Raw genomic sequence first — 115,343 nt, 5'->3', positions numbered from 1 at the left:
ATGGCTTACTGGGTTTTAAATCATAATCCTATTAAAGATTTCCGTCCGTATAAAGTTGGAACAAACATCGAAAAAGGAATGGAAATTCCGGAAGGCGCTCCAAAATCTGTAGTAGAAATGATCTTTATTTACAAAGTAAACGGCGTTGATAAAGAATTTACCGAAAAAGATTTAATGAACATTCCGGAAGGTGCCACTTTTGTTGACCGAAAAGATAAAGTAATTACAGAAGGTTATGTTCCTCCAATTCACGATTTCACTATGACAAAAGATGATTCTGACTACAAAGCAGAATTCCTTAAATTGCCAAAATTATTGATTTTTGTAACGTATGACTTAACTAAATCCGATCCGGAAGGGATGAAAAAATTAGCAAAAGTTTCTGCCGATGCCAAAGCAAAAGGCTATAAAGTGATTGCAATGACGGCTTCTGGAGCTGATGAAATTGCAAAAGCTAAAAAACAATACAACTTAGATGTTGATTTTTATTTCTGCGATGCAACGGCTTTAAAAACTGTAGAAAGAGCAAACCCTAGCATTGTAGTTTTACACAACGGAACTGTTGTTCAAAAAGTGCATTACAATGATGTCGATGATTTAAAACTATCAGATGTTGCTTATGGGATATAAAAAATCCTAACATATAATAACGCAGAATAAGTATTTAAAAGTCTTCAATAAATTTAATTATTGAAGACTTTTTTGTTGCTGTTTGACGTTTTTAAGTCTTCAAAATTATCTTTAGAATATAAAAAACATTCATTTTTTTAGCTTTCAAAAAAACAATTTCAAAAAAAAAGAGAATTTTAGACACAACTATTACGATTTCATTCGTCATTTTCTAACCGAAAATTAACTTTTTGTTACAAAATAAACGACTCTTCAAATTTTGTTAATCTGTATTTGGCTTTTCATTTGTTTGTTTAACTTTGTTAAAAATCATTTATCACATGAAACAAACGGCACTACTTATTATTGCATTTATAACTTTTTCATGCTCACAAGCTCAGAAAACAAGTTTTTCTAAAGAGGCTTTGTCTGAAAAATTATTGAATCTTGACGGAGGTCAGACTTCTTTCAAAAACATTTTAAAAAAATATAAAGGAAAAACTCTGGTTATCGAAGTTTGGGCTTCCTGGTGTGGCGACTGCGTAAAAGCAATGCCAAAAGTAAAGGAATTACAAGCCAACAATCCGAATGTTTCTTACTTATTCCTTTCGGCAGATAAAACAGCTGATAAATGGAAAGCCGGAATCGAAAAACATGAATTAAAAGGCGATCATTTTATGATGAACGACGGTATGAAAGGTGTTTTTGGAAAAGCCATAGATCTTGACTGGATTCCGAGATATATTATTGTTGACAAAACAGGTAAAATTGTTTTATATCGCGCTATCGAAACAGATTTTGATAAAATCAACGCAACTTTAGCAAGCTTGAAATAGTCTGAAATAGCAATTTCAATGACAATTTTCAATTTCAATGATTTTGCTAAACTTCAATAAAAACAAAAAATTAAAAAATAACAAAAACTACAAAATGAGAAAAAAGATTGTTGCAGGAAACTGGAAAATGCATAAAAATGCAGCTCAGACTGAAGAATTATTAAGTGAATTAATTACAAAAATACCGGCACAAACAACTGCTCAGGTAATTGTGGCTCCAACATTTGTAAACTTACAAGCTGCAGTAGCAAAATTAAAAAACACTACAATTGGAGTTTCTGCTCAAAACGTTCATCAGGCTGAAGGCGGAGCTTTTACAGGAGAAATCTCTGCTGATATGTTAACTAGCATTGGTGTAAACACTGTAATTTTAGGTCACTCTGAGCGTAGAGCAATTTTCCACGAAACAGATGCATTAATCGCAAACAAAGTTGATACAGCTTTAAAACATGACATCACTGTGATTTTCTGTTTTGGAGAAGAATTAAAAGATCGTCAGTCTGGAAATCATTTCAATATTGTTGAAAATCAATTACGTGACGGATTATTCCACATTGCAAAAGAATCCTGGTCAAAAATTGTATTAGCTTACGAACCAGTTTGGGCTATTGGAACTGGAGAAACTGCTTCGCCAGAGCAAGCTCAGGAAATGCACGAATTTATCAGAGAAACAATCCGTAAAGCTTTTGGAGCTGAAATTGCTGATGAAGTTTCTATCTTATACGGTGGTTCGGTAAAACCAGAAAATGCAAAAGAAATTTTCTCTAAACCAGACGTAGACGGTGGTTTAATTGGAGGTGCTGCTTTAAAAGCTGACGATTTCTTAGCAATTGTAACTGCTATCTAATTTTAGATTTATATAATTATGAAAGCGATACTTTTCAGTATCGCTTTTTTTATGTTTTAAATTATTCTTAAATTAAAAATGTTCTTTTAGATTTATAAACAACTTTTGCTTTGGATTCTTACCTTTGCAAAAAATTTATTTATGTCAAATATTTATTTAGGATATCACTTTACAATTGAACCAAAAGAACCCGGATCAGAAATTTTAATTGCTGAATTAGGCGAAAAAGCTTTTGAAACTTTTACAGAAACAGAAAACGGTATTTCGGCTTTTGTGAAAAAGGATTTATGGGATGAGAATATTCTGGATGATATTTATATTTTACAGTCTGAAGAATTTAAAATTGAATACACAATTGAAGAAATCGATCAGGTAAACTGGAACGAAGAATGGGAGAAAAATTTCGAACCAATTGATGTTGACGGAAAATGCCATGTTCGCGCTCCTTTTCATCCAAAAACGGATGCTGAGTATGATATTGTTATTGAGCCTAAAATGAGTTTTGGAACCGGACATCATGAAACAACTCACATGATGATTCAGCATTTACTGGAAATGGATGTTAAAGGTTTAAAAACACTTGACATGGGCTGTGGAACTGCAATTTTGGCAATTCTAGCAGAAATGAAAGGCGCTGAACCAATCGATGCCATCGATATTGACAATTGGTGTTATTTAAATTCTATCGAAAATGCCGAACGCAATAATTGTAAACATATCAGCGTTTATGAGGGCGATGCCGCTTTATTAGCAGGAAAAAAATATGATTTTATTATTGCTAATATCAATAGAAATATTCTTTTAAACGACATGCAGGCTTATGTAGATAGTTTAAACCCAAAAGGTATTATATTATTCAGCGGTTTTTATGAAGAAGATATTCCTTTTATCGATGCTTCATGCACTGAAAAAGGACTAACGTATGTTAAAAAGTTTCAAAGAAACAATTGGGTTTCATTAAAATACGTAAATTAGTTATAGTAATTACAACAGTACAAAAAACTAAAACAATGAGTACTAAAGAAAAAATAAGAGAAAAAGTTCGCGAAAAAGAAGCGACCGGATTCAATAACGAAATCATTGTGTACAACGACGATGTTAACACGTTTGATCACGTAATTGATACCTTAATACGTGTGTGTGACCACACATCTGAACAAGCAGAACAATGTTCCTTAATTGTACATTACACCGGAAAATGCACTGTAAAAACAGGCCCAATCGAAAAATTAAAACCTCAATGTACACAGCTTTTGGAAGCTGGACTTAGCGCCGAAATTGTTTAATTTACCAATAATTTAAAAAACATTGTATTTTATTTTATATTTGAAATAAAATACAATGTTTTTTTATGGAAGAATATGGTAAAATATTAATTATCGCAATGCCTGTTTTTTTAGTTCTAATTGTAATTGAAAAAATTTACGGCATTTACAAAAAGAATGATACTGCTCCATTAATTGACAGCGTTTCGAGTATCAGCTCTGGAATTACCAATTCTGTAAAAGATGTCTTAGGTCTCAGCGTCACATTTCTTTCTTATGAATGGATGGTTTCTAAAATTGCTATTTTTCATCAGGAAGCCAATGTTCTTTCGTATGTAATTGCTTTTTTTGTCATTGACTTTTATGGTTATTGGAGTCATCGACTGGCACATCAAATTAATTTCTTCTGGAACAAACATGCCATTCACCACAGCAGCGAAGAATTTAATCTCGCCTGCGCTCTTCGTCAGCCCATTGCTAGTTTGGTTAATTTATTTACTTTTCTACTAATTCCCGCAGCATTATTAGGTGTTCCGGCTTCTGTAATTACTATTACACTCCCACTCCATTTGTTTTTACAATTTTGGTATCATACCAAGCACATTAAAAAAATGGGATTTGTAGAGCATATTCTCGTTACACCTTCTCATCATCGGGTGCACCATGCTATAAACCCTGAATATTTAGATAAAAACCATTCGCAGATATTTATTTTCTGGGATAAACTTTTTGGCACTTTTCAGGAAGAATTAGATGATGTTCCACTCGTTTTCGGAATTACAAGACCAGCAAACACATGGAACCCGATTAAGATTAATTTTCAGCATTTGACTTTATTGATAAAAGATGCCTGGCGCGCCGAAAAGTGGAAAGACAAACTAACAATCTGGTTTAAACCAACCGGCTGGAGACCTGAAAATTTCGAACAGAAATATCCGGTAAATAAAATTGAAGATGTTTTTAATTTTGACAAATACGGAACACAAAATTCGCAAAAGCTCATTTATTGGTCTGTTACCCAAATTTTAATTACGCTTTTGTTTGTAAGCTATTTGTTTGACAATATCGCCAAAATCGGCCTTCCAAATATTTTTGTTTATGGATTCTTCATTTTTATAACCATCTACAGCAATTCTGAATTGATGGATAAAAGCAGATTTGCTATCGTTTGGGAAGGATTTCGCTTAGCTTTCGCAATCTCCGTTATTTGGTTCTACGGCGATTGGTTTGGTTTAAATTCAGTTTTTTATTTAAGTAGTTACATCATTATAAGTTATTTAATTTTATCATTTTTAATAACGATATATTTTGTAACTATTGATTTTAAAACTCCCCAAAACCAAACCATAACTTCACAAACCGCATAATGAAAAACGCTGTATTCTTTATAACTTATATTGCTTTTAGCATTATTTATTTATTGCTTTTATTTCTGGGATATGATAGCTTAGACTGTTATTTAAAACCAGCTTTAATTCCGCTGCTGATTTTAGGAGTTTATTTTTCGAAGAAATTTCAAACCAAAAAAATTCTTCTAACAGCTTTAATATTTTCGTGGATTGGCGATGTAATATTGCTTTTTGCAGAGATTGCCGAAATTTATTTTATTCTGGGATTGGTTTCTTTTTTAATATCCCATATTTTTTATTGCATACTGTTTAACAGACAATTTAAAGAAAAAAACAAAAGAAATACGATAATATTTTTAATTGGAAGTATCCTCATTGCTGTATATTTAATCGGAATGCTTTCGGTTTTATTACCGTCATTAGGCGATTTAAAAATCCCTGTAATTGTATATGCAAGTGTAATTTCAACAATGCTTTTATTTGCTTATAATGGTCTTTTAATCTGGAAAAAACCGGCTAATCAATATGTTTTTTTGGGCGCACTTTTTTTTGTGGTTTCTGATAGCGTTTTGGCAATTAATAAATTTCATTTTCCGATTCAAAAAAGTTCATTTATAATCATGCTGACTTATCTTGTGGCACAATATCTGATTGTAAAAGGTATATTAAAACTCAATTCAAAAAAAGAAATATGATAAGCACGAATTAAACCAATTATTACTATATAATTTTTTTGAATTTATAATCTGTAACAAAAACCTTTTACATTTGTGTGACCAAAACAAACCTCAACCATGAAAAAAATAAGTCTTTTTTTAATTCTATTAATTTCAGCAACTTCTTGTATCAGCACAAAGTCTACTTTGAAAAATGTAGATGATAATGCTCCGGATTTGATATTAAATAAAAATAATACGTTTATTATTACTCAATTCAGTAAAGACAAAAAGTATGGCTATGACCCTGATTATCCAATAAATATCTTTTTTAGAAATACACAGGACGAAGCCGCAAATGAAGTACGCTTTCTAAATGCTCTGGCAGGACCAAATGGAGAAAAAATCACTTATAGAAGATTAGAAACCTGCTGTCCATTTCCAACAAAAAGAAGCAATATGGGGGCAGGATTTTTAAATGTTTACGAAGTAACGTGGGAAGGTCAAAAGAAACCGGTAACACTTTATTTAAATATTTATGAAAAAGGAATTTTAATGGTTCCGATGGGATTGAGTTTGAAGAAAGAGTAAACTTCATTGACACTAAACCAAGTAATATCATTTTTACATGTACGGAATATCTCCTTTCATTTTAATTATTTTACCTTTATTATTTCAACTTGTTTATGGCAGAAAATCCATTGGTGAAAGCATTTCACTAAAATTTGGAACTGTTTCATTAATTAGTTTCATTTTACAAGTTGTTTTATCTATTGCAGCTTGTTATATTGCTTCTTATAATTTTACTGAAAGTCTTGAAGGTCGTCCTTATAGATGCGGAATGGGAATACTTGGAATAATTGTACTTGTATTCTTGCTTACAATCATACTTTTGATTGTTATTATTGTTCAGTATTTTATAAAAAGATCTTACGAAAAATAATCTAAATAAATAGGCTGTTTTCAGTTCTAAATAAATCATATAGTATAACATTCTACAACTTTTACTACTATCTATCAAATACATGATAAATATCATTTATTGTATACCTTCCTAGTTTTAATATTGTGCTAATAAAAAGCTTAATAATAATCTAACCAATAATTTTGTTCAAATACTATCTGATTATACGGAGGTTTTCGGATTCTTAAAATAATCTTAAATCTTCATCTGCTATTCATAAATCATAACTACCTTTGCAGTGCAAAAAAATAATTTTATGAACTTACAACATATTCCACAAATTAAGCATACTGACAGCGGAAACTTCTTTTTATTGGCGGGACCTTGCGCCATTGAAGGAGAAGAAATGGCTCTTAGAATTGCTGAAAAATTAGTTGGTATTACCGACAATCTTAAGATTCCTTATGTTTTTAAAGGGTCTTTTAAAAAAGCAAACCGTTCTAGAATCGATAGTTTTTCTGGGATTGGTGACGAAAAAGCTTTAAAAATTTTAAGAAAAGTTTCAGAGACTTTTCACATTCCAACAGTTACGGATATTCACACAAACGAAGATGCTGATAAAGCGGCTCAATACGTTGATGTTTTACAAATTCCTGCTTTCTTAGTTCGCCAGACTGATTTAGTTGTGGCTGCTGCCAATACAGGAAAAACGGTGAACCTGAAAAAAGGACAATTCATGAGTCCGGAAAGTATGAAACACGCTGTACAAAAAGTATTAGACTGTAATAACGAAAATGTTATGGTTACAGATCGCGGTACTATGTTTGGCTACCAAGATATGATTGTTGATTTTAGAGGAATTCCTACTATGCAGCAATATGCATCTACGGTTTTAGACGTTACACATTCTTTACAACAGCCAAACCAAACGGCAGGAGTTACAGGCGGAAGACCTGATATGATTGAAACGGTTGCAAAAGCCGGAATCGCAGTTGGTGTTGACGGTATCTTTATCGAAACACATTTTGATCCTGCAAACGCAAAAAGTGATGGTGCTAATATGCTTCATTTAGACTATTTTGAAGGTTTAATGAACAAATTAGTTGCTATTAGAAAAACAGTTAACGCATTTTAATACCTATTAATACTTAAGTTCTTTGAAAACAAAAATTTTATTTTTCTTATTGGCTTGTGTTTCTTTAAACACATTTGCTCAAGAAGAGATACCTGTACAAAAATATGCCGCTCACAACAAAGGAAAATTCTTTGTGATGTGGGGTGGTAACAGAGAAAGCTACTCAAAATCAGACGTAACTTTTACTGGAAAAGATTATAAGTTTAGAGTAGAAGACATGTCTGCTCATGATAAACCAAAAGGATGGCACGTTGATTATATCAATCCTGCTAATATGACAATTCCTCAAACGAATTTGAGATTAGGTTATTTCTTTAGTGATCACTACAGTGTTACAATTGGTGTAGATCATATGAAATATGTAATGACTCAGAATCAAACGGCAAAAGTTAATGGTGATATTAATTTACCTGACAGTGATCCTGCTCATATCTACAATGGCCATTATGATAATACACCTGTAGATATGTCTTTAAATGGCGCTATAGAAGGTGGTTATGACATGGGTGTTACTAATCCAAATGGGCCTGCTTTTTTAATGTACGAGCATACAGATGGTTTAAACTACATTAATACAGAAGTTTCAAGATTTGATGATATTTCGAAATTGTTCAGTCTTCCAAATATTGATAAAGTTCAGATTAACTTGACTGAGGGATTAGGAGCTGGTATTTTATATCCTAAAACCAATACTACTCTTTTAGGAAAAGAACGTCATGATGATTTTCATGTTTCTGGTTACGGGGTTTCTGCAAAAGCAGGTCTAAATATTACTTTCTTTAAACATTTCTACGTTCAGGGAGAATTAAAAGGCGGTTATATCGATATGCATGATATTAAAACTACTGTAAGTAATGAAGATAAAGCTTCTCAGCATTTTTATTTCTTCCAAAGAATTATTGCTGTCGGAGGTATTTTCAGAATCTAATTTTCTTAGAAAATATATTTTAAAATAGTTATCATTTATTTGGTAACTATTTTTTTTATCATTTACTTTGCGACTCAAAGTACTTTATTTACTATTTCGATTTAACATGAAAAAACAAAAATATACTTTTCTCTTTGTCACGTTCGTACTGAGCTTCGCCTGTGCCTTGTTTGTCGCCATGAAGGTTTTCCCAAACAATCCTTTTTCGAAAACGAAATCTAAATTTGAAAATAATGAACTCAGCAAAATTAAAGACGGTGATATTATATTTCAAACATCGCAATCGCCTCAATGTGAAGCGGTACGAATTGCTACTAATTCAAAATTTTCTCATTGCGGTATCATTTATAATATTAATGGGAAATGGTTTGTTTTTGAAGCAGTTCAGCCAGTAAAACTTACTCCGTTTGATGAATGGATCCAGCACGGAAAAGACAATAAATATGTGGTAAAGCGATTAAAAAATGCTGATAAGGTTTTAACTCCTGCTGTTATTCAAAAAATGCAAGAATACAGTCAGCAATTTGATGGTAAAAAATACGATGCTTATTTTGAATGGACAGATACGAGAATATACTGCTCTGAACTGGTTTGGAAGATTTATAAAAATGCTGCCGGAATTGAACTTTCTAAACTAAGAGAATTAAAAGATTTTAATCTTGAAGATTCAAGGGTTCAAAAAATATTAAAAGAAAGATATGGAAATGATATTCCACTTGACGAAAAAGTGGTCGCCCCTTCTGACCTGGCAGATTCTGATTTACTTATAACTGTAATTGATAATTATTAAAAACCAGTAAAGCTGATTTAAAGATTGGCTTTTTTATTTGTTAATTTACTTTGAAACTCAAAGAACTTTTTAATTAAAATTAATATTATGAAAGATTATTTGTTTGAAAAATTGTATGAATGTACAAAAAAACCTTATCAGAAATATTTTAAAAAAAATGAAGCCTGGAAAATTGACAAAACAGGATTAATGAATTATCCGGAAAACAGTTTGGGACATGGTTTAGGAAATTTTCTTTATAAAAATCATTTTGATATGCAGGAAAAACTGGAAGATCACGATATCATTCATGTTTTAACAAATACAGGAGTTTCCGTTTACGAAGAAATTGGAATGCAATATTATCTTTTTGGAAATGGAAAAAGAAGCTTGTATTTGTTTATGGTTATTTTATCTGGCACTTTATTTTATCCAAAACAGCTAAAATACTTTCTACAACAATTTAAAAGAGGAAAACAAGCGTATCCATTTCATTATTTGGATTTTTCGAAAATGCTTTTTATCCCTGTCAAATCTATTCAGCAAATATTTAAAATTTAAATTATGAAAACAATTCATAACAAACCATTTGAAGAAAAACAATCAACAGAACTTGCAATTGGATCTTTTATAATTATTACTTTTTTGTTAATACTTTACATTCTTTCTCATCAAAGTTCTAATGTACTTATCATAGCATGGCCATTTGCACTTTCGGCGATAATACTTAATACCATAATGTTTTTTGATTTAATAGAAAAGTTTATTCATTTACCTCAACACCGAAGGGATATTGCTGTTAAAATATTGATTCTTCTCTCTAATATTCCAATTACATTTTTTTATTACTTGATGGTAATGAATCTCTAACAGATTTTGCAATAATTTTGTAGTTTAGATTTGTGTTTTTTTAGTGTTCCTTCTCAATTACTAGTAAAACATTATGGATACTATCAAAACAGGTTTCTGGAAACTGGCTTTCATTTTAAGGCCTGATGAGTTTAAAGGATTCATTGAAACATGCCGCAGCTGATTTAGCAAACAGCTGGCTTTTTAGTGAATATGAATTCAAAATGAAAACTATTACAATTTAATCAACCAGCAATAAAAAAAGTTTTCAAAACTAAAAAAAGCTATAAGTAAACTTATAGCTTTTTAAATATTTTTAAACTAAATATTAATTTGCTGATGGAAAAACAATTCCGTTTTGGTCAACTAAATAAATCAATGATGTCATTGTTGCTGCACCCAATTCCAACTCTCTTTTATTGATAGCATCAAATTTATCATTTGCAGCGTGGTGATAATCAAAATAGCGTTGAGAATCTGGCATTAAACCTGCTTTAACGATTGTTGTTTTTGCTGTTAAATGCTCAATATCTGAACCTGCATGTCCTTTAAGGAAACTGTTTACGAAATAAGGTTCAAAAAAGTCTTTGTAACCTTGTAGTTTTTTAAAGTTAGCATCATCAGCTTCGATTGAGAAACCTCTTGGTGTAAATCCGCCTGAATCACTTTCTAAAGCAAAAATATGGTTTTCATTCTTTTGTTTTGCTACTTCTTCATATTTAGCACCGCCTTTTCCGCCGTTCTCTTCATTCATGAATAATACAACACGAATCGTATTTTTTGGTTTGTAGTTTAAGTTTTTCAAAATACGAACAACTTCCATACTTTGTACCACTCCTGCTCCATCATCATGAGACCCATCGGCTAAATCCCAAGAATCTAAGTGTCCACCCACAACAATAATATTTTCCGGAGTTACAGTTCCTGTTAATTCTCCTATTACATTATATGACTGAGCATCTGGTAATGTTTCGCAAGATTGTTTGAAAAAGAATTTTATAGTTGGATTTGCTTTTAAAGTTTTACTCAATAACTCGGCTCCGTTTGTACTAATTGCAGCAGCCGGAATATATTGCTCTTTTGGTAAATCTCCATAACTCTGTGCTCCCGCATGTGGAAAATCATCTAAACGTAAGTTTAATGAACGTACAATAGCTCCAACAGCTCCCAGTTTAGCAGCCTCTTTTGCACCGCTCCTTCTCTGGTCACCAGCACCAGAATATGCTTCAAATGTTCCTATGTTTTCAGGATTCATTGGTCTGTTAAAGAATACAATTTTTCCTTTTACTTTATCTCCAAGTCTTTTTAATTCGTCAAGACTTTGCACTTCGATTACCTCAGCAGTAATTCCGGTTTTTGGAGTTGCAACAGAACCTCCCAATGCGCAGATTGGCACGGCAGTTTTTACTTTTCCGTCTAAAATAAAGGCCGTTTCTTTTTCTCCGCGTACCCAGTGAGGAACGGTAACTTCCTGCAGATATACTTTGTCCAGGCCTAGATTATCTAATTGTCTCTTGGTGTATTCTACAGCTTCTGCAGCACCTTTTGAACCCGATAAACGGCTTCCAATATCATTTGATAAATATTCTAACCAGGAATAACATTTAGCTTCGGTTAAAGCTTTTTTGTAAAATAATTTAATGTTTTTTTCATCGTTTGACTGTGCAAACGCTGCGGTCAATCCATTTAAAACTAGAGCAGTTAAAAGAATCGTTTTTTTCATAATTTTAATAACATTTTGGGGTTATGCTGCTTTTTTGGGTTATCTTACAAAGAAACGAAAAACTAAAGAACTGTATGAGTTTTTCCTTAACCTTTTCTCAACAAAAAACTCCAACTATAAACTAAAAGGTTTATAATTGGAGTTTTTCATGGTATCAAAAAATAAAACTATTTTACTTCAATAATCTTATTTTTTGTGCCAATTCCATTTTCGTTGAAAGCTTCAATTGTAAAATAATATTTAGTTCCTTTATCTAAACCTCTAAAATCATACGAATTATCGCCGTAAACCATAATACTATTATACAGTTTATCTGGAGAAATTCCGTAATAGATATTATATCCAACTGCATCGTTTTGCTTTTTCCATGAAATCATAGCGTTTCTTGAATCTGCTTTATTTCTGTCAACTTTAAATGTAGAAACAGCTTTTGGTTTTTCTGCTAATCCGTTTCCAAAAACCCTGAAATCTGAAATAGCAAACAATCCCGAAGCGTTATGAATATTTTCCATTTTAATATATCGCGCTTTAAACGGCTTAGTTAATTCAACGTAATCATGCGGGGCATCTTTATCATTTTTAGATTTATCAACAACCAGTGTCCAGTTTTGCGCATCATCAGACATGAATATTTTGTATTGATAATAAATATCCATCGCCTTATTGTACTGAGTTGCTTTATGATCTGCGTAATTAATCTGCAAAGCATTGATTTCCATTTGTCTTCCTAAATCCATTTGAAGCCATTCGCCAGGATTATTCGTTTTTGCAGACCAGTATGTTTGAATATTTTCATCGGTTAAATTTTCAGAACCATAACAGAACTTCTCATAGACTTTCTTTCCTCGGTTATCCATTCTGTGTGTTTCCACTTCCATACAATCTTCAGAAGAAGAAACGGTTACCGGCTTTTTATAAGAAAGTAACATCCATCCTGATGAAGCTCCTTTTGTCTGATCTCTTTGAGCCGTTGGCAGCACAATTGGAAAATCTCCGTAAGAAGTAATGGAATACATTACATCATCTTTATCAAAACCGGCAGGAAACATATCTATACGACGCTCAAAACGGTCTTTAATAGAAATTTTACAGGTTCCTGTATTCCAATAATTTCCGTAATTATCTGCGAAAGTATTTCCGTGTCCTGCTCCAATTACAAATCCGCCTGGTTTATAGGACATTGGATTGTGTTTTTGATACGTAAACGGCCCTAATGGATTATCTCCTACGTGAACTCCATTTGCATAGCCTTTAAATTCTGTTGCCGGCGCGCCATATTGCATATAGTATTTTCCGTTGTGTTTAGTCATCCATGCTCCTTCAATAAAGTTTCCCCAAGGAGCAGGTTCCATATCATTATTGGGTCCAAAACGTTCCCAGCCATGAGCAGAAGGATCAAGAATGGCAACTTCTTTTATTTGTCCATAAGGTTTTTGAATATCTTCTACTTCTGTTGCTTTATATAATGTCGCATAATCGGCCTGATTTCCTTTTGGAAGCCAAGTGTTATAATCCACCTCAACACCTACTAAAGGCAGTTTTCCGCTTGAACCGTAATACATATATACTTTTTTGTCATCATCCTGAAAAATCGCCGGATCCCAAGTTGGTAACATTGCTTTATCTACATGTCGTGTCCATTTACCCGATTTTGGATCGGCCGTTTTCCAAACTGGATGATCTCTATTCCATGTCGAACCAACGTAAAATAAGGTATCGTTTACAACCCAGGCTGCAGGCGCGCATTGATCGTCATCGCCGGGCTTTCTTTGAAAACTTCCGTAAACAAAATTCCAGTCTGACATGTCCTTACTCCAAAAGAAACCTGCCTGATTGGTTGCAAATAAATAATATTCGCCTTTATAAGTAATAATTACCGGATCTGCACTGGAACGACGGGAATATGGTATCCCATTATGATTGTAAGTTGTAAAATTGTAACCAATATTGATTGGATTACAATATGTTGTTGCTGGTTTATTTGGATCAAACCATTCTGTTTTGCCGGGAATAGCTGCTTTTTGGGCCCAAATATTTATGGAACAGAATGCTAAAAGCAATATGAATATCTTTTTCATTTTGTATTCTTTTTAAGTTTATATAGAATTCATCTCAGTAAAAATGAAGCTGAAAATCTATTTTCTCTCTTTTAATTTTTGGCTTAAAAGTTCAGGTTCGTTTGTGGTAATGTAATTGAATTTATTTTGTATAATCCAATCCATGTCAGCCGTTTCATTGACAGTCCAGGCATTTAAAATAATATCATTGTCTTTTGCTTCTTTAATCCATTCCGGATGTTTTTTAAAGACAGAATAATGATAATCGACACCGTTGATTTTATCAGCTTTTACTTCTTTCGGAGATTTATTTCCTTCTAAATACTGTAAAGATGTTTTAGAATCAATTTTTCTAATTTGCTTTAAAATATCATAATCAAAACTAATATAGCAGGTAATTTTATCCGCTTTAAGTTGCTTAATAGTTTCAACAGCCATTACTGCTGTTTTTTGCCCTCTTTCTTTACTTATTTCCGAAGGTTTTATTTCGCAGACCAAAAGAGTGTGTTTGTTATTCTTTTTTCCTTCTGAAATATATTCATATAAAGTAGGAAGTTTTTCTCCATTAGAAAGCCTAAATCTCATTAAATCAACATAATTGGTTTCTTCAATAAGCAACTTATTGTAATGTGCATCGTGATTAATTACAAGTGAATCATCAGCAGTTCTCCAAACATCAAATTCTGATCCGGGTAGTTTTAAATCAATTGCATGTCTTAGTGATGCAATAGAATTTTCCGGCAGATTGTTTTTTTTCCATGCGCCGCGATGTGCTACTACAGCATTCTTTTCTGTACTACAAGAATTAAAAACAATTATAATTGTCAAAAAAAGTAATGTCTTAAGTCTTTGTATGATTTTCATTAATTTAAATTTTATGATGATAAAAAATGTCTTTTTATGAAAAAGCCCTCCGTCAACCAAACGAAGGGCTCTTTACTAATCAATAAACCAACTATTTAGTTAACTCAAAACTAACTTTCTTATCGGCAGTAGAATTTCCTCCAACGAAAACATCAAACTGTCCAGGCTCTGCTACGAATTGTAAATCAGAGTTATAAAATTTTAAATCTTCAACCGTAATGTCAAAACTTACGCTTTGTTTTTCACCTTTTTTAAGTGTTATTTTTTGGAAACCTTTTAATTCTCTAACTGGTCTTGTTACTGAACCAACTAAATCTCTGATGTATAATTGAACCGTTTCTTTTCCGTCGTAATTTCCAGTGTTGGTTACATCAACTGTTACTTTTAATTTTCCGCTGAAATTCATTTTATCAGAAGAAATTTTCAGGTTTGAATAATCAAAAGTCGTGTAGCTCAAACCAAATCCGAATGGAAATAAAGGTTCGTTTCTTTCGTCAATATAGTTTGATCTGAATTTTTCGAATTTCCCTTCTGTATTAGAAAGTGGTCTTCCTGTATTTTTGTGCGCATAGTAAATTGGCAATTGACCAACACTTCTTGGGAAAGTTGAAGTCAATTTTCCAGAAGGATTTACATCTCCGAATAAAACATCAGCAATTGCATAACCAGCTTCTGTACCAGCAAACCAAGCATTTAATATGGCCGGAACTGTTTTTTCTTCATCCGTAATTACTAACGGACGTCCGTCAAACAATACTAAAACAACTGGTTTTCCTGTTTTTAATAAAGCGTTTAATAAATCCTTTTGCGCTTGTGGAATTTGTAAATTCGTACGACTGCTTGATTCTCCGCTCATTTCTGCAGATTCTCCTAGAGCAGCAACAATTACATCAGATTGGTTTGCTACTTTTAAAGCTTCTGCCAATAATTCTTCTTTTGAACGAGAATCACGGTGTAATGTTTTTCCAAACATTGTAGCATTTGTTTCAAAAGTTTCATCATAATCTAAGTTACTTCCTTTTGCATATAAAACTTTTGTTGATGGTCCTGCTACTTCTTTAATTCCTGCTAATAATGAAACGGCATTTTCCATTCTTGTAGCAACACTCCAAGTTCCCGGCATATTTTCTTTAGCATCAGCCAAAGGCCCGATTAAAGCAATTGTTCCTGATTTTTTAAGAGGCAGTAATTGATTTTGGTTTTTTAATAACACCAATGACTGAGCGGCAATCTGGCGAGCCTCTTTTCTACTGTCTGTTGTGAAGATTTCAGTTTTAGCTCTCTTCTCATCACAATATTTATATGGATCCTGGAATAATCCTAAATCATATTTTGCTTCTAAAATAAGTCTGACAGCATTGTCAATTGTCTCTATAGAAACTCTTTTTTCGTCTAAAGATTTTTTCAAAGTTCCTAAGAAACCTTCACCAACCATATCCATTTCTACACCAGCGTTTAAAGCTAAAGCAGAAACGTCCTGAAGATTACCCATTCCGTGTTCGATCATTTCAGGAATTCCTGTAAAATCTGTTACCACAAAACCTTTAAAGCCCCATTGTTTTCTCAAAACATCAGTCATTAACCATTTGTTTCCAGTTGCAGGGATTCCGTCAATCTCATTGAAAGAAGCCATAACCGAACCTACACCAGCGTCAACTGCAGCTTTGTAAGGAGGAAAATAATCATTAAACATTCTGATGTGACTCATGTCAACCGTATTGTAATCACGTCCACCTTCCGGAGCTCCGTATAATGCGAAGTGTTTAACACAAGCTAAAATTGAGTTATTTTTTGAAAGATCGTGCTGCTGATATCCGTTTACCATAGCTTTTGCAATCTGACTTCCTAAATATGGATCTTCTCCAGAACCTTCAGAAACTCTTCCCCATCTTGGGTCACGAGAAATGTCAACCATTGGAGAGAATGTCCAGTTTATTCCGTCAGCACTTGCTTCTTTTGCAGCAATCTGCGCACTTCTTTCAATTAAAGCCATATCCCAGGTACAAGACAACCCTAACGGAATTGGAAATGTTGTTTCGTAACCGTGTATAACGTCCATACCAAAAAGTAATGGAATTTTTAAACGGCTTTTTTCTACGGCAATTTTTTGTACTTCTTTAATTTTTTGTACTGATTTTATATTGAACAAACCGCCCACTTTTCCATCTGCAATATTTTTTGCAACGTTTGAGCTGTTTGCCTGTCCTGTTGTTATATCACCAGATGTAGGTAAATTTAACTGGCCTAATTTTTCTTCTAATGTCATTTTTGACATTAACTCTGCTACAAACTCCGACTTAGGTTTAATTTGCACTGTACTTTTTGCGCTCTTTTTTTGAGCGTAACCCAAAACAGCACATCCTAAAAAAAGTAAGACTAATTTGTTTTTCATTCTATTTTATTTATTTGTTCGTATTCAATTTTTTCTGTTTCAACATCCAGTCATAAATTTCCGGATTGTCATAAACTCTTGTCCAGCTGTCATGTCCAGCATCATCAAAAATAGTTAACTGAACATCTTTTGCATTGCATTTTTTTAATTCTTTATATATTGTGACAGCGTAATCCACTTTTACAACATCATCCAATAATCCGTGGAATATCCTGGTTGGAATATTGGCTATTTCACAAGTTTTTTCTAACTGAATTAAATCTACAAAACCAGCGACAGGTACATTTGCGGCAAATAGATCCGGATGTGCAAAAGCCAAATTCCAAGACGCCCAGCCTCCTGAGCTTAAACCAGTAACATATATTCTTTCAGAATCAATTTTATTTTCTTTCTGGATTTTTAAAATCAGCTGATAAATTGATTCAATATCCCAATTTTCATCCTCTTTACATTGCGGTGCTAAAACGTAAGCATCCAATGTATGTGTTTTTAAATATTTTAAAGGACCGTGAATTTTTACTTTTTCCAGGTCTGTACCTTTTTCTCCATCACCTGAAATAAAAACTATTAATGGCTTTTTTTCTTTTGTATAGGCTGGTTTGTGTAATATGTAGCCTAATTCATTATTCGTTACAATAACTGTTTTTATTTTTCCTGTTGTTTCAGTTTGTGCAAAACCAAATACAGAAATTAACAGCAGTAATAAGCCTAGTTTGCATTTCATAATAGATTATATCTTAAATCCCGTATTTCCCTGATGCAAAACCAAGTTTTTTTAAACCCTGTTTAGTATCTGATGCGTTCATAAACAATTTCCATAATAAGCCTGTTCTATAGTTTTCAATCATTGGTGCTATTGTCCCCTGATCGATTGCTAAATATCTTGGTGTTACCCAATTGTATTGTGGAGAAAAGGCATCATAAGGCCCTGCAATTCCAACATATTTAGCTTTGTTTTCATCATATAAATAATGAAGGAATTTCATAGACTCAACTGGTGTGTATGGAAATGATGATAAAGCCGCTGTAGGCGAAATTACACCATTGTCGTTATTTGGCTGATGAGCCGTATAACCTGTTGTTCCATCAGGATTTCTGGTATAACTTGCTGTTAATCCCCAGCATTTATCTGAATAATCTTTGAAACCTTTTGGATTAGCAACACTGTACTGAACCATAATTTTAGCATGGTTTTGAGTTAACTGCCAGTAATCTGCATATTTGTCTTTTAAATTATTTGGATCTAAACCTAAATAAGAATAATGTGACCAGAACATTGGTCCTACATTTCCTGACGCTCCATTATAGTTTAGCACAACCGGAATACCATATTGAGATCTTCCGTCTACAATAGCCCCGCTTCTAGCCCATGCTTTATGATATGCTTCTGCAGAAATTGGATGAGTTGGTGATGATGCTGCCATTACATAAGTAATTAGACATTCGTTATAACCTTCTAATTTAAAGTTCATTTCCCATCCATAATTTGGCGACCAATGCCAGTATAAAGCATCCTGCCCTTGTGTATACCAATCCCATTCGACGCCTTTCCAAAGTTCATCAGCTTTTACAGCTAATTCTTTTTCACTTGTGCTTCCGTTTTTAAAATATTCTCTGATTGTAATTAATGCCTGGCATACAAAAGAAGTTTCTACTAAATCTCCCCCATTATCTTTTGTTCCAAAAGGAATTACTTTTCCTGATTTATTGTCCATCCAGTGTGGCCATGCTCCATGAAAACGTTCTGCTTTTTCTAAGAAAGTTAATGCTGTTGTAAGTCTAGAAACAGCTTCAGCTCTTGGCAAAAAACCTCTTTCTACCCCTACAATAATACTCATTAACCCAAAAGCTGAACCTCCAGTCGTAATAATATTAGCTTCAAAATTAGGATCTTCAGTTAGATATCTTTCACGTGCCAGTTTAGAATTAGAATCTGCATATTCCCAAAAATATTTTATTGCGTCTTTTTGTACCTGATCCATTGCCTCAGTATCTGTTAGAGGTTTTGTTGGTGTTGTTGGATTTGTTGGTAATGGTGTGCCGCCACTTTTCCCTTCATCAGGTGAAGAAGATGAACAAGAACTAACAGCACTTAAAAACATAATAATATATAAACCTATCTTCATTTTATCAATTTCTTATAATTAGTATTAAAAAATACACCCGGATTTTTGCTCCAGGTGTATATTAAAAAAATTTACCTTTTGTCTTTTTCTAATTTGTAAAGAGCTACCACTTCATTATCAGTAAGAGCTGCATCATAAATTCTAAATTCATCCATTAAACCCGTGTAATGAAGCATCCATCCATCAGGATTTCCCCATGGAGCTCCCAAATGCTGTTGATAACCTCCAATGATAAATTTAGAGACTTCAGAATTCGCTAATTCTCCGTAAGGACCTCCTCCAGTTGCAGGATCGCTAGCATATCTTTTTGAGATAGAAGCAGGTATATCTAACTTTTGACCATCAATATAAATGCTGTAAGTAGAACTTGTACCGTTGTAAGTCCAAACTACATGTTTCCATGATCCAAACATATTAGGCAAAACATTTGCTCCTCCATGCTCAATAAATTGTCCTGACCAAGGAATACTAGGTGTAACATCTTTTTGAATATGGTTTTTCAATAACATTGTTGTTGCTGGTCCTGTTCCTTCAATCAGTGTAAAAATATTTCCCCAGAAATCTGTTTTCTTAGGAAGCATAAACAATGACTGGGCTCCACCTGTATGTGGATCAGTTTTAATCCACATCGAAACTGAAATACTTTTTAAGTTTACAACAGAATTTGCAACAGTGTTATAACTGATAAAAGAGCTTGCAGAGCCTTGGTAAGCTTCTCCTTTTATACCTGTTCCATAAGTAACATTTGTTGCAGATCCGTCAGTTATGCTGTTTTTTGAATCGGCAATATTACCATCAAAACTAAATTTAGATACTAAATGCGCTGCAGCAACTTCATCTGAATTTTCATATCCTCCAATTGACTCATACGGAATTGGACTGTTTACCTTATCAATACTATCTTCGCAACTAGCAAAAAATGCTGAAGCTAAAACGGAAGAAAGTAATAAAATAGATTTATTTTTTTTCATGTTTAATATCTTTTAGAATTAATAACCAGGGTTTTGAGCTGACAATCCATCAGCTTGTTTAATGAATGATGCCGGGATAGGGAATAATTCATTTTTACCTTCTGTAAAAGTTTTTCCGTCGACAGCAAATGCTGCTTTAGCCTGACCTGTACGTACTAAATCAAAAAATCTATCATGCTCAAAAGCCATTTCTACTCTTCTTTCTCTCCAAATTGCTGTTCTAATATCTGCTTGTGAAGAATAAGTTGTATTTGCTAAACCTGCTCTATTTCTAATTTGGTTTAATAACGGAATAGCATCAGAAGTTTGTCCTAATTCATTTAAAGCTTCAGCTTTCATTAAGAGAACCTCAGCATATCTCAAATATTTAATATCAACATCTGTTTCCCAAGCACTTGTATATAATGAAGAATATGCTTTGTAGTTGTATCTTTCATTCTCTACTGTATTTGGAATCACTCTTCCATCGTATAAAGTCTGGCCTCTAAAAATAATCGTAGCTGCTTTTCTAACATCACCCGGCTCATAAGCATTTACTAAGCTTTGAGATGGTGTATTAAATCCCCAACCCCAACCACCAGTACCACGAGCACCTTGTGTGTTAGAGTAACCTTCGATTCCTTTTGCTGGTACAGCACCCTGAGCATAAATTTCAAAAATAGATTCTGAATCAAATTTTCCAGATGCTCTGTACATTGAAGCATAATCACTTACGATAGAATAACCCGTAACCTTATTAGCATTATCAATTACTTGCTGCCATTTCTTTTGGTATAAACTTACTTTTGCTAAAAGTGCATAAGCAGCTCCTTTTGAAGCTCTTGCTCTGTCATTTGCTCCATAAGCTGTTTTTTCAGGTAATGCTGCAATTGCATCATTCAAATCAGCTTCAATAAAAGCGTAAACTTCTGCAGAAGTTTTACGTGTTAACTGCATAATTCTATCTGACTCATTTCCAGGAACTGGTAAATGATCTACGATTGGCACCCCTCCATAACATTTTACTAAAGTAAAATACATAAAGGCTCTTAAAAATTTAGCTTCACCAGCAAGTCTGTTTCTTAGATTGGCATTTACTTTATCTAGTTTTGGCAGCATATTTAAAGCCTGGTTACATTTATTAATTCCATCGTAATTAGCAATAAATGTACTTTCAGCAGAAGGATTAGAAGCATTATAAGTCAATGCATCCAATACGTCTTTATCAGTCCCTGTATCACCTGCAGAGGATCCTTTGTCAGCATCATCAGATGTAATACTTGATAATCCGATCCATCCAAAAGAGGTCATATCCCAATTTAAGAATTTGTTGTAAATCGCTGTTACGAACTGAGTAGCTCCAGCTTCATTATTAAACAGCTCTACATCGTCTGTCGAAATAGATTCTGTTTGGTCTACATCTAAATAATCGTCTGCACATCCTGTAAAAAAGAACGCTGATAATACAAACGCTGCTATATATATCTTTTTCATTGTATTAAAATTTTAAGTTAGCACCAACTACAAATGATCTTAATGTCGGATAAGCATCAAGCTCAACTCCCTGAGTACCGTAAGGATTTCCATCTCCATTTAACTCTGGTGAGAATCCTGAGAATTTTTGTGTAATAAATGGGTTAATAGCATTTACATAAATTCTACATGCATTAATGAAACTGTTTTCTTGTAATGGCAGTTTGTATCCTAATGTAATATTATTGATTCTAAAGAAATCACCTGACTCTAAATAGTAAGTTGAAGCAACTGGTACTTGATTGAATGGTGCAGGATTTGAAGCTGTTATATTATTTGGTGTCCAAAAATCTGTTGCAATTGAATTTTCGATGTTTTCTCCGTAAAAACGCTGTGCTTTTTTACCATTGTATACTTTTGCACCACCTGTACCGTAACCATCTACAGAAAAATCAAAGTTTTTGTAATTAAATCCTACACTAACTCCGTAATTTGTTTTTGGTAAACTTGACCCTACATATTTTTTATCGGCAGTAGCACTTAAAGCATCCTGAGTTACTTTATCACCAGCTGCATTATAATACAACATCTTTCCTGTTGCTGTATCAAAACCAGCATATTGGTAAATATAAAAACTTCCTAATGGCTGACCAACAGTAGTATTATCCAATAATTTAGTATCCTGACCGTTACCTAATCCTCCTCCAATAACTGGTGATAAAACAACATTTTTTAAACCAGTAAGTTCGTTTTTATTTTGAGAAAAGTTACCTCCAATCCAATAACTGAAATCATCATTGATTTTATCATCCCAACGTAAAGAGATTTCGTATCCTTTGTTAGATACTTCTCCAACGTGTGCAGGTGAAGCTGTAGTAATTCCTGATGACATGTATGGTTTTGTATTTAAAATTACATTATTAGTATTTTTATCATACACGTCAAATGTTCCTTTTAATCTGTTATCTAACAGTTCGATATCAAAACCGGCAGAAGTTTCTTCTGTGATTTCCCAAGATAAACTTGGATCGATTTGAGAACTAATTGTTGTTCCTTCATACAAAATAGAACCTCCTAAGTAAGCATTTAAACCAGAAGTATACCCTTGGCTGTTAAGAGGTACATTTTGATTTCCTAATTTACCCCAGCTTCCTCTTAATTTTAATAAATTAACTACTTTAGAGTCTGCTAAGAAAGCTTCTTTAGAAATAATCCATCCAGCACCAAAAGCCGGGAAAGTTCCCCAACGATAACCTTTTGCAAAGTTTGAAGATCCGTCACGTCTAACAGTTCCCGTTACTAAATATCTATCCATTAATTTATATTGGAAACGACCTAAGTAAGAAGCTAATTTTGTTTCGTTGAAAACCTCATCTTTATAACTTGTTACATTAGTAGCATACTCAACATCTTTTAGAGACCAATAATTAGAATCTTCATTTACATTCTTTCTTTTTATTGTCAATTTCTCTCTTGCTCCTTTTACATAAGTTTCAACACCTGCTGTAACTTCAATGTCGTGAATTTCGTTGAATACCTTATTATAAGTTAAGTAATTAGACAAACTCCAGTTATAATATTGCTCTCTTCCTTTTGTCAATAAATTGATATTAGCAGTTGGAAATTCTTTTTCGTAATCACTTGATACTTTATTAGGATTTGCTGCTAGCCAAATATTTTTAGTGTCATCAAAATTATACTGTTTCCATGTATAATATTCTCCATTAAATTGAGAAGTAAATTTTAAAGAAGGTAAAATATCATAATCTAATTTCAATCCTCCTTGCAACATAACACTACGTTGTTGTTCGTCAAAGAAATCTAATTGAGCAACCGGATTTCCAACATTATTTATTGAGTTTCCTGTTTCACTTGCAAAACCGTCATCTCCTACACGAGCCACTCCATATTTACCATCAGGAAAAAACACAGGAACTACTGGTGATTGTTTGTAAGCATTAGTGAAAGCAGATAAAGGCTTAGGAGTAGACTTGCTTGATGTTAAACTGAAATTTTGAGTTAAAGTTAATTTCTTAGAAATTTTAAATTCATTATTATTTCTAAAAGTAGTACGGCCAAAATCTAATCCATTTAAAACTGCTTTTTCCTCATAATTTCCTAAACTAAAGAAATATTTGATGTTTTCAGTCGCTCCAGATATAGACACGTTATTTTGAGTATAACTTCCTGTTCTTGTAATTTCATCAAACCAGTCAGTATTAACAGGCTGATCCTGAGAGAATGTTGTAGACTGTAAAGCCGAATTTGTGTAATAAGCAAATTTATTACTACCTGCCATTTTTACTTTTTTAAGAGGAGATCTTACACCGCCAAAACTTTCAATTTCAACAGATACTTTATCTCCTTTACCTTTTTTAGTAGTAATAATGATAACCCCATTCGCAGCTCTTGTACCATAAATAGCCAATGCTGAAGCATCTTTTAAAATGTCATATGATGTAATATCATTAGTATTAATATTATTGATGTTTTCTGTTGCCATACCATCAACAATATATAGAGGTGTTCTTCCTCCTAAAGCAGTACCCAAACCTCTAATTACAACAGATGGAGTACTTCCTGGTAAATCAGAAGATGTCACTTGAACCCCCGCAGCTTTACCCTGAATAGCTTGTGAAGCATTTAATACTTTTGTTTTGGCAACTTCTTCTCCTTTAAGAGATGAAATTGCTGTAGTATTATCAATCTTCTTTCTTGTACCGTAACCAATTACAACAACTTCTTTTAAAGCGGTATCAGCTGCTTCTTTTAAAGTAATTGTCATTGGTGCGGTAGTTGCCGGCACAGAAACTGGATCAAAACCTAACATAGAGACTTTTAATATGTCTCCAGGTTTTGCATTGATGGTAAAGTTTCCGTCGAAATCTGCATCAGCAGTTGCTCTGGCATCGGATGAAGCAATCACTGCTCCCGGAATTCCCATTCCGCTGCTGTCAACTACTTTTCCTTTAATTGCCTGTACCTGCCCAGACATATACGCTGGCAGTAATAAGAGCACAAATAAGCTAAAAATAAAATTTTTCATACAGTTTGTAATCGTTTAAGTTAGTAGAGCCAAATTAAGCAATTACAACGTTGTAGTACATCAAAAACCACTACTACACAGCTACATCATTATGTTAAAATTTAAGCATATATTAATGATAATCAACACTATAAATGTTAAATAAATTTCCTTAACATAACGTTATGATGTAGTAATGATGTATTGTAATAATGTAAAATTTGATATGGAAAAATATAAATTCCTTAAAAAATAAATTCAAATCTTACAGAGTTAATAAAAACTTCGACAGATTTTCATCCTGAGTTAGATTTAATTTCTTTCGAAGACGATATCTGTGTAGTTCTACACCTCTAAAAGAGATATTCATCATAGGAGCAATTTCCTTTGAAGAAAGATTCATTTTTAGGTAAACACACAGTTTTATATCTTTTGGAGTGAGATTAGGATATTTTTTAGAAAGATTTATAATAAACTCATTATGTATTTGGTTAAGATTTGTTTCAAATATTTCCCATTCGTGTTTATTTACTTCATTTATTTTGATTGCTTTTTTAATTTCACTTTTTAGCTTATTAAAATCTTTCTCAGAATCGAGAATATTTTGAATATTCTCAATCATTTCACTTTGTTTGGCTATAGACAAAGATTTTCCTGCCACTTCAGATGACTTACTTTGAAGTTCTAGTTCTAAAATATGTTTTTCGTATTCCTGAATATTTAATTCATTCTCTTTTTTCAATTCCATTTCAAGAATTTCACGCTGATGTTTTAATTCTTCTGCCTGTAATTTTAATTTTTGCGTGTAACGAAGTTTATTCCATTTATAATAGAAAAATAAAACAGCTCCTATCACTAAAAGATAAAGGAAAATCATCCAAAAAGAAAAATACCAGGGCTGAGCAACTCTAAAATCAAAACTAGAAACTTTATCATAATTAGCTCCGTCATGTTTATAAATTACAACCGAATGCGAACCGCTGCTTAAATTATTTAGGACTATTTCTCCATTTGAAATTGGAATGAAATTTTTCCCTTTATTAATCTGATAGAATAAGTTTGGTTTGCTCGCACCATAAATTCCGGAAATAACATTTATTCGAAGTTCTGTATTATGCTTAATTTTTCCTTCATTTTCTAATAACTCATTATTATTGTAAGCTTCTACTTTTACTCCTTTGTTCTGTTTATTCTCATAACCTAACTGAAGTGAAATAAAACCATCATCAAGATTTAATAAATAATGATTCTGACTTCTAAAAATTCTAAGGTTTTCGTTAATGAGCTTTCCTTTATAATATTTCTCCTGAATAATATTCCAAACAAATTTATTTTCGTGAGAATAAATATGATACAAAATTCCATCCTGAAGTACCATAAAATGATCCTTGTCAATAGCAACAACATCTGATATATTTTTGAAATTGGTGTTGAATAATTCATTTTCTTCTAATTTATTTGAAATAGAATTAAACGTATACCATACATTATTAATCAGAAAAAGTATTTCATTTCTAAATTCAAAAATTTTTACACCAAAATCATTTGTAATTTTGCTTTGCTGGGTAATATTTTCAACCTTTTGAGTTTTAAAATTATCATCAAGAAAAACTCTGTAAAGTCCGCGATAATTATCAGCTGCCCAAATTTCATTCTTTTTATTCTGAGCAACATATTTAATTGGTTTTGAAAGATCATTAATTTTCAAACTCTGTGAAAGTTGTAATGCATCACTATATACCAGAACTCCGCTGTATGTAGACTGAAAGTAAGTATCATTAATTGTACTTTTTGATAAATTCCATCCGCCGCTTACGTTGTTTATTTTTGTTAAAACTCCATTTTCATAACAAAATGTTCCGTCATTATGGCCAATAACATATTTATTTTTAATCTTAGTAATATTCCATCCCTGCCCTTGTGTATTTGGAAACATTTTAAAATTACCTGAATCAAATTCAAAAATTCCGTGATTTGAAGCAATCAAATAACCTTTATCAATAGTAGCAACTGAATATACAGACCCTAAGATTCCAGAATTATCATAAAAGAATGAAATTGGAGAATTAACCTCAACGTGTGCAAGTCCATTATCAAGACCAAGCCATAAATCTTCTTCTTTATCGAAACCAATACTTAAAACCGAATTGTTCATTAAAACATTATTTCGGTCAATATTTTTAAAAGTATTAGTATTGAAATCATAAATAAAAACTCCTTTATTCCCTGTGCCAACAACAAGTTTATTGTTTTTAATGAATTTGGCAACATTAATTCCGTTTGATTTTAATGTTTCATTTAAAGGATTTGCCCAAGGTTTTAAAGTATTATTTTCAGCAATGAAAACTCCTTTTTTTTGTGTAAAAATATAGGTTTGTCCTTTGTATTTTTCGATGGCATGAACTACAGTGTTTTTTAAAATTCCCCAGCCTTTTGGGCTTGAAATTTTAGAACCATTCATTTTATAAAGACCTTTTTCTACCGAGGCAACATATAGATTATTATCAACTACAAAGCAGTAAGAGATTAAAAACGGAAACTGAATTTTTCGGATGTTTTTTCCATCATAAATAAAAACATCGTTGAAAGATTGAAAATACAGTGAACCATTAAATCTGAAAATTTTCCAGATTTCTTCATTATCTTTTTCAGCAAATAAGCGAAGATTTTTGGTAATAGAAACGTAACGCATTTTACCATTTTCCCGGTACCAATATCCAAATTCTTTGTATGAGCCTGAATAAATTCGATCTCCTTCAATTAAAATCGAACGAATGATCGTTTTATTTGGAAGAGAATATTTTTCCCAAACTACGCCGTCATATCGCAGCAAATAGTGATTGTTAGCAAAATACATTGCTTTGTCTTTACCCTGAGCAACATTCCAAATTTGATTATCGCCCTGGTAATCTGATTTATTATAATTTTCTACGAAAGGAAGTAATTCTTGTGCTTGAATATGAAAAGCAATGAAAAAGAAGAAAAATGATTTTAAAAGTATCGTTTTCAAGATATTCGGATTTAAATTCAAAGATACTGACAAATATTTAAACTAAAAGCATAAAAAAAGCTCCTGCTTAGAGGAGCTCATAAAAGTGTTTTCTTAATTTAATTCTCTAATAATTGATAAACCTGATTAGCAATTTCATATTCCTCATCAGTTGGAACAACTAAAACTTTTACAATTGAATTTGTTGAATTAATTTCTCTTATTTCTTTAGAACGAATTTGATTTTTTTCTTTGTCAATTTCAATTCCGAAATAATCCATATCTGTACAGATTAATTTTCGCATATAAGAAGAATTTTCTCCAATTCCAGCAGTAAATACAATTGCGTCTAATCCGTTTAAAGCTGCGGCATATGAACCAATTGTTTTTTTGATTCTATAGGCATTCATCAATAAAGCAAGCTGGCAGTCCTTGTTTCCTTCCTCGGCTTTTGCTTCAATATCTCTAAGATCGCTGTATCCTGTTAAACCAAGCATCCCGCTTTGTTTTAATAAAATAGAATTTACTTCATCCGGAGAGTAACCCAGGTTTTTTACCATATAGAAAATTACCGACTGATCGATATCTCCTGCTCGGGTTCCCATAACTAAACCATTTGCTGGAGAGAATCCCATTGTTGTATCTATACTTTTTCCATCTTGTACAGCAGTCATACTACAGCCATTTCCTAAGTGAATTGTTATTATTTTAGAATTCTTTTCTAAATAACCAATTGCTTTTTCAGAAACGTATTTATGACTCGTTCCATGAAATCCATACACGCGCACTTTATGCTCTGTCAAAAGATAATTTGGAATGGCATATTTATGTGCTTCAACCGGAATTGTCTGATGAAAAGCGGTATCAAAAACGGCAACTTGTTTTGCCGATGCAAAAATTTCTTCGGCTACATTAATTCCAACCAAATGAGCCGGATTATGAAGCGGAGCTAATTCTGAAAGTTCTTTTATTTTTTCTTTTACTTCATCAGTAATTATAGTTGTATCAGAGAAATAACTTCCTCCGTGAACCACTCTGTGCCCAACTGCGGCAATTTCTGAAGTTGATTTTATTACACCTTTTTCAGGATCAAGAAGCATATCTGCAACTTTCTGTAATCCTACTTTATGAGTAAGAATTGGCAGTATTTCTTCGTGAGAGTTTAACGCTGTTTTAAATGTAATGTTGGATGTTTCTAAACCAATTCTGTCAATCATTCCCGAACAAATTACTTCATTTGTTGGCATAACCATTAATTGGTATTTAATAGATGAACTTCCTGAATTTATAATTAGTATTTTCATTTTTTTAGAAGCTAAGATTCTAAGGTTTTAGTTTATTATTTAATTTTTAATTCTCAATTTTTATTGATTATAATCCTTGTGCCTGAATTGCCGTAATTACAACAGTATTAATAATATCATCAACTGTACAGCCTCTGCTTAAATCGTTTACAGGTTTATTTAAGCCTTGTAACATTGGACCGATTGCTAAAGCTCCGGTTTCTCTCTGCACAGCTTTATATGTATTATTTCCTGTATTTAAATCCGGGAAAATAAGTACGCTGGCTTGTCCTGCCACTTCAGAATCCGGCATTTTGCTTTTTCCAACGGCACGGTCTACAGCCGCATCATATTGAATTGGGCCTTCAATTTTCAAATCCGGGCGTTTTTGTTTTACAATTTCTGTAGCAGTTCTGACTTTATCTACTTCATCTCCTTTTCCTGATGCTCCTGAAGAATATGAAAGCATAGCAATTTTTGGTTCAATTCCGAAAGCTGAACTTGATTCTGCCGATGAAATCGCAATTTCTGCCAATTGTTCTGCAGTTGGATTCGGATTTATGGCACAATCTCCAAAAACAGAAACCCTGTCTTCTAAACACATAAAAAATACCGATGAAACTACAGATGAATTAGGTTTTGTTTTAATGAATTGAAGCGCTGGTAAAATCGTATGCTGCGTTGTGTGTGCCGCACCAGAAACCATTCCGTCGGCATGGCCTTTGTACACCATCATAGTTCCAAAATACGAAACATCTTCCATTAAATCCCTTGCCATTGTTATACTTACGTTTTTAGCTTTTCTTAACTCATAATACGTATTGGCATAATCTTCGTAAAGTTCAGATTCTATTGGATTAATGATATTTACTTTTGAGAAATCAAGCGAAATTCCCAATTCTGTTACTTTGCTTTCAATTTGTTTTTTGTCTCCAATAATCGAAATATCCACAACATCCATTGCCAAAAGTCTTGATGCTGCTATAATAATTCTATCATCGTTTCCTTCTGGCAGAACAATATGTTTACGATGCTGTCTGGCTCTTTTAACCATATTATATTGAAACATTTTTGGCGTCATGCCTTCTGCTTCAAAAGTGATTAATTTTTCAGCTAAAGCGTCATTATCAACATATTTTTCAAATGTCGTTATTGAGGTTTCAATTTTATGCGTGTTGTTAGCATAAATCTCTGATTTTATGGCTCCAATTCTGTTTGTAATGTGATAAGTTCCGCCATCAACAGCAATAATCGGAACAATAGCCGAAAGTCCTTCAATTAGTTTTAAAATACTTTCTTCGGGAACAATATTTCCTGTTAAGATGATTCCGGAAATGGTTGGGTAATTGGCAGATTCATTAGCTTGTAAAGCTCCCAGAATAATATCCGAACGATCTCCCGGTGTAATCACCAAAGCGTTGTTATTTAGATGAACTAAATAATTATGCAATTGCATTGCTCCCACACTAAAATGACCAATTTCATTGTTCAGATAATTTTCTCCAAACAAGACTTTTGCATTCAGTTCGTTTACAATTTCCTGCATGGTTGGATTGTTTAAACTCGAAATAAGCGGAATTGTATTAATTAACACGCTTGGCGGCAAGCTTTTTTGAAGGCTTTTGGTAACCAGTTCAATATTTTCCGGCTGTACTTTATTGGCAAATACAGATAAAACTTCAACTTCTTTTACCTTAAAAGAATCGTAAACAAGATATAAACTGTCAACCAGTTCTTCTAAGGTTTTTCCAACTCCCGAGCCAATAATAATGGTTGGAATTCCGAGATTTTTTGCTATTAAAACATTCAAATCCAGTTCGATTGAAGTACCTTCTCCTGTAAAACTTGTTCCTTCAACTAAAACAAAATCGAAACGTTCTTCAAGCTTTTTATATTTTTCAATAATTAAGTCTAAAACCTCACCTATCTTTCCCTTATTTTTCTTTTTAATCAATTTACTTTTTGTGATAGCATAAGCATCTTCAAAATGAATATCGAGATTAAAATAAGACAAAACTGTCTCAATGTGATTATCAACCTCTCCGTCAACAAAATCTTCAATTATTGGTCTGAAATACCCCACTTTAGCCGTTTTACCAATCAAAATACTCATCAAGCCAAGAGTAATAATCGACTTTCCGCTGTTTTGATCGCTTGTGGCTATATACACCGCCTTACTCATAATTTTTTATATTAATTCGAAATTTTTCATATCTGAAACAAACATTAAAACCAACGTCGTTTCTTGAAATAGATTATCAACCCTATAACCAACAAAAACATGACAGCCATAACGACAAAATAACCATTTTGAGTTTTAAGTTCCGGCATGTTTTCGAAGTTCATTCCATAAACCCCAACGATAAATGTCAGCGGAATAAATATGGCTGAAATAATAGTCAAGGTTTTCATGATTTCATTCATTTTTCGGCTTTGTTCCGAAAAATAAAAATTTGAGGCACTTTCTAATGCGCTCATGTCTGATTCTATCTGCTCTAATAGCTCTAAACTTTTTTGATGAAGTCGGATAAAGAAATTAAATGTTTCTTTCTGAATCAAACCATTTTCGTCTTCGTCGTCTTTTTTAGTTTTTAAATAATACAATGAATCACGAAGCGGAACAATCGAACGTTTTAAAAAGTTTAAATTATCACGATGGTTTTCGATTTTTTCTAAAATAACCGGATCAGCGCCTTTTTTGGTCATATTGATTAAATCTTCAATCTTATCTTCTTCATTTTCAATTGTAATGTAGAAGTTTTCCATTACAGCATCCAAAAGAAGATATAATAGATAATCTACTTTTTTAGTTCTTACAATTCCGGCATGAGTTCTAAGACGCTCTCTAATGTGGGTGAAAAAATCGCTTCGCTTTTCCTGAAACGAAATTAAAATTCCTTCTTTTAGAATAAAACTGATTTGCTCTACACTAATATTATCCGAATATTCAGAAGGCAAAAGTGATTTAATATTAAAAAATAAAATGTTTTGCTGTTCTTCTAACTTTGTTCTTTTAGTTGTATTTAGAATATCGGCAAGTAAAAAATCGTCTAATTTAAAATGTGCACCAATTGTTTTAAGTAAACTAATATCGTTTAAACCGTGAACATTAAGCCAGTTATTTTTAGAATAATCAAAACAGGAATTTAAAGCCAGAACTGTAAACTTATCATACTCAACAACATCAGTATCATCATATACAAAAAGCTGCATTTCGGTTTCGTGTTCTTTATGCGAGCCCGTATATTCTAAAGTTATGTGCTGAAGCTTTCTTCCCTTTTTGTATTTAATCTTTCTCATTCAAAAAAATTTACAATAGTAATATTACGAAAAAGAATCTGAATGGGAAATGACAATTGTCATTTTGATCGGAAAGATTTAATAAATAGATTGATTCTAAAAAAGTAATCTTTTTACTACTTTTTAAGTTTAAATCCAAAAAAAAACCGAGTCATTTCTAACTCGGTTTTTCATTATGGTTAAAGAAGAATTATTTTACTTCTTCGAATTCAACGTCTTCAACATTGTCTCCAGACTGCTCTTGTTGTGGAGCAGCTTGTTGACCTGCTTGATCACCACCTTGAGCATACATTGCTTCAGTAGCTGTTTTCCAAGCTGCATTTACATTGTCTAATCCTTTTTGGATTGCATCAAGGTCTTGAGATTGGTGCGCCATTCTCAATTCAGTTAAAGCATATTCGATAGCTGTTTTTTGATCGTCTGTCAATTTATCTCCCAATTCTTTCAATTGACTTTCAGTTTGGAAAATAGTACTGTCAGCTTCGTTTAATTTCTCAGCTCTTTCTTTTGCAATTCTATCTGCATCAGCATTAGCTTCAGCATCTTTTTTCATTCTTTCGATTTCTTCAGCTGTTAATCCAGAAGAAGCCTCGATACGAATATCGTGAGATTTTCCAGTTCCTTTATCAGTTGCAGAAACTTTGATGATACCATTAGCATCGATATCGAAAGTTACTTCGATTTGAGGAACTCCTCTTGGTGCTGGCGGGATACCATCTAAGTGGAAACGACCGATAGTTTTGTTATCAGCAGCCATTGCTCTTTCTCCTTGTAATACGTGGATTTCAACAGATGGTTGAGAATCAGCAGCAGTAGAGAATACTTGAGATTTTTTAGTTGGGATAGTTGTGTTAGCCTCAATTAATTTAGTTAAAACACCACCCATAGTTTCGATACCTAAAGAAAGAGGCGTTACGTCAAGTAACAATACATCTTTTACATCTCCAGATAAAACTCCACCTTGAATAGCAGCTCCAATAGCCACAACCTCATCAGGGTTAACACCTTTAGAAGCTTTTTTACCAAAGAATTTTTCAACTTCATCAGCGATTCTTGGCATACGAGTAGAACCTCCTACAAGGATTACTTCGTCGATATCAGATGTCGATAAACCTGCATCCTTTAATGCTTTAGCAACTGGCTCCATAGAACGTTTTACTAAAGAATCAGATAATTGCTCAAATTTAGCTCTGGTTAATTTTTTCACTAAGTGTTTTGGTCCAGAAGCAGTAGCAGTTACGTAAGGTAAGTTTACCTCAGTCTCAGCAGAAGAAGATAATTCAATTTTAGCTTTCTCAGCAGCTTCTTTTAGACGCTGTAATGACATTGGGTCTAAACGTAAGTCAATACCTTCTTCAGATTTGAATTCGTCAGCTAACCAGTCAATAATAACTTGGTCAAAGTCATCACCACCTAAGTGAGTATCACCGTTTGTAGATAATACTTCAAATACACCGTCTCCTAATTCAAGAACAGAGATATCAAAAGTACCTCCACCTAAATCGTAAACAGCAATTTTTTGATCAGTTCCTTTTTTGTCTAATCCGTAAGCAAGTGCAGCAGCAGTTGGCTCGTTGATGATACGCATAACTTTAAGACCAGCGATTTCACCAGCTTCTTTTGTAGCCTGACGCTGAGCATCGTTAAAGTAAGCAGGAACAGTAATAACTGCTTCAGATACTGTTTGACCTAAATAGTCTTCAGCAGTTTTTTTCATTTTTTGAAGTGTCATTGCAGACAATTCTTGTGGAGTATATAAACGACCATCAATATCCACACGTGGAGTATTATTGTCACCTTTTACCACTTTGTAAGGAACTCTTTTTGCTTCACCTTCAGTTTCTGCAAAAGTGTGTCCCATAAAACGTTTAATAGAAGCAATCGTTTTTGTAGGATTCGTTACTGCTTGTCTTTTTGCAGGATCACCTACTTTAATTTCGCCACCTTCAACAAAAGCGATGATAGATGGTGTAGTTCTTTTTCCTTCTGCGTTAGGGATAACAACTGCTTCGTTACCTTCCATTACAGAAACACAAGAGTTCGTCGTACCTAAGTCAATTCCGATTATTTTACCCATTTTTTATATATTTAATTTTGATTTAAATTTTATAACTCAGGTGGCATAAGTCAATCTTTGTGCCAATATAAAAAACCAAAGTAAAATGTCAGTTTTGCTATTGGCACACGAATAATCATCTGACAACATGACATTTTTAAAGACTGACAACTGTCGTATAATATTATAAATATGTCATAATTAAGGAGCTGTTTCCCGCTATCCGCTATATCTTTTATGCCGAACCCCGGCACAAAAGGATGCCGCTTCTATCGGGGCTAGGACATTCGTTTTCATTAGAACATTTGCTCTTACCTAATCAGAATAATTTTTAATTAAATATTGAATTAAGTACATTAGCATTTTTCTAAATCCAAAAAATGGAAAATTACAGCATCATTATATTTATACTTGCCATCGTAATTGGTTTATCTGCCTTTGCTGATAAAGCAAAACTGCCCTACCCGATTCTTCTGGTAATTGTCGGAATCGCAATTGGATTTATACCAACAATGACAGAAATCCAGATCAATCCGGAGATTATCTTTTTGATATTCCTGCCTCCATTATTATATGATGCTTCGTTTAATATTTCGCCCAAAGATTTCAAAACTAATCTTAATACAATCAGCACACTTGCGATAACTTTGGTTTTCCTAACAACATTTTGGATTGCCGTTGTAGCACATTATATGATTCCAAATATAACCTGGCCGCTGGCGTTTGTAATTGGTGCAATACTTTCTGCAACCGATGCCGTTGCCGCAGTAAGCATCACAAAGGGACTCGGAATATCACATAAAACCATAACTATTCTGGAAGGCGAAAGTCTTATAAACGATGCATCAGCACTTGTTGCCTATCGTTTTGCAGTTGCTGCCGTAATGGGATCTGCTTTTGTGATTTGGAAAGCAACTCTGCAGTTTATTTTGCTCTTAGGAGGTGGTTTTCTTGTTGGTATGATAATCGCTAAAATCCTTGCCTTTATATTAAAAAGAGTACATAAAAATACAAATGTAACCATCAGCTTCATGCTGTTGATGCCATTTGTAGCGTATCTAGTTGCAGAACAATTTCATGTTTCAGGAGTAATAGCTGTTGTAGTTTCCGGCTTGTCAATTGCTCGTTTTAGCAAAAAAATATTCCCCGAAAACTTAAAAAACAGTTCCCGAAGTCTTTGGGATATCATTATCTTTTTATTAAACGGATTAATCTTTATTTTGATTGGTCTTAATTTCAGATATGTATTAAAAGATATCGAAAACGATATGCTTCTGCCTTATATCGGCTATGCATTTATCATTACGATTGTGACATTGTTGATCCGGTTTGTTAGAATTTTTCTTCAAAAAATCAATCTCCAGAAAGCTTTCAAAAAAACTCGTAATGGAAAAAGAAAAGTCAGCGAAGATGCTCTTCTGGATTTTAACAACAGTATAATTTTAGGATGGTCTGGAATGCGTGGTATTGTATCTCTTGCCATTGCCATCGGACTTCCGAGAGTTTTGGAAGACGGCAGTCCGTTTCCTGAACGAAATACAATTATATTTATTTCTGTGGCAGTAGTATTAATAACTCTTATCGGACAAGGACTTACACTTCCGTGGATAGTAAAAAAACTAAACACACGAAAAGAAGTTCAAAATTAAGTACATTCGTAAAAAAAACTATGAATGAAAAATACCCATTAGTATTAGACCGAATACAATCAACATTAATTGATTCTGTACTGATAATTGCCTGCATGATTGTTATTTCGGATGTTTTATCAAGTTTTAAAAATGTTCCGGATTCTTTAAGAATGGTTTTGCTGATATCCCTGTTTTTATATGAACCAATTGCAACAACATTTGGCGGAACAATTGGAAATCATATAAAAGGAATCAGAGTTCGAAAAAACTCAAATGAAGACATGAAAATTAATATTTTTCAGGCATTTATTCGATATTTCTTAAAGCTATCATTAGGCTGGCTTTCTTTTATTACAATTTTCTCAAGTAATAAAACAAGAGCAATTCATGACGTAATAAGCGACACAGTAATGATAAAAATTGAACCAATCCAGATCAAAAAATAAATAAAAAATAATGAGCGAAGAATTACAAAGCCAATTTGAAGAATTTGAAAAACCTGCTGTCATCCGAAGAAAACTTTTACCATGGTGGATTAAAACTTTTTGCTGGATTTTTATGATTATGGGAGTTTGCAGTATAGGAGCAGTAATTGCAAGTGCTTTTTTAACCAACGTAAGTTTATCTCTTTACGGCTTCTCCAGCAATACAGCATATTCTGGAGTTGGAATGTTTATAATTGCAGTAATCATATTTAAAAGCTTTGCTGCTTATTCTTTATGGTTTGAAAAATCAAACGCCATAATAATTGCTAAAATTGATGCCATTATTGGAATTGTCATTTGTATTGCTTCAATGTTTATGAACACACCCGATAATGGAAATCTTTCTTTGAGATTAGAAATTCTTCTATTAATTCCTTATTTTATCAAAATAAATAAAATTGAATACGAATGGGATAATTTAGAAACCATTTAATTTAAAACTTTAAAAAAATGACTTCAGAAATTCTTTCTACAACACCAGATTCAGAGATTGTTACGACAAGAATTCTGAATTTTCCGCAAGAGATTGTTTTTAAAGCGTGGAGCGATCCTGAGCATTTAAAAAACTGGTGGGGGCCAAAAGGATTTACCAACACTTTTCATGAATTTAATTTTTGTGAAGGCGGAAAATGGAGTTTCATCATGCATGGCCCCGAAGCGGGAAATTATGCAAACGAATGTGAATTTATAAAAATAGAAAGACCCAATTTAATAGCCTGGAAACGTCATTCTAAACCGCTTTTTCAAATCCTGACAACTTTTGAAACCGTTGGCGAAAACCAAACAAAAGTGGTTTTTAAAATGCTTTTTGAAACCGAAGATGAATGCCAGAAATTGAAACCTTACGTGGTCGATAAAAATGAAGAGAATTTTGACAAGCTTGAAGTAGAATTATCAAAAATGAAACTTTAGCAAACTCATTTTTTATTCGTAATTTCGGTTTCTCATTAAAATTATAACTATAAAATGGCTTCATTTACAAAAGAAATTTCTTTTCGCTGGTCAGATCTTGACCCAAATTTTCACGTTCGTCATAGTGCTTATTACGATTTTGGTGCACAGCATCGTATCGAAATCCTTGAAGAACTTGGCCTAACTTTAAAAGTGATGCAAACACAAGGTTTCGGACCTGTTTTATTTAGAGAAGAATGTGTTTTTAGAAAAGAATTAAAACTTTCAGATAAAATATTTATTCATACCAAAACATCAAAAATGAAAGCCGATGCTTCGCGCTGGTCAATCATTCACGAATTTAGAAGAGAAGATGATACACTTTGTGCAACCATAACGGTTGACGGTGCATGGATGGACACGAAGTTGAGAAAACTAGCTTCTCCAACTCCCGAGATTGCAATTCAGGCATTAAGCATTTTTCCAAAAAGTGATGATTTTGTTGGATTGTAAAACAAAATACAAATGAAATATTCGATAGCGTTTTTAATTTTTCTAGTCGCTTTTACAAGCTGCGAGTCCCGTAAATCCTCAAAGGAAACCCTTACTCAAGAAGTATCCAAAACTCCAAAAGAAGTTGTTACAGCTTATTTAGCCGCAACAAATCGTTTTGATTTTAAAGCCGCTAAAGAATTTGTAATTACTAACAAAGAAAACCTGATGGCTTTAGAAGATCTTAAAAAAATGGAAAAAAGTATTCCTGATGATCAAAAAGCCAGATTTTTAGACAAAGAAAAAGACGCAGTTTATTTCGAAAAAGAAATTACAGATTCGACTGCACAGATAGTTGTTTCTCCAAAGGATATTGCTATGCCAATAGAATTTAACCTCAAAAAAGTAAAGCAAAAATGGTTAATCGAATCTGTAATTTCACATTAATATAAAATTCAAAAAGCTATGATCGATTACTTAAAAGACTTTAGGATAGGTATTTTTATCGCTATTATAGCCATTACAACAATTGTTTTAGGCGCTCTAACCGAAAAAGTGCTTCGCTATTTTTTATACAAAAAACTAAGTGATAAAGAATACGACGTTACCGGATTTAAGTTTTTAAAACATTTTATTATAACCGTAATTTATATTCTGGGTTTTGCATTTGCTTTAATTCAAATTCCTGAATTTAAAATTATCGGACATTCTTTTCTGGCAGGCGCCGGAGTCATTTCTCTGGTTGCAGGTTTGGCTTCACAGCAGGCTTTAAGCAATATTGTCAGTGGCATATTTTTGGTAATTTTCAAGCCTTTCCGTATTAACGACAAAATCACAATCAACAATTTTGTCGGTACAGTTGAAGACATTAATTTGAGACAAGTAGTTTTAAAAGATGCCGAAAACAACCGAATTATAATTCCGAATTCTGTTATCAGCAATCAAATTATTGTTAATACCAATATGCACGATACAAAATGCTGTAAAATAATCGAAGTAGGAATTGGCTACGAATCTGATGTCGAAAAAGCATTAGAAATAATGAGAGATGAAATCGCCAAACATCCGCTTTTTATTGATACCAGAACTGCCGAAAATAAAAAACAAAAAGCACCTTTAGTTGTTGCAAGAGTTGTCGCTCTGGCCGATTCGAGTGTCACATTAAAAGCATGGGCATGGGCAAAAAATTCTACAGATGGCTTTGTCATGTATTGCGATTTACTGCAAAGCATTAAAAAACGTTTTGACGAATCTGAAATCGACATTCCGTATCCGCAGAGAGTTATAACGCTTAAAAAGTAGTTTAGTTTTAACTTTTTTTCTCTTTTTTCTGATAACTTTAAGATTTTAAGCTTTGGTTTTCAAAATACATAGCGGTAAATTTATAATTCTAAACACGCTAAAAATGAAAATTACAAAACTCATCATATTATTATTTCCGATATTATGCTTTTCCCAGGAAACAAAAATTAAGCAGTTAGATATTAATTTAACCAATTACGAATATCCGTTTCCTGTTAACTTCTTTGAATTAAACAACCAGCGCCAGAATTTAAAAATGGCGTATATGGATATAAAACCAGACAATTACAACAACAAAAATATTGTTTTACTTCACGGAAAAAATTTTAACGGAGCTTATTGGGAAACCACAATAAAAGCCCTTACAAAAGAAGGTTTTCGCGTAATTGTTCCGGATCAGATTGGTTTTGGAAAATCATCAAAGCCAGATAATTTTCAGTATACATTTCAGCAATTGGCAGAAAACACCAAAAAATTACTAGACTATTTAGGGATCACAAAAACAACCATTTTAGGGCATTCTATGGGTGGAATGTTAGCCACAAGATTTACGCTGATGTATCCTGAAACTGTAGAAAAATTAGTTCTCGAAAACCCAATTGGTTTAGAAGACTGGAAACTTATTGTTCCTTACAAACCTGTAGATTGGTGGTACGAATCGGAATTGAAACAAAATTACGAAGCCATTAAAAAATATCAAATGGAAAATTATTATGATGGAAAATGGAATGCCGATTATCAAAAATGGGCTGAACTTTCTGCCGGCTGGACTTCTTCACCAGATTACAGCAAAGTTGCCTGGAATTCTGCTTTAATGTATGATATGATTTTTACGCAGCCTGTTTTATACGAATTTAAAAATATCAAAAGTCCAACACTTTTAATTATCGGAACCAGAGATAAAACTGCCATAGGAAAGCCTTTGGTTTCTGAAGAAGTTCGAAAAACAATGGGAAATTATGCAGAACTGGGCAAAAAAACGCAAAAAGCAATTCCAAACTCAAAATTGGCAGAAATTCCAAATACAGGACATTTGCCACATATCGAATCTTTTGATCAATTTATAAAACCATTAATCGTATTTTTGAAATAAATAATCTTTTTTAGCCACGAATTCACAAATTTTATTAATGAATTAATTAAAAAAATAATTCGTGAATTCGTGACGGAAAATTTTTAAAATAACTAATCTAAAATTAAATAATATGTTTACAATCGACCAAATCAAAGAAGCACATGCTAAAGTAAAAAGCGGTGCTGATTTTCCAAATTATATACAAGATTTAATTATTCTGGGTGTAAAAGGTTATGACACTTTTGTAAATGACGGACACGTCGAATATTACGGTGTAAATGGATACTCTGTTACATCTGATGAAAAATACAACCCTATTTCGATTGCCTCAAGTGTAAATAAAGAACTTTTTATTGAGTTTTTGGTAAAGCACCAAAGTGGAGAAACTGATTATCTTACTTTTTGTAATCATGCCGGACAATGCGGAATTGCTAAATGGAGAGTTGATATTATCGAAATGACCTGTACATATTTTGACAGCGAAGAAAACGAAATATTAATCGAAAAAATCCCAAGTTAATTTTATAATTGATGGCAAATTTTAATCAGACTTTATTAGCTAAAAAAAGTATTTTATTAATGCTTTTTTTAGTTTGTTTTTCAGGTTTTTCTCAGCATAAAAAAGACAAACCAAAGTTTAAAGTAATAGCTTTTTATACTGCAAAAAACGATCAGGCACATATAAGTTTTGTACATGAAGCCAATAAGTTTCTTCCTAAACTGGCTGAAGAAAACCATTTTGTTTATGATTCTACCAACAACTGGGATAATCTTAACGCTAAATTTTTAGCCAATTATCAGGTTGTTTTGTTTTTAGATACAAGACCTGAAACGAAAGAACAACGTGACGCTTTTCAAAAATATATGGAAAACGGCGGTGGTTTCATGGGGTTTCATTTTTCGGCTTTTGCCTTAAACAATTCAAGTTATCCGCAAAACTGGGATTGGTATCATAATACTTTTTTAGGTTCCGGCGAATATGGAAGTAATACATGGAGACCAACATCTGCCGTTTTGAGAGTTGAAAACCAGCATCCGGTAACAAAAAATCTTCCTAAAACTTTTTCATCAGCACCAAACGAATGGTACAGATGGAGCAACGATCTTAGAAAAAATCCGGATATAAAAATTCTTTTGGCAATCGACGAAAGCAGTTTTCCTTTAGGAACTGGGCCAAAAGCACACGAAATTTGGCATGAAGGTTATTATCCTGTAGTTTGGACAAACAAAAACTATAAAATGTTGTACATCAACATGGGACATAATGATATTGATTACGAAGGCGGAACTAATAAAACACTTTCGTATACTTTTGAAAATAAGACCGAAAGCAAACTCATTCTTGATGCGTTGCTTTGGTTAGGAACTTCTAAAAAATAAATCCATTAAAATGTCTAAACTTTCTCCCATCATAAACGTTGAAGATTTATTAAAATTAAATCCTTTAGAAATTATTTTAATTGATGCCAGAGCTGGAATTAATGCTGAGGAAAACTATAAAGCAGAACATTTAAAAGGCGCCCGCTATGTTGATTTAAACAAAGATTTGGCAACAGTTGAAGATCCTGCAAATGGTGGAAGACATCCACTGCCTTCGCTTTCTAAATTTTCTGAAGTGCTTTCAAAACTGGGAATTTCTCCTTCTTCACATATTGTAATTTATGATGATAAAAACGGATCAAATGCAGCGGCGAGATTTTGGTGGATGCTAAGATCAGCTGGACATGAAAAAGTTCAGGTTTTAAATGGAGGTTTACAAGAAGCTGTAAAAGCAGGCTTTTCAATAAGTTCTGAAAAAGAAAATTTTGAAACTACAGAAAAATATCCAATTTCTGAATGGAAATTAAAAACGGCTGATATAGAAGAAGTTGAAAAAGCCCGAAATAACAGTGATAATATTGTAATTGATGTAAGAGATAAAAATCGTTTTGACGGACTCACTGAACCTTTAGATTTAATAGCAGGACATATTCCCGGAGCTGTAAATGTTCCTTTTAGTGAAAATCTGGATGAAAATGGCCTTTTTAAATCTTCTAAAATTTTAAACGATAAATATTCAGAAGTATTAAAAGATAAATCGTCAGAAAACACAATTATACATTGTGGTTCTGGAGTTACAGCATGTCAAACTTTATTGGCAATGGATTATGCCGGAATTGAAATTCCAAAACTATACGTAGGTTCATGGAGTGAATGGTCCAGAAACGACCGCGAAATGGCGACCAAAAAATCAGAATAAAATTATATTTTTTGCCACTTCCGTTAAAATGATAATCTTTTGTAATCCTTTAATCTGTGGCAAAAACAACAAATATTTAAAATACAAAAAATGCAGCACTGGGACATATTATTATCTAACCAGGTAAATAAAAAAGCTTTTATAGACAACATACTTAATGGAGAAGCAGAAGGAGAATTAGCCATTTTTAATACTCAAAAAGGAATTCTGTTTTCTGACATAGCAATCGAAAAATTCATCGAAAAAGAATACCAATACGACAGCGTAGAAGCTTCTCCTGAATCACACAGACAATTACGCACCTTTTCATCTGGCGAACGTAAAAAAGAATTTTTAAAATACTGCATCAATCAAAAACCGGATTTCATCATTTTTGATAATCCTTTTGATCATTTAGATCAGGCTTCAAGAGTTATTTTAGCCGATTCACTTAAAGATTTAACGAATGATATTGCGATAATTCAACTCTTAAATCGTGTTGTTGATGTTTTGGAATTTGTTCCGAATAAAGCACTAATTAAAGACAATACTTTTGAATTACATCCGATTTCAAAAAACGAAAATCATTTTAAAACATTAAATACTTCTGCAGTTCCAAAAGCTCTAGAGCCGCATTCTTTTCACGAAAGTGAATTAATCAAACTCGAAAATGTTTCGGTTAGTTACGACGAAAGAAAAATTCTCGACAACATTTCGTGGACAATAAAACAAGGCGAATTCTGGCAGTTAATCGGTCCAAACGGTTCCGGAAAAAGTACCATTTTATCTTTAATAACAGGAGATAATCCAAAAGGGTTCGGGCAGGATTTATTTCTCTTTGGAAGAAAAAAAGGAAGCGGAGAAAGTGTATGGGAAATCAAAAAACAAATTGGTATTTATACTACTTCGATGATGGATTTGTTTCAAAAAGGCCACACGCTGGAGCAAATGATACTATCCGGATTCTTCGATCAAATCGGACTTTATACAGAACCCACAACGCATCAAAAAAATATCGTTTCACAATGGCTTGAAGTAATCGAAATGACGCATTTAAGAAAAAAACGCTTCATCGATTTAACACTAGGTCAGCAAAGACTTGGCTTAATTGTACGTGCGGTATTAAAGCACCCACCATTATTAATTTTAGACGAACCCGTAGAAGGTTTAGACGATGAAAATGTAGATTTGGTAATTCAGCTTATCAATACCATAAAACAAGAAACAAACGTTACAATTTTATATGTTTCACATCGAATTGAACAAGGGCTCGCTCCTACTTCGGTTTTTGAACTTTTACCAAGCCCGACAGGTTCAATTGGTAAAATAAAATATCATTCAGAATTAAATTAAAACACGAATTCCACTAATTTACACGAAAATTAATCTGTGTAAATTAGTGGAATTCGTGTTTAAGAAATTATCTAATTAACTTTCCTCTTCCGTATTATGCGATTTCACATAATTACGCCATTTCTCAATGCATTCTTTAAAATCATCTGGCAGTTCAGTATCAAAACGCATCATTTCGCCTGTATTTGGGTGAACAAAACCAAGTGTCTTAGCATGCAACGCCTGACGAGGCAAAGCTTTGAAACAATTTTCGATAAACTGTTTGTACTTTGTAAAAGTTGTTCCTTTCAAAATCAAATGTCCGCCATAACGTTCGTCATTAAATAACGGATGTCCAATATGTTTCATGTGCGCACGAATTTGATGCGTTCTTCCCGTTTCCAGTTTACATGAAATCAAAGTAACATAACCAAAACGTTCTAAAACTTTATAATGCGTAATAGCAGGTTTTCCAATATCAGGATCATCAAAAACTGCCATTTGCATGCGGTCTTTTAAATGTCTTGCTAGGTTTCCTTCAATTGTACCGCTATCTGCAGCGACATTTCCCCAAACAAGAGCAATATACTCACGTTCAGTAGTTTTAGCCTCAAATTGTTTTGCTAAATGCGTCATAGCCGCTTCTGTTTTGGCAACAACCAAAAGTCCGGAAGTATCTTTATCAATTCGGTGAACCAAACCAGGACGCTCACTGCTGTTCATTGGCAGATTATCAAAATGATGCGCCAAAGCATTTACAAGAGTTCCTGTATAGTTTCCGTGTCCCGGATGCACAACCATCCCCGGCTCTTTATTAATAAGCAAAAGGGCATCATCTTCATAAACAATATTCAAGGGAATATCTTCAGGAAGAATATGATTTTCAAATGGCGGATGCGACAACATAATCGTTATCACATCAAAAGGTTTTACTTTATAATTTGATTTTACCGGAATATCATTTACAAAGATATTTCCGTCAGTTGCCGCATTCTGAATCTTGTTTCTAGTGGCATTCGGAATCAAATACATTAAATATTTGTCAATACGTAAAAACGCCTGACCTTTTGGAACTTCAAATCTGTAATGCTCAAATAATTCGTCTTCCAGATCTAAGTTTTCTTCAATATTATTGTTGTTCATCTTGTGGTGTTTCTACAGGCACTGCAGTACTGTCGGCCTGGCTGTCATCTACATAACTCGCTTTTCCGTCTCCTAAAACCAAATCAATTTTAGACGCTTTCAAAACGCGGTCTCCTACTTTTAAATTTCTGCCTTTATAACGCATTTCAAGAACCATATCTTTTCCAAGATTCGGGATATAAGTAATCGTTCCCGGCTCAAGTCCTAAAGCTTTCAAAGTTGGAACTGCTTCACGGTATGTTTTTTCAATTAAATCAGGAATTTTTACAGATGAGAATCCCGATGAATTAATTTTAATATATATTTTTCTTCCTACTTTTACTTTAGTTCCCGGCAGCGGATCCTGCTCTACTACGCTAAATTTCGGATATTCACTTCTGTAATCAACGCTGTCCAAAAGCACATAATCTAAGTCAAGCTCATCTAGTTTTTCTTCTACTTGTTCTTCAGTTAATCGGGCTAAATTCGGAACCGCAATTTCGTGTCCGTGATCAGTTGTAAAAGTCAACCAATGCATAAACAAATACCCTAAAACTGCTATAATTCCTGCTGCACTCAATACTTGCAAAAAAAACACTCGGCTAGTTAAATACTTACGTAAACTCATAAATTTATTTTTAGTTGACGCAAAGATAAAGTATTTCATTTCAAAAAAAATGATAATTTTGTTTAAAACAAGAAACTCCTTAATTAGGTATATATGCCTAGTGAATACTGGATGTAATTGGCACACAGATTTTACAGATTCAAACAAATTTGAATTAAAATAATTCGTGAATTCGTGGCAAAAACCTGAAACCTGAAACAAATTAAAACTTGAAACAAAATATATAAATGAAAAACATTGCCATCATCATGGGCGGATATTCAAGCGAGTATAAAATCTCGCTTATCAGCGGAAACGTTGTTTACCAATATCTTGACAAAACAAAATACAACGGATTCCGAATTCATATTTTTAAAGAAAAATGGGTTTATGTAGACGCAAACGACGCCGAATTTCCAATTGACAGAAATGATTTTTCTGTAACTGTAAACGGAGAAAAAATCACGTTTGATTGCGTTTTTAACGCCATTCACGGAACACCGGGCGAAGATGGATTAATGCAGGCTTATTTTGAATTATTAGGCATTCCGCAATCATCATGCGATTATTACCAATCAGCATTAACTTTTAATAAAAGAGATTTATTGTCAGTTTTAAAACCATACGGAATCAAAACGGCCATTTCTTATTACTTAAATAAAGGTGACGTAATTAATACTCAGGAAATCATTGCAAAAGTTGGTTTACCATGTTTTGTAAAACCAAACAAAGCAGGTTCAAGTTTTGGAATTTCAAAAGTAAAAACTGAAGCTGAACTTCCTATCGCAATTGAAGTTGCTTACAAAGAAGATAACGAAATCATCATCGAAAGTTTCCTTGACGGAACTGAAGTTTCTGTTGGTGTAATTAATTATAAAGGAGAAGTAATCGTTTTACCAATTACCGAAATTGTTTCAGATAATGATTTCTTTGATTATGAAGCCAAATACGAAGGAAAATCACAGGAAATAACGCCGGCCAGAATTTCTGACGAGTTAACAAAAAAAGTGGGCGAAACAGCAAAACGTGCTTACGAAGTTTTAAAAATGAAAGGATTTTCAAGAAGCGAATTCATCATTGTTGACAATGAGCCTTATATGCTTGAAATGAACACAATTCCGGGCTTAACAACAGAAAGTTTGATTCCGCAGCAGGCAAAAGCAGCCGGAATTTCTCTGAAAGATTTATTTACAAATGCTATTGAGTTAGCTTTAGCTTAAAGATACTAAGGTTCTGAGATTCTAAGTTACTAAGATTTCAGAACCTTATTTTTTAAACTCTATATTGTCAGACTGAGCGAAGTCGAAGTCAGAATCTTTGAACCTAAAAAACTTAGTCCCTTAATATCTCAGAACCTTAGCACCTCAAAAAATGAAAGAAATCTTCGAATGGAATAGATTATTTTATAACAATCTCCCGGAAACCTTTATTCTGGAAGTAATATTCCGCTCGACGGTAATGTTCACCGTTTTACTTCTCACATTAAAACTCGCAGGCAAACGAGGTGTAAAACAATTATCGATTTTCGAAACGGTAATCATTATAGCATTAGGTTCGGCAGCAGGCGATCCAATGTTTTATGAAGATGTTGGAATTGTACCCGCAATAATTGTTTTTACTGTAATTATTATTCTATACAGATCTGTAACATGGCTTACAGGGAAAAGTAAAAAATTTGAAGAATTTATTGAAGGCAGAACCGAATGTTTAATCAATGACGGAAAATTTTCTGTATCAACTTTTAGAAAAGAAAGTTTAGCTCAGGATGAATTTTTTGCAGAATTGCGTATCAAATCAATAGAACATTTAGGTCAGGTAAAACATGCATTTATTGAAACCAGCGGTGAAATAAGTGTTTTTTATTATGAAGATAAAGATGTTGGATATGGATTACCTATTTTACCATCATTATTTTATACAAAAAGTAAATTCATTCCATCTGACGGTATTTACTCCTGCTCTTTCTGTGGACATACAGAAGAACAAAAAACGGGAACAGCAAATTGTAAGGTGTGCAAAAAAGACGAATGGGTAGAAGCAATCAACACAAAAAGAATAACTTAATTTCAAAAAACTCTGCGCCTTTGTGCCTTTGCAGCTTTGAATCTTAAAAAGAAAAAGAAATGCGAAAAGCAATATTTCCGGGATCATTTGACCCTATTACACTTGGACACGAAGATATTATCAGAAGAGGAATTCCTTTATTTGATGAAATTATAATTGCTATTGGTGTTAATGCCGAGAAAAAATACATGTTTTCATTAGAAGAAAGAAAACGTTTTATTGAAGAAACTTTCAAAGATGAACCAAAAATTTCTGTAATCACTTACGAAGGTTTAACAATTGATTTGGCAAAAAAAGAAAAAGCAAATTTTATACTTAGAGGTCTGCGCAATCCAGCCGATTTCGAGTTCGAAAAAGCCATTGCACATACCAACAGAAAACTTTCTAAAATCGAAACTGTGTTTTTATTAACCGCAGCAAAAACATCTTTTATCAGTTCGAGTATTGTTCGTGATGTATTGCGAAATGGCGGCGAATATGAATTATTGGTTCCGGATGCTGTTAGAGTGCAGAAATAATCAAACACACGCAAAGTCATTACGATAAACGAAGCTAACAGTACGATTTCATTCAGCTAAAATAAGAAAACGGGATTGCTTATTTCTTAGTAATGACAAAAACAACAAACTTGCAAGCAATGTAAATTATAAGTAATTTCGCATTTTTAAAATAAACAAACAATAATGAGTATCGAAAGAGAATTGAGCAAACGAAGCGGATCTAAATGCGAACTTTGCGGAGCGGAAGAAAATTTAAAAATATATCAAGTCCTGCCAACAAAAAAAGGCGGTATTGATGAAGCAATATTAGCATGTAACACTTGTATTGACCAAATCGAAAACCCAGATGATGTCGATTTAAACCACTGGAGATGTCTTAATGACAGCATGTGGAATGAAAATATTCCTGTTCAGGTTGTTTCATGGAGAATGCTAAGCCGTTTACGATCTGCAGGATGGCCTCAGGAATTGCTGGATATGATGTATTTAGACGATGATACACTAGAATGGGCAAAAGCAACTGGCGAAGGCGAAGATGAAGAAAATAAACTTGTTCATAAAGACAGTAACGGTGTTATTTTGCAGCACGGAGATTCTGTAGTTTTAATAAAAGATTTAAAAGTAAAAGGATCAAGCATGGTTGCCAAACAAGGAACCGCTGTTAGAAATATTCGTCTTGACCACGAAAACGCCGAATACATTGAAGGAAAAGTAGATGGCCAGCAGATTGTGATTATTACGCAGTATGTGAAGAAAATTTAAAAAGATACTAAGGTTCTAAGTTACTAAGATTCTAAGTTACTAAGATTCTAAGGTTTTTATTTAAACGTAAAGTTCGCTAAGTTTATTCACTAAGCTTTGCGAACTTTTCGCTTTTAGAAAGCCTTAAATCTAGAAAACTTTGCGTGCTTTGCGGTTAAATCAAGGCAACGCAACTTAAAACACAGGAAATCTTAAAACAAAAAAACCGTTCAAAATCTGAACGGTTTTTTTTATATTATTTTATTTTCTGGCAACGAATTATTTTTGGAATAATTTGCTGATTTGATCTTTTACAAATGGCTCAGAAACACTGTTTGTAGCTGCATCTCTGTCTTTGCTTGAAACCATAAACTGAACTGTAGCTTTGTCCGGAACAACATTTCCAGTGTAGTGTAACCAGATGTAGTTGTTTGGCAATTCTAATTTAATATCATATAACGGAGTTGCAGTGAAACCGCCCATGATAATATTGTAAAGGTTTGTATAATCGTTATTAACGTTTTTAAAAGAAAATTTTCTTAGCGGAGAAGAATCATCATCATTTAAGATACTAGTGTAGTACACTGTATACTCGTCTCCAATTTTCTGAATGTAGTTGTTATTTACTTTTCCTAATTTCTCTACAGGAACTGTTTCAATAACTTTAATTTGTGCAAACGAAACAAAACTAAATAACAAAATGGCAATGGTAATAATCTTTTTCATAGTGGATTTGGGGTTTACAATTTTACTGCAACAAAAAAACACAGAAATATTGAAAAAACAGCTATCAAATCATTATTTTTTTACACAAAATTGTTAATCTTCTTCAATAATTCATAAAAAACTGACATCCAGAAAGATAAATCAAAACATAACCCTCTACAGCTATCTCAAAAAGCCTAAAATTTCTTATTTTTTTCTTCTTCTTTCTTTATAACATTTCGGGCAACTTCAATTTTAAACTTTTTACCCTTCATTTTTTCATCTCTAATGTTCTTAAGAAGGTCTTTTACTTTCCCAAATTTCACAGCTGCAAATGAAACAAAATCTTTTACTTCTATAAGTCCTAAATCATCTTTTTCAAGTTTTCCTTTTTGAGAAAAGAAACCCACAATATCAAACTTATTTAATTTCGTCTTTTTCCCCCCGCTAATATAAATTGTTTGAAACTCTGGAGGCTTCGGCAGACTTTTAACATCTTTTACATCCAGAACTTCCATATTATAATCAATATAATCAAGTTCTTTTTCGCTTTCGTGTACAATAATATAAGCCGTACCTGTTGCCTGCATACGCGCTGTACGACCGTTACGATGCGTAAATTCGTCTTCTTTTAAAGGCAGATGATAATGAATAACGTGTTTCATTTCAGGAATATCCAATCCACGGGCAGCCAAATCTGTTGTGATGAGGTAACTTACACTTCCGTTTCTAAACTGAATCAAAGCACGTTCACGTTCATCCTGATCCATTCCGCCGTGATAATAAACTGAATAAATTCCTTTTTCGTTTAAAGTATCGCTGATACGTTCAGCAGCATCTCTGTGATTACAAAAAATAATAGCCGACTGTGATTTTAAAGAGCAAATCAAATTAAATAAACTCTCCAGTTTATCTTTAGAAGGAGAAAGAATCATTTTCATCGAAAGATTAGCCTTCTCTTCTTCTTCAGGAATAAAATCTAAAACCGTTGGGTTTATAACTCTTGTATATTTCGGAATTTCAATATCAGATGTTGCCGAAACTAAAACTCTTTTATTTACTTTCGGTAATCTTCCAATTATAAAAGACATTTGTTCGTGAAATCCAAGCTGAAGCGATTTATCAAATTCATCTAAGATCAGCGTTTGAATTTTATCAGTTCTAAAAGTTTCCCTGTCAATATGATCTGCGATTCGCCCTGGTGTTCCAATTAAAACGGCCGGAGGATTACTTAAATTCTTGATTTCAGTATCAATGGAATGTCCGCCGTAACAAATATTTACTTTGTACTGCGTTCCCATTTTCTTCCAAACCTGTTCAATCTGAAGTCCCAATTCTCGCGAAGGAACTAAAATTAAACATTGAACCGATAAAATTTCCGGCTGCAATAATTCTAAAACAGGAAGTAAAAACGCTAAGGTTTTTCCAGATCCCGTTGGAGAAAGTAACAAAACGTTGTTGTCGTTTAGAATTACGTCTTTTGCAGTTTCCTGCATTTCGTTTAGGTTTTTAATCCCTAAATTCGAAAGTATATCGTTGGAATGGTGTTTTTTATTCATTTTGCAAAAGTAGGGAAAAAAGTTGTTTCAAGTTTTTCTTGTTTCAAGTTTCAGGCTGCTATGCTTTGTCTATAATTTTTTAACACAAAGCTTTGCGAACTTTGTGTTTTTCAAAACCTTGAATATAAAAAATCTTTGCGCACTTTGCGTTAAAAAACTACATCAAACTTGAAACCTGAAACTTGAAACAAAAATCCTATATTTGATTCGCATTAATAAACCCAAACCATGAAACTTTTTACCATTCTCTTCTCACTTCTTACAATAACAATCGCTGCTCAAAACAATAAAAAATACGATACCTTTTTTGAGAAAGGAAACGGAAATCAATCGGCATCTTACCAGGAAACTATTGCATATTTCAAAATGCTGGCGAATGATTTTCCAACCATTCAGATGAAAGAAATGGGATTAACAGATTCTGGAGAACCTTTACACATGATTACTTTCAATCCTGATAAGGAATTTGATTTTGATAAGATTCAAAAAACAAAAGCGGTTCTACTTGTAAATAACGGAATCCATGCGGGAGAACCAGACGGAATCGACGCCACAATGCAATTTTACAGAGATTTAGCAACAGGAAAAATCAAACCACCAAAAAATACTGTTTTAGTTACGATTCCGGTTTATAATATCGGCGGCGCTTTAAACCGAAATTCTACAACACGCGCCAATCAGGACGGACCCGAGATTTATGGTTTTAGAGGAAATGCCAGAAATTACGATTTGAACCGTGATTTAATGAAATCAGATACCCGAAATACAAAGAGTTTTGTGGCCATTTTCCAGAAAATAAACGCTGATGTTTTTATTGATAATCACGTAAGCAACGGCTCTGATTATCAATACAAACTGACTTATATTATGACAGAGCATAATAAACTGGGAAAAGTTTTGGGTGATTTTATGAATGATGAAATGATGCCGGCTTTGGTAAGAGATCTTCAGAAAAAGAAAATTGAAACTACGCCTTATGTCGATTCGTTTAAAGATACGCCAGACAAAGGTTTCGGGCAGTTTGTTGACAGCCCGCGATATACAACGGGTTACACTTCCCTATTTAATACAATTGGTTTTGTAGTCGAAACGCACATGCTGAAAAAATATGCAGAACGTGTAAAAATGACGTACGAATATATGAAATCGACTTTGGATTTTACCGATGCGAATTATCAAAAAATAAAAGATTTAAGAGTAAAAAATTTAGAACAATATCAACCTAAAAAATCCTATACTTTAAAATGGGAATTAGACAGCACAAAAGCGACCACTTTTTCATTTTTAGGATATGAAGCGGGTTACAAAAAAAGCGAAGCCACAACTGGAAACCGTTTGTATTACGACCGAAGCAAACCGTATAAAAAAGACGTTCAGTACATTAAAGAATTCAAATCGCAAAAAGAAGTTGTTATTCCTTCTGCTTATATCATTCCTCGTGGTTACTGGAATATAATTGAACTTTTGAAAAACAATAATATCTCGTTTAAACAAATTAAAAATGACACTATTATTGAAGTTGAAAGCTATAGAATTGCCGATTTTAAAACCGTTCCGTCTGCTTACGAAGGACATTATGTGCATAGAAATACAACGGTAACTTCTAAAATAGTTAAAATGACTTTCGCCAAAGGAGATTATATTGTTCCCACAACTCAAAAAGGCGTAAAATATCTTATAGAAGCTTTTGAACCCGAAGGCGTTGATTCGTTCTTCAATTGGAATTTCTTTGATCCTATTTTACAGCAAAAAGAACATTATTCAGAATATATTTTTGAAGATACAGCTGCTAATCTTTTAAAAGAAAATCCTGCTCTAAAAACTGAATTAGAGACTAAAAAACAATCCGATCCTACTTTTGCTAAAAATCCAGAAGCCCAATTGGATTGGATTTATAAACATTCTGTTTATTACGAAAAGGCGCACATGCAGTATCCTGTTTATCGTATATTGTGAGCTTTTTAATAAAAATATTATACTCTAAATTTTTATTTTATTTGAAATATGGTTTTCCGTAAAAGTATTCTATTATGAGTTTTTAAATTTGAAAAAAATAAACAATCGTAATTATGAAAAAAATATTACTTTTTTTAAGCATTTTCTTTCTAATAATTTCATGCAAGAAAAGCAAAGAAGAAAATCTTAAAAATGAAATTGAAAATGAAATCACAACCAATCTAAATGATCCAAGTAGCTATGAGTTTAATTATTTCCATTTAGATTCTGTGGAATATATTGTTCATAAAGAAATCGTTGCAGAAAATTTAAAAGAAATAGACAATTTACAAAATCAAAAAAATAAAAGGTTAGAGAAAAGAATTGAATTTCTCAAATCTCAAAATCAATTTTATAATTTATTAAACAAAAACAAGTATAAAGGAATATTTTCATTTAGAGGAAATAATAAATTTGGAGCTAAAATTTTAGCAGAATATTCTTTTGAAGCAGATAGTACATACAAGTTGATCTATTTAAAAGATAACACTGGAGATACGATTTATAAAGATCCTGAAATTTTAATTCAAGAAAATGACAAATTTATTAAAGATGCAGAAAAAATGATTAATGAGTCAAAATGAAAATTAAGAAATGGAAAAAACATATAAAGATTACTTAAACAAGACTTTTTTAGAAGAATTAAATTATAAAATATGGTCTACAAAAGGAAGCAGATTTAATGCTAGTACACGATTGACAAAAACTTCTCAACTTTCTAATTTATCATTAAGCATTTTATCTGTTTATTTAACCGCTGTTGGATTGCTTTCTGTATATAATTTAAAATTTAATAGTCTCGACGAAAATCTAATAGCTTATTCAATTACATGCTTATCTATATTAATTTTAATATTTGGACAAATTGAAAATGCAAAAGATTTTACAATGAAATCCAAGGAATTTCATAATTGTGGCTTAGAACTTTCAAAAATTTATAACAACCTAAGAATATACAAGACATTAACAGAGAATCAAACACTTGAGCAAAAAGAAAAATTCTGCAAAGAAATTTCCGATGCCTATCAAAGGATTTTAGAAAGACACGAAAATCATCAACAAATTGATATAAATCTTTTTAAAGCTAAAACAGCAAAATATCATGAATTATCATTGATAGATGTACTAAAAATCAAATTAGAATACTATATTAGAACTTCCCTATTATACCACTTATTAATTATATTACCCCCTATTATTATAATTACACTATTAAATAAATAAGAAACTTAGTCAGACGCTTGCAAATGAAAAAGCTTGAAAATATAAACAAAATTAAAGACGAAGCAGAGTCCGCGTGAGATATGAGCAAGCTACCGAAGTAGCGCGGATAGCCCGACAGTACTTACAAAAAGACCCAATGAACGCAAAGTTGATTGGGTCTTTTTGTAATACTGGCACGCTCTTATTATAAAGATTCTAAGATGCTTAGGTTTTATCAACCTTTGCCTTTACTTCTTCTGCAAAAAGTAATTTAATGTTTTCGTAGGAGTTTTTAAGTGCTTCTTTAATTTGTTCTTTGTTCAGCCAGGCCACTTTTTCAATTCCTTCTTCGATTTGACCGTGCGGAGTTCCCTCAAAATCAGACTGCATTTCGAACCAATGCGTGATTTTAAGTTTGTATTTTCCGTTACGTTTAAAGATATGATAGGTCTTTTGAAGTTTGTTTATAACGCGTAATTTGTTTACGCCAGTCTCTTCTTCAACCTCACGCATTGCTGTCGCTTCAATGTCTTCTCCTTTCTCGATTCCGCCTTTTGGCAAATCCCATTTTCCGTTTCTAAAAATAAACAGAACCTCACCTTTCTTGTTATACACAAAGCCTCCACCCGCTTTATTTACGGGAATTTTAGCTTTAAGTGTTTTCATTATCTCACTTTCGTCGGGATGATATAAAATGGCTTTTTGAATTTTATTTTGAAAAATTTTTATAATAAGCTGTTCGATATCAATACTTTCCAACAAGAACAATTGAAAATCTGTTTCTCTCGAGATTTCATTTGTCAAAAAAAGTGGTTTGTCGTTTACAAAAACTTTATACATTTGTACTATGATTTTTAATAAAGATACTGCCGAAAAAACAGCCGAATTGCTTTTGCAAATAAATGCAATTAAATTGAATCCAGAAAATCCTTTTACATGGGCTTCTGGATGGAAATCTCCTATTTATTGCGATAATAGGTTAATTCTTTCATTTCCAAGCATCCGAAACTACGTTCGCGATGAATTTGCGAAGAACATCGAAAAACAATTTGGAAAACCTGATGTTATTGCCGGTGTTGCTACTGGAGCCATTGGAGTTGGAATTCTTGTTGCCGAAAGTCTTGGACTTCCGTTTGTATACGTGCGTCCGGAACCTAAAAAACACGGAAGACAAAACCAGGTTGAAGGTTTTTTACAAAAAGGACAAAATGTTGTGGTTGTTGAAGATTTAATCAGTACCGGAAAAAGCAGCTTAATGGCTGTTGAAGCTTTAAGAAATGAAGGTGCTAATATTAAAGGAATGGCTGCTGTTTTCACTTATGGTTTTAGCGTTGCCACAGAAAACTTTAAAGAAGCAAATGTTGATTTGTTTACTTTGAGTAACTACGAAAACCTATTAGATTTAGCTGTTCAAAAACAATACATTACAGAAGACCAGCAATCAACCCTGCAAGAATGGAGCGTTAGCCCATCAACCTGGGGACAGGAATAAGATTTTAGATTTTAGATTTTAGATTTTAGATTTTAGATTTTAGATTTTAGATTTTAGATTTTAGATTTTAGATTTTAGATTTTAGATTTTAGATTTTATAAAAATCGCTTCGCTCTTTTTTGGAATTTGGGATTTAATTATTGGAATTTTCCTAAAATCCAGCTTTGCAAACTTAGCGTTTTGTTAAATCTGGCATATTAAAAAACCTTGCGCCCTTTGCGTTAAACAAAAAAATAAAAACAAAATAATATATGAACTTAGAAAGTCCAAAAGTTACTGTTCAGAAATCAGCTCAGGATTTATTCGATCAACTGACTGATGTTAAGAATTTTGAAAAATTAATGCCGGATAACATTGCTAAATTCGAAGTTACTGGCGAAGACGCTTTTATTTTTGGATTGAAAGGTATGCCGGAAATCAAATTAAAAATGAAAGATAAAGTGGCTCCAAACAAAATTGTTTTAGGCGCTGCAAGTGATAAACTTCCGTTTACTTTGACTTCAAACATCGACAGCATTTCAGATTCTGAAAGTACTGTTCAATTATTCTTCGAAGGCGAATTCAATGCCATGATGGCCATGATGGTTAAAGGCCCAATCAGTAAGTTTATTGAAACTTTAGCAAACAATATGCACAAACTTTAATAATAGTAAATTATTAATTGTTTATTATAAACGAAAGCCTGATTTAACGATCGGGCTTTTTTTTGCTGAAGATTAAAACGCACTTTATTGATTTTTTTCTCACGCAGATCTGGCAGATTAAGCAGATTATTTTTCAGAAAACAAAAAACTTAGAATCTCAGCATCTCAGAACCTTAGCAGCTTAGTAAAGCATCTGAATCTCTTTTATCTCAAATTCAGCAACAGAATCATCTTCCAATAAAACCTGTAATCGGCCAATTGGAGAAACTCCCTGAATAATTCCCATGAAATTTTTATCCTGAAGGTTTTTAAAGGGCATTGGAACTCCTTTTTTAAATAAAGAATTAAAATAATTTTCCCAAAAAACTAAGGAATCCGTTTTCCATAAATCAATCTTTTCTTTAATTTTTTCGGCAATTAAAAGAGTCAATGCGTTTTTATCAAAAGTTTTACCTGAAATAACTGCCAGAGAAGAGCCTCGAGGCAGTTCATCAAAATTAGTTTGATTGACATTCAGTCCAATTCCGACAACTGACACAATTCTGCCATCGCTTTTTAGGGTATTTTCGATTAATATGCCACCAATTTTTTTATTGTATGACATAATGTCGTTTGGCCATTTTATACATAAATCAGGAATATTTAATGATTTTAAAGTTTCTAAAACCGATAATGAAACAACAACACTCAGATTAAAAACCTCTTCATTATGGAACAGGAAGTCTTTAACCAAAACACTCATAATTAGGTTTTTACCAACCTCAGAGTTCCACTTTGCCCCCATCTGTCCCTTTCCTTTTGTCTGATTTTCAGCCGTTACCACTGTAAAATTCTCCAGTTCATCCTGACTGGACATTGATTTTAGGAAATCATTTGTAGAATCTATGGCATCGAGTTTGATTAGTTTCATTAAATAATTTAAATATCTTAATTTAATATTTTGTTAAGGTTCAAAAATAATCACAAAATTTGGTAACTTTACAAATTCATATAAAATAATTCATGGCGAAAAAGACTATTAATAATGATGTTCTATTGGCGAACATAATCAAAGGGATTGAGGAAGTAAAAGGAAATGATATTGACATTCTTGACTTAAGAGATATAGACACAGCGGTTTGTGACTATTTTGTCATTTGCAACGGTAGCTCAAATACCCAAGTTAACGCCATTGTAAACTCAATTCAAAAAACAGTTTCTAAAGACTTAAAAGACAAACCGTGGCACGTAGAAGGAACCGATAATGCAGAATGGGTTCTTATGGATTATGTGCACATTGTTGTGCATGTTTTTCAAAAACATATTCGTGAATACTACAATATCGAGAGCCTTTGGGGTGACGCCAAAATAACTACAATCGAAAACAAATACTAAAAGAAAAATTTTTCTAAATGGCTAAAGATAATAATCCAAATCCGAGTAAATTTAAAATAAGTCCCTGGTTAATATACACCGCAATACTTTTAGTTTTTTTATTTATAAGTTTTGCTACCGGAGGATCTAACTTAAGCGAACCTGCTCAATTAACTTCTTCTAAATTCAACACTCTTTTAGAAAAAGGACAAATTGAAAAAGTTATCGTTTATAATAAAGCTGAAGCTGAAGTATACCTGACTGCCGCTGCTCTTAAAGACCCGGCAAACGAAAAAGTTTCTAAAGATATTTTTAAAAACCCAAACAAAGGGCCGCATTACACTTTAGAAATTGGTAACGATCAAATTTTCCAAACAAAACTTGAAAAAGCAGTTGGCGAAGGCAAACTAAAAGATTTCAATTTCCTTCAAAAAAACAATTGGAGTGATATTTTAATCAGCTTACTTCCTATCATCATCATCATTGGTGTATGGATTTTCATTATGCGTAAAATGTCTGGCGGAGGCGCTGGCGGAGGCGGACAAATTTTCAATATTGGAAAATCTAAAGCTAAACTTTTTGATGAAAAAACAGACATCAAAACAACATTTAAAGATGTTGCAGGTTTAGAAGGTGCAAAAGAAGAAATTCAGGAAATTGTAGAATTCCTTAAAAACCCTGAAAAGTATACTAATCTTGGAGGTAAAATCCCTAAAGGAGCATTACTTGTAGGACCTCCGGGAACTGGTAAAACTTTATTAGCAAAAGCTGTTGCTGGTGAAGCGCAGGTTCCGTTTTTCTCTTTATCAGGTTCTGATTTCGTAGAAATGTTTGTGGGAGTTGGAGCATCTCGTGTACGTGACTTGTTCAAACAGGCAAAAGAAAAATCTCCGGCAATTATCTTTATTGATGAGATCGATGCTGTTGGTAGAGCGCGTGGAAAAAGCAATATGTCAGGAGGAAATGACGAAAGAGAAAATACCCTTAACCAGTTGTTAACAGAAATGGATGGTTTTGGTACAAACTCTAACGTAATTGTATTAGCAGCAACAAACAGAGCTGACGTTCTTGACAAGGCTTTAATGCGTGCAGGACGTTTTGACAGACAAATTTTTGTTGACTTACCAGACATTCGCGAAAGAGCTGAAATCTTTAAAGTACACTTAGCTCCTATTAAAAAAGTTGAAGGTCTTGACCTTGATTTCTTAGCAAAACAAACTCCTGGATTCTCTGGTGCTGATATTGCAAACGTTTGTAACGAAGCAGCTCTTATCGCTGCACGTAACAACAAAGCGGCTGTAGACAGACAAGATTTCCTTGATGCCGTTGACAGAATTATTGGTGGTCTTGAAAAGAAAAATAAAATCATTACTCCAGACGAGAAAAGAGCAATCGCAATTCACGAAGCGGGTCACGCTACTGTAAGCTGGATGCTGGAACATGCTGCGCCGCTTATTAAAGTAACAATTGTTCCGCGCGGACAAAGTTTAGGAGCTGCCTGGTATTTACCAGAAGAGAGACAAATCGTAAGAACAGATCAAATGTTAGACGAAATGTGTGCTACTATGGGCGGAAGAGCAGCTGAAAAAGTAACTTTTGACAGAATCTCTACAGGTGCACTGAGCGATTTAGAAAAAGTAACGCGTCAGGCTCGTGCAATGGTAACAATTTACGGATTGAACGATAAAATAGGGAACGTTACGTATTACGATTCAACAGGACAAAGTGAGTATAATTTCTCAAAACCATATTCTGATGAGACAGCAAAAATTATCGATGCTGAAATTTCAGAATTAATTGAAGGCCAATATCAAAGAGCTATTCAAATTCTTGAAGAAAACAAAGACAAATTAAATCAGCTTGCTGATATATTGATTGAAAAAGAAGTTATTTTTAAAGATGACTTAGAAGCAATTTTCGGAAAAAGAACTTTTGATAAAAATTTGGAAGAAGTGGTTTCGTAAATTCAACCAATAAAATATGTAATATTTTTTAAAATCTTAATTCAAAATACCCTTTTGAATTAAGATTTTTTTATCTTTGAACGTTTTCAATTAACATGTAAAGTATTTCATATAAAAAATGAATTTTTTCAAAAAAATATTTGGTTCCGGCGAATCTGCTTCTGACGAAGAGCACGAAAGTGAATATGCAGGAACTCCTGCTGCGAATAGTCATTTGTCTTTAGACGAACAATTCATTTTCAATTTTAAGAAAAATGGCGGTAAATTTTTGTATTGTGAAAATAATCAGGAAGCTGCAGAACAATTCGAAAATATTCTAGAAGAAAACGATTGGTTTGAAAATGAAGTTTTATGTTATGAACCGGCTCTTTTTCATTTATTAGAAGAAAACAAATTATTTTATATCGCTCCTTCCAAGCCTAAATTTTTATTAGCAAGCTGTGAAAATTTAATTGCTGAAGAAGGCTCTATTTTACTTTCATCAAGACAAATTAGACAAAACAAACCGAACGACCTGCCTGTAAATATTGTAATTATTGCTACTACAAGCCAAATTCTGCCAATGAAAAGTGACGGCTTAAGTGCAATAAAACGCAAGTATGTAAGAGATTATCCAACTAACCTCACCACAATAAAATATTTCGAAAAAGCGAAAGAAGAAGATTTTACACAATACGGAAGTGTTGCAAAAAACCTTTATTTATTGCTTGTAGAAGATCTTTAAGATGAACGAAACACTTAAGAGAACCATTTCTGGTGCTGTTTATATTGCTCTGTTGTTAACGTCAATCCTGTTTTCTACCGAAAGCTTTATTATTCTTTTTGGTCTTTTTTTAATTATTACAATTTATGAGTTTTCTAATATTGTAAACCTTAATAAAATCTTTTCGATTTTATTTGGGACTTTACTTTATAGTATTACCATATTAATTAGTCATTACAACAAACAAACTTCTGACTATTTAAGTAATTTATTTGGGACAAATCTTAATTTAGAAACCAATATTAAACAGCTGGATCTTGTTCTTTTAGCCATTACACTCGTTGTTTCTATTAAATGTATTTTGTTTTTATTTTATGATACTGTTCAAAAAGTAAGTATTTCTTCAAAATACTTATATCTATTAGGATATATAACATTACCCTTTATTTTTATCGTAAAGATTTCCTTTGGAACAAATGATTATAACCCCAAGATTATAATAGGTTTGTTTGTATTAATTTGGACAAACGATACATTTGCCTATTTGGTTGGAAAATCTATGGGAAAACATAAACTATTCGAACGTGTTTCTCCTAAAAAAACAATCGAAGGATTTTTAGGCGGAATGGTTTTCGCTGCTTTTGCAGGTTTTTTGATCTCAAAATTATATATTCAGCCAAATCCTGCTTTTAGCAGTAAATCAATCCTTATATGGACTATTATTGCTTTAATTGTTAGTATTTTTGGAACAATCGGCGATTTGATCGAATCAAAATTTAAAAGAATTGCAGGTGTAAAAGACAGCGGTTCGATTATGCCGGGACACGGAGGTATCCTAGATCGACTAGATAGTGTTATATTTGTAGCACCAATTATATTTTTATTTTATCAAATTTTATATTATGTTTCATAAAGAAGGAGGCCCGTCTATTTTATTAGGTACCGTTTTTGCAGTTGCAGTACTTTTAATTGCTGATAAATTTATTGACATTTCTTGGCTAAGAATACTTGTGCAAGTTTTTGGAGTAGTAATTTTAATTATCATTCTGCAATTTTTTAGAAACCCAAAAAGAATTGCCGTAAGAGACACTAATCACATTCTTGCTCCTGTTGATGGAAAAGTTGTGGTTATTGAAGAAGTTTACGAAGGTGAATATTTTAAAGACAAACGTTTACAGGTTTCTATTTTTATGTCGCCTATAAATGTTCATGTTACGCGTTATGCAATGGACGGAATTATAAAATTCAGTAAATATCATCCTGGAAAATTTTTGGTTGCATGGCATCCGAAAGCCAGCGAGGAAAACGAAAGAACTACAGTAGTAATCGAAAATGATACTTTTGGCGCAATTCTTTACAGACAAATTGCCGGTGCTCTGGCTCGTAGAATTGTAAATTATGCTCAGGAAGGAATGCAGGTTATTCAGGGAACTGATGCCGGTTTTATTAAATTTGGATCAAGAGTAGATTTATTTTTACCTTTAGGTACACCAATTAATGTGGTTTTAAACCAAAAAGCAATTGGAGGAAAAACTATTATTGCTACAAAAGCTTAAATGGCAGAAAAAGATTTAGATAGACGCTTCAATGAGGCTGTTGAAACTGCAATGAAAATGACTCAGGCCTCACTGCCACAAGATGTGCAGCTAAGACTTTATGCGTTTTATAAACAGGCAACCTTTGGAACGGCTGTTTACAATCAGTCTGAGAATTTTGATTTGAGAAATGCTTTTAAAACTAACGCCTGGATGCAGATTAGTCATTTATCAACAGATGAAGCTAAGGAAAATTATATTGAAATCATCAATTCACTAACATCAAAATAAATAATATTATGAAGAAAAACATTGTTCGTTTCAGCATTTTAGCTTCATTATTTGTATTATTTTCTTGTAATGATAACAATAAGCTGACCGAAGTTGTTGAGGTTCCGCTTCCCACTAAAGAAGAAAAAATAACAATTGGTTCTCCAAACGATGTAAAAGCAGATCCGGGTTCATTTGAACTTACTAAACTGCCTTTTGCCTATGATGGTTTAAGCCCCGCTTTACGATCTCTAACTTTAGAAACACATTATTCTAAACATTATTTATCGTATACAAATAATTTTAATAAAGAAATTGTTTCGACCGAGTTTGAAAATATGCCCATTGAGGATATTTTGAAAAAATTAGACCTTAATAATGCAAAACTTCGTCAGAATGCAGGCGGATATTATAATCACACGCTTTATTTTAATGTTTTAACTCCAAAAGAGCAGACTCCAAAAGATACTCTTGCAGGTTCAATAGATAAAGAATTTGGTTCTTTTAACAATCTTACGAATCAGTTCAAAGGGCAGGCAGAGAAGCAATTTGGTTCAGGATGGGTTTGGCTGGTTGTTGACAGATATGGAAAACTTCAAATTACTACAACAGAAAATCAGGATAATCCATTAATGAAAAATGCTTTGATTCCAGGAACACCAATTTTAGGTATAGATTTATGGGAACATGCTTATTATCTGGATTATCAAAACAGAAAGGGAAGTTATATTGACGCTTTTTATGAACATATCAACTGGGAAAAAGTAAACGAATATTACGTCGAAGCCCTTAAAAAAGTCAAGAAAGTATAAACAAAAAAGCTGATACAAATTGTATCAGCTTTTTTGTTGTTTTATATCATTCTGCAAATCTTTAATTCACTTCAAAAATAAACGACTCAGATGGTTTTATTTTTACCCTGGCAGTCCCTTCTCGGTTCTTTACGGTAAAATACGTTTTGTTTTCTAAATATAACTGATCTAAAAGCACATAATTTCCGTCTTTTAAATTCCATTTTGAAATAACATCTGCAGGAACTTTTAATTCAAATTCACTTGTTTTTTCAGATGAGAAATTAGCAATAACAATCAACTTTTGTTTTTCTGACCAACGAACATACGAATAAATTAATTCGTCATAACCATTATTTTGTCGGTTTACAGATTGTATTTCCTGAAAACTTCCCATCAAAGCCGGACTTTTTATTGAGAAGTTTAATAATCGTTTGTAAAAATCACGTAATTGTTTTTCAGAATCAGATAATTGTCCGCCGTCAAATTTACCTTCATTCATCCATCTTTGATGATTTGGAACTCCTATATAATCAAAAATTGAAGTTCTTGATCGCGTTCCGAAACCAGCATTTTCATTTCCGGCCTCTCCTACTTCCTGTCCAAAATAAACCATTGTTGGCGATGTACTCAAAGTTGTTGAAACTACCATTAAAGGTTTACCTCTTTCCGGAGTTCCTGCAAATTCAGGAGAAGCAAGTCTTTGTTCATCATGATTATCTAAAAAATGAAGCATATGATGCTCAATATCGGCCATTCCTTTTTGAATATCAGATAATCCGTCTGGAGAAGATTTTCCGCGAATGATGTCTTTTAGTTTATCATACGTTTCAACTTTATCATATAAATAATCCATTTTCCCTAAACGAATATAGTTTCGATATTCATTAGGATTATACACTTCTGCCAATAAAAAGGCATCTGGATTTTTCATTTTTATTGCCGAATTCATATAACTCCAAAATTCGTAAGGAACCATTTCGGCCATATCATAACGAAAACCGTCAACACCTTTTGCTGTCCAATACAAAGCAATAGATTTAAATTTTTTCCAGGAATCAGGAACATCTTTATCCTGCCAAAAATCAAAATGTTCTTTATATGACTTTTGGTCAAATCCAGCAGGAAGTTCTGGAAAATCTTTTGAACCATCGGGACGAACACCATAGTTAACTTTTACAGTTTCGTACCAATCATTTTGATCGGGTTTTACTTTACGAGATCCATTTCCTGTCCATTTTGCTGGGTTTTCATCAAATTTTCCATCAATTAGCGGATTTTTTTCTCCATTTAACGGAACATCTCCATCCGGAATTTCAAAATGCTGCTGCGGAATATAATAGAAGTTATTATCACGTTTGTATTCAACGGTTACATCATCATCGGCACCAAAATCTTTTACACCTTCAGGATTGTTTTTTCCTTCGTATTTGCGGGCAATATGATTAGGCACAATATCAATAATCAACTTTAACCCTGCTTTATGAGTTCGGGAAATCAAATCTTCAAATTCCTGTAATCGGTTTGCGGGATTTACCGCTAAATCTGGATTTACATTATAATAATCTTTTACAGCATAAGGAGATCCTGCGCGGCCTTTTACAACTTCAGGATCATCATTTGAAATTCCGTAAGCCGTATAATCGCGTACCATTGCATGATGAGGCACACCAGTGTACCAAATATAGTTTACTCCCAAATCTTTTATTTCGTGAAGTGCTTTATCTGTAAAATCATTAAACTTTCCAACTCCATTTTCTTCAATGGTCCCCCATGGTTTATTGGTTTTATTTTTATTTCCGAATAAACGGGTAAAAACTTGGTAAACAACAATTTTATGCTCTTTTGATTTTTCTTCTTTTGCTTCACTCATTTTTAAATCTTTTGTTTTACAACCTGAAAACAACATTGCTCCAGCTATTCCCACAGCAATAAATTTACTTTTTATCATAGTTTTTTAAATCTAAACGTATTTATTTTATGGAATCAGAAAACCAAATCCAATTTCTAAATTTAGTCTATTTTTTAAAACTCAAAAGCAACGGGCTTTAATTTGTCTTTTTGCAACAGCGAAACCGTTAACTACAACGAAAGAGTTCTCAGTTTTGTTGATAAATTTAAGATGCAAAGTTACAAAGTTGCAAAGAGGCAAAGCTTTTAAAATAATCTAAAAAAACTTTGAACCTCTGCTCCTCTGAACCTTTGCTCCTTAAAAAATAAACACATAAATTAATGCTAATAACAATCTAAGGTTCTATCCTTTTTTATAAATTTGACAAAAATTTAATCACTTGAAGAAATTACTCTTTTTTATATCTTGTCTGCTTTTATTAAGTGTTCAAATCATTTCTGCGCAAGCACCTAAAAAAAATGCACAGGCACCAAAAAAAATCAACATAGAACATTCTGACTACCTTGATGTTGATCAGGAAACTGCACCAGACGCCGTTTTGCTTACAGGAAATGTAAAAGTAAATCACGACGGAGTAGTTCTTACCTGCAATAAAGCGTATTATTTTCAAAAAGAGAACTACTTAAAAGCTTTTGGAAACGTGCAATTAGTACAAGGTGATACGTTGTTTCTCAACAGTAAATATGCTGAATACAACGGGAATATGAAAAAAGCTTTTGCAACTGGAAATGCTGTTATGACTTCACCAGATGCAACTTTGCAAACGGACACGATTAATTTTGACCGAAATACTCAGGAAGTTTTTTATAATACAAAAGGAACAATTGTTAATAAAGACAATACTTTGGTAAGTAAATCCGGTAAATATTTTGTTACTGAGAAAAAGTTTCAGTTTTTGACAGAGGTTACGATTACGAATCCAAAATACGTTATTAAATCAAATCATTTAGATTATTACAGTAATTCCGGGCATACTTATTTACTTGGCCCATCGACCATTACAAGTAAAGCCAATTACATTTATACTGAAAGAGGTTTTTATGATACCAAGAAAAACCTCGCTCACTTTTTACGGAAATCGTATATAAAATACGACGACCGACTCATTGAAGGTGATAGTTTGTTTTATAACAGAAATACCGAATTTGCTTCGGCAACGCGAAATGTAAAAATCACCGATTCTATTAATAAAGGGCTTGTAAAAGGGCATTATGCCGAAATTTACAAACTAAAAGATTCTATGTTTGTAACCAAACGAGCAGTTGCTATTAATTTAGTTGAAAATGATTCGGTTTACATTCACGGACAAAAATTAATGGTTACCGGAAAAGAAGGCGAACGTATTTTAAGAGCTTTTAAAAATGTTCGTTTTTATAAAACGGATATGAGCGGAAAATGTGATTCGATTCATTCAAATTCTAAAACTGCTTTAACAAAACTGATTGGAAATCCGATTCTTTGGAATGGTGACAGTCAAATTACGGGTGATGTAATGCATTTAATTGGTGATAATAATACGAGAAAATTAGATTCTTTAAAAGTTATAAATAATACTTTTTTAATTTCTAAAGATACTCTCGGAACCGGATACAATCAGGTCAAGGGACTCAATTTATTCGGAAAATTTAAAGAAGGAAAACTCCACGATGTTGATGTCGTTAAGAATACCGAAGTCGTTTATTTTATGCGGAACGACGCAAATGAATTGATAGGAATTAATAAAAATGTCAGCAGTAAAATAAATCTTATTCTTGAGAATAATGCCGTAGAAACTATTACATTTTTTAACCGTGTCGACGGAGATATTTTCCCCGAAGAAGATCTACCGGAAAACGCACGAAAACTGCGTGGTTTTGTATGGCGCGGCGATGAAAGAATAAAATCAAAAGATGATATTTTTTCTGCCGAAGAAAATGAAATGAATGACAAATTAATCAAAGAAGGAAAAGAACAGGAAGAAAAAGATAAAAATGTTCCGCTAAAAGTCAGGAAAGAGACTTTGAATTACGACAAGAAAAAACCAGCTGTGAAAGCAGATACTTCGGCTGCAAAAACTAAGAAATAGTTTTCAGTCTCAATTTTTAGAAACCAGAAACTTAAAAACACATTTTAATTTTCAGTTTCAGCTTTGAGATCTTTGCATTAACAATGCAACCTTAATTTTAACCTTACAAACTTTGCGTAAATCTTTGGGATCTTTGCGTTAAAATTAGTTGCGGTTTTTAAGCACAGTTTTCAGAGTCAGGAACAAAAATCTCAGAACCTTAGTACCTTTGTCACTTTGAACCTTTAAAAAAAATGAACCCAGATTTTATAAAATATCAGGCACAAACTTCTCCTTACCCTTTAGGAATGGAAGTTTCGCACGCCATTGGATCTTACATATACGACACAAACGATAAAAAATATTTAGATTTTGTTGCCGGAGTTTCGGCTTGTACGCTTGGGCATCAGCATCCTAGAGTAAATCAGGCAATAAAAGATCAGTTAGACAAATATTCGCACGTAATGGTTTACGGAGAATATTCGCAAAGTCCAGCTGTTCAATACTGTAAATTAATGGCTTCGCTCCTACCCGAATCTCTAAATAAAACATATTTAGTAAATTCAGGAACAGAAGCAATTGAAGGTGCTTTAAAGTTAGCCAAAAGGACAACAGGACGCAGTCAGCTTATTTCGTGCCATAACGCATATCACGGAAACACAATGGGTTCTATGAGCGTTATGGGATTTGAAGAAAGAAAACAAGCTTTTCGTCCTTTGCTTCCTGATGTTGATTTTATTACCTTTAACAACGAAGCCGATCTGGAGAAAATAACAACCAGAACCGCAGCTATTCTTTTAGAAACCATTCAGGGCGGTGCCGGATTTATTCAGCCGGAAAACAATTTTCTGCAAAAAGTCCGCAAACGCTGTGATGAAGTTGGAGCATTAATGATTGTTGATGAAATTCAGCCTGGTTTTGGAAGAACCGGAAAACTATTCGGGTTTCAAAATTACGATGTAGTTCCGGACATTGTGGTTATGGGAAAAGGTATGGGAGGCGGAATGCCCGTTGGCGCTTTTACAGCTTCGGCAGAAAAAATGGATCTTTTGACTGAAAATCCAAAACTGGGACACATCACCACTTTTGGAGGACATCCTGTCATTGCGTCAGCCTGTTTAGCTACTTTGCAGGAATTAACTGAAACAAATTTAATGCAGGAAGCACTTGAAAAGGAAAAACTGTTCAGATCGCTTTTGGTACATCCTTTGATAAAGGAAGTTAGAGGAAAAGGATTAATGCTGGCAGCCATGACCGAATCGGCAGATATTACGAATGAGGTTATTTTAAATTGTCAGGATAAAGGTTTAATATTGTTCTGGCTTTTGTTTGAGGGATGCGCCATCCGGATAACGCCGCCATTAACCATTTCTGAAAAAGAAATAAAGGAAGGCTGCTCTATAATTTTAGAAGTTATGGACGAAATTCTTAAAAAGAAAAATACATAGTTATTAACCTAATTAATCTTTTAAAAATCAAAAGATTAAACTTAAAAACAGAATAAAAGTTCTGTCATTATTGTTAATTAAATTGTTCAAAACAATTAATTAGCCTTCCGCACATCAATTATAACGTTGCCTAAATTTATAACAGGCTAATTTCAAATAAAACAGAGTATGCAATTAAGCAACGAAGAAGAAGATTATAACCTATCCTTATCAAAATTTGAGTCGATGTTAAAAACTAACAAAGTACTCTTTTTTGATTCTGAAGAATTTGAAGAAATTATTCTTCATTATTTAGATATAGGTAAGGCTAATTTAGCAAAAAAGGCCTTAAAACTTGCATTAGACCAACACCCAAAATCTACAGGCTTAAAATTAGTACAAGTAGAAATGCTGGTTTACGAAGACAAACTTGAAATTGCTGAGAAGCTTTTAAACGAGTTGTATGCAATCGAACCGAATAACGAGGAAATTTATATCCAGAAAGCCAATATCTGCTCTAAAAGAGATCAGCACGAAAAAGCGGTAGAATTACTTAAAATTGCCCTGCAATATACTGATGACTACGCCGATGTGTACAACTTGATTGGAATGGAATATCTTTTTATGGATAATCTTGAACTGGCAAAAGAAAGCTTCATTAAATGTCTGGAAGAAGATTTAGAAGATCAATCTGCCTTGTATAACGTAGTTTACTGTTTTGAATTTTTAGATCAAAATCAGGAAGCGATCGTGTATTTAAACGAGTATATCAACAAAAACCCATATAGTGAAATCGCCTGGCATCAGCTTGGGAGATTGCATTATGGCGTAAAAGAATATGAAAATGCGATTCGTGCTTTTGATTATGCAACTTTAATTGACGATGAGTTTTTGGGTGCATTTATGGAAAAAGCAAAGGCTTACGAACGTCTTAAAAAGTATAATGAAGCTATTGAAAGCTACAATCGTACAATTGAATTAGACGATGCAACTTCGTATGCTTTGTTACGCATCGGTAAATGTTATGAAAAACTGGGAAATGCTGTAAAAGCACTTCAATACTACAACCAGACTGTTCACGAAGATCCGCTTTTAGACAAAGGCTGGATTGCGATTACTGATTTTCATGTTCGCCAGAAAAACTTTCAAAAGGCATTGTTTTTTGTCAACAAAGCATTAGCAATCGACAATCAAAATCGTATGTATTGGAAACGATATGCTACGATCAACAAACAAATGAACTTTTTTGAAGAAGCTGAATTTGGATACAGAAAAGCAGTTGAATTTGGAGATTATGCTCTTGATACGTGGTTGTTTTGGGTTGATATTCTTCAGTTTCTTGGTGAATTCGAAAGTGCTATTCAAACCTTACTTCAGGCTTCAGAATATTTTCCGGAAGAAAACGAAATCGAATATCGTTTAGCAGGATTGTATTTTATGATTCAGGACAATACAAAAGCAAAATTCCATTTAAGCAATGGTTTGCGCCTGAACTTTGATAATTATATTCTTATCGAAGATTTGTTTCCTGTAGTCTGGACAAAAAAAACAGTTAGAAATTATATCGAAAAACACAGAAAATAATGATTGATATTTTAAAAAGGCGTTTTGGCTTATTGGGCCGTAATATTAGTTACTCATTTTCAAAAGGTTATTTTACAGAAAAATTTAACGACGAAATTTTCGCTGGTAACAGCTATGAGAATTTTGATATTTCTGAAATCAGCCATTTTACCGGATTACTTAAAAACAATCCAGATTTGAAAGGTTTAAACGTTACGATTCCTTACAAAGAGCAGGTAATTCCTTTTTTAGATAAATTATCAAAAAAAGCAGCTTTAATTGGTGCTGTAAACACTATTAAATTTACCAAAAAAGGGAAATTAAAAGGTTACAACACCGATTATTACGGCTTTAAAAAATCATTAAAACCATTATTAGAACCGCACCATAAAAAAGCTCTGATTCTTGGAACGGGCGGAGCGTCAAAAGGTGTCGCCTTTGCACTTGACGAATTAAATATCCCTTATACTTTTGTTTCAAGAGAAGCCAAAGAAAATATTATCGATTATAATTTGATTAACGCGACTACGTTTGACAATTTTCAAATTATAGTTAACTGTACTCCTGTTGGTACAAGTCCAAATATTGAGGCTTGTCCTGATCTTCCTTACGAGTTTTTTACAGAAAAACATATCGCTTACGATTTGATTTACAATCCTGCAGAAACTCAATTTCTTAAAAATGCCAAAGAAAAAGGGGCTGTAATTAAAAACGGATATGACATGCTTATTTTTCAGGCAGAAAAAGCCTGGAAAATCTGGAACAAATAAAAAAGCTAAAAATCAAAAATTAAAGTAATTTTCGTAAATTAGTCTACTCATTTGTAGATAGTTATGACAAAATCAACACTTAACTTTTGTATTTTATTTTTTATTTCACTTGCTTCGACAGCTCAGGAATCTCAAAATACAAATGAGACTGCAAAGACTGTGTATGAAGAAGCCCGATATCATTATTATCTAAAAACAATTTTGCTTTTTAATGAATATTTAGATACTGATTCCGGATCGTATAATACAACTCAAATTCGTTTTCTTCATCCTATTGGTAATAAAGCCTGGAATTTAAGAGTTGATCTTCCTTTAATATCAACAAATACTTCTTCAATTAATAAAACCGGTCTTGGTGATGTGGGTGCAGGTATTAGCTATATTCCATATTTAGACCATAAAAATGGCGGAGTTGCTTTGCGTGGCCGTGTTATATCAAATTCAGCTGTTGATCCTGCACTGGGATCCGGAAAGTGGGTCTTTGCTCCTGCCGTATTCTTTGGAAAATATTTGATTACAAATAAGCTTTTATGGATAAGTTCTTTTGAAAATCAAAGCAGTTTTGCAGGATCAAGCAACAGAAGCAGAGTTAGTATTACTTCATTTGAAAATTATTTTATGTACCTTTTCGGAAAGAATTGGGTTGCGGCCGATGCCGCTTTTAGATACAATGATGTCAATAAAGGTTTTCCAAACAATGCTTTTGTTGAATTTGGACGAAAAATAACTCCAAATGATCTGGCATATATTCATCCGAGTGTTGCTTTTGGAAATCATAAAACCTATAATTTTGGTATTGAAGTAGGCATGCTGATTTTATTTTAGAATTAAAATGAAGAACTTTCGGCTTTTGGCCATCAATTTGATTTCTTTTTTCTAAAAAAAAATAGGAAATCAGAATTTTTATATCTTTCAAACAATTTATAAAATTAATATATGAAATGTGTAAACGAGTGTGAAGAATAAGAATTTCATCGTAAAATACAGTAGAAATAAACGATTTATTTTGTATTTAGAAACACCTTTACTATCTTTCGCACTGTTTAAAGTAAAAACCTTATACATTTAAGATGTTAGAAGAAAAGAATGATAACCTGCAAGAAGCAGACGGAAAATTAGGAATCGATATAAGTGATTCTACAGAAAATAATGCAGCAGAAGTTACAGAATCTGAAACTGTAACTGAAACTCCTGTTTCTAAAACTGAAACAGAAGCTGAAGAAACAGCTAAAACTGATGAAACTGATCATCAAACTGCATTAGATGCTATAACAAATTCAAACGCCGAAGAAAGTGAAGATGAAACGCTAAAAGAGCGTCATGATATTCCTATGAAGGATTATGATACTTTTGCTTTGGATGCACTTGTAGATGAACTAAAAAAATTGGTCAATACAGATAAAACTATGTCTGTAAAAGATCATATTGAGGAAATAAAAAAATCATTTTTACTGAAATACAACCATCTTTTAGATGAAAAAAGAGAAGAATTTAATGCTTCTAAAGAAGACCCAAATGAAGAATTTGAGTATCACTCTCCTTTGAAATCTAAATTTGATGAATATTATAATATTTTTAGAGAAAAAAGAAATGCTCATTTTAAACATTTGCAGACTAATCTAAAAACGAATTTAGAAAACAGACTTGCTATTGTTGAAGAGTTAAAAGAACTAATAAATCCGCAGGCGAACATAAAAGACACTCTTAAACATTTTAATGATTTGAGAGAAAGATGGAAAAATGCCGGAGCGATTCCAAAAGACAAGTACAATCATGTTTGGAATAATTACCATTTTCATGTAGAAAATTTCTATGATTACCTGCATTTAGACCGCGAAGCAAGAGATTTAGATTTCAAACATAATCTTGAGCAAAAACAAAAAATCATTGCCAGAGTTGAAGAACTTGTAAATGAAGCCGATGTAAGCAAAGCTTTCCGTGAGCTACAGGATTTACACAGACTTTGGAAGGAAGATATTGGTCCTGTTTCTAAAGAACATCGTGATTCAATCTGGAATAAATTTAGTGAACTGACTAAAAAAATTCACGATAAAAGAGAACTTTTATTTGAAAACCAAAGAGCAAATGAACAGCAGAATCTTGAAGCTAAAAAAGAAATTATAGCTAAAATTGAAGATTTAGGAACTGAAAAAGTAAATTCTCACTCTCAATGGCTGGTTCAGATTCAGAAAGTTGAAACTTTAAGAAATGAGTTTTTTGCTGCCGGAAAAGTTCCTGCTGAGGTTAATGAAGAAACCTGGGCAGCATTTAAAACTGCTGTTAGAAATTTTAATGCTTTTAAAAATTCTTTTTACAAAGACATTAAAAAGGATCAAAACGATAATTTAAACAAAAAAATGGCTCTTGTAGCTAAAGCCAAAGAACTACAGGAAAGTACTGATTTTGCATCTACTACGCCAATAATGAAACAAATTCAGGAAGAATGGAAACAGATTGGTCACGTTCCTAAAAAATATTCAGATAAAATCTGGAAAGAATTTAAAGATGCCTGCAACCATTATTTTGATAAATTAAAAGAGCACAAATCTGAAGAAAATGCAGACGAGGTTGCTGCTTTTGATAATAAGAAAGCTTATCTGGATATTTTGAGAGCTTACCAGCTTACCGGAGATCATAAAACAGATCTGGATGCTATCAAAAAACATATTGAAATCTGGAAAGGTTATGGAAAAGTGCCTTTTTCAAGACGCCATATTGAAGGTAAATTCAATAAAATTTTAGATGCTCTTTTTGAAAAATTAAGTTTAAGCAAAAAAGAATCTGAAATGATGCGTTTCTCAAACAGAATCGATTCTTTATCAGACAGCAATGATACACGCAAATTAGATAATGAGAAAATTTTCATTATGCGTAAAATCGAAGAAGTTCAAAATGAAATCTTCCAGCTAGAAAACAATATACAGTTCTTTGCTAATACTAAAAATTCTAAAAAAGAGAATTCTATCGTAACAGAAGTACGCAAAAACATTGCAATTCACAAAGAAAGTCTGGAAGTTTGGAAAGACAAACTGAAACAATTGAGAAACTTAAATCAGGAATAAAAGATTTAAATTTTATAAATTCAAAAAGGTGTGATGAGTTATTCATTACACCTTTTTTTGTGCTTATTTTTTTAACGCAAAGTTTGCAAAGATTTATTTATTAAGAGTTGTTTAAAAACATAAGCCCGCAAAGCTTCGCCTTAATAACAGCTTTGCGAACTTTTATACTTGTATACAACAAAAAACTTTGCAAGCTTTACACAAACCCTTGGCGTTCTTTGCGTTAAAATCCCAATCCGATTTTCAACAAAAACCAAAACTTAACATTCTCATTAAATTTCGTAAAACTATTCTGCGAAATATTGATTATATTTGAGTTACCACTATTAATTACCGTTTCAAACAAATAACATTTAATATTAATTTTAAATTAGAGAATATGAAATTTACTAGAAAAGCTAATGCCAACTGGAAAGGAACCGGCATGGAAGGAAAAGGAACTATCAGTACGCAAAGTACTACTTTAGATAACGCACAATTATCGTTTAAAACACGATTTGCAGACGGAGTTGGAACAAATCCTGAGGAATTAGTTGCTGCGGCACATTCTGGCTGTTTTACAATGCAGTTAAGCTTTTTACTTAACGAAGCCGGATTTACTGCTGATGATTTGTCAACTGAAGCAACTGTAACTTTTGAAGATGGTTCGATAACCTTAATTCATTTGGATTTAAAAGGAAAGGTTCCGTCAATTTCTGCAGAAGAATTCGAAAAAACTGCTGCAAAGGCAAAGGAAATCTGCCCGATTTCTAAACTTTTGAATACAACAATTACATTATCGGCATCATTAGTAAACTAATATTTTATACATAAAAAAACCATCCGTTGCTGCGGATGGTTTTTTTATTTTAAATGAGCTTTAATTAGTTCATTGTAGCTTTTAAAGCTTTTGCTTCAGCTGTCATTTCTAACGCTTTGTAAACTCCTAATAATGTTTTAGCAACATCTTCGTTTTTAGGATCTAATTCATTAGCTTTTTTCAAGTAAGGAATTACTCCTTTGAAAACATCTTCTCTTTGTGCTTTTAAAACATCATAACGCTTCATATCTTTTGCAGAAGTACCTAATTTATTCATCTCATCGATGATTGGTTTTTCAGCATCTAATTTTAATGCAGCAAGATTTAAGTATGCATTAGTATAATTTGGATTGATTTCAATTGCTTTTAAGTAATATTTTTCAGCATCTGCGTTGTTTTTTGCATTTGCACTTAATACACCTAAGTTAAAAACTAAATCAGCATTGTTTGGATCTTTTTGTAAAGCTTCACCAACTAATTTTTTGTACTGATCATAATCTTTTGTTTCAAGATATAAGTTAGCTTCTGTAAGAATTAAAGAACTATCATCCGGGTTTGTTTTTCTTGCATCAGCGATTGCTTTTTTAGCTTCTTCAATTTTTCCTTTTTGAACTAAAATTAATGCTAAGTTTTTGTAGATCTCACCTCTTTTTGATGGAATAGCTTCTGTTTTAGGCTTTTCGTGAGTTCCTAATTTGATAGCTAAATCTCTTTCTTTAGCATTTGCGAAGTTATCTTCATTATTGTTCGCTTTGTTTGTAGCTAAATATAAAGTTCCTTTTCCAGAATAGTTTAATTTTTTCAACTCTTCATACATTGGAAGCGCTGTATCAAAATCCTGAGCATTTACAGCTGTAGAAGCTGCATAATAAAGGTTGATTGTATCGTTTTTATCAAGCAAATAAGCATCGTATAATTTTTTAGCTCCGTCAGCATGTTTGTTTGCCTGAGTATCCGCAATCGCAGAGTTAATCAATAAACCTTTAATGTTTGTAATTGAAGCTGCAGCCTGTGTTGAATATTTCTGCTTTCCAGATGCTTTTTCAACTTCGATTAATTTTTTATAGCTGTCGGCTGCTGCGCTTAAATTTTTACTTTCTTCAACTTTTTTATTAGCAAGATCTAAGTAAGCATTTCCTTGTACGAAATAATATTGTGCCTGCTCAGTATCTTTTGCATTAACAATTAAGTTTTCTGCATCTTTTAGTTGAGCAAGTGCTCCTTGTGCATCACCGCTTTTTAATGCTTTTTCTGCATTTTTAATTTGATCTTTTTGAGCAAATGTAGCTACAGAAATCAGTAATGCTGATGCTAGTATAACATATTTACTTTTCATAATGTTCAATTTGTATATTTAATTTAATTTTCTTGTGGTTTTATTTACTCCTCAGATTCTTCTTCAGAATCATCTTCGTCTTCAACTACATCATCAGAATCATCTTCATCATCTTCTGCAGTTCCGTCATCTTCAAGAACTTCTAAATCCGGTTTTACTCTTTCTATAACAGATTCAACAACGTTTCCATTTTCATCAACTACAACTTCTTCGGCTTCGTCTTTCATTACTTTTGTAACAGCTGCGATAGAATCCTTACCTTTTAGGTTAATTAATCTAACACCTTGAGTTGCACGTCCCATAACACGTAAATCCTCAATTGCCATTCTAATAGTTAGTCCAGATTTATTAATAATCATTAAATCATCAGAATCCGTTACAGCATTAATCGAAATTAATTTACCAGTTTTTTCGGTAATATTAAGCGTTTTAACCCCTTTACCTCCACGGTTGGTAATTCTGTAAACATCTTCTCCGTCGTCGTCAACCAATTTGGTACGTTTTCCGTATCCGTTTTCGGTTACAACCAAAATTTGAGAATCGGCAATATTATTTTTAGCTACAGTAACCATACCAATTACTTCATCAATCTCGTCTTTTAAACTAATTCCACGAACTCCTGAAGCTGTTCTTCCCATCGGACGTGTTTTTGTTTCTTCAAAACGAACTAATTTTCCAGACTTAACTGCCAGGATAATTTGGCTTTCTCCATCTGTTAATTTAGCCTCTAATAATTCATCACCCTCTTTAATTGTAATAGCGGCAACACCATTAGCACGAGGTTTAGAGTATTTCTCTAAAGAAGTTTTCTTTACCTGTCCTTGTTTGGTAACCATTACAAGGTTATGTGTATTGATGTAATCTTTGTCTTTTAAATCTTGTGTACAGATGAAAGCTTTTACTTTATCATCACTTTCGATATTGATAAGGTTTTGAATTGCTCTTCCTTTTGCTGTTTTGCTTCCTTCCGGAATTTCGTAAACACGCATCCAGAAACATTTTCCTTTTTGCGTAAAGAACATCATATACTGGTGGTTTGTTGCAACGAACATGTGTTCAAGGAAATCCTGATCTCTTGTTCCCGCACTCTTCTGTCCTACTCCTCCTCTGTTTTGAGTTTTGTATTCAGATAAGTTAGTACGTTTGATATAACCTGCGTGAGAAATTGTAATTACCACATTTTCATCTGCAATTAAATCCTCAATACTTACATCACCTCCAGAATATTCGATTTGAGAACGACGATCATCTCCGTATTTATCACGGATTTCTGTAAGCTCTTCTTTAATTAAATCTATTCTTAAATTAACATCAGCTAATAAAGCTTTTAAGTGTTCGATTAATTTCATCAATTCATCAAACTCAGCTCTTAATTTATCCTGCTCCAGACCTGTTAACTGACGCAGACGCATTTCAACAATAGCACGAGCCTGAATGTCTGACAATTTAAATCTTTCGATTAATTTTTCTCTTGCTTCGTCTGTGTTTTTAGATCCTCTAATTAACGCAATTACTTCATCAATATTGTCTGACGCGATAATTAAACCTTCTAAAATATGGGCTCTTTCCTCAGCTTTACGTAATTCAAACTGAGTTCTTCTTACTACTACGTCATGACGGTGCTCAATAAAATAATGAATCATATCTTTAAGATTCAATAATTGAGGACGTCCTTTTACTAATGCAATATTATTTACACTAAAAGAAGATTGTAATTGAGTATACTTATATAAGGTATTTAAAACTACGTTTGGTGTAGCATCACGTTTCAGGATATAAACAATACGCATACCGCTTCTATCCGATTCATCACGGATATTAGCAATACCTTCAATTTTTTTCTCGTTAACTAAGTCAGCTGTACGTTTAATCATCTCAGCTTTGTTAACCTGATATGGAATCTCGGTAACAATGATACTTTCTCTTCCGTCTACTTCTTCAAAACCAACTTTAGCGCGCATTACAATACGTCCTCTACCGGTTTTAAAAGCTTCGCGAACACCTTCGTATCCATATATTATACCTCCAGTTGGAAAATCAGGAGCTTTAATATGCGTCATTAATTCGTCAACTTCAATATCATTATTATCAAGGTAAGCCAAAGTACCATTGATAACTTCTGTTAAATTGTGCGGCGGCATGTTAGTCGCCATACCAACTGCAATACCCGTTGCTCCGTTTACTAATAAAGTAGGAACTCTTGTAGGCATTACTTTTGGTTCATATATAGTATCATCAAAGTTTAATTGAAAATCAACTGTTTCTTTTTCGATATCTGCCATAATTTCCTCAGAAATTCTGCGCATTCTGGCCTCAGTATAACGCATTGCTGCCGGACTGTCACCATCTACAGATCCAAAGTTACCCTGACCATCAACTAATAAATATCGCATACTCCACTCCTGAGCCATACGAACCATTGCATCATAAACAGATGTATCTCCGTGAGGGTGATACTTACCCAGAACCTCCCCTACAATTCTAGCAGATTTTTTGTGGGCAGATCTTGAAGTTACACCTAAATCATACATTCCGTAAAGTACTCTTCGATGCACTGGTTTCAAGCCATCTCTAACATCAGGAAGCGCTCTCGATACAATTACTGACATCGAATAATCGATGTAAGCCGATTTCATTTCATCTTCAATGTTAATAGGAATTAACTTTTCTCCTTCAGACATAAGTTGTTATGTTTAAATAATTATTTAGTTTCAAAGCGTGCCAAGATACGTTTTTTTAAAGATTTTTCAGCTATTTCGACACACTTATTTAAACGATTTATTAACAACTTTAATTTCGCTTTTGGTTAATAAATTAAGCGTTTTTTAACGCTTTTATTGTTATTTTTTTTGTCAATTAGCTGACAGTAGTTCTCAATGGGTATGGTTTTTGTTTTTCAAACTGTAATTCATTAAATTTACAATACCAATTATATATTATGGATGATAATTTTTCACCAAGAGTAAAAGATGTTATTACATACAGTAAAGAAGAAGCCCTTCGTTTAGGACACGACTTTATTGGTACTGAACATCTAATGCTGGGCATTTTAAGAGATGGTAACGGAAAAGCTATTCATATACTTAATAACCTGGCAGTCGATTTAGATCATTTACGCAGGAAGGTAGAAATACTGAGTCCAGCCAACCACAGCGTTGAGGTAAATGCCGAAAAGAAAAACCTTCATCTTACCCGACAGGCCGAAAGGGCACTGAAGACCACTTTTCTTGAAGCAAAAGTATTTCAAAGTTCGTCGATTAGCACAGCTCACCTGCTTTTATGTATCTTACGAAACGAAAACGATCCAACAACCAAGCTGTTGAATAAACTTAAAATAGATTATGACATAGCTAAAGAACAATATTTAAACATGACGCCAAACGAAGAAGAATTCTTAGAAAACTTGCCAAGAAATGAATCGTACAATGACGATTCAGGACAAGATGACAGTCTAAAGGAAAGTAGTTTCAATAATCCAGCCAATAAGTCAAACAAAAAATCTAAGACTCCGGTTTTAGATAATTTTGGGAGAGATTTAACAGAAATGGCCGAAGAAGGAAAACTTGACCCTGTTGTAGGACGCGAAAAAGAAATTGAACGCGTTTCTCAAATTTTAAGCCGAAGAAAAAAGAACAACCCGCTTCTTATTGGAGAACCTGGAGTTGGTAAATCTGCTATTGCAGAAGGACTTGCTCTGCGTATTATTCAAAAGAAAGTTTCTCGTATTCTTTTCAACAAACGTGTTGTAACACTTGATCTTGCAAGTTTAGTTGCAGGAACAAAATACAGAGGCCAGTTTGAAGAAAGAATGAAAGCCGTAATGAACGAGCTTGAGAAAAACGATGATATTATTCTTTTTATTGATGAAATCCACACTATTGTAGGAGCTGGAGGAGCAACAGGTTCACTTGATGCTTCAAATATGTTCAAGCCTGCTTTAGCAAGAGGTGAAATACAATGTATTGGTGCTACAACTCTTGATGAGTACAGACAATATATCGAAAAAGATGGTGCCTTAGAAAGACGTTTCCAAAAAGTAATTGTAGAACCAACTTCTGTTGCAGAAACAATTGCCATTTTGAACAACGTAAAAGATAAATACGAAGATCACCATAATGTTACCTATACGCCAGAAGCTATCGAAGCTTGTGTTAAACTTACAGATCGTTATATGTCTGAACGTTTTTTACCAGACAAAGCGATTGATGCTCTTGACGAGGCTGGATCACGCGTACACATTACAAACATTGATGTTCCAAAACAAATTCTTGATTTAGAACGTCAGTTAGAAGAAGTTCGCGAAATGAAAAATATGGTAGTTAAAAAACAAAAATATGAAGAAGCTGCCAAACTTCGCGATGATGAAAAACGTATAGAAAAAGATCTTGCTTTAGCACAAGAACAATGGGAAGAAGATTCTAAAAACAACCGAATTGAAGTTACAGAAGATAATGTAGCAGATGTTGTTTCTATGATGACCGGAATTCCTGTTAACAGAATTGCACAGACAGAAAGCAACAAATTAGCCAAATTACCTGAATTAATTCAGAATAAAGTAATTGGTCAAAATGATGCCGTTCTTAAAATTGCACGTTCTATTCAACGTAACAGAGCCGGACTTAAAGATCCTAACAAACCAATCGGTTCATTCATTTTCTTAGGTCAAACAGGTGTTGGTAAAACACAATTAGCAAAAGTTCTGGCTAAAGAATTATTCGATTCTGAAGATGCATTAGTTCGTATCGACATGAGCGAATACATGGAAAAATTTGCGATTTCTCGTTTAGTTGGAGCGCCTCCAGGATACGTTGGTTATGAAGAAGGCGGACAATTGACTGAAAAAGTTCGTAGAAAACCATATTGTGTTGTACTTTTAGATGAGATTGAAAAAGCACACCCGGATGTATTCAATATGATGTTGCAAGTTTTAGATGACGGATACTTAACAGATAGTTTAGGTCGTAAAATTGACTTTAAAAACACTATTATTATCATGACCTCTAACGTTGGTGCACGTCAGTTAAAAGACTTCGGACAAGGTGTTGGATTTGGTACTGCAGCAAGAACAGCACAGGCAGATGAAAATTCAAAAAGCATTATCGAAAATGCATTGAAGAAAACTTTTGCTCCTGAGTTCTTAAACAGAATTGATGACGTAATTGTATTTAACGCATTAGAAAAAGCGGATATTGATTTGATTATCGAAATCGAATTGAAAAAACTATATTCTCGTATTGCAGAGTTAGGTTACAAACTAAGCTTAACAGACAAAGCCAAAGCATTTATTGCAGAAAAAGGTTTTGACAAACAGTTTGGAGCAAGACCTCTAAAAAGAGCAATCCAAAAATATGTTGAAGATTTGTTAGCCGAAGAAATCATCACTTCAAAAATACATTCTGGTGATGAAATCATGATGGATTTAAAAGATGATTCGCAAGAACTTTCGGTAGAAATTCACAAAGCCGAAGAACCGACAAATCAATAAATTAGTCAAAAATTATAACATAAATAATCTACCCGTTACGTTTTCATAACATAACGGGTATTTTTTTTAGATAATTTACTATCTTTAGTAAAAGCAAATAGCTATTTTTGAATTTAAATTCTATAACAAAAAAACAATATATGCTTCAAAACAAAGTCATTTTAGGCAGCGAAGAATGGTGCTCATTTCCAGAACTTGGAATTCCGACAATTAAGGCTCGTGTCGATTCTGGTGCGAAAACTTCGGCAATGCACGCAATCAATATTGCTCCTTTCATAAAAAATGATGCTAATTGGGTAAAATTTGATATTAACCCAATTCAGAATAACATAAAAACTATTATTCATTGTGAAGCTCCTCTGGTTGACAAAAGAATTGTAAAAAGTTCCAGTGGTTACAGAGAACATCGTTATGTTATTCAGACGCATTTAAAAATTGGCGATGCAAAATGGCCAATAGAAATGACTTTGACAAATCGTGATTCGATGGGTTTTCGTATGCTTTTAGGACGTGAAGCCATGAGTGGACGTGTTTTGGTAGATCCTGAACAAAAGTATCTTTTAGGACAGCCTTCTCCTGAAACCTTAAAAGAGTTATACCAAAATTCAGAAAAAGCTAGCTCTGGTTTACGAATTGGTCTTTTAGCCAGTAACCCTGAATTATACAGCAACAAACGTATCATGGAAGCCGGCGAAATGCGCGGTCATGAAATGCATTTCCTAAACATCAAGGAATGTTACATGAAACTTGATGCAAAAAAACCTGAAATCCATTACCGTGGTGGAAAAATCCTAAACGAGTTTGATGCCATAATTCCTAGAATAAGGCCAAGTATTACTTTCTATGGCTGTGCATTGACACGTCAGTTTGAAGCTTTGAAAGTTTTTGTTTTAAATTCAGCCACAGCTATTACGCAGTCAAGAGATAAATTATACTCATTACAGCTGCTTTTAAATAGCGGTATTGATATTCCAACAACTGGTTTTGCTAATTCTCCGCTTGATACAGACAACTTAATTAAAATGGTGGGCGGTTCACCTTTAATTGTAAAATTATTAGAAGGAACCCAGGGAAAAGGTGTTGTTTTAGCCGAAACTAAAAAAGCTGCAGAAAGTGTTATTAATGCTTTTAAAAGTTTAAATGCCAATATATTAGTTCAGGAATTTATTAAAGAAGCCAACGGAAAAGATATCCGTTGTTTTGTAATCGATGGAAAAGTGGTTGCCGCGATTCAGCGTGAAGCGATGCCGGGCGAATTTAGAGCTAATATTCACTTAGGCGGAACTGCATCTGTAATTAAGGTAACACCTGAAGAAAAAAAGATCGCTATTAAAGCCGCAAAAGCAATGGATTTAAAAGTAGCAGGTGTTGATATTATCCGCTCTTCTAAAGGGCCTTTATTACTTGAAGTAAACTCTTCTCCAGGTCTTGAAGGAATTGAAGGCGCAACAAACAAGGATGTTGCAGGAGAAATGATTAAAGCTATTGAAAAGAATTTCAAATTATAACTAAGTTCATTTAAACTTAATTGTATCCAGATAATTTAGCAGCTTTGTCAAAGTTTAAAACTTTGACAAAGCTTTTTTATTTAACTTTAAAATAAAAAATATGATTTTCCCTTATTTTGATATTATAGTAAGAAGTGTTGCTGTCTATTTTTTTATGACAATTGCTTTAAGAATCTTTGGAAAAAAAGAACTTTCTCAATTAAATACCGCCGATATTATTCTGATTTTACTGATTAGTAATTCTGTACAAAATGCCATGGTTGGTCCTGACACGAGCCTTCTAGGAGGTTTGGTTGCAGCGCTGGTTTTATTTGTAATCAACTTTGCAATTAAAAAGCTTACCAGCAGATATAAAACCCTCGGCAATATATTACTCGACAAACCGGAAGTATTAATTCACGACGGTAAACTTGATTTTAAAGCTTTAAGCAAATTAGATATTTCGGACGCAGAATTAAAAGAAGCCATGAGAGAACACGGAATCGAATATTTTAAAAATGTAAGACTGGCGATGTTAGAAATTGACGGAACAATTAGTATTATTTCTGAAGATCAAAACAAATTGAAACAAACACATTACAAACGTAAACACAATCATAAAAACTTTAGGAAGTAAAAACTTCAATTTTTTCATTTTCTAAATGGTACTTTAGATCGTCCGTAAAATGATAAAAGAAGTTTTTCATCTGCAAACCGGCCGTCTAAATCTTGTTTTACAGGTGTTTTTACTAAAAGTGTACTAAAATTTCCCTCGACATCTATATAGATTTTTTTCTGGCAGTATCGTTCTGAAGAAATTAAACAATAGTGTATTGCATACAATAACTTTTTTCTTGATTCCCTTTGAATTCCAATCATGTCTGTAACCTTAGTAATTACTAAAATTGTATCATTTCTTTCTACAGAATAGTATTTTAATTTATCCATATCTATACCTGTTAAAGATCTGCTTACAGATTCTTTTACAAAATATGAAATCAAATCCGATTCTTCATTGGGATTACTGGTTACTTTCTTTTGATCCGTTTTTAAACGAATTCTCCTTATATCATCTTCCTGACAAGAAAATAACGAAAAAAAAACAAGTAAGAAAAATAGCTGTGAAGTTATATCATTTTTGAATTTGTACATTACTTTTGGGGTTAGCAGTTTTTTTCAAAATCGATTCAATCTATTTCTCTTACTTAGTTAAGATATATACATTAAATAATTTCGACAAAAATGCTTTTAAACAACATTTAGAATAACCTCTAAAAATCAAAAAAATGTCATTTAAAGACATTTCTTATGTGTGAATTCACAGAAATAAAAAAGCCGATTTTAAAAAAATCGGCTTGTATTTATCTAATTACACTAATTTTAACAGGTGGATTTGACATTCTTTTGACCATCCAGAATAAGCATAATAAAACCAATACCCCTGTGATAATTAAAAACGGTAAATAGCCTACAGATTTTGAAATTTTCACCATTAAATACACATACCATTTCACAACTCTGGTACGCGTATTTTCATAACTTTCCATTTCATAGGCAAACCATGTCAACAATCCTCCCGCTACAGCAACAATTCCAGTAACAATTAAAGGAAAAATTGACGCACCTATCACCGACAATTGTTCTTCTTTTCTCACAAAACCTAATGCTTCAAATTGTTCTTTAATTAAGCTGTCAGCCTTGATTGCTGTTTCTGTATCTTTAAAATCAATATTTTTATAACTTGTCCCCTCATTGTTTTTAATACCAAACATTATACATGCGTCAACATCTTTTTCGAATTCGTATTCAAAAATCTCTTTTACTTTTATAACCGATATAAATTCAGAAAGAATAAAATCTCCACTTTTAATTTTCTCAATAGCTAGATTTGCATCTTGTCTTGTTATATCTCCAATGATATAATCTGAATAAATTAAAACCACATTCTCTTTTTCACTATCAAGAATAATGGGTTTATCAAAAATAGTTTTCATTTTTGCTTTTTTAAATTACAATCCCTATAAAATGCTTATTAAGCATTCTTACAAAGATCTTCAAATCAAAAAACAATTATATCCCATAAAAGTTTTAAAAGTTTAATATTAAGGTAAACTTTCGTGTTTTTAATCAAATAAAAAAGCCGATTTCAATTGAAATCGGCTTTAAAATATTTAGGCAAATGTGATTATATCTCACATTTCACAATAATCATTTTACTATATGAAGACGCTCAGAACAAAATAAACTAATCCTGCCAATATCGCTGAAATAGGAATAGTTAAAATCCATGCCCAAACTAAGCTTACGGTAACTCCCCAGCGAACGGCAGAAACACGTTTTGTTAATCCAACACCAATAATAGATCCTGTGATAGTATGCGTTGTACTTACCGGGATTTTTAAGTGCTCTGTAAAGTAAAGTGTCAAAGCTCCTGCTGTTTCTGCAGCAACACCTTCAAATGAACTTACTTTTGTGATTTTAGATCCCATTGTTTTCACAATTTTCCATCCACCACTTAAAGTTCCGGCTGCAATTGCAGAATAACATGCTAATGGAATCCAGCTTGGCATTTGTCCTTTAACACCTAAATCTTCATTTGGCAAAACAACATCTAACCAGGCATCCATATGAACACCATGATTTGTGTTTATATAAACTGCAACAGCCGCTGCAATAATTCCCATTACTTTTTGAGAATCATTTCCTCCGTGACCTAAACTAAAAGCCGCAGAAGATAGTAATTGCATTTTTTTCAAAGCAGCATCAGCCTGATGAAGGTTTAAACTACTAAATATTAAACAAAAAGCACTAACAGTTAAAACTATAAAGGCAACTAAAAACCATTTGATATTATGAGCTTCAAAAGCAACACTCCAAAAATGAGAATCAAAACGAGCTTTCCCCCCATCTTTCACAATTTCTTCATAAGGAATCATCTGTTTGTATACAAACCAAACGGTTGCAATCATTAAAACTCCAGTGAATATTTTTGGACCAATACTTTTACGAGAAGCATTTAATAACCAAATCGATATTAAATAAGAAGCCAGCGCTCCTAATAATGGTGCTAAAACAATAAAAGCAATAATAATAAGAACTCCCGAAGGCATTGCCCCATCTTTTCCTGCTTTATACCAGCTTACAATTTCATACCAGTAGTGAGTTGCTCCGTCATCACCAACATAACCTGAGAAACCATGAACTGCAATAGCGTGTGCTACAGCTGCTCCTGCAAAACCTCCAATTAATGTATGAGAAGAACTTGACGGAATCCCTAACCACCAAGTCAATAAGTTCCAGCAGATTGCCGCGATAACTCCGGCCAGGATCACTACAAGGTTAATTTCCATTGTGTGCGCTGTTTTAGCAACAGTATCTGCAACACCAAATCCGAAAACCCAATAAGCCAGAAAGTTAAAAAATGCTGCCCAGACTACCGCCTGAAAAGGTGTCAGAACCTTTGTTGCAACAACAGTCGCTATAGCATTTGCCGCATCATGAAAACCATTGATGTAATCAAAAATTAAGGCTAATACTATAATTAATATAAGTAGCGTCATAAATTATAACTTCAGAATGAAAAATTGAATTAAGAATGTTTTACAGAAATAGATTCTAGTATGTTTGCAACACTCTTACATTTGTCTGTTGCTGATTCTAAAACAGATAACACTTCTTTATATTTAATGATATTTTTAGCATCTGTTTCGTTTTCAAAAATTTCAAAAACTGCTTTGTTATAAACGTTATCAGATTTGTTTTCCAGTTTGTTAATTCTGGCACAAGCATCTTTAATAACTTTAAAATTTTGTAAGTTTCTCAACTCTTTTACCGCACTGTCAATGTTTTGACAAGCTTCAAGGTTGATTTCTGTCATTTTTCTGATAGATTTTGTAATCTTATCTACCTGATACAATCTCATACGGCTAGATGCACCATGAAGGTAATCTGCAACGTTATCAATTGAAGTAATTAATGTATGAATATCTTCACGGTCAAAAGGAGTAATGAAGTTTCTGCTTAACTCTAAGTTTGTCTGACGAGTGATATCTTCTCCTTTTTGTTCTAATTCGTCAATCTTTTGAAAAAGAATCTCTCTTTCTTTTAATGGTAAATTTACAGCTTCGTGTAAGTTAGAAGCTAATTCAATTAAATTGCTTGAAGCCTCTTCAAAAAGTGGAAAGAATTTCTTGTCTTTCGGCACTAAAAATTGGAAAATACTGTTTATTGACATTTTTATATTTTTGATAGTGCAAAATTACTTCAATAATATTTTACAATGTTAAGCCATTGTTAACAAATCGTTTTCTATTTGGAAACTCTTTAGAAACAAAACTGTATTTTCAATATCAATATGTAAGATTCTGTCTTCTTTTACCAAGGGCACAACTTCACGATAACTGTTCAGGAACATTTCGATGAAATCACTTGATTTTAAAGGCTCTCTGTAAGCAATTGCCTGAGATGCATTCAATAATTCAATAGCTAAAATACGCTCTAAATTATCTAAAATTCGTAAGGCTTTTGTCGCTCCGTTGGCTCCCATACTTACGTGATCTTCCTGCCCGTTACTCGAAACAATACTATCGATACTTGCCGGAGTCGCCAATTGTTTGTTCTGACTTGCTATACTTGCAGCAGTATATTGCGGAATCATAAATCCTGAATTTAACCCCGGATTATCAACCAAAAATGCCGGAAGATTACGTAAACCAGAAATTAACTGATACGTTCTTCTTTCTGAAATACTTCCTAATTCTGCCAAAGCAATTGCCATAAAATCTAAAGCCAAAGCTAAAGGCTGACCGTGGAAATTTCCGCCAGAAATAATCTGATCGGCTTCAATAAATATATTAGGATTATCGGTTACAGAGTTGATTTCTGTTTTGAATACTTTTCGAACATAATCAATCGCGTCTTTTGAAGCGCCATGAACCTGTGGCATACAACGGAAAGAATACGGATCCTGAACATGTTTCTTTTCCTGAGCGATAATTTCACTTCCGTCTAAGAATTCAGTAATTCTTTGCGCGGTTACAATTTGTCCTTTATGCGGACGTATATAATGTATCAATTCATTAAATGGCTCAATTCTTCCATCAAAACCTTCCAAAGAAATAGTTCCAATTAAATCTGCCAAGTATGAATATTTATAAGCTTTAATTAAAATATGAGCTCCGTAAGCACTCATAAACTGTGTTCCGTTTAATAACGCCAAACCTTCTTTTGACTGCAAAACAATTGGTTCCCAGTTAAAATGTTTTAAAACTTCTGCTGAATCTGTTTTCTTTCCTTCAAAAAATACTTTTCCTTCTCCAATTAAAGGTAAAGATAGATGTGCCAAAGGCGCTAAATCTCCAGAAGCTCCAAGTGAACCTTGTGTATAAATAATAGGAAGAATATCATTATTGTAAAAATCGACCAAACGCTCTAAAGTTTTTAGCTGAACTCCAGAGTGTCCATAACTCAAAGACTGTATTTTCAGCAAAAGCATCATTTTTACAATCTCAGCAGGAACTTCCTCCCCTGTTCCGCAGGCATGAGATTTCACTAAGTTTTCCTGAAGTTTAGATAAATTCTCGTTTGAGATTTTCACACTATAAAGTGACCCGAAACCCGTATTAATACCGTAAATAGGAGCTGTATGCGACTCCATTTTTTTATCTAAATAATCACGGCATTTTTGAACATTTACTTTCGCTTCCTCAGACAATTCAAGCTTTTTATCATTTACTATGATTTCGTGCAGCGTTTCTAAAGTTATAGTTTCAGTACTAATATAATGGATATCCCTCATGATATTTTTAAATTTAAGGTGTCAAAATTCAACAAATCAATATTAAAAAGCAACATTTTATCACAATAATTAAAATTCAGATAACTGCAATTCTTGACTTTTATTTATTTCTCAATTGTTTAATACAGAAAGTTCAGGTAGTTTTCAATTATATTTCCCTTAAAAATCAAACCTTTGCTCTCGCAAAATTCAATTTTAAACCCGCTGAAATATATCAAAACAGCAACTTAATAGATTTAATTTTAACAAATACTCAATATTGAAATGTAAGGATTTGAATTATTAAAATATTCGTAAAAAGGCTTTTTGAGTTTTTAACTTTTATAAAAATCTGTACTTTTGAAAAATCAAAAATGAAAAGTAACAGCATAAAATATCAATCTACAATTATTACAACTCAAACAGGAGTTGCAATTGCTGTTACCACAATTTCTACTACAACAACTACTACCCCTTAGGGGTATACATTTTTACATATAATCCGGTTTGTCTGTACTTTTTTCGTAAAAGAAGAAAGGTAATGGATACATAAAAAACATTTACAAAGAAAAAAAAGTCGCAGTTTTCAGTTTCAGTTCACAGTTAATAAACCTTTGAACCTTAGTTACTCAAAATCTTTGCACCTTATTAAAAAATATCACAAAAATGAAAGTATTAAAATTTGGCGGAACTTCGGTTGCCAATGCTCAAAATATAAAACTCGTTCTCGAAATTGTTAACCAAAAAGCCAAGCAGGATAAAGTAGTAGTTGTAGTTTCTGCACTTAGTAAAGTAACAGATTTATTGCAATTAGCAGCGGCAAAAGCAGCAGCAAACGATGAAGGCTTTAGAGATATCGTTGCCGAAATCGAGAAAAAACATCTTGACACACTTAAAGAATTGATTCCGGTAAGCGAACAAAGCAGTTTGTTAAGTCATGTAAAAAGAATCATTAATCATTTAGAAACTTTATTAGACGGCTGTTTTCTTTTAGGAGAATTATCTCCAAGAACTGCCGATACTATTTTAAGTTTTGGAGAATTACTTTCTTCATATATTATCGCGCAGGCTTTTCAGCAAACTGAAAAAGATGCGGTTTACAAAGACAGTCGCGAGTTAATTAAAACCAATGCTGATTTCGGAAAAGCGGCTGTTAACTTCGATATTTCAAATAAATTGATTCAGGAATATTTTGCTTCGAATGAATCAAAAATCAATATTCTTCCCGGATTCATCGCACAGACTTTAGACGGAATCACTTCGACTTTAGGACGCGGCGGATCTGACTATACTGCGGCCATTATCGCCGGAGCTATCGATGCGGAGCAACTTGAAATCTGGACTGACGTAAATGGAATGTTTACGGCAAACCCAAAAATTGTAAAACAAGCACAGCCAATTGCGAATATTTCCTATCAGGAAGCAATGGAATTATCGCATTTTGGTGCTAAAGTTTTGTACCCGCCAACAATTCAGCCTGTTTTAAGAAAAAATATTCCAATTTTAATCAAAAATACTTTTGAACCAGAAGCCGAAGGAACTTTGATTTCTGACACAGTTTTATCAAAAGATACAGTTGTAAAAGGAATCAGCCATATCGATAATATTTCACTTTTAACTCTTGAAGGTCCGGGAATGATTGGAGTTGCAGGTTCGTCAAGACGTTTGTTTGAAGTATTGTCTCAGGAAAAAATAAACGTAATTTTTATTACTCAGGCTTCTTCTGAGCATTCAATTTGTATCGGAATCTTGAATTCGGATGCTGAGAATGCCGAAGCTGCAATTAACAGAGCTTTTGAAATCGAAATTTCGCAAAACAAAATCGATCCTTGTTATGTAGAAAAAGACCTTTGCATTATTGCTCTAGTTGGTGAAAACATGAAAAATCACCAGGGTCTAAGCGGAAGAATGTTCAGTACTTTAGGAAAAAACAACGTAAACATTCGTGCCATTGCACAAGGTGCTTCTGAAAGAAATATTTCGACTGTAATTAACGAAAGAGACGTTAAAAAAGCGCTGAATACTTTACACGAAAATTTCTTTGAAGAAAACACAAAACAGCTGAACTTATTTGTAATGGGAGTTGGAAATGTGGGAGAAAAATTCATCGAACAGATTCACAATCAGAAGAAATTCTTAAAAGATGTTTTAAAGATTAATGTTCGTGTAATTGCTTTATCAAACTCAAGAAAAATGATTTTTGACGAAGACGGAATTTCTTTAAAAAATTGGGATGCCGCTTTAAGCGAAGGTGAACCAGCAAGTATCGAAGGATTCATCAAACGTGCAGAAGATCTGAATTTACGTAATAGCATTTTTGTAGATATTACTGCAAATGCGACAGTTTCTGAAGCTTACGAAAGATTCTTAAAAGAAAGTATTGCCGTTGTAACTTGCAATAAAATTGCCTGTTCATCTGCTTATGACAATTATAAAAAATTAAAAAATCTATCGCGTCAATACAACGCTCCTTTCTTGTTTGAAACGAATGTTGGTGCGGGATTGCCAATTATTGATACAGTAAAAAACCTTATTGCATCTGGAGATAAAGTGCATAAAATTCAGGCGGTTTTATCTGGAAGTTTGAACTTTATTTTCAACAATTTTGATGAAAATAATTCTTTCCACGACGTGGTGAAAGAAGCGGGAGTTCAAGGTTTCACAGAACCAGATCCAAAAATCGACTTAAGCGGAATTGACGTTGCTCGTAAAATCCTGATTTTAATTCGCGAAAGCGGTTACGAAATGGACATCGATGCCATCGCAAACGAATCGTTTTTGCCTGCAGAATGTTTAGCAACAACAAACAACGACGATTTCTTTGCATCGTTAATCAAACATGCTTCTCATTTTGAGAACATTTACAAAGAAGCTTTAGCCAAAGATTCAAGATTGAAATACGTTGCGCAATTCGAAAACGGAAAAGCAAGCGTAGGTCTGCAATTCATCCCAAAAGATCATCCTTTCTATAATTTAGAAGGAAAAGACAATATCGTGCTTTTCTACACAGATCGTTACGTAGATCAGCCTTTATTGATCAAAGGAGCCGGTGCTGGAGCTGCAGTAACAGCATCAGGAATTTTTGCTGACGTTATTCGTATAGGAAATATTTAAAGGTGCTAAGGTTCTAAGATGCTAAGGTTCTGAGTTTTTTTTCAAAACTAATCTTAGCCTCTTAGAATCTCAAAACCTTAGAATCTAAAAAATAAACAGTTGCAAAGAAAAACTTAGAACCTTAGCATCTTAGCAACTCAGAACCTTTAAAAGAAATGGAAATTAAACTTTTTTGCCCGGCAACTATCGCCAACCTCTCATGCGGATTTGACGTATTGGGACTTTGCTTAGACAATGCGGGCGATGAAATGATTGTTCGAAAAGTCGATCAAAAAGGAGTTCGAATCACTAAAATTGTCGGTGCCGATTTGCCTTTGGAAACCGAGAAAAACGTTTCTGGAGTTGCGGCTTTGGCGATGTTGGAAACTTTAGACGAATTGGATTTCGGATTTGAAATCGAAATTTATAAAAACATAAAAGCCGGAAGCGGAATCGGAAGCAGTGCTGCAAGTTCTGCCGGAGCAGTTTTCGGAATTAATGAATTATTAGGAAGACCTTATTCCCGTAAAGATTTGGTTCAGTTTGCTATGCAAGGCGAGAAATTAGCCAGCGGAAACGCGCATGCCGACAACGTTGCTCCTGCCCTTTTAGGCGCTTTTACTTTGGTAAGAAGTTATTCGCCTTTGGATATTATCAGAATTGACAGCCCTGAGGAATTATACGCAACGGTTGTTCACCCACAGATCGAGTTAAAAACATCTGACGCTCGTTCGGTTTTAAAACAAAACGTTTCGCTAAAAAGCGCTATCACGCAATGGGGTAACGTAGGCGGATTGGTTGCAGGTCTTTACACCAAAGATTATGATTTGATAGGAAGATCACTTCACGACGAAATCGTTGAACCAGTTCGAAGCGTTTTAATTCCAGGATTTGATTTAATCAAACAAACGGCATATGAAAACGGCGCTTTAGGTTCTGGAATTTCAGGTTCTGGTCCGTCGATTTTTGCTTTAAGCCGAGGAAAAGAAACCGCCGACCAAATCGCAAAAGCCATGAGTGACGTTTACGAAAAAATGAATTTACCGTATGAAATTCACGTTTCGAAGATTAATCCTGATGGCGTAAGAATTCTCTAAGCAATATTACTAACCATATAAGTGATATAAGTTCATTTAATTAAAAAGCGCATGAATTTATATTAACTTATATCACTTATATGGTTTAAAATAAAAACACAAAATGAAATATTACAGTTTAAACCATAATGCCCCAAAAGTTTCTTTTCAGGAAGCAGTTATACAAGGATTAGCAACTGACAAAGGATTATATTTCCCAGAAAGTATAACACCGCTTGATCCATCATTTTTTGATAAAATCGAAAGTTTAAGCCACGAAGAAATCGCTTTTGAAGCAATCAAACAATTTGTTGGCGATGAAATACCTGGAGATAAATTAAAAGAAATCATTGCCGAAACTTTAGTTTTTGATTTTCCTGTTATAAAAGTCGAAAACGGAATCTATTCGTTAGAATTATTTCACGGACCGACAATGGCTTTTAAAGACGTTGGAGCGCGTTTTATGTCGCGTTGCTTGGGATATTTCAATAAAGACAAAAAAGATTCTAAAAACACTGTTTTAGTAGCAACTTCCGGAGATACAGGCGGAGCGGTTGCGAGCGGATTTTTAGGCGTTGACGGCGTTGATGTTGTCATTTTATATCCGTCTGGAAAAGTGAGCGATATTCAGGAAAAACAATTGACTACTTTAGGACAAAATATTAAAGCCCTTGAAGTTGACGGCGTTTTTGACGATTGTCAGGATATGGTAAAAAAAGCGTTTTTAGATGAAACTTTAACGCATAAAAACCTGACTTCGGCAAATTCTATTAATATTGCGCGCTGGTTACCGCAAATGTTTTATTTCTTCTTTGCTTACAAAGCCTTGAAAAGCCAAAACAAACCTTTAGTTTTCTCTTGCCCAAGCGGAAACTTCGGGAATATCTGCGCCGGAATTATGGCAAAGAAATTAGGTTTGCCAATTGAGCATTTTGTGGCATCTACAAACGTAAACGACACCGTGCCAAGATTCTTAGAAAACGGAAAATACGACCCAAAACCTTCAAAAGCAACAATCTCTAACGCAATGGACGTTGGAAACCCAAGTAACTTTATTAGAATTCAGGAATTGTACAACAATGATTTAAAAGCTTTCGAAAAAGACTTTTCTTCTTATAGTTATACCGATGAAGAAACTCTTGAAGCTCTAAAGAAAATTTATAACACAGACGGTTATATCGCAGAACCGCACGGCGCTGTTGGTTATTTAGGTTTGAAAAAAGAACTAGAGAAACACCCAAATGCAATTGGTATTTTCTTAGAAACGGCGCATCCTATTAAATTCTTAGATGTTGTTGAACCTGCTCTGGGAATTACACTTCCTATTCCTGCTCAAATTGAGAGTGTTATTAATGAGGTGAAAGTTAGTGTGAAGATTGGAACTTATGAGGAGTTGAAGAGTTTTTTGGGATAAAATCTTTTGCAATTACCATATACAAAACGACTGAAAATAATTTCAGTCGTTTTTTTTTTTGAATAAATAGCTCGTTTTGAAAACAGCAACATTAGTTATCAACCGAAACATGTTTATAAAAAAAAGTGTTATTAATCATAACAATTTGTAAATTTGAGAAACTTATAAACTAATTAATTATGAAAGGATTTATCAAAGTATTTGACGTTCAAGATAAAGAACATTACATTAATGTCAATCAAATTATCAAATTTGCTCCAGCTGATAAAAGATTAACAGCTAATTCAATAATTCGTATAGTTGGAGGAGATAATACCAGTGCGATACAGACTTCTTCTACTTGTGAGGAAATTGTGGATATGATAGAACTTGCACTAAATTAAAAATCAACAACTAACTATACGAATCATTACGATCGGTATACGAAATTGGAAACTTCTCAAAGCAGAGAATAAATTATAAAAAATGAAAAAATGGAAGAGCTTTTAGATTTTAGAAATCAAAATTTATGGAATGAAATAAATCAAAACTATATTGTAGAAATTGAAGAAACTACAAATAATGAATATAGTGTTTATAGCATTAATAATTCTGCTACATTTTTTATAAACAAAAATAATCTCTGTAAAGACTCGTTCACTCACGAAATGCTTCATGTCTACATGGGGATTAAAGATTTGTATTTTTCAAGTTCTCTTAAACTAACTTTACCGCAAAGCAAAATACTTTCAGAAAATCTTTCACCCCAATTAATCGAACACATTGGAAATTCTCTAGATCATATAAAAATGCTCCCAATTTATTTAGAACTAGGATTTGATCGAAAGAAGTTTATAATCGATTATGATCAATATAAATGTACTGATGAAGAAATTATGATATTTAATAAGTATTATAAAATAGGAAAAAAAATCAATCTCAATGCTATAGATGCATATATAGGGAGATTAATAAGCATTTTATGTGATCCTAATGCAGATTTTGATTACTCTTCAGATTTAAAAAAACTTGAAAAAGTAGATCCTTTATTGTTTAAAATTATTGTCCGTTTAATTAATCATACCAAAGAAGTAAAAGTACTAGATAGAACTATTTTTGAAGACGATCATAGAACAGTGATTTCTAACTTTTATAAAAATATGGTTAATTGGATTTCAAACAATAGTTTTACATCTTAAATTATGGAAAAATTACAAGAAATATTTTCAACTAGAGAACTTGCTTTAATAATTTGGACAATAATTATTATAATTTTTATACTTATAAAAGTTAAATTCGGTGATTCGCTTACAAGATTGATTCGAGCTTTTTTCGCTTCGAAACTTTCAATTGCTTATTTAATTATGATATTATACTCCATCAGTATTTTATCCCTTTTAAAGTTTTTTGGTTTATGGGATTTTACTCTTTTAAAAGATTCAATATTATGGTTTATTACCTTCGCAATCGTTACTTTCTTTAAAATAGACAAAGCATATAACAATAATTTCTTTTTAGAAATTTTAAATGAAACCTTTAAACTAACTTTATTTCTTGAGTTTGTAGCAAATTTATATACTTTCAATTTTTGGATTGAGTTTTTGATTTTTCCCTTTCTTTTATTAATAAGTTTATTAAAATCATTTTCTGAATTAGATAGTAAAAATGAAATAACAACAAAATTTCTATCAAATATTATTTTAATAATAGGATTAACTTATTTTATATTATCTTTCTATAAATCTTTCCAAGATTATCATAATTTCTTTTCAGTTCACAATATGAATTCACTGATTTTACCAGCTTTACTTTCAACATTAAGCATTCCTTTATTTTACTTTCTTGCTCTTTATAATACTTATGAACAATTATTCCTAAGACTGCCAATTATGAATTCCGATCTAAAAGTCCAAAAAAAACTTAAACAACAAATCTTTTATAAAGCAAAATTTAATTTGATTAAAGCAAATACTCTTCGAGAAAAATTGATAGATTTTGATGTAAATAATATAACTGACATTCAAAAGAAACTTGATGCAATAATTTAGTTTTTGAATATTTCCCCGCTAGCGCGAGCGTCCCGCTCGTGAACACAAAGAAATTCAAAAACCAATTAAAACGGGCACGAGCGGGACGCTCGCGCTAGCAATAGAACAAAAAAAGAGACCTCAACAAAGGTCTCTTCTCAATTTAATATATCTTAAAAACAATTATTTCCCATTCAATAATTTCTCCAAATACTCCACTTTATCTTTTTCAGCTTGCACCAAACGTTCGTAAAGTTCTACAACTTTATCTAAAGGATTAAAAGTACAATTGCAATTGTAAACTGCACTTTGATCTTGAAAAGTATTTCCAATAATATTAAAAACCGCTTCTTCCGAAAAGTTTTTAATGGCTTCAACAGAAACTCCAAGAACGTTTGCAATTTGGTTCAATTTTTCGTCCTCAACATTTTCGCTTGCTTCAATATTCGAAACCGTTTGTTGCGTTACGCCAATTGCCATTGCCAAAGCTTCCTGCTTCATGCCTTTTAGTTCTCTAATTCGGCTAATATTTCTGCCGATATGTTTTGGTTTTACTGCTGTGCTCATGAATCAAAGATATTTAAAATTCTTAAGGAAAAATAGATTTTTGTAAAAAACTAAGTCCATTTGTGATATACAAATGTAAATATTTTTGTAACTCAAAATCTCTGGCTTACTTGCCGCTAATTACACAAAACTAAGATTTTTACATCAATTAAAACTATAAACTATGACAGAACCAAGTAAATTATCACTAACCGATTTTTTAGATTTTGCAGCCAGAGTTAACTATTTTACACAATTAAAACCCAGTAAAAAGAACAGAAACTCTTTTAAAACCAAAATGACCATATCGTGTTACAACGAATTAATGCAAACCATTATTTCGCTATTAAGAACAAGTATTAACACGCTTCAACAGGAAGAATCTCAAACTGCCATTGATGTTATGCTTCTTCTTGAAATCGCGATACAACTTTTGCCTTCTGATGAAATGGAATTGTTGGATGAGTTGTATAAAGTGCTTCATGACTAACACTAGCAGACAATTTTGTAAGATCGATCACGGAACACCGCTATTAATAAAAGTTGTTCCGATAGCGCGGATTATAAGTTTTTTTTAAATTTAATCCGTGTAAATCCGCGTCTTCGTGATAACGAATCTGTTTTATCCGAGTTCTAATTTATGCAGCTTTATTTCTTCGTCCCTAACAAATACAAAATCTTCGCAGGTCCAGATTTTACTTTTCCAACTTCCCAATTAAAATTATCTTTATTATTTAATTTAGAAATCAATTCGTTCATTTCTTCTACAGAATACGTTCTTAAAGACGAAACTACGCCATCCCACAAAACCAAAATGGGCACAATTGGAATGAGATACGTAAAAATGATTCTGCCAATTTTAAACGGGCGAATAAAAGGTGTTGTCAGTAAAACAGAAATCGGCGAAAGTAGCATCGCCACAATACTTGGAACACTTCTCTCCTGCCCTTCAAAAATAGCAATCGAACTATTGGTATCAATTGCATTCTGCAAAATCTGCTGAGCATCTTTTGGTTTAAAATGATGAAAGGATAAAAATTGCGTTCGAAGTCCTTTTAAGTTTTCAGGAACATTTCTGGCATCGACGGAAGTTTTTACAAAATCGAAATTATCGGCTTGTTTTTGAGTATGTTCAAACGCAGGAATATTGGGATAATAATCCGTCAGCAGAATTTTTAAATCGGGATTGTTTTTTCGTAATTCGGCGTTGAGCCAAATCAGTCCGCCTCCTCCACCCGAAGCCAAATCTATAATTTGGTTGGTTTGGCTTTCTTTTAAAGCTTTTTCAATAACCGGAACAATTCCTCTATACATCGCAGTTTTATTAGAAAGAAACTGCAGAAAATCGGTCATGTAATTTCTAATAAACTCCGGAAGCCATTGTTGATCTTCAAATTCAAACAAGTGTATTCTGCTCATACTTATTGATTTTGTGTTTCATACAAATTTCTAGAATTTTATTTAAATATTTACTTACATAAATCAAAAAATCAATTGCCTCCTGCTTTAGCTGGAGGTTTATATTTTGAACTCTATTCGGCTTTAGCCAAAAAACTACAAAATTTTGGCTAAAGCCATTTTCTAACATAACTTTGCTCCTCCAGCTAAAGCTGGAGGCAATTCAATTTTGTCTTTTGCTAAAGCAAAATTTCAATTCAAAACTTAAAAATTACAGCATAGTATTACAATGATTACAAAAGCAACAATCGAAGATATTCCGGCATTAACCATCTTAATAAACTCAGCATACAGAGGAGAAACGTCTAAAAAAGGCTGGACAACCGAAGCCCATTTACTAGAAGGAAAAAGAACCGACGAACAAGAAATGACCGAAATTTTTCTTGATCCAAAAAATACAATTCTGAAATTTACAGAAAATGACAAAATCATCGGTTCGGTTTTATTGGTAGAAAAAGGACATCAATTGTATTTAGGAATGCTTACCGTTTCGCCAGAACTTCAAAACAGTGGAATCGGGAAAAAGCTTTTAGCAGCAGCCGAAGATCATGCTAAATCTTTGGGTTTGTCGAGCATTATTATGACGGTTATTTCGGTTCGTGAAGAGCTTGTAGCTTGGTACAAACGTCATGGTTATGTAGATACCGGAAAACGTGAAGCTTTTCCTGAGAGCGGTATTCATGTTACGGTTTCTGAAGTGCCTTTGGAGTTTATTTATTTGGAGAAAAGTATTTAAGTTTTTTTTTGCCACAAAGGCGCTAAGACACGAAGTTTTTTTAATCTCGCAATCCCGATAGCTATCGGGAGCAAAGGCGCAAAGTTTTTTGATAAAACTTATACGGTTTGTCTTCCTGAGCGAAGTCGAAGGATTGCCAAGCTATTCAGCAAAGTTTAGTTTCTTTGTCGAGCTGCTTATGATCCTTCGACTTCGCTCAGGAGGACAAAAAAATGAGAATAAAGTCATTGAAATATTTAATAAATGGACATACAACTTTTACCTAAAAAAAGTAGTAAAGCCTCTATTTGGAGCGGCGGATTGACATACGAATATATGATCTTTCCCAAAACAGCAAATTATGCAGATAGAGATTTTGGGTTTAGAATAAGCAGTGCTACAATAGAACAAACGCCTTCAGAGTTTACTAAATTTAAAGGCTATCACCGATATTTGGTTATGCTTGATAACCATTTAAATGTTGAGGTGAACAAAGAAAAAAAGGTATATGAGAAATATGAAATCATGGAATTTAATTCTGATGATGAAGTAACTTCTTATACAAAAGGTATTGATTTTAATTGGATGGTTTCTGAAAAAATATCCCATCATAAACTGGAAATTACAAATAGTAAGCAAAATTACAATGCTCAAATAATAATTTTATTTTCTTTAGAATCAACCGTGATTAAAATTAATGAGAAACCATACGATCTAAATCCTTATGATTTATTAGTAATTGAAAATCAAAAAAAGGAAAATATTAGTCTTCATTTTTCTAATGAATGCCTAGCCGGATTATTGGATTTTTAATTGCTTCTACTTAAATTACTGGTGAAAGTTTACCGCAAAGATTCACAAAGAATGCGCAGAGATTCGCTAAGTTTTTTTTATCTCGCAATCCCGGGATTGCGAGATTCTTTTTAAGTCAAACCTTAAATTATCTTATACCTTATATGGTTTAAAGAACAAGTTCTGCAAATAAGCGTTGAATAGTTTTATCTAAATCCTGACACAAACCCGGATGAGGTCTCGACGTTTGTATTGCAGAACTCCTAATCGCGGTTAACCAACGAAAACGCTCCGGAATCTCAAATTCTGCAATTGGACCGCCGTCTTTGGCTCCGTTTGCAATTTTCACTAATGAAGTTAAATTGCATTCTAATTGTTCAATATCAAAATCCGCAGAAAGTGCCTGGATTTTTTCTTTATTCAGATGAAAAAGAACCTTTATAAATTTGGCTTTTTTGCAAAACAAAATGATTCCGATATTCAGGAATTCTTCGCGCTCTACCCTTGGCACAACACGAATCACAGCATATTCGTATAAGTGGTTATCTTGCATTTTGAGCCTGATTTACAAATATTTCTGAATTCTCTAATCTTGTTTTTAAAAACTGCAAATAAACGTTTCGCAATCCTTCAGGAGTTTCGTCTGCGTCTTCCCATTGCAGCCAGTCCAGCGGAATTGTATTAACAATTTCTTCTAAAATTTCCGGTGTTAGAATCGCTTTAAATTCAGCATCTACTTGTTTTAAAAGTGAAGCTTGTGGCAATAAAACGTGATCCTTAATCAATGCAAAAGGACTTTTGGCATGCTGTTCCCAGTTATTCCATGAGTGATGAAAATACAAGCACGCTCCGTGATCAATCAGCCATAATTCTTTATGCCAGATCAGCATATTTGTATTTTTGAAAGTTCGGTCAACATTGGTTATATAAGCATCCAGCCAAACAATCTGAGAAGCTAATTTTGCATCAACAGTTGTTACCGCAGGATCAAAAGTAATAGCGCCAGATAAAAAATGAAGTGCCAAATTTAATCCCTGACTTCCTTGCAGTAAATCCTGAATTTCTTCATCGGCTTCAGTTCTTCCAAAGGCTTCGTCAAGGTTTGCGAATACTAATTCCGGTAATTGTAGTTTTAAAGCTTTTGCAATTTGTCCGCCAACTAATTCGGCAATTAGGGCTTTTACGCCGTGTCCGGCGCCTCTGAATTTTAATACGTATTTAAAATCGTCATCGGCTTCTGCGAGCGCGGGTAAAGAACCGCCTTCGCGCAGTGGCGTTATGTAACGCATGACATTTACTGTTCTTAAGTCGAAATTTTTCATATTACAAACTTAATGATTTTAACCGCAAAGAGCGCAAAGGTTTACGCAAAGAACGCGAGTATTGTTTTACATCATGGAGAATTTTTGCTCGCAAAGACGCGAAGTCGCAAAGTTTTTATATTCTTTGCGACTTCGCGTCTTTGCGAGATTAAAAAAACTTTGCGAACCTTGCGAAACCTTTGCGCTCTTTACGGTTAAGCCTTTAAGCTCAAAAAAGCTTTTCCTAAATACTTAATAATCGTAGAAGCCGTAAAAGATTCGTAACCTGTTTTGGGTAAAGCAATATCAGCAGTTAATCCATGAAGATAGACTCCTAGTTTTGAAGCGTATTTGGGTTCGTAACCTTGTGCTAGAAGACTTGTCAGGATTCCGGTTAAAACATCGCCGCTTCCGGCGGTTGCGAGTGCAGCATTTCCGGTTATGTTTTCGTAAACTGAAGTTCGGTTTATAATGAATGTTGGTGCACCTTTCATAATGACGATCACTTTATACTTTTCTGAAAATGCAATTGTTTTTTGAAATTTTTCTGATTCAGAATTCCATTTGCCTATTAAACGTTCTAATTCTTTAGGATGAGGTGTGAGAATGGTGTCTTCGGGAACTAATTCTAACCATGATAAATTTTCTGAAATAATGTTTAAAGCATCTGCATCAAGTACTAAAGGGGCTTTGTTTATTCTTAAAAATTCAAATAACGCTTTTTGCGTTCCTAGTTCTTTTCCTAATCCTGGCCCAATTCCGATTGCCTGCGGAATTAAAGGTAAATGTATATTGGTAATAAAATTTGTATTTTCATCTGTAGCGACCATCACTTCGGGAATTGATATTTGAAGTATTTGATAACCGCATTTTGGTGTAAAAGTTGTTACAAGTCCGCAGCCGGATTTTAAACATGATTTTGAGGCTAGAACTGCTGCACCAACTTTTCCGTAACTTCCGGCAATAATCACGGCATGACCTTGTGTTCCTTTATGCGCTTTTGGATTTACGGGTTTGTAAATCTTTAAAATTTCTTCTTTTGTGATTAAATACGGAGACTTCATCTGGCTTCTTTTAGTTGTTGCGTTTAATTTTTAAACACATTGAATCATAGTTTTATTTCGCGTATAAAGGCGTTTCACTTGTTTAAAATAAAACATAGCTAAACTTGAAAAAGCATGATTTTGCACTAAAGTTACAAAAAAATTGAAAACACAAATATCTCTTTAGAACGGTCAGCCCTAGCCCTGATAGAAGCGGCATCCTTTTTGTTTTTTCTTTAAAAACAAAAAGATATAGCGGATAGCAGGAAATAGCTCCTAATTATTGCGAAATTTATAATTTAAGACATTCAAATTAGATATTTTTTGAATAGATTTGCAAAACAATTTTATAAAACAACACAATGAAAAATACTGCGCTTACGCACATACATGAGGGTTTGGGAGCGAAAATGCTGCCTTTTGCAGGTTATAACATGCCTATTACATACGAAGGAGTTAATGCTGAACACGAAACGGTTCGTAATGGTGTGGGCGTTTTTGACGTTTCGCATATGGGTGAATTCTTGCTGACTGGCCCAAATGCATTGGCTTTGATTCAAAAAGTGACTTCAAATGATGCTTCGACCTTGACAATTGGAAGAGCGCAATATTCTTGTCTTCCTAATAATGAAGGCGGGATTGTTGATGATTTGATTATTTATAAAATGAAAGAAGAGCAGTATTTACTGGTTGTAAATGCTTCGAATATTGAAAAAGACTGGAACTGGATTTCATCTCACAATGATTTGGGTGTTGAAATGAGAAATCTTTCTGATGATTATTCTCTTTTGGCAATTCAGGGTCCAAAAGCGGTTGAGGCTATGCAGTCTTTGACTTCGGTTGATTTGTCTGCGATAACATATTACCATTTTGAAGTGGGAGATTTTGCAGGAATCGAAAACGTAATTATTTCTGCCACAGGCTATACTGGTTCTGGAGGATTTGAAATTTACTGCAAAAATAATGAGGTTGAACAAATTTGGAATAAAGTTTTTGAAGCTGGCGCATCTTTCGGAATTAAACCAATTGGACTTGCTGCCCGCGATACTTTACGTCTTGAAATGGGATTCTGCCTTTATGGAAATGATATTAACGATACTACTTCTCCACTTGAAGCCGGTTTGGGATGGATTACGAAATTCACTAAAGATTTCACTAATTCTGAGGCTCTTAAAAAACAAAAAGAAGCTGGTGTTACGAGAAAATTAGTTGCTTTTGAAATGCAGGAACGTGCAGTGCCAAGACACGACTACGAAATTGTTGATGCTTCGGGAGAAGTTATCGGAATTGTAACGTCTGGAACTATGTCTCCTTCTATGAACAAAGGAATTGGTTTAGGATATGTTACGACTTCAAACAGCGCTGTTGACAGCGATATTTTCATTAGAATCAGAAAAAATGATGTTCCTGCCAAAGTGGTAAAATTGCCTTTTTACAAGAAATAATAAAAAATATCCATATTCCAAAAATGCATTACTATAATAGTAATGCATTTTTTTTTGTACAGATTAAAACATTTATGGATTAATCCTTTAAAAACTTTTAAATCCATGGTATTTTTTCTTACTTATATGTAAGATTTTTTACAAAAAATATAAACCATTTTCAAAAAATTACCGTAACTTTAATATAAATGTTGAGATTTCACCAATGAACAAAATTTTGCCTTTATTTTTACTGTTTACTACTTTACTATTTGGTCAAAATAGCGCTGAAACATGCGAAATACTCAACAAAATTAATGCTGTTATCCAGACCGAACATTTAAGACCAAAACCTGTTGATGACAGCCTTTCTGTATATGTTTTTGATAATTTGATTAACGAATTGGATCCTTCCAGAAACATCTTTTTTAAAAGCGAATATGACGAAATGGCCGCAAAATATCGCTTAAATCTAGACGATTTAATTCTCGAAAATGACTGCAGTTTTTTGACTGATATTACAGCAAAATATATAAATGCGTTAATTAGAACTAAGCATGTTCTTGAAAAAATTCAGTCAACAGCTTTTGATTATACTAAAAAAGATACGATTCGTTTCTATAAGAAATCATTTCCTTTTTATTTAAAAAATGAAGATCTGGAGAAAGTCTGGCGAAAAAAACTTCGTTATCAGATTTTGGATGATATTGCCGAAACCAGCGATAATCTGGATTCTATTAAAGCTAATTTTAGTTCAATCGAAGCAAAATCAAAGCAATTGATTTTGTCTAATGAAATATGCCGTTTCAGTACGCTTTTGGAAACCAAAACCAAACAGGACGAAAATTTGTATAATTTCTTTTGTACTTATTTTGATCCGCATACAGCCTATTTTAGCGATGATTCTAAATCTAGTTTTGTAGCTTCGTTGTCTAAAGAGCATTTATCATTGGGAATGACGGTTAATCTTAATGAGAAAAATGAGATCATCGTTCATGAAATTGATCCCAATGGCCCAGCCTATCAAACCGGACAGATAAAAAAAGGCGATCAGATTATTTCAGTTTCCAATCATAAAGAAACACTTCAGGTTTCCTGTGCTTCGCTAGAATCTATTTCGACTATGATTTTATCCGAAGCCAATAAAAGTTTAACGCTTACGCTAAAAAGAAACTCTGGTAAAAACTTCGACGTTTACATTGAAAAACAAGTCATGAAAGACGAAGAAAATTCGGTTTTCAGTTTTATTATTGGCAGAGAAAGTAAAATTGGATATATTAAAATTCCGAGTTTCTACGCCGACTTAGATGGAAATAGCCGAAAAGGCTGCGCCGACGATGTTGCACGTGAAGTTATTAAATTGGAAAGAGATAATATTAAAGGTTTGGTAATCGATTTAATTGACAATGGCGGCGGCTCTATGGAAGAAGCTATAAAACTCGCCGGAATGTTTGTTGATTACGGACCTATTTCAATTGTTGTAGATCATACTAAAGAAAAATCGGTTATAAATGACCCATACCGTGGAATGATTTACAGAGGCCCTATTGTGATTTTGGTTAATAGCAACACGGCTTCGGCAAGTGAATTTTTCTCTTCGATTATGCAGGATTATAATCGTGCACTTTTATTAGGAAGCAGTACTCTTGGAAAAGCAACCATGCAGACTATTCTTTCGCTTGACGAAAATAAAAATACTGATTTCTTAAAAATTACTATTAATAAATTTTACAGAGTTACCGGAAAAAGCCATCAATATATTGGTGTTACGCCTGATGTAGTTTTACCTGAATTCTATGAAGATGTTTATCAAAAAGAAAGTGATTTTCCGACTGCAATGAAAAACGACAGTATTGAATCTTTTTTAAAATACAAGCCTTATGTAAAACGCAGTCTAATTGATAAACTCTCCAAAAACAGCATTTTACGATTGGCAGACAATTATTATTTTAATGATATTAAAAAGATTAACCAAAAAATTGATCAGCTTGTAAATACTCCAAAAGCAGAAATTCCGATGACTCTGGACGCTGTTTTTAAACAGAAAAAAATCGTAAACTCTTTGTGGACGGAAATCAATACTTTTAACGACGAAAATAATCCGCTTGATGTTTACAATTCTTCGGTAAACCAATTATTATTAGGCGCTTATCCAAACGACAAAACGATTAATCAATATCAAATGGATAATTTAAAAACAAATCCATATCTCAACGAAGCGGTTAATATTATTAATGACTTTTATACTTCGAAATAATTTTTTTATTTCAGGTTTAACCGCAAAGTTTTTTATCTAAATTATCTTTGTAATCGCAAAGTTCGCAAAGCTTTATTCATTTAGCTTTGTGCGTTTTTTTATTTTATAAATCTTTACTTAAAAATTTCTTTGTGTGCTTTGGTAAAATCTTCGCGGACTTTGCGGTTAAAATAAAAAGTGCTGTTATTCTTAAATTCAGCACAAGACATTCAACTTGAAACTTGAAACCTTAAACTTGAAATAAAAAAGAGCCATTTTGATTTTGGATAAATAAGGAATAACCTTTATTTTTGCATCACAAAACTAAAAATTAGAAATGGGAAGAGCGTTCGAATTTAGAAAAGGAAGAAAAATGAAACGTTGGTCTGCAATGGCCAAAACATTTACCAGAATTGGTAAAGACATCGTTATGGCTGTAAAAGAAGGTGGCCCTAACCCTGACGCCAATTCTAGATTAAGAGCTGTTATACAAAACGCAAAAGCTGCCAACATGCCAAAAGAGAATGTTGAGCGTGCGATAAAAAATGCCAGCAACAAGGATACTGCCAACTATAAAGAGATTTTATTTGAAGGATATGCTCCTCATGGAATTGCAATTTTGATTGAAACTGCATCTGACAATAATAACAGAACGGTAGCAAACATCCGTAGTTATTTCAACAAATGCAACGGGACAATGGGAACTCAGGGTTCTGTTGAATTTATGTTTGATCATACTTGTAATTTCAGAATTGCCAAAGATGGTATCGATGCTGAGGAATTAGAGCTTGAATTGATTGATTTTGGTGCCGAGGAAGTTTTTGAAGACGAAGACGGAATCTTAATCTACGCTCCTTTTGGAAGCTTTGGGGCTTTACAAAAAGAATTAGAAAACAGAGGTTTAGAAATACTATCTTCTGGTTTTGAAAGAATTCCACAAATTACAAAAGAATTAACTGAAGCTCAAATTGCTGATGTTGAGAAATTAATTGAAAAAATTGAAGAAGATGATGACGTGATGAACGTTTATCATACAATGAAAGAAGAATAATATTTATTCCTGATAAAATTTTTAAGCCTTGGATTTATTTCCGGGGCTTTTTTATTTTGAAAAAGTCTATTTTAAAAGAAAGGCAAAAATTTTATAAAGTAAAATAAACCTTTATATTTGCTGATATAACAAAATTGCCCCAAAATAAAAAACATGCAAACATCAAAATTTACAAGAATTGCAGTAATAGTATTGGTACTATTATTTCTGGTCTTAAGCGTAATCAGCTGTAGTACACACACGCACACACATACTCATACAACTTCAGGTAAAAAAATACCACCTGGACAAGCTAAAAAGATGAATGGAGATAAAAGTGCAAAAGCTTATGCTCCGGGACAGCAAAAAAAGAGATAATAAAAAAAGCCTTCTGAAATTCAGAAGGCTTTTTTTATAATTTACTTTGCAATTAATTTGATACTTTAATTAAATAAGTTCCTTCTGGCAATTCACCTATATTTGAAGCATTAACCCCAATTATTTTTTTGCCCTGAGAAAAAACCTCAACATTTCTCATTACCTTATTTGTTTCACCCGGAACTGATTTATTTGCAGGGCTTGCCGGTAATATTGTGACTTTTTTTGCAGTGCTTACAGCTGACTTTGGTTCTGCTGATGCGGCAGAAGCTGGTTTTGAACTATTATAAGCTTCCATAACCTGTTCATCGGTCATGGCGACATTATATAACTTAAGATCGTCAATATCTGCATTGATACTGGTAGTTGCATTTAATTTTCCGAGATTCAAAATATAACCTTTTGTTGAACGTGAAATTCCTTCTGCAGATTTTAATAATTCTCCATTTCGGTAAATTTTTGAAACATTTCCATCATAAGTAATACTGTACATATACCAGGTTTCTTTTAAAAGAGGCGCAGAAGTTACAACATCATTTCCACTACCCCATCCCGAAAGAACTACCTCAGAATTACCTCCTGCCGACGCCTGTTGTACTAATCCGAAATACTGGGCATTTGCTGCAGTACCATAACCCACTATGTAATTTGGAATATTGACAGCATTAAACTTAACCCAAATCGAAATGGTTCGGGGCTTATTAGCCTGCTGAAGATCGCCAACTACTACCTGAAGCGCTTTGTTTGTTAACCGTATAGCACCTCTGGCCGTACCTACTCTGTCATTTACATAAACAGGAGCGCCTAAAAAAGAAATTGTATTATCTGCACTATTTAAATTTCCGTTGAAATTAAATTCCTGAACCGGATTTTGTGAATTGGCATTTAAAAAACTTACAAACATTAAAGTGAGTAATATTTTTTTCATATGTATAGTCGATTTTGGAGTATATATTTGGTTTAAAAGTACACCTTAGTTGCAGCTAAAACTTACAATTACAAATTTTTAAATATTTTATTTATAAATTTTGTTAAAACTATCATTTTATTTCAGCATAACCAAACGATTCCTACATACAAATGCATAATTCTCACAAATTTAAAAAGCCTTCTGAATTTCAAAAGGCTTTTTCTTAATTCGAGAAATTGATTGCTACTAAACAATATTAAAAACTAACTATTTAAAAAATAAAAAATGGCCTTATTTTGATGTTATTTTTTTGGCAGGAGCACTTGTTATTTTTAGCAGATATGTTCCTTCTGGCAGATCATTAATGCTCATTGTGTTATCTCCAACCACTTTTAGTCCCTGTGAATAAACTTCGATATTTTTTGATCCGGCAATTACATCCTTATTTTCAATTATATTAGCAGATGTTGCAGCCTTTGTTGATGTTTTAGATCTAACAGCTATTGTATTTTTTGTTTTAGTAGCTGTTTCTGTAACTGTTATTAAAGGTTTTGAATTATTGTAAGATTCTGCAACCTGTTCATCTGTTAAAGCCACATCATAAATCTTTAAGTCATCAATATCAGCATTTATACCAACACTGGTATTTATTTCCCCTAATCTAAAAATAGTACCTTTTGTAGAACGTTTTAAGCCGCTTATGTATTTTAATAACTCACCATTACGGTACATTTTAGAAACTGTTCCATCAAACGTTACTGTGTATTGATACCACACTCCTTTTGATAATGAAGTCGACACAATAAGATCATTAGCAGGTCCCCAGCCGGCGAGGCTTAAATCTGAATTGGAAGATACCGTCGCTTGCTGCAATAATCCAAAATATTGGGCATTATATACTGAACCGTAACCCCAAATATAATTGGCAGATGCTATATCATTAAATTTAATCCAGATACTAACCGTTCTTGCACTACTTCCTTGCGGCAGATTATCTATCACAGCCTCTAATGCTTTATTGTTTAATCTTTGAGCATTTCCTGCAACTCCCGACCTATCGGCAACAAAATTATTTGTTCCCATGAAGGAAGTTGTATTAGATTCGTTATTTAAAGTTCCATTGAAATTGAACTCCTGAATTGGGTTTTGAGCAGTCGCATTCAAATAACTTACAAACATTACTGAGAGTAGAAATTTTTTCATAATAGCAGAGTTTTGGGTAATACTAATGTGCTAATTTTATATAGCTAAACTATACCATTATGTTTTTCGTCGAAAATTTTTTCGTTAACTGACCTAAAAAACCGTTAAAATAACCAAAATCAATGATTTTAAACGTCAAATTGTTTTTAATTATACTTTCAAAGATATTCTTAAAATTATAAATTTACTTCAATTACAATTAAAATACCTTACGTATAAATACGCTTTATTCAATTAAACAAACACATTTAATATCTAAAAAATCATTCTTAAAACACAATAACTTTAAAATTGAGCATAAAAAAACTCCATTCGAAAGAATGGAGTTTTTAATTTATTTTAAAAATAGGTTTCTATTTTACGAATTCAATTTTTTGAGTTTCTTCTTCATTAACACTGTCAAAGAATCCTTGTTCATTCATCCATTCATCGCTAAATACTTTACTCATATAACGCGAACCGTGATCCGGGAAAATTGCTATAATATTACTATCTTTTGTAAACTCACCTTCTTCTGCATATTGCTTTATTGCCTGCATTACTGCTCCGGAGGTATATCCAACAAATAAACCTTCTTTACGAGTGATTTCTCTTGCTGAATGTGCACTTTCTTCATCGGTCACTTTCATGAATTTATCGATGATGTCAAAATCTGTGGCAGAAGGAATTAAATTTTTACCTAAACCTTCAATACGGTACGGATAAATTTCTTTATTATCAAACTCTCTTGTTTCGTGGTATTTTTTCAATACTGACCCAAAAGCATCTACACCTAAAATTCTAATATTTGGGTTTTGCTCTTTTAAGAATTTTGCAGTTCCTGAAATTGTCCCTCCTGTTCCGCTGCAAGCAATAAGATGTGTGATTTTTCCTTTTGTTTGTTCCCAGATTTCGGGACCTGTAGTGTTGTAGTGAGCATCAATATTTAACTGGTTGAAATATTGATTAATATAAACTGAACCTTTTGTTTCTTCGTGTAATCGTTTTGCTACGTTGTAATATGATCTTTCATCATCTGCAGAAACATGCGCCGGACAAACATAAACTTTTGCGCCTAAGCTGCGAAGCATGTCAATTTTATCTTTGGATGATTTTGAACTTACGGCCAAGATACAATTGTAACCTTTTATTATACTTACCATTGCCAGACTAAAACCTGTATTACCTGATGTAGTTTCTATAATGGTATCGCCTGGTGATAGTATTCCTTTTCTTTCGGCTTCTTCAATAATATATAACGCTATTCTATCTTTTGAGGAATGACCTGGATTAAAAGCTTCTACCTTTGCGTAGAAATTTCCTTCTAACTCTTCGGTGATTTTATTTAGTTTAATAAGCGGGGTATTACCTATTAATTCTAAAACATTATTATAAGCGTTTATTTCTTCTTTCATAAAAAAATAGTTAATCAAAGGTGCTTTTTAAACATCTCGATAGGTTGCAAATTTAACAAAAAAATTCTAATTAGCTTTTAATTTTTTCTAAATCTAGTAAAAAACTAAATTCTTTTGCTAAGTCTTTTAAAGCTTCAAAACGTCCTGAAGCCCCGCCATGTCCTGCGTCCATATTAGTATCTAAAAACAATTGATTGTTATTTGTTTTCAAATTCCTCAATTTTGCCACCCATTTAGCTGGCTCCCAATATTGTACCTGAGAATCATGCAATCCGGTAGATACATACATATTAGGATATTTTTGCGCTTTTACATTGTCATAAGGTGAATATGACAACATATAATCGTAATATTCTTTCTTATTTGGGTTTCCCCATTCGTCGTATTCTCCAGTTGTAAGCGGAATACTGTCGTCCAGCATTGTTGTAATAACATCTACAAAAGGCACCTGCGCTATAACTCCATTATATAACTCGGGAGTTTCATTTACAATTACTCCCATTAAAAGTCCTCCTGCAGATCCACCTTCAGCATAAAGATGTTCAGGCGAAGTATATTTCTCGTCTATTACAAATTTAGAGCAATCGATGAAATCTGTAAAGGTATTTTTCTTTTTTAACAGTTTTCCGTCTTCATACCATTGCCTTCCTAAATCTTCTCCTCCTCTAATATGAGCTATTGCATACACAAATCCGCGGTCTAAGAGTGAAAGTCGTGTTGAAGAGAAATAAGTATCCATTGTTATTCCGTATGAGCCATAAGCATAAAGCAGTAACGGGTTTTTACCATCTTTCTTCAATCCTTTTCTGTAAATCATCGAAATCGGCACTTTTACTCCATCTCTCGCCGTAGCCCAAACTCGTTCTTCTACATAATTTTCTTTATCAAATTTTCCACCTAAAACCTGTTGTTCTTTTAAGATTTCTTTGGTTTTAGTTTTCATATTAAAATCAATTACAGAAGACGGAGTTGCCAACGATTGATAGCTGTAACGCAAAATATCGGTATCAAAATCAATATTAGTGGTAGTAAAAGCATTGTAGGTTTCACTTCCGAATGGAAGATAATAATCCGGCTCGCCATTCCAGGGCATAATTCTAATATGATTTAAGCCGTTTGAGCGCTCTTCTACAACTAAATAGTTTTTAAAAATCTCAATATCTTCTAATAAAACATCTTCTCTATGCGGAATAACGTCTACCCAATTCTTTTTACCTGTTTTATTTTCAGGCGTTTTCATTAATTTAAAATTGGTAGCTTTGTCTTTATTTGTTAAGATGTAAAACGAATCTTCGTAATGCGAAATACTATATTCTAACCCGCGAACACGTTTTTGAAAAACTTCAAATTCTCCGTCTGGATTATCAGAGTTAAGAATTCTATATTCGGTTGTTAAAGTACTCGAAGAACTTATTACAATGTATTTTTTTGATTTTTCTTTGCTTACCGAAACATTAAAAGTATCATCGGTTTCATCATAAACTAAAACGTCATCTTTAGAATCTGTATTTAATTTATGTCTGAAAATCTTATCAGATCTTAAAGTAACCTGGTCTTGTTTGGTATAAAAAATAGTCTTGTTGTCATTTGCCCAAACAGATCCTCCTGTTGCATTCTCAATTTTATCAGACAGAATTTCTCCAGTTTCTAAATTTTTGATTTGAATAGTATAAATTCTTCTTCCAACAATATCAATTCCAAATGAGGCAAACTTATTATCCGGACTAATGCTTAAACCTCCAAGTTTAAAATAAGCGTGACCAACGGCCATTTCGTTGCAATTAAAAAGAATTTCTTCATCTGCCGAAAGGCTTCCTTTTTTTCTTGCAAAAATTGGATAATCTTTTCCGGTTTCAAAACGGGTTATATAAAAATATCCGTTGTAGAAATAAGGAACAGACGAATCGTCTTCTTTAATTCTTCCTTTCATTTCTTCATACAAAGATTCTTGTAAATCTTTGGTATGAGCCGTCATTTTTTGATAGTATTCGTTTTCTTTATTCAGATAATCGATAACTTCGGGATTTTCTCTATCGTTGAGCCAGAAATAATTATCAATTCGGGTTTCTTTATGTTTTTTTAATGTTTTTGGAATTTCCTTGGCCTTTGGAGCCTCTATATTTTCTTGCATTGACTGAGCATTTATTTTTAAAAACGAAGGGGCAAAAGTAATATAAACGCAACAGAACAAAATTAATTTTTTCATAAAATATTCTATTGAATTAATACAGCAATATACTAATTTTGTATGAAATAATTTAAAAATCAACAAAAAATGGATTTAATGGGAATGATGGGTAAACTTAAAGAAACCCAGCAAAAAATTGAAGATACAAAAAAACGCCTTGATACAGTTTTGATTGACGAACAAAGCGCTGACGGATTATTGAAAGTTACTGTTACTGCAAATAGAAAAATAAAATCAATCTCTGTGGATGATTCTCTTTTAGAAGATAAAGAACAATTGGAAGATTACTTAATCGTAACATTAAATAAAGCCATCGAAAGAGCAACAAGCGTAAACGAAAAAGAACTTGATGCTGTAGCAAGAATGGATATGCCGTCTATTCCCGGAATGGATAATTTGTTTAAATAATTTCTTAGATGCTAAGATTCTAAGCTGCTAAGATTCTAAGGCTTTTGCTTTGCTTAATATAAAAAGACGCACAATTGTGCGTCTTTTTAGTTTTTTCTTTTTAAAGTTTTCAAAATATAAAAACTTAGAATCTTAGCACCTTAGAACCTCAGTATCTTAAATTAAATTTTCGAAAACATCTCCAAAACATACGTATGCATTACTTCTTTATAATCTAAATGCGTTACGATTCGGAGTTTATTATGCCCAAGAGAACTTATTAAAATATTTTTTTGTTTTAATTTTTCAATCAAAAGCTGATCGCTGTAACCTTCTGCCAATGAAAAGATCAAAATATTGGTTTCTACAGGTTCTACGGCAGAAATCCATGATTTTGTACTTAAAATCGCTCCTATTTCTTTTGCTCTGCGATGATCTTCGGCAAGACGCTCGATATTGTTAGCCAGAGCATATAATCCGGCAGCAGCTAGGTAACCTACCTGACGCATTCCACCTCCTAATATTTTTCTTATTCTTAATGCTCTGTGAATATCGGCTTTGCTTCCTAATAAAACAGAACCAATTGGCGCGCCCAATCCTTTTGACAAACAAACGGATATGGTATCGAAAATCGCTCCGAATTCTTTAGGGTTTTGTCTTTTTGCCACTAATGCATTCCAGATTCTGGCTCCGTCTAAATGGAATTTCAAATTATTAGCATCGCAGACTTTTTTTATTTCTCTTAAATCTTCTAATTCATAACAAGCTCCACCGCCTTTATTGGTTGTATTTTCAACACAAACTAAACTCGTTAATGGGCTGTGATAAAATTCAGGATCGTTTATTGCTGCGGCAACTTGTTTTGCATTGATCATTCCGCGGTCTCCGTCAAGCAGACAGCACGAAACGCCGCTGTTAAAAGAAACGCCGCCGCCTTCATAATGAAAAACGTGTGCATATTTGTCGGCAATTAACTGTTCTCCGGGTTGTGTATGAAGCTTAATTGCAGTTTGATTTGCCATAGTTCCAGACGGAAAAAAAAGTCCAGCTTCCATACCAAAAAATTCGGCCACTCTTGTTTCTAATTCGATAACCGTAGGATCCTGCTTGTATACGTCGTCGCCAACCTGCGCATTAAACATATACTGAAGCATCTCGTATGATGGTTTGGTAATGGTATCGCTAATTAAATTTATTTCCATATAAAACTATATCTATTTCGAACAGCAAAATTACATATTACTGTTAGTTATTAATCTCTTGTTTTAATAAATTTTAACTTAGAGATTACATAGAACCAAATTAACGTAATATTTATAAAAATAATATAAAACTAGCATTAATAATTTAAAAATTGATTTCTAATTTTTTTGAATAACCGTATTAAAAAATAAAAAAACACATGCAGCACTTTTAGTCTGATAATTTATTAAGGTATTCTAAAAACTAAATCTTATTTTTGTACAACAAAATTATGCATTAGTTCTCAAGTTAAATTAATGCAATATCAACAAAAAACATCTAAAAACAAGTTATTAATTTATGACAACAGCCGAACAAGTAAAAGGTATTGTGGAGCGCCTTGGTGCGTTGAGGAGGTATCTTTGACGTTGATGCCAAGCTAATCGAAATTGCAAACGAAGAAGAAAAAACTTTTGCGCCTGATTTTTGGAACAATCCAAAAGAGGCTGAAAACATTGTAAAAAATCTTCGAAACAAAAAAAAATGGATTGAAGATTATGACAAAGCTGCAACTCTTACTGAGGAATTACAGCTTGCTTATGATTTTTATAAAGAAGGTGAACTTTCTGTAGAAGAACTGGATGAGCAATATAATGCAGCTCAGACTCATATAGAAAACATCGAATTCAAAAACATGCTTTCTGATGAAGCTGACAGTTTAAGCGCTGTCGTTCAGATTACGGCCGGAGCCGGCGGAACTGAAAGCTGCGACTGGGCAGGAATGCTGATGCGCATGTACATGATGTGGGGCGAAAGTTATGGTTACAAAATAAAAGAACTTAACTTT

General features: G+C 33.1%; 105 protein-coding genes (2 of these 105 running past the window's edge). 67 read left to right on the top strand and 38 right to left on the bottom strand.

Annotated features, from left to right (window positions below):
* From BUC29_RS05425 to BUC29_RS05360, 14 genes are all read left to right on the top strand, one after another.
* Positions 1-630: the 3' portion of a BT_3928 family protein gene (locus BUC29_RS05425; protein ID WP_073414133.1), read on the top strand. 492 nt of this gene lie to the left of the window's left edge; 630 of the gene's 1,122 nt are visible here — the last part of the coding sequence; its start codon lies off the left edge, out of view; the stop codon is at positions 628-630.
* A 320-nt stretch (positions 631-950) separates the two neighbouring features.
* A complete protein-coding gene (locus BUC29_RS05420; RefSeq protein WP_073414131.1) occupies positions 951-1,445 on the top strand; it encodes a TlpA family protein disulfide reductase in 495 nt (164 codons plus the stop codon).
* A gap of 94 nt (positions 1,446-1,539) precedes the next feature.
* A complete protein-coding gene (gene tpiA / locus BUC29_RS05415) occupies positions 1,540-2,292 on the top strand; it encodes a triose-phosphate isomerase (protein WP_073414897.1) in 753 nt (250 codons plus the stop codon).
* Positions 2,293-2,433: 141 nt separating this feature from the next.
* Positions 2,434-3,267: a 50S ribosomal protein L11 methyltransferase gene (gene prmA, locus BUC29_RS05410; RefSeq protein WP_073414128.1), complete on the top strand. Its 834-nt coding sequence runs from the start codon at positions 2,434-2,436 to the stop codon at positions 3,265-3,267.
* A gap of 35 nt (positions 3,268-3,302) precedes the next feature.
* Positions 3,303-3,578, top strand: coding sequence for an ATP-dependent Clp protease adaptor ClpS (locus tag BUC29_RS05405; protein WP_073414895.1), 276 nt, complete (start codon positions 3,303-3,305; stop codon positions 3,576-3,578).
* Between the two features lie 65 nt (positions 3,579-3,643).
* A complete protein-coding gene (locus BUC29_RS05400) occupies positions 3,644-4,924 on the top strand; it encodes a sterol desaturase family protein (RefSeq protein WP_073414126.1) in 1,281 nt (426 codons plus the stop codon).
* Positions 4,924-5,601 (top strand): lysoplasmalogenase, encoded by a 678-nt coding sequence (locus BUC29_RS05395; RefSeq protein WP_073414123.1) that lies wholly within the window; start codon positions 4,924-4,926, stop codon positions 5,599-5,601. Before BUC29_RS05400 ends, BUC29_RS05395 begins: the two co-directional genes overlap by 1 nt.
* Before the next feature lie 99 nt (positions 5,602-5,700).
* Positions 5,701-6,153, top strand: coding sequence for a 2-dehydro-3-deoxyphosphooctonate aldolase (locus BUC29_RS05390; RefSeq protein WP_073414121.1), 453 nt, complete (start codon positions 5,701-5,703; stop codon positions 6,151-6,153).
* 37 nt (positions 6,154-6,190) lie between these two features.
* Entirely contained in the window at positions 6,191-6,505 is a 315-nt protein-coding gene (locus tag BUC29_RS05385) for a hypothetical protein (RefSeq protein ID WP_073414118.1), read from the top strand.
* 277 nt (positions 6,506-6,782) lie between these two features.
* A complete protein-coding gene (gene kdsA, locus BUC29_RS05380; RefSeq protein WP_073414116.1) occupies positions 6,783-7,601 on the top strand; it encodes a 3-deoxy-8-phosphooctulonate synthase in 819 nt (272 codons plus the stop codon).
* A gap of 22 nt (positions 7,602-7,623) precedes the next feature.
* On the top strand, positions 7,624-8,529 hold the full coding sequence (locus BUC29_RS05375) for a hypothetical protein (RefSeq protein ID WP_073414114.1): 906 nt from the start codon (positions 7,624-7,626) through the stop codon (positions 8,527-8,529).
* Between the two features lie 106 nt (positions 8,530-8,635).
* Positions 8,636-9,319 carry a YiiX family permuted papain-like enzyme gene (locus BUC29_RS05370; RefSeq protein ID WP_073414112.1) on the top strand — a complete coding sequence of 228 codons (684 nt, stop codon included), beginning with the start codon at positions 8,636-8,638 and terminating at the stop codon, positions 9,317-9,319.
* An 87-nt stretch (positions 9,320-9,406) separates the two neighbouring features.
* Positions 9,407-9,859: a hypothetical protein gene (locus BUC29_RS05365; protein WP_073414110.1), complete on the top strand. Its 453-nt coding sequence runs from the start codon at positions 9,407-9,409 to the stop codon at positions 9,857-9,859.
* A 3-nt stretch (positions 9,860-9,862) separates the two neighbouring features.
* Positions 9,863-10,168 (top strand): hypothetical protein, encoded by a 306-nt coding sequence (locus tag BUC29_RS05360; protein WP_073414108.1) that lies wholly within the window; start codon positions 9,863-9,865, stop codon positions 10,166-10,168.
* Between the two features lie 307 nt (positions 10,169-10,475).
* On the opposite strand, the gene BUC29_RS05355 is transcribed toward BUC29_RS05360, so the two are convergent.
* From BUC29_RS05355 to dnaK, 14 genes are all read right to left on the bottom strand, one after another.
* The gene (locus BUC29_RS05355) at positions 10,476-11,870 is read right to left on the bottom strand and encodes a M20/M25/M40 family metallo-hydrolase (protein WP_073414106.1); all 1,395 of its coding nucleotides are present in this window, start codon (positions 11,868-11,870) and stop codon (positions 10,476-10,478) included.
* A 167-nt stretch (positions 11,871-12,037) separates the two neighbouring features.
* Entirely contained in the window at positions 12,038-13,948 is a 1,911-nt protein-coding gene (locus BUC29_RS05350; RefSeq protein ID WP_073414104.1) for a discoidin domain-containing protein, read from the bottom strand.
* Positions 13,949-14,005: 57 nt separating this feature from the next.
* A complete protein-coding gene (locus tag BUC29_RS05345) occupies positions 14,006-14,791 on the bottom strand; it encodes a glycerophosphodiester phosphodiesterase family protein (RefSeq protein ID WP_073414102.1) in 786 nt (261 codons plus the stop codon).
* 91 nt (positions 14,792-14,882) lie between these two features.
* Positions 14,883-17,183: a beta-glucosidase BglX gene (gene bglX, locus BUC29_RS05340; protein WP_073414100.1), complete on the bottom strand. Its 2,301-nt coding sequence runs from the start codon at positions 17,181-17,183 to the stop codon at positions 14,883-14,885.
* Between the two features lie 10 nt (positions 17,184-17,193).
* Positions 17,194-17,907 carry a carboxylesterase family protein gene (locus BUC29_RS05335; RefSeq protein ID WP_073414098.1) on the bottom strand — a complete coding sequence of 238 codons (714 nt, stop codon included), beginning with the start codon at positions 17,905-17,907 and terminating at the stop codon, positions 17,194-17,196.
* Between the two features lie 13 nt (positions 17,908-17,920).
* Positions 17,921-19,309 carry a glucoamylase family protein gene (locus BUC29_RS05330; protein ID WP_073414096.1) on the bottom strand — a complete coding sequence of 463 codons (1,389 nt, stop codon included), beginning with the start codon at positions 19,307-19,309 and terminating at the stop codon, positions 17,921-17,923.
* Positions 19,310-19,380: 71 nt separating this feature from the next.
* Complete coding sequence (locus BUC29_RS05325) at positions 19,381-20,280, bottom strand: LamG domain-containing protein (protein ID WP_073414094.1); 900 nt, start codon at positions 20,278-20,280, stop codon at positions 19,381-19,383.
* Positions 20,281-20,298: 18 nt separating this feature from the next.
* The gene (locus BUC29_RS05320) at positions 20,299-21,753 is read right to left on the bottom strand and encodes a RagB/SusD family nutrient uptake outer membrane protein (RefSeq protein WP_073414092.1); all 1,455 of its coding nucleotides are present in this window, start codon (positions 21,751-21,753) and stop codon (positions 20,299-20,301) included.
* A gap of 4 nt (positions 21,754-21,757) precedes the next feature.
* A complete protein-coding gene (locus BUC29_RS05315) occupies positions 21,758-24,778 on the bottom strand; it encodes a SusC/RagA family TonB-linked outer membrane protein (RefSeq protein ID WP_073414090.1) in 3,021 nt (1,006 codons plus the stop codon).
* Between the two features lie 244 nt (positions 24,779-25,022).
* Entirely contained in the window at positions 25,023-27,767 is a 2,745-nt protein-coding gene (locus tag BUC29_RS05310; protein WP_073414893.1) for a helix-turn-helix and ligand-binding sensor domain-containing protein, read from the bottom strand.
* 98 nt (positions 27,768-27,865) lie between these two features.
* Entirely contained in the window at positions 27,866-29,050 is a 1,185-nt protein-coding gene (locus tag BUC29_RS05305; RefSeq protein WP_073414088.1) for an acetate/propionate family kinase, read from the bottom strand.
* Positions 29,051-29,117: 67 nt separating this feature from the next.
* A complete protein-coding gene (gene pta / locus BUC29_RS05300) occupies positions 29,118-31,211 on the bottom strand; it encodes a phosphate acetyltransferase (protein ID WP_073414086.1) in 2,094 nt (697 codons plus the stop codon).
* A gap of 44 nt (positions 31,212-31,255) precedes the next feature.
* Positions 31,256-32,329: a magnesium/cobalt transporter CorA gene (gene corA, locus BUC29_RS05295; RefSeq protein ID WP_073414084.1), complete on the bottom strand. Its 1,074-nt coding sequence runs from the start codon at positions 32,327-32,329 to the stop codon at positions 31,256-31,258.
* A 190-nt stretch (positions 32,330-32,519) separates the two neighbouring features.
* Positions 32,520-34,406 (bottom strand): molecular chaperone DnaK, encoded by a 1,887-nt coding sequence (gene dnaK / locus BUC29_RS05290; RefSeq protein WP_073414082.1) that lies wholly within the window; start codon positions 34,404-34,406, stop codon positions 32,520-32,522.
* A gap of 359 nt (positions 34,407-34,765) precedes the next feature.
* Between dnaK and BUC29_RS05285 the strand changes: the two genes are divergently transcribed.
* The 12 genes from BUC29_RS05285 (at position 34,766) to BUC29_RS05230 (ending at position 43,832) form a co-directional block, all read left to right on the top strand.
* Positions 34,766-36,034, top strand: a complete 1,269-nt coding sequence (locus tag BUC29_RS05285; protein WP_073414080.1) for a Na+/H+ antiporter — start codon at positions 34,766-34,768, stop codon at positions 36,032-36,034.
* Between the two features lie 20 nt (positions 36,035-36,054).
* The gene (locus tag BUC29_RS05280) at positions 36,055-36,462 is read left to right on the top strand and encodes an RDD family protein (protein WP_073414891.1); all 408 of its coding nucleotides are present in this window, start codon (positions 36,055-36,057) and stop codon (positions 36,460-36,462) included.
* A 10-nt stretch (positions 36,463-36,472) separates the two neighbouring features.
* Positions 36,473-36,934 carry a hypothetical protein gene (locus BUC29_RS05275; RefSeq protein ID WP_073414078.1) on the top strand — a complete coding sequence of 154 codons (462 nt, stop codon included), beginning with the start codon at positions 36,473-36,475 and terminating at the stop codon, positions 36,932-36,934.
* A gap of 17 nt (positions 36,935-36,951) precedes the next feature.
* Positions 36,952-37,413 (top strand): SRPBCC family protein, encoded by a 462-nt coding sequence (locus BUC29_RS05270; protein ID WP_073414076.1) that lies wholly within the window; start codon positions 36,952-36,954, stop codon positions 37,411-37,413.
* 54 nt (positions 37,414-37,467) lie between these two features.
* Positions 37,468-37,905: an acyl-CoA thioesterase gene (locus BUC29_RS05265; RefSeq protein WP_057122622.1), complete on the top strand. Its 438-nt coding sequence runs from the start codon at positions 37,468-37,470 to the stop codon at positions 37,903-37,905.
* Between the two features lie 12 nt (positions 37,906-37,917).
* Positions 37,918-38,331: a hypothetical protein gene (locus BUC29_RS05260; protein ID WP_073414074.1), complete on the top strand. Its 414-nt coding sequence runs from the start codon at positions 37,918-37,920 to the stop codon at positions 38,329-38,331.
* A gap of 18 nt (positions 38,332-38,349) precedes the next feature.
* A complete protein-coding gene (locus BUC29_RS05255) occupies positions 38,350-39,186 on the top strand; it encodes a mechanosensitive ion channel family protein (protein WP_073414072.1) in 837 nt (278 codons plus the stop codon).
* A 103-nt stretch (positions 39,187-39,289) separates the two neighbouring features.
* Positions 39,290-40,279 carry an alpha/beta fold hydrolase gene (locus BUC29_RS05250; RefSeq protein WP_073414071.1) on the top strand — a complete coding sequence of 330 codons (990 nt, stop codon included), beginning with the start codon at positions 39,290-39,292 and terminating at the stop codon, positions 40,277-40,279.
* Between the two features lie 112 nt (positions 40,280-40,391).
* Positions 40,392-40,781 carry a DUF1398 domain-containing protein gene (locus BUC29_RS05245; RefSeq protein WP_073414069.1) on the top strand — a complete coding sequence of 130 codons (390 nt, stop codon included), beginning with the start codon at positions 40,392-40,394 and terminating at the stop codon, positions 40,779-40,781.
* 11 nt (positions 40,782-40,792) lie between these two features.
* Entirely contained in the window at positions 40,793-41,641 is an 849-nt protein-coding gene (locus BUC29_RS05240) for a ThuA domain-containing protein (protein ID WP_084538590.1), read from the top strand.
* 10 nt (positions 41,642-41,651) lie between these two features.
* Positions 41,652-42,500: a sulfurtransferase gene (locus tag BUC29_RS05235; protein WP_073414067.1), complete on the top strand. Its 849-nt coding sequence runs from the start codon at positions 41,652-41,654 to the stop codon at positions 42,498-42,500.
* A gap of 90 nt (positions 42,501-42,590) precedes the next feature.
* Complete coding sequence (locus BUC29_RS05230) at positions 42,591-43,832, top strand: ATP-binding cassette domain-containing protein (protein WP_073414065.1); 1,242 nt, start codon at positions 42,591-42,593, stop codon at positions 43,830-43,832.
* 75 nt (positions 43,833-43,907) lie between these two features.
* Here BUC29_RS05230 and BUC29_RS05225 read toward each other — a convergent pair whose 3' ends face one another.
* Entirely contained in the window at positions 43,908-44,954 is a 1,047-nt protein-coding gene (locus tag BUC29_RS05225) for an RluA family pseudouridine synthase (protein WP_073414063.1), read from the bottom strand.
* Positions 44,941-45,561, bottom strand: coding sequence for a PASTA domain-containing protein (locus tag BUC29_RS05220; protein WP_073414060.1), 621 nt, complete (start codon positions 45,559-45,561; stop codon positions 44,941-44,943). The genes BUC29_RS05225 and BUC29_RS05220 overlap by 14 nt, the downstream gene beginning before the upstream one ends.
* A gap of 227 nt (positions 45,562-45,788) precedes the next feature.
* Between BUC29_RS05220 and BUC29_RS05215 the strand changes: the two genes are divergently transcribed.
* From BUC29_RS05215 to BUC29_RS05200, 4 genes are all read left to right on the top strand, one after another.
* Positions 45,789-46,760 (top strand): D-alanine--D-alanine ligase, encoded by a 972-nt coding sequence (locus tag BUC29_RS05215; protein ID WP_073414058.1) that lies wholly within the window; start codon positions 45,789-45,791, stop codon positions 46,758-46,760.
* Positions 46,761-46,911: 151 nt separating this feature from the next.
* The gene (locus BUC29_RS05210; RefSeq protein ID WP_073414056.1) at positions 46,912-47,604 is read left to right on the top strand and encodes a DUF421 domain-containing protein; all 693 of its coding nucleotides are present in this window, start codon (positions 46,912-46,914) and stop codon (positions 47,602-47,604) included.
* Positions 47,605-47,663: 59 nt separating this feature from the next.
* Entirely contained in the window at positions 47,664-48,122 is a 459-nt protein-coding gene (coaD, locus tag BUC29_RS05205) for a pantetheine-phosphate adenylyltransferase (protein WP_073414054.1), read from the top strand.
* 165 nt (positions 48,123-48,287) lie between these two features.
* Positions 48,288-48,866 (top strand): PhnA domain-containing protein, encoded by a 579-nt coding sequence (locus tag BUC29_RS05200; RefSeq protein WP_073414052.1) that lies wholly within the window; start codon positions 48,288-48,290, stop codon positions 48,864-48,866.
* Between the two features lie 258 nt (positions 48,867-49,124).
* Here the strand turns inward: BUC29_RS05200 and BUC29_RS05195 are convergent, their stop codons facing one another.
* Positions 49,125-49,571 (bottom strand): hypothetical protein, encoded by a 447-nt coding sequence (locus BUC29_RS05195; protein ID WP_073414050.1) that lies wholly within the window; start codon positions 49,569-49,571, stop codon positions 49,125-49,127.
* A 176-nt stretch (positions 49,572-49,747) separates the two neighbouring features.
* Complete coding sequence (locus BUC29_RS05190) at positions 49,748-51,109, bottom strand: DEAD/DEAH box helicase (protein WP_073414047.1); 1,362 nt, start codon at positions 51,107-51,109, stop codon at positions 49,748-49,750.
* Positions 51,110-51,337: 228 nt separating this feature from the next.
* Here BUC29_RS05190 and BUC29_RS05185 point away from each other — a divergent pair, with 228 nt between their 5' ends.
* The 3 genes from BUC29_RS05185 (at position 51,338) to BUC29_RS05175 (ending at position 54,328) form a co-directional block, all read left to right on the top strand.
* Entirely contained in the window at positions 51,338-53,065 is a 1,728-nt protein-coding gene (locus BUC29_RS05185; RefSeq protein WP_073414045.1) for a M14 family metallopeptidase, read from the top strand.
* Positions 53,066-53,178: 113 nt separating this feature from the next.
* Positions 53,179-53,688, top strand: a complete 510-nt coding sequence (locus BUC29_RS05180) for a hypothetical protein (RefSeq protein ID WP_073414043.1) — start codon at positions 53,179-53,181, stop codon at positions 53,686-53,688.
* Between the two features lie 10 nt (positions 53,689-53,698).
* On the top strand, positions 53,699-54,328 hold the full coding sequence (locus BUC29_RS05175) for an SLATT domain-containing protein (protein ID WP_073414041.1): 630 nt from the start codon (positions 53,699-53,701) through the stop codon (positions 54,326-54,328).
* A gap of 204 nt (positions 54,329-54,532) precedes the next feature.
* Here the strand turns inward: BUC29_RS05175 and BUC29_RS05170 are convergent, their stop codons facing one another.
* Entirely contained in the window at positions 54,533-55,147 is a 615-nt protein-coding gene (locus BUC29_RS05170; protein WP_073414039.1) for an NUDIX hydrolase, read from the bottom strand.
* A 7-nt stretch (positions 55,148-55,154) separates the two neighbouring features.
* Between BUC29_RS05170 and pyrE the strand changes: the two genes are divergently transcribed.
* Entirely contained in the window at positions 55,155-55,799 is a 645-nt protein-coding gene (gene pyrE, locus BUC29_RS05165) for an orotate phosphoribosyltransferase (protein WP_073414038.1), read from the top strand.
* Between the two features lie 251 nt (positions 55,800-56,050).
* Positions 56,051-56,443 carry an orotate phosphoribosyltransferase gene (locus BUC29_RS05160; protein WP_073414036.1) on the top strand — a complete coding sequence of 131 codons (393 nt, stop codon included), beginning with the start codon at positions 56,051-56,053 and terminating at the stop codon, positions 56,441-56,443.
* A 181-nt stretch (positions 56,444-56,624) separates the two neighbouring features.
* Here BUC29_RS05160 and BUC29_RS05155 read toward each other — a convergent pair whose 3' ends face one another.
* A complete protein-coding gene (locus BUC29_RS05155) occupies positions 56,625-57,353 on the bottom strand; it encodes a biotin--[acetyl-CoA-carboxylase] ligase (RefSeq protein ID WP_073414034.1) in 729 nt (242 codons plus the stop codon).
* Between the two features lie 92 nt (positions 57,354-57,445).
* On the opposite strand from BUC29_RS05155, the gene rsfS reads away from it, so the two are divergent.
* The 7 genes from rsfS (at position 57,446) to BUC29_RS05120 (ending at position 63,080) form a co-directional block, all read left to right on the top strand.
* Positions 57,446-57,817, top strand: a complete 372-nt coding sequence (rsfS, locus tag BUC29_RS05150; protein ID WP_012024667.1) for a ribosome silencing factor — start codon at positions 57,446-57,448, stop codon at positions 57,815-57,817.
* Between the two features lie 17 nt (positions 57,818-57,834).
* A complete protein-coding gene (ftsH, locus tag BUC29_RS05145; RefSeq protein WP_073414032.1) occupies positions 57,835-59,760 on the top strand; it encodes an ATP-dependent zinc metalloprotease FtsH in 1,926 nt (641 codons plus the stop codon).
* Between the two features lie 118 nt (positions 59,761-59,878).
* Positions 59,879-60,484 carry a lactate utilization protein B/C gene (locus BUC29_RS05140; RefSeq protein ID WP_073414030.1) on the top strand — a complete coding sequence of 202 codons (606 nt, stop codon included), beginning with the start codon at positions 59,879-59,881 and terminating at the stop codon, positions 60,482-60,484.
* 1 nt (position 60,485) lies between these two features.
* Positions 60,486-61,376: a phosphatidate cytidylyltransferase gene (locus BUC29_RS05135; protein ID WP_073414028.1), complete on the top strand. Its 891-nt coding sequence runs from the start codon at positions 60,486-60,488 to the stop codon at positions 61,374-61,376.
* Positions 61,366-62,019, top strand: a complete 654-nt coding sequence (locus BUC29_RS05130; RefSeq protein ID WP_073414026.1) for a phosphatidylserine decarboxylase family protein — start codon at positions 61,366-61,368, stop codon at positions 62,017-62,019. The genes BUC29_RS05135 and BUC29_RS05130 overlap by 11 nt, the downstream gene beginning before the upstream one ends.
* On the top strand, positions 62,020-62,289 hold the full coding sequence (locus tag BUC29_RS05125; protein ID WP_073414023.1) for an acyl-CoA-binding protein: 270 nt from the start codon (positions 62,020-62,022) through the stop codon (positions 62,287-62,289).
* Positions 62,290-62,297: 8 nt separating this feature from the next.
* Positions 62,298-63,080 (top strand): superoxide dismutase, encoded by a 783-nt coding sequence (locus BUC29_RS05120; RefSeq protein WP_073414021.1) that lies wholly within the window; start codon positions 62,298-62,300, stop codon positions 63,078-63,080.
* 61 nt (positions 63,081-63,141) lie between these two features.
* Here the strand turns inward: BUC29_RS05120 and BUC29_RS05115 are convergent, their stop codons facing one another.
* A complete protein-coding gene (locus BUC29_RS05115; protein ID WP_073414019.1) occupies positions 63,142-65,010 on the bottom strand; it encodes an alpha-amylase family glycosyl hydrolase in 1,869 nt (622 codons plus the stop codon).
* Between the two features lie 340 nt (positions 65,011-65,350).
* Between BUC29_RS05115 and BUC29_RS05110 the strand changes: the two genes are divergently transcribed.
* From BUC29_RS05110 to BUC29_RS05080, 7 genes are all read left to right on the top strand, one after another.
* Positions 65,351-67,036 (top strand): OstA-like protein, encoded by a 1,686-nt coding sequence (locus tag BUC29_RS05110; RefSeq protein WP_139260411.1) that lies wholly within the window; start codon positions 65,351-65,353, stop codon positions 67,034-67,036.
* A 233-nt stretch (positions 67,037-67,269) separates the two neighbouring features.
* Positions 67,270-68,463, top strand: a complete 1,194-nt coding sequence (locus BUC29_RS05105) for an aspartate aminotransferase family protein (protein ID WP_073414017.1) — start codon at positions 67,270-67,272, stop codon at positions 68,461-68,463.
* A gap of 168 nt (positions 68,464-68,631) precedes the next feature.
* Positions 68,632-70,026: a tetratricopeptide repeat protein gene (locus BUC29_RS05100; RefSeq protein ID WP_073414015.1), complete on the top strand. Its 1,395-nt coding sequence runs from the start codon at positions 68,632-68,634 to the stop codon at positions 70,024-70,026.
* Complete coding sequence (locus BUC29_RS05095) at positions 70,026-70,775, top strand: shikimate dehydrogenase family protein (protein WP_073414013.1); 750 nt, start codon at positions 70,026-70,028, stop codon at positions 70,773-70,775. Before BUC29_RS05100 ends, BUC29_RS05095 begins: the two co-directional genes overlap by 1 nt.
* 63 nt (positions 70,776-70,838) lie before the next feature.
* Positions 70,839-71,600 (top strand): lipid A phosphoethanolamine transferase, encoded by a 762-nt coding sequence (locus tag BUC29_RS05090; protein ID WP_073414011.1) that lies wholly within the window; start codon positions 70,839-70,841, stop codon positions 71,598-71,600.
* 245 nt (positions 71,601-71,845) lie between these two features.
* Positions 71,846-73,837 (top strand): DUF349 domain-containing protein, encoded by a 1,992-nt coding sequence (locus BUC29_RS05085; RefSeq protein WP_073414009.1) that lies wholly within the window; start codon positions 71,846-71,848, stop codon positions 73,835-73,837.
* Between the two features lie 379 nt (positions 73,838-74,216).
* Positions 74,217-74,636: an OsmC family protein gene (locus tag BUC29_RS05080; RefSeq protein ID WP_073414007.1), complete on the top strand. Its 420-nt coding sequence runs from the start codon at positions 74,217-74,219 to the stop codon at positions 74,634-74,636.
* Positions 74,637-74,700: 64 nt separating this feature from the next.
* Here the strand turns inward: BUC29_RS05080 and BUC29_RS05075 are convergent, their stop codons facing one another.
* Together BUC29_RS05075 and gyrA are read right to left on the bottom strand one after the other, a co-directional pair.
* The gene (locus BUC29_RS05075; RefSeq protein ID WP_073414005.1) at positions 74,701-75,972 is read right to left on the bottom strand and encodes a tetratricopeptide repeat protein; all 1,272 of its coding nucleotides are present in this window, start codon (positions 75,970-75,972) and stop codon (positions 74,701-74,703) included.
* A gap of 44 nt (positions 75,973-76,016) precedes the next feature.
* Complete coding sequence (gene gyrA / locus BUC29_RS05070) at positions 76,017-78,653, bottom strand: DNA gyrase subunit A (RefSeq protein ID WP_073414003.1); 2,637 nt, start codon at positions 78,651-78,653, stop codon at positions 76,017-76,019.
* A gap of 257 nt (positions 78,654-78,910) precedes the next feature.
* Between gyrA and BUC29_RS05065 the strand changes: the two genes are divergently transcribed.
* The 3 genes from BUC29_RS05065 to BUC29_RS05055 all read left to right on the top strand — a co-directional run bounded on the left by BUC29_RS05065 (position 78,911) and on the right by BUC29_RS05055 (position 83,581).
* Positions 78,911-81,457 carry an ATP-dependent Clp protease ATP-binding subunit gene (locus BUC29_RS05065; protein WP_073414001.1) on the top strand — a complete coding sequence of 849 codons (2,547 nt, stop codon included), beginning with the start codon at positions 78,911-78,913 and terminating at the stop codon, positions 81,455-81,457.
* Between the two features lie 140 nt (positions 81,458-81,597).
* Positions 81,598-82,965, top strand: coding sequence for a 30S ribosomal protein S6--L-glutamate ligase (rimK, locus tag BUC29_RS05060; protein WP_073413999.1), 1,368 nt, complete (start codon positions 81,598-81,600; stop codon positions 82,963-82,965).
* Positions 82,966-83,065: 100 nt separating this feature from the next.
* Entirely contained in the window at positions 83,066-83,581 is a 516-nt protein-coding gene (locus BUC29_RS05055) for a DUF421 domain-containing protein (protein WP_073413997.1), read from the top strand.
* Positions 83,582-83,595: 14 nt separating this feature from the next.
* Here the strand turns inward: BUC29_RS05055 and BUC29_RS05050 are convergent, their stop codons facing one another.
* From BUC29_RS05050 to hutH, 5 genes are all read right to left on the bottom strand, one after another.
* Positions 83,596-84,096, bottom strand: coding sequence for a hypothetical protein (locus BUC29_RS05050; RefSeq protein WP_073413995.1), 501 nt, complete (start codon positions 84,094-84,096; stop codon positions 83,596-83,598).
* A gap of 209 nt (positions 84,097-84,305) precedes the next feature.
* Positions 84,306-84,938 carry a hypothetical protein gene (locus tag BUC29_RS05045; protein ID WP_073413993.1) on the bottom strand — a complete coding sequence of 211 codons (633 nt, stop codon included), beginning with the start codon at positions 84,936-84,938 and terminating at the stop codon, positions 84,306-84,308.
* A gap of 222 nt (positions 84,939-85,160) precedes the next feature.
* Positions 85,161-86,504, bottom strand: a complete 1,344-nt coding sequence (locus BUC29_RS05040) for an inorganic phosphate transporter (RefSeq protein WP_073413991.1) — start codon at positions 86,502-86,504, stop codon at positions 85,161-85,163.
* A gap of 29 nt (positions 86,505-86,533) precedes the next feature.
* Positions 86,534-87,178, bottom strand: a complete 645-nt coding sequence (locus tag BUC29_RS05035; RefSeq protein ID WP_008462731.1) for a DUF47 domain-containing protein — start codon at positions 87,176-87,178, stop codon at positions 86,534-86,536.
* A 48-nt stretch (positions 87,179-87,226) separates the two neighbouring features.
* Complete coding sequence (gene hutH / locus BUC29_RS05030) at positions 87,227-88,741, bottom strand: histidine ammonia-lyase (RefSeq protein ID WP_073413989.1); 1,515 nt, start codon at positions 88,739-88,741, stop codon at positions 87,227-87,229.
* 645 nt (positions 88,742-89,386) lie between these two features.
* On the opposite strand from hutH, the gene thrA reads away from it, so the two are divergent.
* From thrA to BUC29_RS05000, 6 genes are all read left to right on the top strand, one after another.
* A complete protein-coding gene (thrA, locus tag BUC29_RS05025; RefSeq protein WP_073413987.1) occupies positions 89,387-91,834 on the top strand; it encodes a bifunctional aspartate kinase/homoserine dehydrogenase I in 2,448 nt (815 codons plus the stop codon).
* 155 nt (positions 91,835-91,989) lie between these two features.
* Positions 91,990-92,910, top strand: coding sequence for a homoserine kinase (locus tag BUC29_RS05020; RefSeq protein WP_073413985.1), 921 nt, complete (start codon positions 91,990-91,992; stop codon positions 92,908-92,910).
* Between the two features lie 103 nt (positions 92,911-93,013).
* Complete coding sequence (gene thrC / locus BUC29_RS05015; protein ID WP_073413983.1) at positions 93,014-94,303, top strand: threonine synthase; 1,290 nt, start codon at positions 93,014-93,016, stop codon at positions 94,301-94,303.
* 179 nt (positions 94,304-94,482) lie between these two features.
* Complete coding sequence (locus BUC29_RS05010) at positions 94,483-94,686, top strand: hypothetical protein (protein ID WP_073413980.1); 204 nt, start codon at positions 94,483-94,485, stop codon at positions 94,684-94,686.
* 90 nt (positions 94,687-94,776) lie between these two features.
* On the top strand, positions 94,777-95,481 hold the full coding sequence (locus BUC29_RS05005; RefSeq protein ID WP_073413978.1) for a hypothetical protein: 705 nt from the start codon (positions 94,777-94,779) through the stop codon (positions 95,479-95,481).
* Between the two features lie 3 nt (positions 95,482-95,484).
* Entirely contained in the window at positions 95,485-96,330 is an 846-nt protein-coding gene (locus BUC29_RS05000) for a hypothetical protein (protein ID WP_073413976.1), read from the top strand.
* Positions 96,331-96,492: 162 nt separating this feature from the next.
* Here BUC29_RS05000 and BUC29_RS04995 read toward each other — a convergent pair whose 3' ends face one another.
* Positions 96,493-96,876 (bottom strand): helix-turn-helix domain-containing protein, encoded by a 384-nt coding sequence (locus tag BUC29_RS04995; protein WP_073413974.1) that lies wholly within the window; start codon positions 96,874-96,876, stop codon positions 96,493-96,495.
* A 163-nt stretch (positions 96,877-97,039) separates the two neighbouring features.
* On the opposite strand from BUC29_RS04995, the gene BUC29_RS04990 reads away from it, so the two are divergent.
* Positions 97,040-97,345, top strand: a complete 306-nt coding sequence (locus BUC29_RS04990; RefSeq protein WP_073413971.1) for a hypothetical protein — start codon at positions 97,040-97,042, stop codon at positions 97,343-97,345.
* A gap of 158 nt (positions 97,346-97,503) precedes the next feature.
* On the opposite strand, the gene BUC29_RS04985 is transcribed toward BUC29_RS04990, so the two are convergent.
* Positions 97,504-98,274, bottom strand: a complete 771-nt coding sequence (locus BUC29_RS04985; protein WP_073413968.1) for a response regulator — start codon at positions 98,272-98,274, stop codon at positions 97,504-97,506.
* 268 nt (positions 98,275-98,542) lie between these two features.
* Here BUC29_RS04985 and BUC29_RS04975 point away from each other — a divergent pair, with 268 nt between their 5' ends.
* Both BUC29_RS04975 and BUC29_RS04970 read left to right on the top strand, forming a co-directional pair.
* Complete coding sequence (locus BUC29_RS04975) at positions 98,543-99,049, top strand: GNAT family N-acetyltransferase (RefSeq protein WP_073413964.1); 507 nt, start codon at positions 98,543-98,545, stop codon at positions 99,047-99,049.
* A gap of 243 nt (positions 99,050-99,292) precedes the next feature.
* Positions 99,293-99,841: a HutD family protein gene (locus BUC29_RS04970; protein WP_073413962.1), complete on the top strand. Its 549-nt coding sequence runs from the start codon at positions 99,293-99,295 to the stop codon at positions 99,839-99,841.
* 148 nt (positions 99,842-99,989) lie between these two features.
* Here the strand turns inward: BUC29_RS04970 and BUC29_RS04965 are convergent, their stop codons facing one another.
* From BUC29_RS04965 to BUC29_RS04955, 3 genes are all read right to left on the bottom strand, one after another.
* Positions 99,990-100,373, bottom strand: coding sequence for a DUF3037 domain-containing protein (locus BUC29_RS04965; RefSeq protein ID WP_073413960.1), 384 nt, complete (start codon positions 100,371-100,373; stop codon positions 99,990-99,992).
* Entirely contained in the window at positions 100,363-101,142 is a 780-nt protein-coding gene (locus BUC29_RS04960) for a HipA family kinase (protein WP_073413958.1), read from the bottom strand. The genes BUC29_RS04965 and BUC29_RS04960 overlap by 11 nt, the downstream gene beginning before the upstream one ends.
* 194 nt (positions 101,143-101,336) lie before the next feature.
* Positions 101,337-102,185: an NAD(P)H-hydrate dehydratase gene (locus BUC29_RS04955; protein WP_073413955.1), complete on the bottom strand. Its 849-nt coding sequence runs from the start codon at positions 102,183-102,185 to the stop codon at positions 101,337-101,339.
* A gap of 341 nt (positions 102,186-102,526) precedes the next feature.
* Here BUC29_RS04955 and gcvT point away from each other — a divergent pair, with 341 nt between their 5' ends.
* The 4 genes from gcvT (at position 102,527) to BUC29_RS04935 (ending at position 107,232) form a co-directional block, all read left to right on the top strand.
* On the top strand, positions 102,527-103,609 hold the full coding sequence (gene gcvT / locus BUC29_RS04950) for a glycine cleavage system aminomethyltransferase GcvT (protein ID WP_073413941.1): 1,083 nt from the start codon (positions 102,527-102,529) through the stop codon (positions 103,607-103,609).
* Positions 103,610-103,814: 205 nt separating this feature from the next.
* Positions 103,815-105,845: a carboxy terminal-processing peptidase gene (locus tag BUC29_RS04945; RefSeq protein WP_073413939.1), complete on the top strand. Its 2,031-nt coding sequence runs from the start codon at positions 103,815-103,817 to the stop codon at positions 105,843-105,845.
* Between the two features lie 316 nt (positions 105,846-106,161).
* Positions 106,162-106,875 (top strand): YebC/PmpR family DNA-binding transcriptional regulator, encoded by a 714-nt coding sequence (locus BUC29_RS04940; protein WP_073413937.1) that lies wholly within the window; start codon positions 106,162-106,164, stop codon positions 106,873-106,875.
* A 153-nt stretch (positions 106,876-107,028) separates the two neighbouring features.
* Positions 107,029-107,232: a hypothetical protein gene (locus tag BUC29_RS04935; RefSeq protein WP_073413935.1), complete on the top strand. Its 204-nt coding sequence runs from the start codon at positions 107,029-107,031 to the stop codon at positions 107,230-107,232.
* 52 nt (positions 107,233-107,284) lie between these two features.
* On the opposite strand, the gene BUC29_RS04930 is transcribed toward BUC29_RS04935, so the two are convergent.
* The 4 genes from BUC29_RS04930 to BUC29_RS04915 all read right to left on the bottom strand — a co-directional run bounded on the left by BUC29_RS04930 (position 107,285) and on the right by BUC29_RS04915 (position 112,945).
* Positions 107,285-108,160 (bottom strand): LamG domain-containing protein, encoded by an 876-nt coding sequence (locus BUC29_RS04930; RefSeq protein ID WP_073413933.1) that lies wholly within the window; start codon positions 108,158-108,160, stop codon positions 107,285-107,287.
* Between the two features lie 273 nt (positions 108,161-108,433).
* On the bottom strand, positions 108,434-109,345 hold the full coding sequence (locus BUC29_RS04925) for a LamG domain-containing protein (RefSeq protein ID WP_073413932.1): 912 nt from the start codon (positions 109,343-109,345) through the stop codon (positions 108,434-108,436).
* Between the two features lie 353 nt (positions 109,346-109,698).
* Positions 109,699-110,739 (bottom strand): cysteate synthase, encoded by a 1,041-nt coding sequence (locus BUC29_RS04920; RefSeq protein ID WP_073413930.1) that lies wholly within the window; start codon positions 110,737-110,739, stop codon positions 109,699-109,701.
* A gap of 70 nt (positions 110,740-110,809) precedes the next feature.
* Positions 110,810-112,945 carry a S9 family peptidase gene (locus BUC29_RS04915; RefSeq protein ID WP_073413929.1) on the bottom strand — a complete coding sequence of 712 codons (2,136 nt, stop codon included), beginning with the start codon at positions 112,943-112,945 and terminating at the stop codon, positions 110,810-110,812.
* Between the two features lie 69 nt (positions 112,946-113,014).
* On the opposite strand from BUC29_RS04915, the gene BUC29_RS04910 reads away from it, so the two are divergent.
* Positions 113,015-113,335 (top strand): YbaB/EbfC family nucleoid-associated protein, encoded by a 321-nt coding sequence (locus BUC29_RS04910; RefSeq protein ID WP_073413928.1) that lies wholly within the window; start codon positions 113,015-113,017, stop codon positions 113,333-113,335.
* 161 nt (positions 113,336-113,496) lie between these two features.
* Here the strand turns inward: BUC29_RS04910 and BUC29_RS04905 are convergent, their stop codons facing one another.
* Entirely contained in the window at positions 113,497-114,516 is a 1,020-nt protein-coding gene (locus BUC29_RS04905) for a threonine aldolase family protein (RefSeq protein ID WP_073413927.1), read from the bottom strand.
* 340 nt (positions 114,517-114,856) lie between these two features.
* Between BUC29_RS04905 and prfB the strand changes: the two genes are divergently transcribed.
* A protein-coding gene (prfB, locus tag BUC29_RS04900) for a peptide chain release factor 2 (RefSeq protein ID WP_139260409.1) occupies positions 114,857-115,343 on the top strand; the annotation gives its coding sequence in 2 pieces (ribosomal slippage) (positions 114,857-114,919 and positions 114,921-115,343; 1,098 coding nt in all); it runs 612 nt beyond the window's last position.

The organism is Flavobacterium defluvii (assembly GCF_900129555.1).
GTDB classification, from domain to species: domain Bacteria; phylum Bacteroidota; class Bacteroidia; order Flavobacteriales; family Flavobacteriaceae; genus Flavobacterium; species Flavobacterium defluvii.
The sequence above is the reverse complement of the archived record's forward strand: the minus strand, read 5'-3'. Positions and strand labels throughout refer to the sequence as shown.

What these genes read in the sequence shown, in the direction of transcription:
- rimK (WP_073413999.1), top strand. Translation starts at nt 81,598, where the DNA reads ATGCTTCAAAACAAAGTCATTTTAGGCAGCGAAGAATGGTGCTCATTT.
- BUC29_RS05130 (WP_073414026.1), top strand. Translation starts at nt 61,366, where the DNA reads ATGTTTCATAAAGAAGGAGGCCCGTCTATTTTATTAGGTACCGTTTTT.
- BUC29_RS04945 (WP_073413939.1), top strand. Translation starts at nt 103,815, where the DNA reads ATGAACAAAATTTTGCCTTTATTTTTACTGTTTACTACTTTACTATTT.
- BUC29_RS05335 (WP_073414098.1), bottom strand. Translation starts at nt 17,907, where the DNA reads ATGAAATGCAAACTAGGCTTATTACTGCTGTTAATTTCTGTATTTGGT.
- BUC29_RS05355 (WP_073414106.1), bottom strand. Translation starts at nt 11,870, where the DNA reads ATGAAAAAAACGATTCTTTTAACTGCTCTAGTTTTAAATGGATTGACC.
- BUC29_RS05155 (WP_073414034.1), bottom strand. Translation starts at nt 57,353, where the DNA reads ATGAAACTAATCAAACTCGATGCCATAGATTCTACAAATGATTTCCTA.
- pyrE (WP_073414038.1), top strand. Translation starts at nt 55,155, where the DNA reads ATGATTTTTAATAAAGATACTGCCGAAAAAACAGCCGAATTGCTTTTG.
- BUC29_RS05040 (WP_073413991.1), bottom strand. Translation starts at nt 86,504, where the DNA reads ATGACGCTACTTATATTAATTATAGTATTAGCCTTAATTTTTGATTAC.
- BUC29_RS05135 (WP_073414028.1), top strand. Translation starts at nt 60,486, where the DNA reads ATGAACGAAACACTTAAGAGAACCATTTCTGGTGCTGTTTATATTGCT.
- BUC29_RS05080 (WP_073414007.1), top strand. Translation starts at nt 74,217, where the DNA reads ATGAAATTTACTAGAAAAGCTAATGCCAACTGGAAAGGAACCGGCATG.
- BUC29_RS05390 (WP_073414121.1), top strand. Translation starts at nt 5,701, where the DNA reads ATGAAAAAAATAAGTCTTTTTTTAATTCTATTAATTTCAGCAACTTCT.
- thrC (WP_073413983.1), top strand. Translation starts at nt 93,014, where the DNA reads ATGAAATATTACAGTTTAAACCATAATGCCCCAAAAGTTTCTTTTCAG.
- BUC29_RS05220 (WP_073414060.1), bottom strand. Translation starts at nt 45,561, where the DNA reads ATGAGTTTACGTAAGTATTTAACTAGCCGAGTGTTTTTTTTGCAAGTA.
- BUC29_RS04955 (WP_073413955.1), bottom strand. Translation starts at nt 102,185, where the DNA reads ATGAAGTCTCCGTATTTAATCACAAAAGAAGAAATTTTAAAGATTTAC.
- BUC29_RS05115 (WP_073414019.1), bottom strand. Translation starts at nt 65,010, where the DNA reads ATGATAAAAAGTAAATTTATTGCTGTGGGAATAGCTGGAGCAATGTTG.
- BUC29_RS05400 (WP_073414126.1), top strand. Translation starts at nt 3,644, where the DNA reads ATGGAAGAATATGGTAAAATATTAATTATCGCAATGCCTGTTTTTTTA.
- BUC29_RS04970 (WP_073413962.1), top strand. Translation starts at nt 99,293, where the DNA reads ATGGACATACAACTTTTACCTAAAAAAAGTAGTAAAGCCTCTATTTGG.
- BUC29_RS04940 (WP_073413937.1), top strand. Translation starts at nt 106,162, where the DNA reads ATGGGAAGAGCGTTCGAATTTAGAAAAGGAAGAAAAATGAAACGTTGG.
- BUC29_RS05100 (WP_073414015.1), top strand. Translation starts at nt 68,632, where the DNA reads ATGCAATTAAGCAACGAAGAAGAAGATTATAACCTATCCTTATCAAAA.
- prmA (WP_073414128.1), top strand. Translation starts at nt 2,434, where the DNA reads ATGTCAAATATTTATTTAGGATATCACTTTACAATTGAACCAAAAGAA.
- BUC29_RS05265 (WP_057122622.1), top strand. Translation starts at nt 37,468, where the DNA reads ATGGCTTCATTTACAAAAGAAATTTCTTTTCGCTGGTCAGATCTTGAC.
- BUC29_RS05240 (WP_084538590.1), top strand. Translation starts at nt 40,793, where the DNA reads ATGGCAAATTTTAATCAGACTTTATTAGCTAAAAAAAGTATTTTATTA.
- thrA (WP_073413987.1), top strand. Translation starts at nt 89,387, where the DNA reads ATGAAAGTATTAAAATTTGGCGGAACTTCGGTTGCCAATGCTCAAAAT.
- BUC29_RS05055 (WP_073413997.1), top strand. Translation starts at nt 83,066, where the DNA reads ATGATTTTCCCTTATTTTGATATTATAGTAAGAAGTGTTGCTGTCTAT.
- BUC29_RS05035 (WP_008462731.1), bottom strand. Translation starts at nt 87,178, where the DNA reads ATGTCAATAAACAGTATTTTCCAATTTTTAGTGCCGAAAGACAAGAAA.
- BUC29_RS04995 (WP_073413974.1), bottom strand. Translation starts at nt 96,876, where the DNA reads ATGAGCACAGCAGTAAAACCAAAACATATCGGCAGAAATATTAGCCGA.
- BUC29_RS05105 (WP_073414017.1), top strand. Translation starts at nt 67,270, where the DNA reads ATGAACCCAGATTTTATAAAATATCAGGCACAAACTTCTCCTTACCCT.
- BUC29_RS04985 (WP_073413968.1), bottom strand. Translation starts at nt 98,274, where the DNA reads ATGAGCAGAATACACTTGTTTGAATTTGAAGATCAACAATGGCTTCCG.
- BUC29_RS05185 (WP_073414045.1), top strand. Translation starts at nt 51,338, where the DNA reads ATGAAACTTTTTACCATTCTCTTCTCACTTCTTACAATAACAATCGCT.
- BUC29_RS05345 (WP_073414102.1), bottom strand. Translation starts at nt 14,791, where the DNA reads ATGAAAATCATACAAAGACTTAAGACATTACTTTTTTTGACAATTATA.
- BUC29_RS04930 (WP_073413933.1), bottom strand. Translation starts at nt 108,160, where the DNA reads ATGAAAAAAATATTACTCACTTTAATGTTTGTAAGTTTTTTAAATGCC.
- BUC29_RS05160 (WP_073414036.1), top strand. Translation starts at nt 56,051, where the DNA reads ATGAACTTAGAAAGTCCAAAAGTTACTGTTCAGAAATCAGCTCAGGAT.
- BUC29_RS04975 (WP_073413964.1), top strand. Translation starts at nt 98,543, where the DNA reads ATGATTACAAAAGCAACAATCGAAGATATTCCGGCATTAACCATCTTA.
- BUC29_RS05195 (WP_073414050.1), bottom strand. Translation starts at nt 49,571, where the DNA reads ATGAAAAAGATTATTACCATTGCCATTTTGTTATTTAGTTTTGTTTCG.
- gyrA (WP_073414003.1), bottom strand. Translation starts at nt 78,653, where the DNA reads ATGTCTGAAGGAGAAAAGTTAATTCCTATTAACATTGAAGATGAAATG.
- BUC29_RS05245 (WP_073414069.1), top strand. Translation starts at nt 40,392, where the DNA reads ATGTTTACAATCGACCAAATCAAAGAAGCACATGCTAAAGTAAAAAGC.
- BUC29_RS05225 (WP_073414063.1), bottom strand. Translation starts at nt 44,954, where the DNA reads ATGAACAACAATAATATTGAAGAAAACTTAGATCTGGAAGACGAATTA.
- BUC29_RS05270 (WP_073414076.1), top strand. Translation starts at nt 36,952, where the DNA reads ATGACTTCAGAAATTCTTTCTACAACACCAGATTCAGAGATTGTTACG.
- BUC29_RS05050 (WP_073413995.1), bottom strand. Translation starts at nt 84,096, where the DNA reads ATGTACAAATTCAAAAATGATATAACTTCACAGCTATTTTTCTTACTT.
- BUC29_RS05260 (WP_073414074.1), top strand. Translation starts at nt 37,918, where the DNA reads ATGAAATATTCGATAGCGTTTTTAATTTTTCTAGTCGCTTTTACAAGC.
- BUC29_RS05190 (WP_073414047.1), bottom strand. Translation starts at nt 51,109, where the DNA reads ATGAATAAAAAACACCATTCCAACGATATACTTTCGAATTTAGGGATT.
- BUC29_RS05090 (WP_073414011.1), top strand. Translation starts at nt 70,839, where the DNA reads ATGACAAAATCAACACTTAACTTTTGTATTTTATTTTTTATTTCACTT.
- BUC29_RS04920 (WP_073413930.1), bottom strand. Translation starts at nt 110,739, where the DNA reads ATGAAAGAAGAAATAAACGCTTATAATAATGTTTTAGAATTAATAGGT.
- corA (WP_073414084.1), bottom strand. Translation starts at nt 32,329, where the DNA reads ATGAGAAAGATTAAATACAAAAAGGGAAGAAAGCTTCAGCACATAACT.
- BUC29_RS05140 (WP_073414030.1), top strand. Translation starts at nt 59,879, where the DNA reads ATGAATTTTTTCAAAAAAATATTTGGTTCCGGCGAATCTGCTTCTGAC.
- hutH (WP_073413989.1), bottom strand. Translation starts at nt 88,741, where the DNA reads ATGAGGGATATCCATTATATTAGTACTGAAACTATAACTTTAGAAACG.
- BUC29_RS05275 (WP_073414078.1), top strand. Translation starts at nt 36,473, where the DNA reads ATGAGCGAAGAATTACAAAGCCAATTTGAAGAATTTGAAAAACCTGCT.
- BUC29_RS05250 (WP_073414071.1), top strand. Translation starts at nt 39,290, where the DNA reads ATGAAAATTACAAAACTCATCATATTATTATTTCCGATATTATGCTTT.
- BUC29_RS05370 (WP_073414112.1), top strand. Translation starts at nt 8,636, where the DNA reads ATGAAAAAACAAAAATATACTTTTCTCTTTGTCACGTTCGTACTGAGC.
- BUC29_RS05360 (WP_073414108.1), top strand. Translation starts at nt 9,863, where the DNA reads ATGAAAACAATTCATAACAAACCATTTGAAGAAAAACAATCAACAGAA.
- BUC29_RS05065 (WP_073414001.1), top strand. Translation starts at nt 78,911, where the DNA reads ATGGATGATAATTTTTCACCAAGAGTAAAAGATGTTATTACATACAGT.
- BUC29_RS04915 (WP_073413929.1), bottom strand. Translation starts at nt 112,945, where the DNA reads ATGAAAAAATTAATTTTGTTCTGTTGCGTTTATATTACTTTTGCCCCT.
- BUC29_RS05180 (WP_073414043.1), top strand. Translation starts at nt 53,179, where the DNA reads ATGAAAAAAATATTACTTTTTTTAAGCATTTTCTTTCTAATAATTTCA.
- BUC29_RS05075 (WP_073414005.1), bottom strand. Translation starts at nt 75,972, where the DNA reads ATGAAAAGTAAATATGTTATACTAGCATCAGCATTACTGATTTCTGTA.
- kdsA (WP_073414116.1), top strand. Translation starts at nt 6,783, where the DNA reads ATGAACTTACAACATATTCCACAAATTAAGCATACTGACAGCGGAAAC.
- coaD (WP_073414054.1), top strand. Translation starts at nt 47,664, where the DNA reads ATGCGAAAAGCAATATTTCCGGGATCATTTGACCCTATTACACTTGGA.
- BUC29_RS05350 (WP_073414104.1), bottom strand. Translation starts at nt 13,948, where the DNA reads ATGAAAAAGATATTCATATTGCTTTTAGCATTCTGTTCCATAAATATT.
- BUC29_RS05230 (WP_073414065.1), top strand. Translation starts at nt 42,591, where the DNA reads ATGCAGCACTGGGACATATTATTATCTAACCAGGTAAATAAAAAAGCT.
- BUC29_RS05235 (WP_073414067.1), top strand. Translation starts at nt 41,652, where the DNA reads ATGTCTAAACTTTCTCCCATCATAAACGTTGAAGATTTATTAAAATTA.
- BUC29_RS04905 (WP_073413927.1), bottom strand. Translation starts at nt 114,516, where the DNA reads ATGGAAATAAATTTAATTAGCGATACCATTACCAAACCATCATACGAG.
- BUC29_RS05280 (WP_073414891.1), top strand. Translation starts at nt 36,055, where the DNA reads ATGAATGAAAAATACCCATTAGTATTAGACCGAATACAATCAACATTA.
- rsfS (WP_012024667.1), top strand. Translation starts at nt 57,446, where the DNA reads ATGGCGAAAAAGACTATTAATAATGATGTTCTATTGGCGAACATAATC.
- BUC29_RS05395 (WP_073414123.1), top strand. Translation starts at nt 4,924, where the DNA reads ATGAAAAACGCTGTATTCTTTATAACTTATATTGCTTTTAGCATTATT.
- BUC29_RS05215 (WP_073414058.1), top strand. Translation starts at nt 45,789, where the DNA reads ATGAAAAACATTGCCATCATCATGGGCGGATATTCAAGCGAGTATAAA.
- BUC29_RS05325 (WP_073414094.1), bottom strand. Translation starts at nt 20,280, where the DNA reads ATGAAAAAAAATAAATCTATTTTATTACTTTCTTCCGTTTTAGCTTCA.
- BUC29_RS04935 (WP_073413935.1), top strand. Translation starts at nt 107,029, where the DNA reads ATGCAAACATCAAAATTTACAAGAATTGCAGTAATAGTATTGGTACTA.
- gcvT (WP_073413941.1), top strand. Translation starts at nt 102,527, where the DNA reads ATGAAAAATACTGCGCTTACGCACATACATGAGGGTTTGGGAGCGAAA.
- BUC29_RS05285 (WP_073414080.1), top strand. Translation starts at nt 34,766, where the DNA reads ATGGAAAATTACAGCATCATTATATTTATACTTGCCATCGTAATTGGT.
- BUC29_RS05000 (WP_073413976.1), top strand. Translation starts at nt 95,485, where the DNA reads ATGGAAAAATTACAAGAAATATTTTCAACTAGAGAACTTGCTTTAATA.
- bglX (WP_073414100.1), bottom strand. Translation starts at nt 17,183, where the DNA reads ATGAAAAACAAATTAGTCTTACTTTTTTTAGGATGTGCTGTTTTGGGT.
- BUC29_RS05020 (WP_073413985.1), top strand. Translation starts at nt 91,990, where the DNA reads ATGGAAATTAAACTTTTTTGCCCGGCAACTATCGCCAACCTCTCATGC.
- BUC29_RS04925 (WP_073413932.1), bottom strand. Translation starts at nt 109,345, where the DNA reads ATGAAAAAATTTCTACTCTCAGTAATGTTTGTAAGTTATTTGAATGCG.
- BUC29_RS05175 (WP_073414041.1), top strand. Translation starts at nt 53,699, where the DNA reads ATGGAAAAAACATATAAAGATTACTTAAACAAGACTTTTTTAGAAGAA.
- pta (WP_073414086.1), bottom strand. Translation starts at nt 31,211, where the DNA reads ATGAGTAAGGCGGTGTATATAGCCACAAGCGATCAAAACAGCGGAAAG.
- BUC29_RS04965 (WP_073413960.1), bottom strand. Translation starts at nt 100,373, where the DNA reads ATGCAAGATAACCACTTATACGAATATGCTGTGATTCGTGTTGTGCCA.
- BUC29_RS05305 (WP_073414088.1), bottom strand. Translation starts at nt 29,050, where the DNA reads ATGAAAATACTAATTATAAATTCAGGAAGTTCATCTATTAAATACCAA.
- BUC29_RS04910 (WP_073413928.1), top strand. Translation starts at nt 113,015, where the DNA reads ATGGATTTAATGGGAATGATGGGTAAACTTAAAGAAACCCAGCAAAAA.
- BUC29_RS05405 (WP_073414895.1), top strand. Translation starts at nt 3,303, where the DNA reads ATGAGTACTAAAGAAAAAATAAGAGAAAAAGTTCGCGAAAAAGAAGCG.
- dnaK (WP_073414082.1), bottom strand. Translation starts at nt 34,406, where the DNA reads ATGGGTAAAATAATCGGAATTGACTTAGGTACGACGAACTCTTGTGTT.
- BUC29_RS04960 (WP_073413958.1), bottom strand. Translation starts at nt 101,142, where the DNA reads ATGAAAAATTTCGACTTAAGAACAGTAAATGTCATGCGTTACATAACG.
- BUC29_RS05420 (WP_073414131.1), top strand. Translation starts at nt 951, where the DNA reads ATGAAACAAACGGCACTACTTATTATTGCATTTATAACTTTTTCATGC.
- BUC29_RS05315 (WP_073414090.1), bottom strand. Translation starts at nt 24,778, where the DNA reads ATGAAAAATTTTATTTTTAGCTTATTTGTGCTCTTATTACTGCCAGCG.
- BUC29_RS05125 (WP_073414023.1), top strand. Translation starts at nt 62,020, where the DNA reads ATGGCAGAAAAAGATTTAGATAGACGCTTCAATGAGGCTGTTGAAACT.
- BUC29_RS05010 (WP_073413980.1), top strand. Translation starts at nt 94,483, where the DNA reads ATGAAAGGATTTATCAAAGTATTTGACGTTCAAGATAAAGAACATTAC.
- BUC29_RS05120 (WP_073414021.1), top strand. Translation starts at nt 62,298, where the DNA reads ATGAAGAAAAACATTGTTCGTTTCAGCATTTTAGCTTCATTATTTGTA.
- BUC29_RS04990 (WP_073413971.1), top strand. Translation starts at nt 97,040, where the DNA reads ATGACAGAACCAAGTAAATTATCACTAACCGATTTTTTAGATTTTGCA.
- BUC29_RS05320 (WP_073414092.1), bottom strand. Translation starts at nt 21,753, where the DNA reads ATGAAAAAGATATATATAGCAGCGTTTGTATTATCAGCGTTCTTTTTT.
- BUC29_RS05330 (WP_073414096.1), bottom strand. Translation starts at nt 19,309, where the DNA reads ATGAAGATAGGTTTATATATTATTATGTTTTTAAGTGCTGTTAGTTCT.
- BUC29_RS05045 (WP_073413993.1), bottom strand. Translation starts at nt 84,938, where the DNA reads ATGAAAACTATTTTTGATAAACCCATTATTCTTGATAGTGAAAAAGAG.
- BUC29_RS05095 (WP_073414013.1), top strand. Translation starts at nt 70,026, where the DNA reads ATGATTGATATTTTAAAAAGGCGTTTTGGCTTATTGGGCCGTAATATT.
- ftsH (WP_073414032.1), top strand. Translation starts at nt 57,835, where the DNA reads ATGGCTAAAGATAATAATCCAAATCCGAGTAAATTTAAAATAAGTCCC.
- BUC29_RS05365 (WP_073414110.1), top strand. Translation starts at nt 9,407, where the DNA reads ATGAAAGATTATTTGTTTGAAAAATTGTATGAATGTACAAAAAAACCT.
- BUC29_RS05170 (WP_073414039.1), bottom strand. Translation starts at nt 55,147, where the DNA reads ATGTATAAAGTTTTTGTAAACGACAAACCACTTTTTTTGACAAATGAA.
- BUC29_RS05005 (WP_073413978.1), top strand. Translation starts at nt 94,777, where the DNA reads ATGGAAGAGCTTTTAGATTTTAGAAATCAAAATTTATGGAATGAAATA.
- BUC29_RS05210 (WP_073414056.1), top strand. Translation starts at nt 46,912, where the DNA reads ATGAAAGAAATCTTCGAATGGAATAGATTATTTTATAACAATCTCCCG.
- BUC29_RS05385 (WP_073414118.1), top strand. Translation starts at nt 6,191, where the DNA reads ATGTACGGAATATCTCCTTTCATTTTAATTATTTTACCTTTATTATTT.
- BUC29_RS05085 (WP_073414009.1), top strand. Translation starts at nt 71,846, where the DNA reads ATGTTAGAAGAAAAGAATGATAACCTGCAAGAAGCAGACGGAAAATTA.
- BUC29_RS05255 (WP_073414072.1), top strand. Translation starts at nt 38,350, where the DNA reads ATGATCGATTACTTAAAAGACTTTAGGATAGGTATTTTTATCGCTATT.
- tpiA (WP_073414897.1), top strand. Translation starts at nt 1,540, where the DNA reads ATGAGAAAAAAGATTGTTGCAGGAAACTGGAAAATGCATAAAAATGCA.
- BUC29_RS05200 (WP_073414052.1), top strand. Translation starts at nt 48,288, where the DNA reads ATGAGTATCGAAAGAGAATTGAGCAAACGAAGCGGATCTAAATGCGAA.